This is a genomic window from Shinella sp. AETb1-6 (assembly GCF_009826875.1).
Classification (GTDB): Bacteria; Pseudomonadota; Alphaproteobacteria; order Rhizobiales; family Rhizobiaceae; genus Shinella; species Shinella sumterensis.
Genome location: NZ_WUMM01000011.1, coordinates 57,321 through 157,456 on the forward strand (window position 1 = coordinate 57,321; position 100,136 = coordinate 157,456).

The 100,136-nt window shown below is 60.4% G+C and carries 98 protein-coding genes and 5 pseudogenes (1 of these 103 only partly in view); 44 read left to right on the forward strand and 59 right to left on the reverse strand.

The features are described from left to right. The 3 genes and pseudogenes from GR158_RS18825 to GR158_RS18835 all read left to right on the forward strand — a co-directional run. Nucleotides 1-419: the 3' portion of a glucose 1-dehydrogenase gene (locus GR158_RS18825; protein WP_160872155.1), read on the forward strand. 373 nt of this gene lie to the left of the window's left edge; 419 of the gene's 792 nt are visible here — the last part of the coding sequence; its start codon lies beyond the left edge, outside the window; it ends in the stop codon at nt 417-419. Between the two features lie 422 nt (nt 420-841). Beyond that, nucleotides 842-1,906: pseudogene (locus GR158_RS18830) on the forward strand (PQQ-dependent sugar dehydrogenase); the annotation flags it as partial. Nucleotides 1,907-2,058: 152 nt separating this feature from the next. Further along, nucleotides 2,059-2,424: a hypothetical protein gene (locus tag GR158_RS18835; RefSeq protein ID WP_202402355.1), complete on the forward strand. Its 366-nt coding sequence runs from the start codon at nt 2,059-2,061 to the stop codon at nt 2,422-2,424. Nucleotides 2,425-2,540: 116 nt separating this feature from the next. On the opposite strand, the gene GR158_RS18840 is transcribed toward GR158_RS18835, so the two are convergent. The 3 genes from GR158_RS18840 to GR158_RS18850 form a co-directional block, all read right to left on the reverse strand. Then, a complete protein-coding gene (locus GR158_RS18840; RefSeq protein WP_133037045.1) occupies nt 2,541-2,798 on the reverse strand; it encodes a hypothetical protein in 258 nt (85 codons plus the stop codon). After that, the gene (locus GR158_RS18845; protein ID WP_371731761.1) at nt 2,798-3,097 is read right to left on the reverse strand and encodes an SOS response-associated peptidase family protein; all 300 of its coding nucleotides are present in this window, start codon (nt 3,095-3,097) and stop codon (nt 2,798-2,800) included. Before GR158_RS18845 ends, GR158_RS18840 begins: the two co-directional genes overlap by 1 nt. Before the next feature lie 197 nt (nt 3,098-3,294). Further along, nucleotides 3,295-3,810, reverse strand: a complete 516-nt coding sequence (locus GR158_RS18850; RefSeq protein WP_160872157.1) for a DUF6428 family protein — start codon at nt 3,808-3,810, stop codon at nt 3,295-3,297. 43 nt (nt 3,811-3,853) lie between these two features. Here GR158_RS18850 and GR158_RS18855 point away from each other — a divergent pair, with 43 nt between their 5' ends. Continuing rightward, nucleotides 3,854-4,222 (forward strand): helix-turn-helix transcriptional regulator, encoded by a 369-nt coding sequence (locus GR158_RS18855; RefSeq protein ID WP_160872158.1) that lies wholly within the window; start codon nt 3,854-3,856, stop codon nt 4,220-4,222. Continuing rightward, nucleotides 4,188-5,432: an arsenite efflux MFS transporter ArsK gene (gene arsK, locus GR158_RS18860; protein ID WP_160872159.1), complete on the forward strand. Its 1,245-nt coding sequence runs from the start codon at nt 4,188-4,190 to the stop codon at nt 5,430-5,432. The genes GR158_RS18855 and arsK overlap by 35 nt, the downstream gene beginning before the upstream one ends. Here the strand turns inward: arsK and arsH are convergent. The 11 genes and pseudogenes from arsH to GR158_RS18915 form a co-directional block, all read right to left on the reverse strand. Then, entirely contained in the window at nt 5,424-6,152 is a 729-nt protein-coding gene (gene arsH, locus GR158_RS18865) for an arsenical resistance protein ArsH (RefSeq protein WP_160872160.1), read from the reverse strand. The genes arsK and arsH overlap by 9 nt on opposite strands. Further along, nucleotides 6,127-6,547: pseudogene (gene arsC / locus GR158_RS18870) on the reverse strand (arsenate reductase (glutaredoxin)). The gene arsH and the pseudogene arsC overlap by 26 nt, the downstream one beginning before the upstream one ends. Before the next feature lies 1 nt (nt 6,548). Next, nucleotides 6,549-7,607 (reverse strand): ACR3 family arsenite efflux transporter, encoded by a 1,059-nt coding sequence (gene arsB, locus GR158_RS18875; RefSeq protein WP_160872161.1) that lies wholly within the window; start codon nt 7,605-7,607, stop codon nt 6,549-6,551. Then, nucleotides 7,607-8,134, reverse strand: a complete 528-nt coding sequence (locus GR158_RS18880; RefSeq protein WP_160872162.1) for an arsenate reductase ArsC — start codon at nt 8,132-8,134, stop codon at nt 7,607-7,609. The genes arsB and GR158_RS18880 overlap by 1 nt, the downstream gene beginning before the upstream one ends. Nucleotides 8,135-8,149: 15 nt before the next feature. Further along, nucleotides 8,150-8,590: an arsenic resistance N-acetyltransferase ArsN2 gene (gene arsN2, locus GR158_RS18885; RefSeq protein ID WP_160872163.1), complete on the reverse strand. Its 441-nt coding sequence runs from the start codon at nt 8,588-8,590 to the stop codon at nt 8,150-8,152. After that, nucleotides 8,587-8,940 (reverse strand): helix-turn-helix transcriptional regulator, encoded by a 354-nt coding sequence (locus GR158_RS18890; protein WP_160872164.1) that lies wholly within the window; start codon nt 8,938-8,940, stop codon nt 8,587-8,589. The genes arsN2 and GR158_RS18890 overlap by 4 nt, the downstream gene beginning before the upstream one ends. Before the next feature lie 71 nt (nt 8,941-9,011). Then, the gene (locus tag GR158_RS18895) at nt 9,012-10,955 is read right to left on the reverse strand and encodes a tyrosine-type recombinase/integrase (protein WP_160872165.1); all 1,944 of its coding nucleotides are present in this window, start codon (nt 10,953-10,955) and stop codon (nt 9,012-9,014) included. Continuing rightward, nucleotides 10,939-12,039: a tyrosine-type recombinase/integrase gene (locus GR158_RS18900; protein WP_133037275.1), complete on the reverse strand. Its 1,101-nt coding sequence runs from the start codon at nt 12,037-12,039 to the stop codon at nt 10,939-10,941. Before GR158_RS18900 ends, GR158_RS18895 begins: the two co-directional genes overlap by 17 nt. 37 nt (nt 12,040-12,076) lie before the next feature. Continuing rightward, nucleotides 12,077-12,379 (reverse strand): annotated as a pseudogene (locus tag GR158_RS18905) (SOS response-associated peptidase); the annotation flags it as partial. Between the two features lie 91 nt (nt 12,380-12,470). Continuing rightward, nucleotides 12,471-13,595 carry a DNA polymerase IV gene (dinB, locus tag GR158_RS18910; RefSeq protein WP_133037191.1) on the reverse strand — a complete coding sequence of 375 codons (1,125 nt, stop codon included), beginning with the start codon at nt 13,593-13,595 and terminating at the stop codon, nt 12,471-12,473. Between the two features lie 3 nt (nt 13,596-13,598). Beyond that, entirely contained in the window at nt 13,599-15,668 is a 2,070-nt protein-coding gene (locus GR158_RS18915; protein WP_133037190.1) for an ATP-dependent helicase, read from the reverse strand. Nucleotides 15,669-15,875: 207 nt separating this feature from the next. Between GR158_RS18915 and GR158_RS18920 the strand changes: the two genes are divergently transcribed. From GR158_RS18920 to GR158_RS18930, 3 genes are read left to right on the forward strand one after another with little or no spacing between them, the layout of a single operon-like run. Beyond that, nucleotides 15,876-16,634: an ImuA family protein gene (locus GR158_RS18920; RefSeq protein WP_133037189.1), complete on the forward strand. Its 759-nt coding sequence runs from the start codon at nt 15,876-15,878 to the stop codon at nt 16,632-16,634. Beyond that, complete coding sequence (locus GR158_RS18925; RefSeq protein WP_202402356.1) at nt 16,552-18,066, forward strand: DNA polymerase Y family protein; 1,515 nt, start codon at nt 16,552-16,554, stop codon at nt 18,064-18,066. The genes GR158_RS18920 and GR158_RS18925 overlap by 83 nt, the downstream gene beginning before the upstream one ends. Then, nucleotides 18,063-21,323, forward strand: a complete 3,261-nt coding sequence (locus tag GR158_RS18930) for an error-prone DNA polymerase (protein WP_160872230.1) — start codon at nt 18,063-18,065, stop codon at nt 21,321-21,323. The genes GR158_RS18925 and GR158_RS18930 overlap by 4 nt, the downstream gene beginning before the upstream one ends. Nucleotides 21,324-21,403: 80 nt before the next feature. Here GR158_RS18930 and GR158_RS18935 read toward each other — a convergent pair whose 3' ends face one another. The 3 genes from GR158_RS18935 to GR158_RS18945 form a co-directional block, all read right to left on the reverse strand. Continuing rightward, complete coding sequence (locus tag GR158_RS18935; protein ID WP_133037253.1) at nt 21,404-21,784, reverse strand: type II toxin-antitoxin system HigA family antitoxin; 381 nt, start codon at nt 21,782-21,784, stop codon at nt 21,404-21,406. Between the two features lie 15 nt (nt 21,785-21,799). Continuing rightward, entirely contained in the window at nt 21,800-22,111 is a 312-nt protein-coding gene (locus GR158_RS18940) for a type II toxin-antitoxin system HigB family toxin (protein WP_133037252.1), read from the reverse strand. A 268-nt stretch (nt 22,112-22,379) separates the two neighbouring features. Further along, complete coding sequence (locus GR158_RS18945; RefSeq protein ID WP_133037251.1) at nt 22,380-22,778, reverse strand: hypothetical protein; 399 nt, start codon at nt 22,776-22,778, stop codon at nt 22,380-22,382. 377 nt (nt 22,779-23,155) lie between these two features. Between GR158_RS18945 and GR158_RS18950 the strand changes: the two genes are divergently transcribed. Continuing rightward, nucleotides 23,156-23,866: an IS6 family transposase gene (locus GR158_RS18950; protein WP_133037250.1), complete on the forward strand. Its 711-nt coding sequence runs from the start codon at nt 23,156-23,158 to the stop codon at nt 23,864-23,866. Between the two features lie 27 nt (nt 23,867-23,893). Here the strand turns inward: GR158_RS18950 and GR158_RS18955 are convergent, their stop codons facing one another. Both GR158_RS18955 and GR158_RS18960 read right to left on the reverse strand, forming a co-directional pair. Further along, a complete protein-coding gene (locus GR158_RS18955; RefSeq protein ID WP_160872166.1) occupies nt 23,894-24,064 on the reverse strand; it encodes a hypothetical protein in 171 nt (56 codons plus the stop codon). A gap of 187 nt (nt 24,065-24,251) precedes the next feature. Beyond that, nucleotides 24,252-25,091 (reverse strand): annotated as a pseudogene (locus GR158_RS18960) (IS701 family transposase); the annotation flags it as partial. A gap of 88 nt (nt 25,092-25,179) precedes the next feature. On the opposite strand from GR158_RS18960, the gene GR158_RS18965 reads away from it, so the two are divergent. Further along, nucleotides 25,180-26,733 carry an ISL3 family transposase gene (locus GR158_RS18965; protein WP_160872167.1) on the forward strand — a complete coding sequence of 518 codons (1,554 nt, stop codon included), beginning with the start codon at nt 25,180-25,182 and terminating at the stop codon, nt 26,731-26,733. Nucleotides 26,734-26,771: 38 nt separating this feature from the next. On the opposite strand, the pseudogene GR158_RS18970 reads toward GR158_RS18965, so the two are convergent. Beyond that, nucleotides 26,772-27,405: pseudogene (locus GR158_RS18970) on the reverse strand (IS6 family transposase); the annotation flags it as partial. A gap of 12 nt (nt 27,406-27,417) precedes the next feature. Next, nucleotides 27,418-27,960 (reverse strand): hypothetical protein, encoded by a 543-nt coding sequence (locus tag GR158_RS18975; RefSeq protein ID WP_160872169.1) that lies wholly within the window; start codon nt 27,958-27,960, stop codon nt 27,418-27,420. Between the two features lie 204 nt (nt 27,961-28,164). On the opposite strand from GR158_RS18975, the gene GR158_RS18980 reads away from it, so the two are divergent. From GR158_RS18980 to GR158_RS18990, 3 genes are read left to right on the forward strand one after another with little or no spacing between them, the layout of a single operon-like run. Beyond that, entirely contained in the window at nt 28,165-29,136 is a 972-nt protein-coding gene (locus GR158_RS18980; protein WP_160872170.1) for a 3'-5' exonuclease, read from the forward strand. Between the two features lie 16 nt (nt 29,137-29,152). Beyond that, nucleotides 29,153-29,974, forward strand: coding sequence for a DUF429 domain-containing protein (locus GR158_RS18985; protein ID WP_160872171.1), 822 nt, complete (start codon nt 29,153-29,155; stop codon nt 29,972-29,974). Then, nucleotides 29,971-30,243, forward strand: coding sequence for a hypothetical protein (locus tag GR158_RS18990; protein ID WP_160872172.1), 273 nt, complete (start codon nt 29,971-29,973; stop codon nt 30,241-30,243). The genes GR158_RS18985 and GR158_RS18990 overlap by 4 nt, the downstream gene beginning before the upstream one ends. 174 nt (nt 30,244-30,417) lie before the next feature. Here the strand turns inward: GR158_RS18990 and GR158_RS18995 are convergent, their stop codons facing one another. Beyond that, the gene (locus GR158_RS18995) at nt 30,418-30,690 is read right to left on the reverse strand and encodes an usg protein (protein ID WP_085421486.1); all 273 of its coding nucleotides are present in this window, start codon (nt 30,688-30,690) and stop codon (nt 30,418-30,420) included. A gap of 282 nt (nt 30,691-30,972) precedes the next feature. Between GR158_RS18995 and groES the strand changes: the two genes are divergently transcribed. The 5 genes from groES (at nt 30,973) to GR158_RS19020 (ending at nt 36,899) form a co-directional block, all read left to right on the forward strand. Continuing rightward, the gene (gene groES / locus GR158_RS19000) at nt 30,973-31,287 is read left to right on the forward strand and encodes a co-chaperone GroES (protein WP_160872173.1); all 315 of its coding nucleotides are present in this window, start codon (nt 30,973-30,975) and stop codon (nt 31,285-31,287) included. Nucleotides 31,288-31,342: 55 nt separating this feature from the next. Then, nucleotides 31,343-32,971 carry a chaperonin GroEL gene (gene groL / locus GR158_RS19005; protein ID WP_160872174.1) on the forward strand — a complete coding sequence of 543 codons (1,629 nt, stop codon included), beginning with the start codon at nt 31,343-31,345 and terminating at the stop codon, nt 32,969-32,971. A gap of 97 nt (nt 32,972-33,068) precedes the next feature. Further along, entirely contained in the window at nt 33,069-33,491 is a 423-nt protein-coding gene (locus GR158_RS19010; protein WP_160872175.1) for a hypothetical protein, read from the forward strand. An 89-nt stretch (nt 33,492-33,580) separates the two neighbouring features. Further along, complete coding sequence (locus GR158_RS19015; protein WP_160872176.1) at nt 33,581-34,675, forward strand: glycosyltransferase family 4 protein; 1,095 nt, start codon at nt 33,581-33,583, stop codon at nt 34,673-34,675. Between the two features lie 13 nt (nt 34,676-34,688). Further along, nucleotides 34,689-36,899 carry an amylo-alpha-1,6-glucosidase gene (locus GR158_RS19020; protein WP_160872177.1) on the forward strand — a complete coding sequence of 737 codons (2,211 nt, stop codon included), beginning with the start codon at nt 34,689-34,691 and terminating at the stop codon, nt 36,897-36,899. A 41-nt stretch (nt 36,900-36,940) separates the two neighbouring features. Here GR158_RS19020 and GR158_RS19025 read toward each other — a convergent pair whose 3' ends face one another. Further along, on the reverse strand, nt 36,941-37,162 hold the full coding sequence (locus tag GR158_RS19025; protein WP_160872178.1) for a hypothetical protein: 222 nt from the start codon (nt 37,160-37,162) through the stop codon (nt 36,941-36,943). A 228-nt stretch (nt 37,163-37,390) separates the two neighbouring features. On the opposite strand from GR158_RS19025, the gene GR158_RS19030 reads away from it, so the two are divergent. The 7 genes from GR158_RS19030 (at nt 37,391) to ftsH (ending at nt 43,358) form a co-directional block, all read left to right on the forward strand. Continuing rightward, entirely contained in the window at nt 37,391-37,864 is a 474-nt protein-coding gene (locus tag GR158_RS19030) for an Hsp20 family protein (protein WP_160872179.1), read from the forward strand. 93 nt (nt 37,865-37,957) lie between these two features. Beyond that, nucleotides 37,958-38,467 (forward strand): Hsp20/alpha crystallin family protein, encoded by a 510-nt coding sequence (locus GR158_RS19035; protein WP_160872180.1) that lies wholly within the window; start codon nt 37,958-37,960, stop codon nt 38,465-38,467. A 71-nt stretch (nt 38,468-38,538) separates the two neighbouring features. Continuing rightward, nucleotides 38,539-39,294 carry an NADH dehydrogenase ubiquinone Fe-S protein 4 gene (locus GR158_RS19040; protein WP_160872181.1) on the forward strand — a complete coding sequence of 252 codons (756 nt, stop codon included), beginning with the start codon at nt 38,539-38,541 and terminating at the stop codon, nt 39,292-39,294. 9 nt (nt 39,295-39,303) lie between these two features. Further along, entirely contained in the window at nt 39,304-39,627 is a 324-nt protein-coding gene (locus tag GR158_RS19045) for a DNA-directed RNA polymerase subunit omega (protein ID WP_160872182.1), read from the forward strand. Between the two features lie 32 nt (nt 39,628-39,659). Next, nucleotides 39,660-40,025 carry an SPW repeat protein gene (locus GR158_RS19050; protein ID WP_160872183.1) on the forward strand — a complete coding sequence of 122 codons (366 nt, stop codon included), beginning with the start codon at nt 39,660-39,662 and terminating at the stop codon, nt 40,023-40,025. 98 nt (nt 40,026-40,123) lie between these two features. After that, entirely contained in the window at nt 40,124-41,509 is a 1,386-nt protein-coding gene (locus tag GR158_RS19055; RefSeq protein ID WP_160872184.1) for a DegQ family serine endoprotease, read from the forward strand. Between the two features lie 13 nt (nt 41,510-41,522). After that, a complete protein-coding gene (gene ftsH / locus GR158_RS19060) occupies nt 41,523-43,358 on the forward strand; it encodes an ATP-dependent zinc metalloprotease FtsH (protein ID WP_202402358.1) in 1,836 nt (611 codons plus the stop codon). A 298-nt stretch (nt 43,359-43,656) separates the two neighbouring features. Here the strand turns inward: ftsH and GR158_RS19065 are convergent, their stop codons facing one another. Beyond that, a complete protein-coding gene (locus GR158_RS19065; RefSeq protein ID WP_160872185.1) occupies nt 43,657-44,262 on the reverse strand; it encodes a hypothetical protein in 606 nt (201 codons plus the stop codon). Between the two features lie 434 nt (nt 44,263-44,696). Between GR158_RS19065 and GR158_RS19070 the strand changes: the two genes are divergently transcribed. The 5 genes from GR158_RS19070 to GR158_RS19090 all read left to right on the forward strand — a co-directional run bounded on the left by GR158_RS19070 (nt 44,697) and on the right by GR158_RS19090 (nt 49,676). Continuing rightward, nucleotides 44,697-46,664: a ParB/RepB/Spo0J family partition protein gene (locus GR158_RS19070; protein WP_160872186.1), complete on the forward strand. Its 1,968-nt coding sequence runs from the start codon at nt 44,697-44,699 to the stop codon at nt 46,662-46,664. Nucleotides 46,665-46,739: 75 nt separating this feature from the next. Continuing rightward, nucleotides 46,740-47,588, forward strand: a complete 849-nt coding sequence (locus GR158_RS19075) for a DUF932 domain-containing protein (RefSeq protein WP_160872187.1) — start codon at nt 46,740-46,742, stop codon at nt 47,586-47,588. 986 nt (nt 47,589-48,574) lie between these two features. After that, on the forward strand, nt 48,575-48,895 hold the full coding sequence (locus tag GR158_RS19080; RefSeq protein ID WP_085421452.1) for a DUF736 family protein: 321 nt from the start codon (nt 48,575-48,577) through the stop codon (nt 48,893-48,895). A 95-nt stretch (nt 48,896-48,990) separates the two neighbouring features. After that, nucleotides 48,991-49,434, forward strand: coding sequence for a DUF3846 domain-containing protein (locus GR158_RS19085; protein ID WP_160872188.1), 444 nt, complete (start codon nt 48,991-48,993; stop codon nt 49,432-49,434). Between the two features lie 2 nt (nt 49,435-49,436). Next, the gene (locus tag GR158_RS19090) at nt 49,437-49,676 is read left to right on the forward strand and encodes a hypothetical protein (RefSeq protein WP_133036457.1); all 240 of its coding nucleotides are present in this window, start codon (nt 49,437-49,439) and stop codon (nt 49,674-49,676) included. 243 nt (nt 49,677-49,919) lie between these two features. Here GR158_RS19090 and GR158_RS19095 read toward each other — a convergent pair whose 3' ends face one another. The 5 genes from GR158_RS19095 to traC are packed head-to-tail and all read right to left on the reverse strand — an operon-like array spanning nt 49,920 to nt 53,202. After that, nucleotides 49,920-50,297 carry a WGR domain-containing protein gene (locus GR158_RS19095; protein WP_371731760.1) on the reverse strand — a complete coding sequence of 126 codons (378 nt, stop codon included), beginning with the start codon at nt 50,295-50,297 and terminating at the stop codon, nt 49,920-49,922. Between the two features lie 20 nt (nt 50,298-50,317). Beyond that, nucleotides 50,318-50,728, reverse strand: a complete 411-nt coding sequence (locus GR158_RS19100) for a hypothetical protein (protein ID WP_133036458.1) — start codon at nt 50,726-50,728, stop codon at nt 50,318-50,320. 9 nt (nt 50,729-50,737) lie between these two features. Then, nucleotides 50,738-52,699 (reverse strand): Ti-type conjugative transfer system protein TraG, encoded by a 1,962-nt coding sequence (gene traG / locus GR158_RS19105; protein WP_160872189.1) that lies wholly within the window; start codon nt 52,697-52,699, stop codon nt 50,738-50,740. Continuing rightward, entirely contained in the window at nt 52,686-52,901 is a 216-nt protein-coding gene (traD, locus tag GR158_RS19110; protein ID WP_085421446.1) for a type IV conjugative transfer system coupling protein TraD, read from the reverse strand. The genes traG and traD overlap by 14 nt, the downstream gene beginning before the upstream one ends. 4 nt (nt 52,902-52,905) lie before the next feature. After that, the gene (traC, locus tag GR158_RS19115) at nt 52,906-53,202 is read right to left on the reverse strand and encodes a conjugal transfer protein TraC (RefSeq protein WP_085421445.1); all 297 of its coding nucleotides are present in this window, start codon (nt 53,200-53,202) and stop codon (nt 52,906-52,908) included. A 247-nt stretch (nt 53,203-53,449) separates the two neighbouring features. Between traC and traA the strand changes: the two genes are divergently transcribed. The 5 genes from traA to GR158_RS19140 all read left to right on the forward strand — a co-directional run bounded on the left by traA (nt 53,450) and on the right by GR158_RS19140 (nt 59,736). Next, on the forward strand, nt 53,450-56,752 hold the full coding sequence (traA, locus tag GR158_RS19120) for a Ti-type conjugative transfer relaxase TraA (RefSeq protein ID WP_160872190.1): 3,303 nt from the start codon (nt 53,450-53,452) through the stop codon (nt 56,750-56,752). 35 nt (nt 56,753-56,787) lie between these two features. Next, nucleotides 56,788-57,279 (forward strand): conjugative transfer signal peptidase TraF, encoded by a 492-nt coding sequence (gene traF, locus GR158_RS19125; protein ID WP_245507846.1) that lies wholly within the window; start codon nt 56,788-56,790, stop codon nt 57,277-57,279. 28 nt (nt 57,280-57,307) lie between these two features. Further along, the gene (locus tag GR158_RS19130) at nt 57,308-58,465 is read left to right on the forward strand and encodes a conjugal transfer protein TraB (protein WP_245507847.1); all 1,158 of its coding nucleotides are present in this window, start codon (nt 57,308-57,310) and stop codon (nt 58,463-58,465) included. Nucleotides 58,466-58,478: 13 nt separating this feature from the next. Next, complete coding sequence (locus GR158_RS19135) at nt 58,479-59,108, forward strand: TraH family protein (RefSeq protein WP_085421441.1); 630 nt, start codon at nt 58,479-58,481, stop codon at nt 59,106-59,108. Nucleotides 59,109-59,427: 319 nt separating this feature from the next. Further along, nucleotides 59,428-59,736, forward strand: a complete 309-nt coding sequence (locus GR158_RS19140) for a transcriptional repressor TraM (protein WP_133036464.1) — start codon at nt 59,428-59,430, stop codon at nt 59,734-59,736. A gap of 3 nt (nt 59,737-59,739) precedes the next feature. On the opposite strand, the gene traR is transcribed toward GR158_RS19140, so the two are convergent. From traR to GR158_RS19175, 7 genes are all read right to left on the reverse strand, one after another. Continuing rightward, a complete protein-coding gene (traR, locus tag GR158_RS19145) occupies nt 59,740-60,444 on the reverse strand; it encodes a transcriptional regulator TraR (RefSeq protein ID WP_160872191.1) in 705 nt (234 codons plus the stop codon). 346 nt (nt 60,445-60,790) lie between these two features. Beyond that, entirely contained in the window at nt 60,791-61,777 is a 987-nt protein-coding gene (add, locus tag GR158_RS19150; protein WP_160872192.1) for an adenosine deaminase, read from the reverse strand. 55 nt (nt 61,778-61,832) lie between these two features. Next, nucleotides 61,833-62,792, reverse strand: a complete 960-nt coding sequence (locus GR158_RS19155) for a nucleoside hydrolase (protein ID WP_160872193.1) — start codon at nt 62,790-62,792, stop codon at nt 61,833-61,835. Between the two features lie 87 nt (nt 62,793-62,879). Beyond that, nucleotides 62,880-63,782 carry an ABC transporter permease gene (locus tag GR158_RS19160; RefSeq protein WP_160872194.1) on the reverse strand — a complete coding sequence of 301 codons (903 nt, stop codon included), beginning with the start codon at nt 63,780-63,782 and terminating at the stop codon, nt 62,880-62,882. Next, complete coding sequence (locus GR158_RS19165; RefSeq protein ID WP_160872195.1) at nt 63,775-64,803, reverse strand: ABC transporter permease; 1,029 nt, start codon at nt 64,801-64,803, stop codon at nt 63,775-63,777. Before GR158_RS19165 ends, GR158_RS19160 begins: the two co-directional genes overlap by 8 nt. Beyond that, nucleotides 64,800-66,311 (reverse strand): ABC transporter ATP-binding protein, encoded by a 1,512-nt coding sequence (locus tag GR158_RS19170; RefSeq protein WP_160872196.1) that lies wholly within the window; start codon nt 66,309-66,311, stop codon nt 64,800-64,802. Before GR158_RS19170 ends, GR158_RS19165 begins: the two co-directional genes overlap by 4 nt. Before the next feature lie 51 nt (nt 66,312-66,362). Continuing rightward, the gene (locus GR158_RS19175; protein ID WP_246665718.1) at nt 66,363-67,412 is read right to left on the reverse strand and encodes a BMP family ABC transporter substrate-binding protein; all 1,050 of its coding nucleotides are present in this window, start codon (nt 67,410-67,412) and stop codon (nt 66,363-66,365) included. A gap of 270 nt (nt 67,413-67,682) precedes the next feature. Between GR158_RS19175 and GR158_RS19180 the strand changes: the two genes are divergently transcribed. Further along, nucleotides 67,683-68,348: a GntR family transcriptional regulator gene (locus GR158_RS19180; protein WP_160872197.1), complete on the forward strand. Its 666-nt coding sequence runs from the start codon at nt 67,683-67,685 to the stop codon at nt 68,346-68,348. A gap of 44 nt (nt 68,349-68,392) precedes the next feature. On the opposite strand, the gene GR158_RS19185 is transcribed toward GR158_RS19180, so the two are convergent. From GR158_RS19185 to GR158_RS19195, 3 genes are read right to left on the reverse strand one after another with little or no spacing between them, the layout of a single operon-like run. Beyond that, nucleotides 68,393-68,761: a nuclear transport factor 2 family protein gene (locus GR158_RS19185; protein ID WP_160872198.1), complete on the reverse strand. Its 369-nt coding sequence runs from the start codon at nt 68,759-68,761 to the stop codon at nt 68,393-68,395. Nucleotides 68,762-68,788: 27 nt separating this feature from the next. Then, nucleotides 68,789-69,610 (reverse strand): SDR family oxidoreductase, encoded by an 822-nt coding sequence (locus tag GR158_RS19190; RefSeq protein WP_160872199.1) that lies wholly within the window; start codon nt 69,608-69,610, stop codon nt 68,789-68,791. An 11-nt stretch (nt 69,611-69,621) separates the two neighbouring features. Further along, entirely contained in the window at nt 69,622-70,743 is a 1,122-nt protein-coding gene (locus GR158_RS19195) for a fumarylacetoacetate hydrolase family protein (RefSeq protein ID WP_160872200.1), read from the reverse strand. Nucleotides 70,744-70,874: 131 nt separating this feature from the next. Here GR158_RS19195 and GR158_RS19200 point away from each other — a divergent pair, with 131 nt between their 5' ends. Together GR158_RS19200 and dld are read left to right on the forward strand one after the other, a co-directional pair. Then, nucleotides 70,875-71,603: a FadR/GntR family transcriptional regulator gene (locus GR158_RS19200; RefSeq protein ID WP_160872201.1), complete on the forward strand. Its 729-nt coding sequence runs from the start codon at nt 70,875-70,877 to the stop codon at nt 71,601-71,603. A gap of 22 nt (nt 71,604-71,625) precedes the next feature. After that, a complete protein-coding gene (gene dld, locus GR158_RS19205; RefSeq protein ID WP_160872202.1) occupies nt 71,626-73,362 on the forward strand; it encodes a D-lactate dehydrogenase in 1,737 nt (578 codons plus the stop codon). A gap of 11 nt (nt 73,363-73,373) precedes the next feature. Here dld and GR158_RS19210 read toward each other — a convergent pair whose 3' ends face one another. Further along, nucleotides 73,374-74,099: a FadR/GntR family transcriptional regulator gene (locus GR158_RS19210; protein ID WP_160872203.1), complete on the reverse strand. Its 726-nt coding sequence runs from the start codon at nt 74,097-74,099 to the stop codon at nt 73,374-73,376. Between the two features lie 227 nt (nt 74,100-74,326). Between GR158_RS19210 and GR158_RS19215 the strand changes: the two genes are divergently transcribed. From GR158_RS19215 to GR158_RS19225, 3 genes are read left to right on the forward strand one after another with little or no spacing between them, the layout of a single operon-like run. Next, nucleotides 74,327-75,760 (forward strand): aldehyde dehydrogenase family protein, encoded by a 1,434-nt coding sequence (locus GR158_RS19215; RefSeq protein WP_160872204.1) that lies wholly within the window; start codon nt 74,327-74,329, stop codon nt 75,758-75,760. A gap of 39 nt (nt 75,761-75,799) precedes the next feature. Further along, on the forward strand, nt 75,800-76,690 hold the full coding sequence (locus GR158_RS19220; protein ID WP_160872205.1) for an SMP-30/gluconolactonase/LRE family protein: 891 nt from the start codon (nt 75,800-75,802) through the stop codon (nt 76,688-76,690). 47 nt (nt 76,691-76,737) lie between these two features. Beyond that, nucleotides 76,738-77,955 (forward strand): DUF3422 domain-containing protein, encoded by a 1,218-nt coding sequence (locus GR158_RS19225; RefSeq protein ID WP_160872206.1) that lies wholly within the window; start codon nt 76,738-76,740, stop codon nt 77,953-77,955. Nucleotides 77,956-78,491: 536 nt separating this feature from the next. Here GR158_RS19225 and GR158_RS19230 read toward each other — a convergent pair. From GR158_RS19230 to GR158_RS19245, 4 genes are all read right to left on the reverse strand, one after another. Beyond that, on the reverse strand, nt 78,492-79,676 hold the full coding sequence (locus tag GR158_RS19230) for an arabinose transporter (RefSeq protein WP_160872207.1): 1,185 nt from the start codon (nt 79,674-79,676) through the stop codon (nt 78,492-78,494). A 182-nt stretch (nt 79,677-79,858) separates the two neighbouring features. Beyond that, complete coding sequence (locus GR158_RS19235) at nt 79,859-80,992, reverse strand: DUF3500 domain-containing protein (protein WP_202402360.1); 1,134 nt, start codon at nt 80,990-80,992, stop codon at nt 79,859-79,861. Between the two features lie 84 nt (nt 80,993-81,076). Then, the gene (locus tag GR158_RS19240) at nt 81,077-81,940 is read right to left on the reverse strand and encodes an SDR family oxidoreductase (protein WP_160872208.1); all 864 of its coding nucleotides are present in this window, start codon (nt 81,938-81,940) and stop codon (nt 81,077-81,079) included. Between the two features lie 21 nt (nt 81,941-81,961). Then, nucleotides 81,962-82,618 (reverse strand): O-methyltransferase, encoded by a 657-nt coding sequence (locus GR158_RS19245; RefSeq protein WP_160872209.1) that lies wholly within the window; start codon nt 82,616-82,618, stop codon nt 81,962-81,964. A gap of 91 nt (nt 82,619-82,709) precedes the next feature. On the opposite strand from GR158_RS19245, the gene GR158_RS19250 reads away from it, so the two are divergent. After that, the gene (locus GR158_RS19250) at nt 82,710-83,423 is read left to right on the forward strand and encodes a TetR family transcriptional regulator (RefSeq protein WP_160872210.1); all 714 of its coding nucleotides are present in this window, start codon (nt 82,710-82,712) and stop codon (nt 83,421-83,423) included. A gap of 272 nt (nt 83,424-83,695) precedes the next feature. On the opposite strand, the gene GR158_RS19255 is transcribed toward GR158_RS19250, so the two are convergent. Further along, complete coding sequence (locus GR158_RS19255) at nt 83,696-84,625, reverse strand: LysR family transcriptional regulator (protein ID WP_160872211.1); 930 nt, start codon at nt 84,623-84,625, stop codon at nt 83,696-83,698. Nucleotides 84,626-84,746: 121 nt separating this feature from the next. Between GR158_RS19255 and GR158_RS19260 the strand changes: the two genes are divergently transcribed. Then, nucleotides 84,747-85,481: an SDR family oxidoreductase gene (locus tag GR158_RS19260; RefSeq protein WP_160872212.1), complete on the forward strand. Its 735-nt coding sequence runs from the start codon at nt 84,747-84,749 to the stop codon at nt 85,479-85,481. 234 nt (nt 85,482-85,715) lie between these two features. On the opposite strand, the gene GR158_RS19265 is transcribed toward GR158_RS19260, so the two are convergent. Continuing rightward, nucleotides 85,716-86,108: a darcynin family protein gene (locus tag GR158_RS19265; RefSeq protein ID WP_202402361.1), complete on the reverse strand. Its 393-nt coding sequence runs from the start codon at nt 86,106-86,108 to the stop codon at nt 85,716-85,718. A gap of 384 nt (nt 86,109-86,492) precedes the next feature. On the opposite strand from GR158_RS19265, the gene GR158_RS19270 reads away from it, so the two are divergent. Further along, nucleotides 86,493-87,628 (forward strand): IS3 family transposase gene (locus GR158_RS19270; RefSeq protein WP_160872213.1). Its coding sequence is split into 2 segments (ribosomal slippage): nt 86,493-86,757 and nt 86,757-87,628, totalling 1,137 coding nucleotides; the frame shifts between segments, so codons are not numbered across the junction. Here GR158_RS19270 and GR158_RS19275 read toward each other — a convergent pair. The 13 genes from GR158_RS19275 to traI form a co-directional block, all read right to left on the reverse strand. After that, entirely contained in the window at nt 87,594-89,072 is a 1,479-nt protein-coding gene (locus GR158_RS19275; RefSeq protein WP_160872214.1) for a hypothetical protein, read from the reverse strand. The two genes, GR158_RS19270 and GR158_RS19275, sit on opposite strands and share 35 nt — an antisense overlap. 384 nt (nt 89,073-89,456) lie before the next feature. Beyond that, a complete protein-coding gene (gene trbI, locus GR158_RS19280; protein WP_160872215.1) occupies nt 89,457-90,770 on the reverse strand; it encodes an IncP-type conjugal transfer protein TrbI in 1,314 nt (437 codons plus the stop codon). 12 nt (nt 90,771-90,782) lie between these two features. Next, entirely contained in the window at nt 90,783-91,244 is a 462-nt protein-coding gene (gene trbH, locus GR158_RS19285; protein ID WP_160872216.1) for a conjugal transfer protein TrbH, read from the reverse strand. Then, the gene (trbG, locus tag GR158_RS19290) at nt 91,244-92,098 is read right to left on the reverse strand and encodes a P-type conjugative transfer protein TrbG (RefSeq protein WP_160872217.1); all 855 of its coding nucleotides are present in this window, start codon (nt 92,096-92,098) and stop codon (nt 91,244-91,246) included. The genes trbH and trbG overlap by 1 nt, the downstream gene beginning before the upstream one ends. A gap of 16 nt (nt 92,099-92,114) precedes the next feature. Then, nucleotides 92,115-92,792 (reverse strand): conjugal transfer protein TrbF, encoded by a 678-nt coding sequence (locus GR158_RS19295; protein ID WP_160872218.1) that lies wholly within the window; start codon nt 92,790-92,792, stop codon nt 92,115-92,117. A gap of 17 nt (nt 92,793-92,809) precedes the next feature. Continuing rightward, on the reverse strand, nt 92,810-94,006 hold the full coding sequence (gene trbL, locus GR158_RS19300) for a P-type conjugative transfer protein TrbL (protein WP_160872219.1): 1,197 nt from the start codon (nt 94,004-94,006) through the stop codon (nt 92,810-92,812). After that, nucleotides 94,000-94,230 (reverse strand): entry exclusion protein TrbK, encoded by a 231-nt coding sequence (gene trbK / locus GR158_RS19305; protein ID WP_160872220.1) that lies wholly within the window; start codon nt 94,228-94,230, stop codon nt 94,000-94,002. Before trbK ends, trbL begins: the two co-directional genes overlap by 7 nt. Further along, the gene (trbJ, locus tag GR158_RS19310; protein ID WP_160872221.1) at nt 94,227-95,036 is read right to left on the reverse strand and encodes a P-type conjugative transfer protein TrbJ; all 810 of its coding nucleotides are present in this window, start codon (nt 95,034-95,036) and stop codon (nt 94,227-94,229) included. The genes trbK and trbJ overlap by 4 nt, the downstream gene beginning before the upstream one ends. Beyond that, nucleotides 95,008-97,476 (reverse strand): conjugal transfer protein TrbE, encoded by a 2,469-nt coding sequence (locus GR158_RS19315; RefSeq protein WP_160872222.1) that lies wholly within the window; start codon nt 97,474-97,476, stop codon nt 95,008-95,010. The genes trbJ and GR158_RS19315 overlap by 29 nt, the downstream gene beginning before the upstream one ends. Nucleotides 97,477-97,486: 10 nt before the next feature. Further along, nucleotides 97,487-97,786, reverse strand: a complete 300-nt coding sequence (locus tag GR158_RS19320; protein ID WP_160872223.1) for a conjugal transfer protein TrbD — start codon at nt 97,784-97,786, stop codon at nt 97,487-97,489. Further along, on the reverse strand, nt 97,779-98,183 hold the full coding sequence (trbC, locus tag GR158_RS19325) for a conjugal transfer pilin TrbC (RefSeq protein WP_160872224.1): 405 nt from the start codon (nt 98,181-98,183) through the stop codon (nt 97,779-97,781). Before trbC ends, GR158_RS19320 begins: the two co-directional genes overlap by 8 nt. Next, entirely contained in the window at nt 98,173-99,144 is a 972-nt protein-coding gene (trbB, locus tag GR158_RS19330; RefSeq protein WP_160872225.1) for a P-type conjugative transfer ATPase TrbB, read from the reverse strand. Before trbB ends, trbC begins: the two co-directional genes overlap by 11 nt. Next, on the reverse strand, nt 99,141-99,776 hold the full coding sequence (gene traI / locus GR158_RS19335; RefSeq protein ID WP_160872226.1) for an acyl-homoserine-lactone synthase TraI: 636 nt from the start codon (nt 99,774-99,776) through the stop codon (nt 99,141-99,143). The genes trbB and traI overlap by 4 nt, the downstream gene beginning before the upstream one ends. Nucleotides 99,777-100,136: the final 360 nt, after the last annotated feature.

Genomic DNA, 100,136 nt, shown 5'->3' on the forward strand with positions numbered 1-100,136 from the left:
GGACGTTCCGGACCAACATCTATGCGCCGTTCTTCCTGGCACGCGCAGCCATTCCCCACATGAAGCCCGGCAGCGCCGTCATAAACACGACCTCTATCCAGTCTCGCCAGCCCTCGCCCCATCTTCTCGCCTACGCAGCGACGAAAGGGGCGATCTCGAATTTCACCGCGGGGCTCGCCGAAATGGTCGCCGACAAGGGAATCCGTGTGAATGCCGTCGCGCCGGGACCGATCTGGACGCCGCTCATTCCCTCGACCATGTCGCCCGAGAAAACGAAGGCTTTCGGCAAGCAATCCCTCATCGGTCGCGCCGGCCAGCCGGCCGAACTCGCCGGGGCCTTCGTCCTGCTCGCCTCCGACCTCGGCAGCTACATGACGGGCGCAGTGATCCCCGTCACGGGCGGCGAGATCATGATCTGAGCCGGCTTGCCACCTCTGAATACGCATCGTCTCGCCACGTTAACTGGAGCCTGCACATGAAATCCTTCCCGGGACTACGCCTGTCTGCCTGTGCTCTGCTGTTGATCCCACCGGCGGGCGCGCTTGCGCAAGTCAAGGGTGAGGTTGGCCGCGCATCGGACGTCGTCATCGAAGGCTCGATCCTTGAGCCTGAAAAAATTCAAATTACCGACGACGACAAGCTTACGGGCCTTATCAAGGCACCGGACGGTTTCAAGGTCGAGGTTTTTGCGCGCGACCTTGTCAATCCGCGTATGCTTGCCGTTTCGGATGCCGGCGTGCTCTACGCCACCCGCCGCTCTGTCGGCGATGTCGTCATGCTGAAAGACGGCGATGGCGATGGCGTAGCCGACGGCGCTGTAACGGTCGCCAGTCGGCCGGGAATGCACGGTATCGCCTTCGACGGAGACACGGTCTTCCTCGTCACCATCCACGATGTCTATACAGCCGACGTCAACGACGACGGCACGTTCGGCCCTCTTACGCGCATCATCAACGATCTCCCGGATGCCGGCCAACATGCGAACCGCACGCTCGGCATCGGACCGGACGACATGCTCTACATCTCCTCGGGCAGCACCTGCAACGAATGCCAGGAGGACAACCCCGAGAACGCCGCGCTCTTGCGCGCCAGCAAGGACGGCAAGAGCCGCACGATCTTCGCAAGCGGCCTGAGAAACACCATCGGCTTCGACTGGGAGCCGAGCACCGGCGCGCTTTATGGCGTCGACCATGGCATCGATTGGCTTGGCGACGAGGTGCAGATCGAGGAACTCAACGTTCTCGAGCAGGGAAAAAAGTACGGATGGCCCTATGTCTACGGCAAGAGCGGCCTCAATCCGCATATCGATCCGCCGGAAGGCATTTCTCTGGAAGACTGGGCGAGGCAGTCGACCGAGCCCTTGCTCGGATACACGCCGCACAGCGCGCCGATGCAGATGGCATTTTACGACGGCAATGCCTTCCCTGACGATTATCGTGGTGATGCCTTTGTGGCCATGCGCGGCTCCTGGAACCGCCGACCGCCGAGTGGGTACGAGGTGGTCCGCATCAATTTCGAAAATGGCAGGCCTGTCGCCTTCGAGCGTTTCCTCGAAGGCTTTCTACTTCACCAGGAAAATGGGAAATACGGTTATCTCGGCCGCTTGACGGGCGTCGCCGTGAGTAAGGACGGCGCCCTTTTCGTTGCCGACGACAGCAACGGTATTGTCTATCGCGTGCGCTACGAAGGCAAGCCGCAGGGCTCGGCAAACGATGCCAAGACCATCCCCAACGTCGTTGCGGAAAAACCGGCGTCGAAAATAGCGATCGAGCTTGTTGAGGCGAGGGCCTCGAAGGTTCTTGCGGTTCGGAGCGCGTTTCCAGCGAACCAGCGGATACCGCTCCAGTATGCAGCCGACGGCGACAATGCCTCGCCAGCGCTGGAGTGGGAGGGGCCCAAGGAAGCGAAATCCTACGTCGTCGTCGTCGATGATCCCGATGCGGACAAACCGAAACCGTTCACGCATTCCTCCATCCATCGCAGGAGGACGGGAAGCCGGCCGTTGATGCCGTTGACGTTATAGGTGGCGAGTTTCACGAAGCTGCTCCGGATGTGCCGATGGTTCGAGAGAAAACCGTCCCGGAAATTCAAAGGTTCCCCGCGCCTTTGCCCTACCATTGCAAAGATTTTGAGCGCTCCTATCTGTGCTCAAGATCGTTGGAGACGACCGCGATGAAGACAATTCCCATCGATACCCTTTTTGACGCCGCGGCCGAGATCCTGCTGCCGCACAGGTGCGACCACGCTGCCCGCGCTGCGGCTGCCTGCATCTGTTGCGGGCAGGCAGGTCAGGCGATGGACGATGACGGCTGCGGTATCTGCGATGCGTGCCTCGATGCGCCGCTGCAGGCGACCGGCAATCCCGACGGCCTTGATTTCCCGGATGCCTTTCCCCATCTATCGCTCACTGCCCGTCATCGATGACCTGCCTGCAGCGACGATATCCGTCGCGCGTTCGCAGTCGTCCGGGTCAGAAGGGCGCTCCCCGAAAGGGTCGAGCGCCCTTCGTCATTTCGGGAAGGGGCCGCCGCAGGGTACGGTCACACGGATCGCCGCGAACGCCAGGATCCCGCCTTGTCCTTGACCAGCCGCCACCGGCGAGCCTCGACATCCGTGCTGCGGGCCGTGCGATAGGCCGGGACCGAAAGGTGGATGTCGTCGCCGTCCGGATGCCATTCTCCGATCATGGCGATCCCGTCGCCGAACTCGACCACGCACATCCCTTCCGCAGCCTCCGCATCTTCGACGCGGACCTCGCCGCCGGGAAAGGCGTGACTATGCGGGAAGGAGAAGCGCATCAGCCCACCTGCTCCGCGGACAGGGAGCCGGCCGGCAGCGGCTTGATCAGCGTCTTGGCGGAAACGGAGGGATCTAGCCAATCCGCCCATGCCTCGCGCTCGAGGATGACGATCTGGCGGTCGTGGTAGGGTGCGATATCGGGACCGGGTTCCATCGTGAGCATGGTGAAGGCCTCGCCGACCTCCTCCGTCTCGCGCCAAATGCCGGCAATGGCGAAGACCGGCTCCCCGACCTTCCGAAACAGCCATTTGTCCTTGCGCTTCTTCCCTTTCTCGGTCGGATCCGTGAACTCAGTTATGTGGACACTCTTTTTTTTTCTCGCGGCGTTTGTGGCGAGGTCCGCCGTGCGAAGCCTTCAAATCTAGCGCAGCACGGCGGACCTCGATGGGAAATCATAGCAAATTTGGCACCTGAAAACATCATGCCGTCACGGCGCCGCTAAGGCCGGCTGCGGCATTCAAAGTTTCGTTGTTGACCGTAAAAAGAGGTCACAGCTCATGCGCAGCACTTTGAAGTGCTGGCCGCTGGACCACAGCAAGAACCTGCCGTAGCCTTCTCGACGAGCCAGCGATCACGCGGCTTGCAGCTCGACGGCCGCGCGACGAGCACGACCTCGAACCGATCTCCAGCGAGGTGCGGCGACGATGCGCAATAGAGGGCCATCGGCCGGTTTCCATCGCTGATCTCGAAGGTGAGCTTGGCCGCCGGATCGAGCCGGACGTGGTCGGAAACCTTGCGGATGATCGCGGAGAACTTGCCCGCCGGCATGTGGCTCCGGCCGTCCTCGTCGATATCCCAGAGCTGGACGAACATCTCGGACCAGGCTTCGGGATTGGCGCCGCAGTCGAGCGCCGAGAACGCGCCCGCCTTGACCTCGGTGACATGGTAGCCCGCCTTCACCGGTTGCCCGTCATAGACGAACACCAGCGGCGCATCCGGCGCGGCCGCCAGCCTTTCGAGAAGCTGACCAAGCGTGATGTCGGACGAAACCGCCTTGTCGATCGCATTCATGTGCGTTACTCCTATTCTTCAATGATTCAAGGATTATTGAAACATGGACGAGCGTCAAGCCCTCACGTCATTCGCGGCCCTGTCGCAGGAAACCCGCCTCGCCATCGTGCGCACTCTGGTCGTCGCCGGGCCGGACGGACTGGCCGCCGGGCTGATCGCCGAGCGCATGGGCGTCTCGCCTTCGAACGTGTCCTTCCACCTAAAGGAGTTGGAACGTTCAGGCCTCATCGCTCAGCGCCGGGAATCCCGCTCGATCGTCTATAGCGCCAGCTACGACGCCCTGGCCGATCTCGTGAAGTTCCTGATGGAGGACTGCTGCGCGGGGCATCCGGCCATCCGCGAGAGTGTCGAACGCTCGGAAGGCTGCTGCAAGGCGGATGGTGCCCGCAGCGAGGGCGACGTCGTTGCGTGATCCGAACGTTCCCATCGGCATTGTCGCCGCGCTCGGCCTGACCCAGATCATCGGCTACGGCACGCTCTACTACAGCTTCAGCATCCTGGCGCCCGGCATCGCTGTGGATCTCGGCATCACCGTTGCGCAGGTCTTCGCCATCTTCTCCGCTTCGCTCTTCGTTGGCGGATTGTCGGCACCCTATATCGGCCGGAAGATGGACGGCATTGGCGCAGCGACGGTGATGGCCATCGGCTCGGCGCTGTCCGCCCTAACCTTGATCCTTTGTGCGTGGTCGCCGTCGGTCGCGATCTTCGCCCTTGCCATCGTTCTTCTGGAAATCTCGTCCGGCATGGTCCAGTACCAGGCCGCCTTCGCGGCGCTGGTGGAAGCCGATCCCCGGTCCGCATCTCGGAGCATCACTTATCTCACGCTGATCGCCGGCTTCGCCTCGACGATCTTCTGGCCGATCGCCACCATGCTGCTCGGCTATCTCTCCTGGCGGGAAATTTACCTCGTCTATGCCGGGCTAAACCTTGGTGTCTGCATGCCGCTCCACATCTGGATCATGCGGAAGGGGAAGGTCGCCGCGGCCGGCGGACTAAGGCCGGTGCGCGAGCCCGTCGTCGGTGCCATTCCGCGCGAGCGCCGCCGCGGCGCGGTCCTTGCCGTGTCGGCCGCATTCGCGCTGCTCGGCTTCACCCTTGGAGCGATGCTGGCGCATATGGTGCCGATGCTCGGAACGCTCGGCTTCGGCAGTGCCGCCGTCGTCATCGGTTCGCTGTTCGGCCCGGCGCAGGTTCTCAGCCGCCTGATCAACATGATCTTCGGAACGCGCCTCGCGCCGCCCGGCCTTGCCGTGGTCTCCGCCGCCCTCATGGTACTGAGCGTCGTCATCCTGGCACTGTCGGGCAACTGGCTCCCCGGCGCGGTCGCTTTCTCGATCTGCCTCGGCCTCGGGTCTGGCATCAACAGCATCGCCCAGGGCAGCTTGCCGCTCTACCTGTTCGGCTCTGACGGATACGGCGCGCTGACCGGCAAGATGGCGGCGGCAAGACTGGCCGCCGGCGCCGCCGCGCCCTTTGTGTTCGCGGCGACGATGGAGCAGTTCGGCATAGGCACGTCGCTGGCCTTGAGTGCAGCCCTCGGCACCATCGGCGTCGCGGGGTTTGTCGCGGTTGCAATGGCGACGAAGCGGAGCCTCGTCGCCGCGCCGAGTCCGTCAAATTGACCGCAGCGACACGCGCTTCTCAAGCTCGGCCGCCTGTTCTTTCCGCTCGCTGTAGCGGTCGGTGAGATAGGCGGACGCATCGCGCGTAAGGATGGTGAACTTCACCAGTTCCTCGCAGACATCAACCACTCGGTCATAATAGGACGAGGGCTTCATCCGGCCATCGGCGTCGAACTCCTGATAGGCTTTGGCGACCGAGGATTGGTTCGGGATCGTGATCATCCGCATCCAGCGGCCGAGAATGCGCATCTGGTTCACGGCATTGAAGGACTGGCTACCGCCCGAGACCTCCATGACGGCGAGCGTTTTGCCCTGCGTCGGCCGGACCGATCCGACCGAGAGCGGGATCCAGTCGATCTGCGACTTCATGATGCCGGTCATCGCGCCGTGGCGTTCCGGGCTCACCCAGACCTGCCCCTCCGACCACTGCGAAAGCTCACGCAGCTCCTGCACCTTCGGATGGCCCACCGGCGCTTCGTCAGGAAGCGGCAGGCCCTTCGGGTCAAATATCCGGACTTCGCACCCGAGCCGTTCAAGTAGTCGACGAGCCTCGAACGCGAGCAGGCGACTATACGAAACCTCGCGCAGGGAACCGTAGAGGATGAGGATGCGGGGCTTGTGCGTCGAGAATGCGGGACGCAGGGCGTCGAGATCGGTCGAGTGCAGGTGATCGACCTGCAATGCGGGGAATGTATCAGGCAATGCGCTTCCCTTCCTCATTGAGAATGCTCGCCATCTTCCTTGAAGAACGGCCCCTTGAAGGTATCGGGCAGGATATCGAGCACCACCTCGGACGGGCGAGCGAGCTTGGTGCCGAGGGGTGTCACGACAAAGGGGCGGTTAATGAGGATCGGCGTCTCGATCATCGCGTCGAGCAGTTGCTCGTCGGTCAGGTCCGGATTGTCGAGCCCAAGTTCAGCATAGGGCGTGCCTCTCTCGCGAATGGCTTCCCGAACGGTCAAGCCAGCATCCGCGATCATCGTTGCAAGCTGCTCGCGCGTCGGTGGGTTCCGCACATACTCGATGACAACAGGGTCGATCCCCGCAGCGCGGATCAGCGCCAACGTGTTGCGGGATGTTCCGCAGGCGGGGTTGTGGTAGATCGTGGCGTCCATGTCAGTGCCTTTCGGTAACGGTGGTTCGGGAGATAGCGGGGGCGGCCTCGTACCAATCCTTCGAGCGATTCACGATCCAGACGACGGAGAGCATGACCGGGACTTCGATCAGCACACCGACGACAGTCGCCAGTGCCGCGCCGGATTGGAAACCGAACAGGCTGATGGCGGCGGCGACCGCCAGTTCGAAGAAGTTGCTGGCGCCGATCAGCGCCGACGGACCTGCAACGCAATGCCGCTCGCCGGTCATCCGGTTCAAGAGGTAGGCAAGGCCGGAGTTCAGATAGACCTGGATCAGGATCGGCACGGCGAGCAAGCCGATGACGGCGGGTTGGGCGATAATCTGCTCACCCTGAAAGGCGAAGAGAAGAACGAGCGTCGCGAGCAGCGCAACCAGCGAGATCGGCTGCAATCTGGCAAGCACGCCATCCAGCGCCCGGGTCGTTCCGTCAGCCGTGAGGTGGCCACGGATGACCTGCGCGATAATAACGGGCACGACGATATAGAGGGCGACGGAGAGAACGAGGGTGTCCCACGGCACGGTGATGGCGGAGAGGCCGAGCAGCAGGCCGACGATCGGCGCGAAGGCGACGACCATGATGGCATCGTTCAGCGCGACCTGCGAGAGGGTGAACAACGGCTCGCCGCGCGTCAGGTTGCTCCAGACGAAGACCATGGCCGTGCAGGGAGCGGCGGCGAGGATGATCAGGCCGGCGATGTAGGAGTCGATCTGGTCGGCAGGCAGGTAGGGGCGGAAAAGCCAGCCGATGAAGAGCCAGCCGAGCAGCGCCATGGAGAACGGCTTGACCGCCCAGTTGATGATCAGGGTCACGCCGATGCCGCGCCAGAAGGTGCCGACCTGCGCCAGCGACCGGAAATCGATCTTCAGCAGCATCGGGATGATCATCAGCCAGATCAGGATGGCAACGGGAATGTTCACCTTGGCGATCTCGGCCGCGCCAATGATCTGAAAGAGACCGGGCATGAGATGGCCGAGGGCAACGCCGGCGACGATGCACAGGAACACCCAGATGGTCAGGTAACGCTCGAAGGTGGACATCAGGCGGACTTTCCCTGCGGCGCGGTCGAGCCTTCCATCGTGCCGATCTGACGGAGCTTCGTCTCAAGCGCCAGGCGGTCGATGGATTCCAGCGGCAAGCTGACGAAGGCCGCGATCCGGTTCTTGAGGAACCGCGCGGCCTGGGCGAAGGCGCGCTGGATCTCGACTTCGGTTCCGCCGACGGCAGCCGGGTCCTCGACACCCCAATGCGCGGTCATCGGATGGCCGATCCAAACCGGGCAAGCTTCGCCGGCGGCGCTGTCGCAGACGGTGAAGATGAAATCCATCTGCGGCGCGCCAGACACCGCGAACACGTCCCAGTTCTTCGACGAGAAGCCCGTCGACTGGTAGCCGAGCGCTTCCAGCTCCTTCAGGGCGTGCGGATTGACCTCGCCCTTCGGCTGGCTGCCGGCGGAATATGCCTTGAAGCGTCCGCCGCCCTCCTTGTTGAGGATGGACTCGGCGAGAATAGAACGAGCGGAATTGCCCGTGCAGAGGAACAGCACGTTGTAGGTCTTGTCGGTCATGGTCGTGATCCGTGGTTAGGTCGGCGGCCTGGTAAGCCTCATGATGGTCGCCGACGATGGGCAGATGGAGGAAAGCTGGCGTGTTGCCAGCACCGCTGCGGGCACGCTGGCCCGCTGCACTTCAGAAAATCCGAGGCGCGCGAAGAACGGCGCTGCACTCGTCGTCGCGAGGAAGACGTCGCCACCGCGGTCGAGGCCGGCCAATGTCTGCTCGACCAAGATGCCTCCGAGGCTTTGTCCGCGTTGATCGGGAAGCACGACAACCGAACGGAGGAGAAAATCGCCACCACAGTGCTCGATACCTGAGAAGCCAATGATACGGCCATCCAATGACAGCGCTTTGAAGAAGGTCCGCCCGTTATCTTCGATGTCATCGGTCGGCAGATGGGCATCTGCCAAGGCCAGCTTGAGGTTGACGTCGTTGCCCGCGACCTGCTCCAACTGGATCGTGCTCATGACAGCGTCGCCTCCGGGCCGCAGCAGGGCGTCAGTTCGGCGATGAGCGGGGCGCAAAGCTCCGTCGATCCGCCGCAGCAATCCTTGAGAAGGAAGAGCGTCAGATCGCGCAAGCCATTGAGATCCGCCCTGTAGATGATCGACCGGCTCCGCCGCTCGCTCGTGACCAGGCCCGCCCGGGACAGCGTCGCGAGGTGCGCAGACATGGTGTTCTGCGGCACGTCGATGAGGCGGGCCAGTTCACCAGCCGAGATTCCGTCAGGCTCGTGCCGAACGAGAAGCCGGAAGGTCTCCAGCCGCGTGGACTGGGCCAAGGCGCCGAGCGCCGCTATCGCTGAATTGCTATCCATACATCCAGATTATTGGATATATTGATTGTGTCAAGCCTTCGTGGTGGCCGCGATCAAGATCAAGCCTCGGATCACCATTGCTCGCCGAGTTCGGTGAGCAATTGTTCGATGCGACAGCGCGTGCATTCGTGACGCTCCGCCTCCCGCTGAAACCCCTTGGCCTGCGCGTCGTCCGTAAGGGCCATCTCGCGAAGGCGTCGTTCACGCAGACGCGGTGCGTATTCCGGAGTCGTGACGAACTTCGCGCAGGTGAGGTACATGTCGCATTCGCATGGTCCTTCTTCGGGAAGGCGAAGGCAGTGACCGAGTTCCAATTCCGTTCGGAAGAAATTTGTCTTCAGCCAGGCGAGGGAGTCTTCGGGCATGGCCCTTGTCCTGAGCGCTTCCGCAAGCGAGCCGGCGACAACTGCTCCCGGGCCAAGTACCTTCATATAGTCCTGGCGTACGCTGGCATCGCTAAGATGGGCATAGACCAGGGTCATGCCCGTGCTCGTATGCCCGAGCATCTTCATGACTGTATGGACCCGGGCGCCGCCTTCGATCAGTTCCGTTCCAATGGTGTGACGAAACCGGTGTGCCGAGTATTTTGGCTTGCCTTCGTTGTCCAGAAGACCGGCCGCCTGGCAGGCCATATGCAAGGATTCTGCAAACAGGAAGTGAGCAGAGAGGCACCGTCCCTTTGTAGAAAACAGGCGCCTCACGACGATGCCGGTTCGCTCATCGGCAAACCCGCGCCCAGGTGGATCGAGGGCTTGCAGTTCCCGGATAGCGGCCGCCGCTTCGGGATGAAGGGGGATCAATCGCTCCTTTCCGGTCTTGCCGGCGGGAATGCGCAGCCTTGGCGTTCCATCCTGGTAGGCATCGAGGCAATCCAGTTCGAGACGAGTGATCTCCGATCGGCGCGCTCCGCTCCAGCGTGCAACGATCAGCGCTACGCGCTGGTAGATGTCGGACAGGTTGCGAACGGCCTCCATTAGAAGCTCGAGATCCTTGCTCGGGATGAAGCGGGGCATCCGGGTGACCCGCCTTGGCAGATCACGCGCTCCGAGGAGGGGCCGGAGCGGGGCGCCCGGCCATTCCCATGCAGTTGCATCGTGGAACATGACGGAAAGGCCCGAGAGCCGCGAAAGCCTGGAATCGACCGACGCCCCTTGATCGACCAAACTCTTGGCATACTGCAAGATCTGCTCTCGCGTCAGTTCCGCAAACGAACTCACCTCGGGATGATTGTCCCACAGCCAGTCAGCAAGGTGACGTCCGTACGCCTCATACCTGACAGCCGTGGTGGGCCTCGCCCCGGTTGCTTCTCGGGTTTCCCGGTATCGCTTTAGAAGTGCGGCCATCGCAGGCTTTACCCGGTGCTTCGTCGGCTCGATGCGCGTGCGCTGTGGAGGCGTCGGCATCAAGCCCTCATGGTAGAGAGCGAGATGCATCAAGTGGCAATGAGCGTGCAAAACCCTGTAACGGCGTTGAAGGTGCTCGACGTCGACGAAATCTGCCAGATCGGGTCGGCTCAACAGCTCTGCGGAAGCGGCGGCAAACTCCTCGAAATGCCGTCGATCGGGGGTGAGGAAAGCCTCGCCATAGCGCAAATAGAAGTATCGGAAGGGCCGGGGAATACTGCGTTCCGGAGAACTGAAACCGAGCTGTTCCAGTCGGTCAGAAAGCCGCCTTTCCAGGGCCACGGCACGCGCCGATAGGATGCCGTCCAGGAAGTGGCAGCCGACCGCGAGAATCCAGGCCCAGTCCAGCTCGATCCGGCCAATCGACACGAGAAAGTAGATGTACTGGCGGCCCTTGACGCGCGCCCAGCCAGCGCCTCGGTGGACTGCACTCGAGCCGATGCGCTCTTCGAGAGGCGCAGCGGTCCATTGATCGAGGTCGGGATAGAGCCGCGCGAAATGGCGCGCGTGGTACATCCGCTGATACAGCCCTCGCTGATCGCCCCCAAGAAATGCGCGATAAGCGTCGAGCGCGTGGCCTCGCTCTGGCGCTTCTTCAGTCCTGCTCAGCATCGGCTTGCTCCTCACATCTCTTGGAGAGGGCGCGGCGGTAATCTTCCAGCATCGCGGCGTCACTGACGCGCGTGTAGGTTCTCGTGGACTCGAACGACGCATGGCCCAGCCGCTTTTGCAGGGCGAGTTCGCGCATACCGCCCTCCCACAGCCAGGTCGCATGCGTATGGCGGAGTGCATGTGGTGTGATCCAGGGCTCCGTCAGGCCTGCGGCCGCACAGCGTCGTTTGAACATCTTGACGAGCGCCGCATAGCTGAGCGCTTCATTGGCGTGTTTGCCCTTGCCGCAGACCAGAAAGAGATGGCGTGTGGGCGCATTCTGGGGACGTTCCTCAAGAACATACCGGCTTATAGCTGCGAGCGCTTCCGGCTCGTGAACGTCAACAACGCGCTCGGTTCGGCTTTTTGTGCGAACACCCTTCGGGTGGTCGGTGCGATGCCGTACGGTGACACGCCGACGACCATATTCGATATCGTCGAGCTGCAGGTTTAGTGCCTCGCCGGGCCTGAGGCCACCCTGAAGCATGACGAGGATCATTGCCCGATCCCGCGGCCGGTCGATCACGTCGAGCAGTTTGTCCACCTGTTCGCGTGTCATTGGCCGCGGTACGCGCTCGACGCGCTTCAATCGTCGTGCGCCGCGGGCGCGCCTGCGCGCGATACCGCCGCGCGCCAGTTCCTGCGTCGTTGCAAGAGGATTGCGGTCGACGCCAGCAAGGTCGGCCAGCGCGAGGTGGTCAAAAAAGCTCGATATTGCCGCCATCGCCCGGTTGATGCTGGTTGGCGACAATGTTGTGCGCACTGCTGAAGGAAAGGAGGTGATCCTTGCACGGGGACACGGGACCGCGCCGAGCCAAGCTAGGAGTTCTACGCTATGCGCGATACGGAAGCTGGAGAGCGTAATGCCTGTGTCCGCAAGGAAACGGTAGAAAAGCCGAAGGTCGTAAAGGTAGGCCGCCACAGTATGCGGCGAGCAGCCTCGACCAATAAGGCCGGTCGCAAAGCTGGCCGCAAGCGGATCGGCGACGCCGGTCTCGTCGACTAACTCATATTGGTTGTGCTCCCGTCGCCGAACGATATGCATCGTTACCTCCCGTCAGAGCCCTCCAAAGTGTCCACATAAATTCATAGAACCCATCACTGAGGATCAAAGCCCGGTTCGAGGCGAACTCGCGACCCTCCGACCGGAAATTGTAGACCGGCTTCTTGCTCGGTCCCGGCCAGCTCCAGCGCCGCTGGACAAGCTCGCCAACTCCGCGCTCGCTTTCCACCGTGCGAACGATGGGCGCCGTGTCGGTGATCCTGATATCCTCGCGCGCTTCGATGTTGGGCCTGCCCTCGGGGAAGCGGATCTTGATCTTGAGGTGCTCGAACTCCTCGATGACCGAGGCCAGTTCGACCATCAGCCTGTAATCGTTGCACATGGTCCCTCCGGCAGGTCGGCGGCGTCGCGGTTTGAGAGTAATCTAGCGCGGAGGCTGCGGATTTCGATGCGGCCGGCGAGGAGAGGTACGCCTAGATCTCCAACTGAAGTTGATCGGCAGGTCCGCTCGCGGTTTCGTCGCCAAACGAGGACAGGGTCACGCCGAGAAGGCGGATCCCTTTCGCCGTCGGAAACAAGGGGGCGAGGAGCTTCTGCACTGTCGCCACGATCTCCGCGACCGATCCGAACGGCGTGGCTTCGGTTTTGCTTCGCGTGATGATCTGGAAGTCGGCATATTTCACCTTCAGGGTGACGGAACGGCCATGCAAGTCCTTGGCCTCGCAATGCCGCCAGACCTTGTCGATGAGCGGGGAGATTTCCGCACGCGCTGCATCCAGATCGAAGAGGTCGGCCATGAAGGTATCCTCGGCGCCGACGGACTTGCGCTCCCGATCCGGGCGGACCGGTCGATCGTCGATGCCACGCGAGATATTGTAGTACCAGGCGCCCGACTTCCCGAAATGCTCCTGCAGGAAAGCAAGCGACTTCGCCTTGAGGTCGGCGCCGGTCAGGACGCCGAGGCGTTCCATCTTCGCGGCGGTTGCCGGCCCCACGCCGTGGAATTTCTTGACGGCAAGCCCCTCGACGAAAGCCGGCCCGTTCTTGGGCGTGATGACCGCCTGACCATTGGGTTTGTTGAGGTCGGAGGCCATCTTGGCCAGAAACTTGCAATACGAAATACCGGCCGAGGCGTTGAGCCCGGTGATCTCCTTGATGCGGGCGCGGATTCTCGTGGCAATCTCCGTCGCTATCGGAATGCCCTGCTTGTTGTCGGTGACATCGAGATAGGCCTCGTCGAGCGACAAGGGCTCGATCAGATCGGTATGCTCGGCGAAAACCATATGGATTTGAGCCGAAACGGCTCGATAGACATCGAAGCGCGGCGGAACGAAGATCAGGTCCGGGCAGCGCCGCTTGGCGGTGATCGATGGAAGGGCCGATCGAACGCCGAAAGCGCGCGCCTCATAGCTTGCGGCGGCCACGACACCGCGGGCGGCAGCGCCGCCGACAGCAACGGGCTTGCCACGCAGCTCGGGATTATCGCGCTGCTCGACGGAGGCGTAAAAAGCATCCATGTCCACATGGATGATGCGCCGGACGCGCTCCTCGCGATCTGGCTTCTGTTCCTCTAGCTCGGCCGAAGTGACGGGCTGCATGGCTCATTTCCACATCGATCGCATCCTCGCACCGATATCGACGCGAACCTGGCGACTGCTCCGCTCGCTGGCGGCAGCCGATACCTTCGGCCAGCTTGCCGTCTCGAAGAACTGCAAGAGCGTGGCCGGTATGAAGCGGGTGCGCGACGCATAGACATGGCGGTCTCCCTGAGCATTCTGGCCGTGCGTGAAGAAGCGCTGCGGCGTGATCAGCGTGAGGCTGTCGCGCGCCCTCGTCATGCCGACATAGAGCAGACGGCGTTCTTCCTCGAGTTCAGGGGTAGAGCCGGTGCCAAGGTCAGACGGGATGCAGCCGTCGACGACATTGAGCATGAACACGGCACGCCATTCCTGTCCCTTGGCCGAGTGGATCGTGCTCAAGATCAGATAGTCTTCGTCAAGGAGCGGCACGCCGGCTTGGTCGCTGGTCGCATCGGGCGGGTCCAGGGTCAATTCCGTGAGAAAGCGTTCGCGGCTCGCATAGCCGCCGGCGATCTGTTCGAGTTGAAGCAGGTCATCCTTGCGGGTGTCGGCATCCTCATGGATGCGTTCGAGATGCGGCTCGTACCACATCCGAACCGTGCCGATCTCCGCCGGCCAGCCTGCCTCCGCCTTTCGCAGCGCCGAGACCAGCGTGACGAAGGCCGGCCAGTCGTCGCCGGTCTTGGCGGGTGGCGGAATTTCGGCGAGCGACTGTAACGGCTCGGGATCGCTTGCGATCGTGTCGAGGATTTTGCCGGCCGTCTGCGGCCCGATACCGGGCAGCAGCTTCAGCACCCGGAAGCCGGCAACCCGGTCTCGCGGGTTTTGGGCAAACCTCATGACCGCCAGCATGTCCTTCACATGGGCCGCGTCCAAAAATTTCAGGCCGCCGAATTTCACAAAGGGAATGTTCCGCCGCGTGAGCTCGATCTCAAGCGCATTGCTGTGGCTCGAGGTTCGAAACAGTACGGCCTGCTGCTTCAGCGTCATGCCGATCTCGCGGTTGGCCAGCACCTGCTCGACGATATAGGCGGCCTGGTCGATCTCGTCCTTGACGGTGACCAGCATCGGCCGTTGCTCGGAGGCGCGGTCCGTCCAGAGGTTTTTCGTATAGCGCTCGCGTGCCAACTCGATCACGCCGTTGGCCGCAGCCAGGATCGGCTGGGTGGAGCGATAATTGCGGTCGAGCGTGATGACGTCGGCGGGTTTCGGCGAGAATTCCTTCGGGAAATCCAGGATATTTCGGATGGTCGCGGCGCGAAAGGAATAGATCGACTGAGCGTCGTCGCCGACGACGGTCAGGCCGCGGCCGCCGGGCGCCAGCGACATCAGGATCGACGCCTGCAGGCGATTGGTGTCCTGATATTCGTCGACGAGGATATGGTCGAAACGGTTGCCGACATCCTCGGCCAGCTCCGGCTCGGAAACCATCTGTGCCCAGTAGAGCAATAAGTCGTCGTAATCCAGGACGTTCTGCGTCTGCTTCGCTTCTGTATAGGCCGCAAAAAGCTGCTTCAGCTCTTCCTCCCATTCCAGCACCCACGGATAGGACGATTTCAGGATCTCCTTGATCGAGGCCTCGGAATTGACGACGCGGGAATAGATAGCGATGCAGGTGCTTTTCGTAGGAAACCGGCTCTGCTTGGCGGAAAAGCCAAGGTCATGCCGGACGAGGTTCATCAGGTCGGCGCTGTCCTCGCGGTCATGGATGGTGAAATCGACGCTGAGACCGATCTGCTCGGCATACATCCGCAACAGCCGCGCCCCAATCCCATGAAACGTGCCGGCCCACGCGAGCGCGTCGGTCATGATGGCGGCATTGTCGCCGAGCACCTGCCGGCAGATGCGCTGCACGCGACGCGCCATCTCGGATGCTGCCCGCCGCGAAAACGTCATCAGCAGGATGCGCCGCGGATCGGCGCCGTTGACGATCAGATGGGCGACGCGATGCGCCAGCGTGTTGGTCTTGCCGCTGCCCGCGCCGGCGATAATCAGCAGCGGGCCGCCGATCTTTCCATCCGGCAGGCCGATACCGTGCTCGACGGCTTCCCGTTGCCGGTCGTTGAGTTTTTCGAGATGAGCCGCCGCCATTTGTCCCCAGCATGCCTAAGAAAAATTTCCTACCCCTCCGATCAGTGGATATCTCCTTGATGCAGCTAAGGGATTCGCTTCAACGACTTAGCCGAGGGGCAACTTCCGGACCGGAGGCCCGATTGACTCAGTTGGGCAATCGGAACAAATAATGAACATATCAGCTTAAAGAACCGCTGGAAACCCTGAAGGAGCAACAATTCTGCCGTGGCCAATCATGCCCTCAACCCCGTGCTGGCAGAGCTTCGCGAGCGCATCGAGCAGCTTGAAGGCGGCCCGCAGCGCGCCAGGCAGGTGCTGCCCTTCGGCGTCGCCGAGGTCGATCGGGCTCTGCCGGGGGGAGGGCTCGCCTTCGGGGCATTGCACGAGGTCGCCGGCGGCGGGGGAGGGACGGTCGATGGCGCTGCTGCGGCACTGTTCGTTGCCGGCATCGCGGCGAGATCGCGCGGCAAGGTTCTGTGGTGCATGACGCGCCCGGATCTGTTTTTCCCAGCGGTCGCCCAGGCGGGACTCCATCCGGACCGTGTCGTGTTCTGCGAAAGCGATCGGGAAGAGGAGGCGCTATCGGCGATGGAGGAGGGATTGTCTTTCGGCGGGCTTGCCGTCGTGGTCGGCGAGCTTGTCCGTCTGCCGATGACCGCGTCGCGTCGCCTGCAACTCGCCGCCGAGAAGACGGGCGCCCTGGGCATCGTGCTGCGGCGATGGCGACGACAGAACGAGGCATCGGATTATGGGCAGCCGACCGCCTCGACGACGCGATGGCGCATCAGCACCCTGCCGTCGGAAAGACTACCTGTTGCCGGCGTCGGGAGGGCGCGCTGGCTCGCAGAACTGATGCGCGTGAAAGCCGGCGAATGCGCCGAATTTGAAATTGGAGCCCCCGATGCCCAGGGTCGTATCGATCTATTTCCCACAGCTCGCGACGGAGCGGATCAGACGGCACGCTGGCGAAGCCTTGCCGGCTAACAAGCCACTGGTCGTCATTGCGCGCCGCGGTTCGAAGCGATGGATCTCCGCCGCCGATGCGACGGCCCTGAAGCTCGGCCTGCGCATCGGCATGGCCGCGAGCAAGGCGCAGGCCATGGTCGCCGATCTCCTCATGGTGGATGCGGCCCCGGCCGAAGATGCCGCCGCCTTGGAGCGGCTGGCATTGTGGGCACTCCGGCAATATAGCCCCGTCGTTGCGGTCGACGGCGCCGACGGTCTCGTCATCGATACGGAAGGCGCTGATCACCTGCACGGCGGCGAAGCGCTGCTCGTGTCGGGCCTCGTCAATATGCTGCGCGGCCGCGGGCTGACGGCGCGCGCCGCTGTCGCCGACACCTGGGGCGCGGCGCATGCGCTCGCCCGGCTGCTGGCCGTAGAGACGACTGTCGTGCCGGTGGACAATGTGACGAAGGCGGTCATCGACCTGCCCATCGTCGCGCTGCGGCTGCCAGCGGAGACCGTCCAGGGCCTCCGCGTCCTCGGCATCGACACCGTCGGCCAGCTTTCGGCGATGCCGCGCGCGCCGCTGATGTTGCGGTTCGGGCCGGAACCTGGACGAAGACTGGATCAGATGTTTGGACGGATCGCCGAACCGATCGAGCCGATCCGCACGCCGGAATTGGTCGAGGTTGCGAAGAATTTTGCCGAGCCGATCGGCGCGCCCGAGACCATCGCCAAATATGTGCGCCGGCTGGTCGGCCAGCTTTCGAACCGCCTCGCCGAAGACGGCCTTGGCGCACGGCGTTGCGACCTCTTCATCCATCGCGTCGACAACACCCGGCAGCATCTTCGCGCTGGTCTCGCTAAACCGGTCCGCGATCCGGCGCGCCTGTCGAAGCTGCTCTGCGACCGCATCGAGACCATCGATCCCGGTTTCGGCATTGAGAAGCTGGTGCTGGTCGCCGTCTTCGCCGAGCCGCTGGAGGAACGGCAGGTCGCTTCCTTTCTGATCGAGGAGGAGGGCGCCGACATCACTCCACTGGTCGATATCCTCGGCAATCGCGGCCACCGGCTGTTTCGTGTCGCGCCCGTTGCCTCCGACGTGCCGGAGCGTTCGGTCCGGCGCATCGCCGCGACCGCGCCTGACATCGGCGAGGCCTGGGCGGTGAAATGGCCGCGGCCGACCCGGCTTTTCGCAAATCCGGAGCGCATCGAGGTCATCGCGCTGCTGCCTGACCAGCCGCCGGCGGTGTTTACGTGGCGCGGCAAACGCAGAAAAGTTGTGCGCGCCGACGGCCCGGAACGGATTTTTGGGGAATGGTGGCGCCGACCGCGCGAGTTCCAGGCGGTCAGGGACTATTTCGTGGTCGAGGACGAGCTTGGCGAGCGTTACTGGGTCTATCGCGCCGGCGACGGCATCGATCCGGAAACCGGATCGCATCTGTGGTTCGTTCATGGGGTGTTCGGATGAGATACGCCGAGCTTCAGGTCACGACACACTTTTCGTTCCTGCGCGGGGCATCTAGCGCCGACGACCTGTTCGCGACGGCGGCCGCGCTCGGCATCGACGCTCTCGGCGTTGTCGATCGCAACAGCCTCGCCGGCATCGTGCGTGCCTGGGAGGCGGCCAAGGCCACCGGCATTCGGCTCGTCGTCGGGTGTCGGCTCGACCTGACCGACGGCATGTCAATCCTCGTCTATCCGATGGACCGGCCGGCCTATTCGCGTCTGACGCGGTTGCTGTCGCTTGGGAAGGCGCGCGGCGGCAAGGGCAAGTGCCTGATCGATTTCACTGATGTCGCCGAGCACGCGGCTGGCATGATCGGTGTGCTGGTGCCCGATGAAGCTGACGAGGCCTGTGGTGTGCAGCTTCGCAAGATGGCTGAACTATTCGGCGACAGGGCCTATGTCAGCCTCTGCTTGCGTCGTCGGCCGCTCGACCGTCTGCGCCTGCACGGCATCGCCACCATGGCCGCCCGCTTTAAGGTTCGCACCGTCGTCACCAACGACGTGCTGTTTCATGAACCGAGCCGGCGCCAGCTCCAGGATGTCGTGACCTGCATCCGCACCCGCACGACAATCGATGATGTCGGTTTCGACCGCGAAAGACACGCCGATCGCTTTCTCAAGGCGCCGGAAGAGATGCACCGGCTGTTTGCCGAATACCCGGAAGCTCTGGCGCGCAGCCGCGAAATCGTCGAGCGCTGCAAGTTCGACCTGAAGGAGCTACAATACCAGTATCCGGAGGAAGCCATCGTGCCCGGCCTCGATCCGCAGCAATCGCTGGTCAAGTTCACCTGGGAAGGTGCGGCAGATCGCTATCCCGAGGGCGTTCCGGACAAGGTCCAAAAGTCCTTGCGCGACGAGCTGGAGCTGATCCGGGTCATGAACTATGCGCCCTATTTTCTGACGGTTTTCTCGATCGTCCGTTTCGCCCGCTCGAAAGGCATCTTGTGCCAGGGCAGGGGCTCGGCCGCCAACTCCGCCGTCTGCTATTGCCTGGGCGTCACCTCGATCGACCCCGACACCAACGATCTCCTCTTCGAACGCTTCATCAGCCAAGAGCGAGATGAGCCACCGGACATCGACGTGGATTTTGAGCACGAGAGGAGGGAGGAGGTCATCCAGTGGATCTACAACACCTATGGCCGCAGCAAGGCCGCGCTCTGCTCGACCGTCACCCGCTACCGCGCGAAAGGCGCATTGCGGGACGTCGGCAAGGCGCTCGGCCTGCCGGAGGACATGATCGGGCAACTGTCGTCGGGCGTCTGGGGCTGGTCGGAAGGGGTCTCAGAACGCCAGATTCGGGAAAACAATCTCAACGCAGCGGATTATCGCCTGAAGCTGACGCTGGAGCTGGCGCAGCAGCTGATGGGCGCGCCGCGCCATCTCGGCCAGCATCCGGGCGGCTTCGTCTTGACCCATGACAGGCTCGACGATCTCGTGCCGATCGAGCCGGCGCGCATGGACGATCGCCAGGTCATCGAATGGGATAAGGACGATATCGAGGCGCTCAAATTCATGAAGGTCGACGTGTTGGCCTTGGGTATGCTGACCTGCATGGCGAAAGCCTTCTCGCTGATGGCCGAGCACAAGGGCGAGGTGTGGGATCTCGCGTCGATCCCATCGGAAGATTCACGCACGTATGCGATGATCCGCAAGGCAGATACCCTTGGCACCTTCCAGATCGAAAGCCGGGCGCAAATGTCCATGCTGCCGCGCCTGAAGCCTCAGACCTTCTACGATCTGGTCGTTCAGGTGGCGATCGTCCGGCCTGGGCCGATTCAGGGCGACATGGTGCATCCCTATCTTCGCAGGCGCGAGGGCAAGGAGCCGGTCGTCTATCCAACGCCCGAACTCGAGGCGGTGCTGTCGAAAACGCTTGGTGTGCCGCTGTTTCAAGAGTCGGCGATGAAGGTGGCAATGGTCTGCGCTGGCTTCACCGGCGGCGAGGCAGACCAGTTGCGGAAATCCATGGCGACCTTCAAGTTTTCCGGCGGGGTCAGCAAATTCAAGGACAAGCTCGTGGCAGGGATGGTCAACAACGGCTACACGGCCGAATTTGCCGAGCAGACGTTTTCGCAGCTCGAAGGATTCGGCTCCTACGGCTTTCCGGAAAGCCATGCCGCCAGCTTTGCATTGATTGCCTATGCGTCGAGCTGGGTGAAATGCCATCATCCAGATGCCTTCTGTGCCGCGCTCCTCAATTCACAGCCCATGGGTTTTTATGCGCCTGCGCAGATCGTGAGGGATGGCGCCCAACACGGCGTCGAGATTAGGCCGGTCTGCATCAATGCTTCACGCTGGGACTGCACGCTCGAGGCAATTGAAGGAAGTCGTCTTTGCGCCGTCCGGCTCGGGATGCGGATGGTAAAAGGTCTCTCCACCGGAGACGCGGCCCGGATCGTGGCTGCGCGCGCCGATGACCCCTTCGCCTCCGCTGACGATCTCTGGCGGCGGTCCGGCGTGCCCACGGCCGCGCTGGTGAAGCTCGCCGAAGCCGATGCGTTTCTTCCGTCGCTGCAGCTCCAGCGCCGCGATGCGCTATGGGCGATCAAGGGGCTGCGCGACGAGCCGCTCGAACTCTGGGCTGCGGCCGCCGAGCGCGAAACGCGCCAGGTCTCGGAAGTGCAGGAGCCCTCGGTCGCCTTGCCCTCGATGAGGGCAGGGCACGAGGTCGTCGAGGACTACGCCCATACCGGCCTCACCCTCCGCCAGCACCCGATCGCCTTTCTCCGCAACGGCCTTCGCCAGAAGGGGATGGTCACATGCGCCGAGGCGATGGCCGAGCGCGATGGCCGCTGGCTGATGACCGGCGGCCTCGTGCTGGTGCGCCAGCGGCCGGGCTCGGCCAAGGGCGTGATGTTTCTCACCCTCGAAGATGAGACAGGGATCGTCAACGCGGTGGTCTGGCCGACGCTGTTCGAGCGCCAGCGCCGCATTCTTCTCTCCGCTTCGATGATGGCGATCAACGGTAAAATCCAGCGGGAAGGGGACGTCGTGCATCTTGTTGCACAGCGGCTGTTCGACCTCTCAGATGACCTCGGTCGGCTGGGAGAACAGGATGAGCAGTTTCCTTTGCCGCATGGTCGGTGCGACGAGTTCGCGCGCGGCAATGGCGCACCGGATCCGCGCGAACGGCCGAAGGCGGCGGCGCCCGCGCGCGACATCTACGTCCCCGACCTCCTCATCGATCGACTGAAGGTCAAGAGCCGGAATTTTCATTAGTTGCAGCCTCAAGCCGACTCCCGCGGAAAGAGTCGAGCACAGTTGCAGCGGATGCCGAGGAGCCTTGTAGGCCTTACCTACTAGGCAGCGACGTCTCCAATCAAAGACCCAGCAGGAATATTCCATTCCTTGCTGAGCTTTCGAATCTGTTCGAGATTGATTTCGCGTTTGCCGTTCAGAAGATCGGCAGCCCGCGCTTTAGAGCCGATAACGGCTACCAGATCCGCGCGCGTGTAGTTGTTAGCAGCCATCACCGACTTGACCACCTCCACCGGGCTCGCAGCCGGGATCGGGAAGTTTTTGCCTTCGTACTGTTCGATCAGAAGAACGAGCGCGTCAAAATGAGCCGCTTCTTCAGTGCCTTCCTCAGGTTCGTTCTCGAAATACGGCCGAACTTCCTTCAGTGCGGCATTGTACTCGTCTTCGCTCTGAAGGGTTCGGAAAGCTTTCAAATTCAGCATGTTGACTTCCTCACATCAGAGTTTTGCGACGTCAATCGCGTCATACTGGGCATGCGTCCCGACAAACAGAACGAAAATCCGCTTCGTCCGAAATGCGACCAAACCCACAATGCGATATTTATTGCCACCCACGTCGAAAATCACTTTGTTGCCCGCGACGATGTCGGCCGAGTTGAAAGTTTTCTTCAGCTCACTGAAGTTGCTCCAGCTTGCCTTTGATGCGGTGGCATACCATTCCGTCATCGCCGCTTCAGCAGTCTCTCTTGGCGCTCCTTTCGGCAGGTCGCTCCAGAAATTGACCAACGCGGACTTGGCGATAACGTTCACGTTGGCTCCTATATATCGCGTTCCCAATCTGGAAACAAGCTCAAAATTCCCAATTTGGAAACCAGTATCCGAATCCTAATTTGCGCCGCATAAAATCCCAGTCGGTCTTGCCGATCAACCCCATCCAGTCCACACGAAAACGCACATGGCCACGGTTCTGCGCCACGGCCATGAGCGCCGTGTGAATCACTCGTCGATCAGAAACTTCAGGAAATCGGCTCTACCGGATCGTCAAAGCGGGCGGCGGCTCGTCGCCCATGACGAGGCCTCATGCCACCTGGCGTCCGTGGTTGAACCTCAACGCCCAGGCGCCGATGGCCTGGCTATTGTCAGCGCGTATTGCTGTCAGCCGGGAGAAGCCCGGCACGAGTGTCGGCTTCGCGTCGAAGGTCACCGGGATCGAATAGATGTCCGCCGCGTAACGGTTCTGGAACCTAGCCTCGGCCTTTTCGACGAAGGTCGGCCCGATATCCCAAAAAATCGAAAGCAGGAGGAGGACGATCAGGGTGCCCGCGACAACCAGCGACGTGCCGAAGGGGGTTATCGAGGAGTTGAACGCGGTCGCGAAAGGATAGATCGTCGAAGGCAGAAGGATGACCAACGCGAAGAGGGTCTTTTCCCACCAGAACCTGGGTGCGCGCGGGAGGTCTTTGGTCGCTTCGGTCATATCGCTTCTCCGAATTCCATTGTCGATGAAAAACATAGAGTAATGCGGGTGGCGGATCAATTACCGATACCGCCTTTAAGGCGAATATCGTAACGTTATATCATATCGCATAACATACCTTATGGAACTAACCCATTGATTTATTGCTCCAATTAATGGCCTTTCGGCAACACACACCGATCTGCGACCACGCCCTATGTCGATCCAAGCGTCTCCGCCGCAACGCTCGTCGAACTCGATCGCCACGCGAAATGAAAATGCTCAAACGCAGCGGGATGCCCTCCGCAGAAGACGGATTTCTGCGTGCTGAATCTATGAATCTCAACGGAGGCGTCGCCTTAACCGGCTGGTGCGGATCGAGGCAATAGTCTATCGGCATGACTGACGATGCGTCCGCCCGATACAAACGCCACCGCTTTCCAGCCGAGATCATCGCGCATGCGGTATGGCTCTATTACCGGTTCCCGCTGAGCCTGCGCGATATCGAAGACCTGCTTGCCGAGCGCGGCATTGCCGTCTCGTTTCAGACCGTCTCAGAATGGACGACTAAGTTTGGTCTGAAATTCGCCCACCAAGTCAAGCGGCGGTCGATCGGCAACTTCGCAGACAAATGGCATCTCGATGAGATGGTCGTATCGATCAAGGGCAAGAAATACAGGCTGTGGCGCGCCGTCGATGCCAACGGCTACGTTCTCGATGCTCTGCTGCAAAGCCGCAGAAACAAGGGAGCCGCTCTTCGGCTGATGCGCAAATTGTTGAAGAGCCAAGGTGTTGCGCCGCGCGTGATGGTGACAGACAAGCTGCGTTCTTATTACGCCGCAAAGCGAGAGATCATGCTGGGGATCGAACACCGTTCGCACAAAGGGCTCAACAACCTCGCAGAAAATTCTCACCTTCCCGTTCGACGACGAGAGCGACGCATGATGCGGTTCAAGTCGGCAGGTCAATGCCAACGTTTCTCAACCCACGGCCAAATTGCCAATCTTTTCCAACTTCATCGAAAACACCTGAATGCCGCTGATCATCGCCAACTCCGCGCCCTCACCAGCGCCACCTGGCGTGAGATCGCGTTGCCGATCCAAGCCTGAAATTCAGGACAAAGAAATGATTGCGTCCTACGTCAGGTTAAGGCGACGCCACCGCCGCGAGCACCCGGCGCGCTCAGCGAGGTCGGCCTCCGTCCAGCCTCTCGCCTTGCGCGCTGCCTGGATCTCGGCGGCGAGCAGCTTCAGCGCCGAGCGGCTGCCGAGGGTCAGTGCTGCAAATGGCTTGGTCTTGTCTGCCATGGCATACCTGATTGGTGATTATGCGTATTGTAGCATATACACCCTCTAGCACTACTTTGGCAGATTGAAAGGATGGCGTCCGATCTGGTGGTTGCAGTGCGGACATCGGATTTCCGCTTCTATCAAGATCAGGGCTGCGATGACGGCGCGCCGGACTGCCGGCAGGGTTGGTTCAGGCGGTCCGTTCTGTTGACGCCTCTGGTTTTTTTTCCCGCTTTGCGATCTGAAGGCGGTGATGCTGGAGGAAGGCGTATGCGATCATGGTCATCAGGGCGTGACGGTGCAGCCCTTTCCATGATCGGCCTTCGAAATGATCGAGGCCGAGCTCTTCTTTCATCTGCTGGTGCGCCTGCTCGCAGACCCAACGGGCCTTGATGGCGCCGGCCAGTTTCTTGAGCGTTGTATCAGCAGGCAGATTGGACACGTAGTATTTCCGTTCCCCGCTCGAACGCCACTCGCCGACCAGCCAAGCCTCTTCGCCGGGCATATGCTGTTGGCCCTTGTCGAGGATGCGCTGTGGAGGGCCATCGGCAATACGAACACGGCTTGCGGCAAAACGTGCTGACAGGCGGCCTTTTGTACCGCGGCGCCAACTGACCTTCCTCCATCGCGCATCCGAAAGGATCGTTTCGGCTGCCATCGACAGGATGTCCGGTATGGGATGCTGGCGCGGCCGGCCACGAGAGGAAACCGGGAATATCAGCGCGACATCATGGGGATAGACCTTCTGATGCTTGGGAATGCCGACCGCCCAGACGAGACCACGAGCACTCAGGCCCTGCCGGAACGCAGCCGATAGACCATAACCCGCATCGGCAAGCACGACGCCGAAACGCATGCCTGTCGACATCAGGCGATCGATCTCTTCCAGGGCGATCTCGGGCTTGGTGCGTGGCTGACGCATCTGCTCGGGGATACCGGCTTTCAACATCCGTAATGGAGCGTTTGTCCAGCTTTCGGGCAGGAACAGTCGCAAGGCCACCGGCACGGGAACCTCCGCGCGGGCCAGTGTCAGCGATACCAGCGTTGTGTTTCGGCATGGAATAAGGGCTCTGACTCAATCTCGATGATGTTTAGGATTTAATTGGCGTGGTTTTCTCTGGAGAATCAGCGCCATGCAGACCCGAATTCGACTTTCCGATCTGATCCCCGCCGAATTCAACGTTGAAGCAGTGCACGATGCGGCTGGCGCGATCGTTGTCGTGGCGTCGGGCCGTGCACTAGAATGCAGATGCCCCCACTGTGGAACCCTTTCTCGGCGTGTTCATAGTCGCTATCCTCGGATGCTTGCCGATCTGCCGTGTGCGGGCCGGCGGCTCGAACTGAACCTAACCGTCAGACGCTTTGTCTGTAATGCCGGCAATTGCCGCCGAAAGATTTTCGCCGAGCGCTTCGGCGACGATGTAATTCGCCCCATGGCTCGCCGGACAGCACGCCTGGACTGTCTGGTTCGCCATCTCGCTCTCGCATTGGGTGGTCGCCCGGCGGCCCGGTTTGCAGATCGTCTCGGATTCCCGGTGAGTAATGATACGCTGCTGCGAACCGTTCGCCGATACGATCGCCCCGCGCCGATACCTCCGAACGTCATCGGCATTGATGACTGGGCCTGGCGACGCAATCATCGATATGGCACCATCATTTGCGATCTTGAACGTCGAAGGGCAATCGCATTATTGCCCGACAGGGAACAGGCGACCGCCGAGGCCTGGCTGATTCAGCAACACCAGATCGAGATCGTCGCACGAGACCGTGGTGGTGGATATGCGCAGGCCGTCTCACGAGCCCTGCCACACGCCAACCAGGTTGCCGACCGTTGGCATCTGATGGAAAACGCCAGCCACGCCTTTCTTGACGCCGTTCGTAAATCGATGCGGCAGGTCCGGGTGGCAATCGGCACTGCAACCGTAAATCCGAAGCTTCTGACTGCCGCTGAGCGGCTGCAATACGAGGGATATCTGCGACGTGAAGAGGCAAATGCCGTTATCCGCGGGTTCGTCGCCGATGGTGTCTCCATCAAGGAAATCGTGCGCCGAACTGGGCATAGCCGAAAGCTGGTCCGCAGTGTCGTTCGTGGTCAGCGGACAGACATCTTCCGGGTCCGGCAAACCTCTCTCGAACCCCATCTGCCTTGGCTTGAAGCTCAATGGGATGCTGGATTGCGTAATGGCGCCGAACTGTGGCGGCAGCTTCGACTGGCTGGTTTTGGCGGAAGCCTGCGTGTTGTCACCGAATGGGCAACGAGACGAAGGCGGGCAGAAAAGGCTGAAAGCGGACTTGGTCATTCTCCCGCCGCGCGCACCGTCGTTCGCCTGATGACCCTCGAGCGCAACAACCTGACCAAGGCTCAAACGATGACGGTTGCCGCCATCGAAGAGAGGCTGCCAGACCTTGTCGAGGCCAGGGATGTCGTTGAGAGCTTCCATGACATGTTGCGCCGCAAATCCTCCGGTGATCTGGAGGCCTGGATCGAACGCGCGGCGAAAAGCCTGGTCGCATCATTCGCGAATGGCGTTATCCGAGACCGAGCCGCAATCCAGAATGCCATAACCTCCAAGTGGTCGAACGGCCAGACGGAAGGCCAGATCACAAAGCTCAAGCTCATCAAAAGGCAAATGTACGGGCGCGGAAAGCTCGATCTGCTTGAAGCACGCATCGTTGGAGTGCCGTGATGTCATCGAGATTGCGTCAGAGCCCCGTTTCGATGCCGATTGACATGACGTGGGGCGACGAAGAGATTTCGAAGTGCGGAGAAGATCGAGATGAAGCGCTGCAGACTTCCCGGTGATCGGAAACCTTGCATCGTCCTCTCCCGTTTCCGCAGTGGCAAATGGGAATTTTCCGCTCGATTATTGAGACCCTTATGGGATCTGTGCTCCACAGCCGGCATAACCTCACGCTTGGCCGCGCCATATGAGCGAAGCTTGTCGGTGATGATCCGCTTGGGCGGCATGCCTGCTTTCTTCAGCAGTCTGATGAGCAATCGCTTGGCAGCCTTCGTATCGCGTCGGTTCTGAACAATCTCGTCGAGAACAAAGCCATTTTGATCAACGGCACGCCAAAGCCAGTGCTTTTTGCCGGCGATGGAAATCACCACCTCATCCAGATGCCACACATCCTGACGCGAGGGTCGCCTGCGACGAAGTTGCTTTGCGTAGGCTGGTCCGAATTTCCGACCCCATCGACGGATCGTTTCATAAGAGACAACAATTCCGCGCTCCAGCAACATTTCCTCGACAAGGCGTAAGCTCAGCGGAAACCTGAAATACAGCCAGACCGCATTCGAGATGATCTCTTGCGGGAAACGGTGGCGCTTGTAGCTGACGGCAGGAGTCTTCATCCCACCGTCTCTATGCTCAATTCACTGACGCCGCGTTTATGTGACAACACCCCTCGCGTGCATCGTGACAAAGAGCTTCGACGGATTCGGCCAGCGACATGTCTGCCGGATCGTATTTCTTCAATAGCCACGCAGAAGCATCTTGGGCTGATCGCAGAGATGCAGGAACTGTCTTATCCTTGGCGTCAGCAATCTCAAGGCGGACGCCGATCTGGGCCAGATCCTCTGCCAGCCCCGGATCTGCCTGTGCCACGTAGCGATTCATACGAAGAACATCTGGTAGGCCGCGCAATCCCTTTGCGTTCTTCCAGGCGGTCAGCAGTACGCCGCACAATGATTTAGGCTGGTCCACCGGCGAGAATGTCAGCCAGCGGATCGGCAGACCGGCGACGGTGACGCCGTAGAGCATGATAGGATGCAGTCCACGTTGTGCCGCATTCGCCAGCCTTATGGGATCGCGTACAGTAACAATGCCATGCTGAGAGTGGTGGAACAGGAATTTGGCGATTGAGACGTAAAAGTGATGTTCCCGGTTTGGCTGGGGTTTCCGCTCGTTCATGACTGCTCTCAAAGTCATCAAATCAATGTGGGCATCCTACGATTTCGAGGCCTAATCCTAAAGTCATTCCTTGCCCGAAAGAGCGATTGTTCGAAATCCCTATAGCCGGATGGCCCCAGGCGAACTGGAGCGGGGAAGGGCGTTGCTCGTACCGGCGCCAATACGTATTGTGCGTTCGAAGACGCTGCAATCGATTGGAATGGAATGACTTCGCAACTCGACTTCTTTGCAGCTCCTGTTCCCGTAACCAAGGAGCGAGTTGCCCGGCCGCAGGTCATCGCGAAGGACGCATTAGGCATTGATGACGAAGCCATGGCACATCATCTGGAAACCACCGGCAACTACCGCATATTGCGAAAGCTTCAGCCGCGTCCAATCGTAAAATATCCACATCCGGGTTTTCCGCGTCGCGGCATCATCCTCGATACCGAAACGACCGGCCTCAACTACCGCACAGATGAAATCATCGAAATCGGCGTGATCGCCTTCACCTTCAATGATGCTGGAGAACTCGGCGACGTCACTGGTGTCTATGGCGGACTGCGGCAGCCGGCAATCGCCATCCCGGCGGACATCTCCCGCCTGACCGGGATTACTGACGACATGGTTGCGGATCAGGCCATCGATACTGTCCTGTTGAATGCCCTGATCGAGCCCGCCGATCTGATCATTGCCCACAATGCAGGTTTCGACCGCCCGTTCTGCGAAGCATTCTCGCCGGTCTTCGTGCATAAGGCCTGGGCCTGTTCCGTTTCGGAGATTGGCTGGTCCGCGCGCGGCTTCGAGGGCAGTAAGCTCGGCTACCTAATCGGCCAGTCCGGATATTTTCATGATGGTCATCGTGCGGTCGACGATTGTTTTGCTCTGCTGGAAGTGCTCGGGCAGGTGCGACCGAGCATGGTCACCGCGCCATTCGCCGAACTTTATCAGGCCAGCCAGCGGTCGCGGGTTCGCATCTATGCGGAAAACAGTCCCTTCGACATGAAGGACCGTCTCAAGGCGCGCGGATACCGCTGGTCTGACGGATCGGACGGCCGTCCGAAATCCTGGTGGATTGAACTTCCCGAGGAGACATTAAAGGGGGAGATGCACTTCCTTCGCACGGAAATCTATCGATGGGATGCCGATCCGCCGGTCAAATACCTGACGGCATTCGATCGCTTCAGGGCCAATTGAATGGTCGGGGAAAGCAATGACGACCATTCTGGGTATTGATGCGGCGTGGACCACGAGCCAGCCGAGCGGTGTCGCGCTGGTTTCCTCCACGGCTGGTAATTGGCGCCTGATCTTTGCCGGATCTTCCTATCGTCACCTTTTGGATCACGGCAACGAAAGCCCGATCTCGAATTCACGCCCTTTTGGTTCCGTCGCAGAACCCGCCGCTCTCCTTGCTGCTGCAGAGGAAACAGCTCAGGCTCCTGTCGATCTTGTTGCCGTAGATATGCCCCTGTCTCTTGGGCCAATCACCGCGCGGCGTGTTTCGGACAATCTGGTTTCTGCAGCCTATGGCGCCCGTCATTGTAGCACGCACACGCCGAGTGCGATCAGACCGGGAAAGATCAGTGACGATCTGAGGGGCGGCTTCGAGCGCTGCGGATATCGCCTACTGACGAAAGAAGTTGGCGTGCCGGGCCTTTTGGAAGTCTACCCGCATCCGGCTCTGGTCGAACTGATGTGCGCCGAAAGGCGGCTGCCTTACAAGCAGGGCAAGGCCCGCAATTACTGGCCATCGGAAACTCCCGCCGGCCGGCGCATCAAACTCTTCGAAACTTGGCAGTCCATCATCGACGGATTGGACCAGGAAATAACAGGCGCTTCTAACGTTTTGCTGCTGCCTTCCCCCGAGGCTCCGGCATGGCAGCTGAAGGCGTTTGAAGACATGCTTGATGCCGTCATTTGCGCCTGGATTGGAATATGTGTCTACGAAGGAACCGCTATACCGTTCGGCGATGACACCTCGGCGATCTGGATTCCTCAATCTAAACTTTTGTCATCGCGGCGGGGCCGGGCATGATCGGATTTCTGAGGCAGTGGATCGAATATCGCCGGGTGATCCGCCGCCGTTGGCAGGAGGACGCCAGGCGGCTTGCCGTTGCGGATCCAGTCAATGCCTATTACGAGGCGCAACGAAGAGCAGCGCGAAGCCGGGCGCAAGGTCATGCCAGCGAATACTGGCATTGGGCCAAGGTCGCCAGCGAGGTTGCCCGAATTGAGCCGCGTGCCGCAATGGACTTAGAGGTCGTCAAGGCGATTGCCGATCAGGAAAACATTGATCGCCGCTGAACACGCGCATGGCACTTCGCGGTCAGTAAATCATCGAGTATTTTCAGCCGTGTGGCGAATGTAACAGATAGGGCGTTGGTTCGATTCCTTTCAAGATCTTTACTGACCGACCACCGAGCTCATCAAGCCTCGGCCGCGAAAGAGCTAGGAGCATAAAAATCCAGTTTCAAGACCTCAGTGGAGCTTGAACTCGCCTTCGACACGGCGCCATTCGTTGGGTCCGATCAGACGCTGATGGGTATAGCGCACGGAATGCAGGGGACCATCGAGGGTGGTCTGCCAGTAATCCAGGAACTTGTGCATCTCAGGAAAATCGGGCGCCAGGTCGTAGTCCTGCCAGACATAGGTCTGCAGCACGGATTCAAAATCGGGAATGCGGTAAAGGATGTGAGCGGTGGTAAGACCGTAGCCGTTGAGCTGACGTTCCAGATCCGATGAAAATCGCATGCTTCATCTCCGTTTTCATGACACTGTGAAGGTGGCGGAAAATTTTGCGGCCATCAACGGATTTTTGAACGCGAATGCGCTGTTTATCGTTCCTTTCCAGCGTGTTAGCAGCCCTTTCATTCGAGTGCTAATTTTTTTATTTCGCCCTCTTGAAATCGAAAAATCGCAAAACCAGATCATTTCGCGCAAAAAGCTCGACCGAGGTTTTGCACCCGCCCGGACTGGTCATCCGGTCCGGCCAGGGGGAACAACGTCATCATTGTTTGTCCATTGGAGGAAAACATGTCGTTCCGACCGCTTCATGATCGCATTCTCGTCCGCCGGGTTGAATCCCAAGAGAAGACCAAGGGCGGCATCATCATTCCCGACACCGCCAAGGAAAAGCCGCAGGAAGGCGAGGTCATCGCCGTCGGTCCCGGCGCGCGCAACGAGGCCGGCCAGATCCAGCCGCTCGACGTCAAGGCCGGCGATCGCATCCTGTTCGGCAAATGGTCCGGCACCGAGATCAAGATCAACGGCGAGGATCTGCTGATCATGAAGGAAAGCGATGTCATGGGCATCATCGAAGCCCAGGCCGAGCAGAAAAAGGCTGCGTGAGCCTTTGCACCACGAAACCATCAGTCAGATAGCTGCCTATTGAGGAGTTAGAGAAATGGCTGCGAAAGAAGTCAAGTTTCACACCGATGCCCGTGAACGCATGCTGCGTGGAGTCGATGTGCTCGCCAATGCCGTGAAGGTCACGCTCGGACCCAAGGGCCGCAATGTCGTCATCGACAAGTCCTTCGGCGCCCCTCGCATCACCAAGGACGGCGTTTCTGTCGCCAAGGAAATCGAACTGGAAGACAAGTTCGAGAACATGGGCGCCCAGATGCTGCGCGAAGTGGCGTCGAAGACCAACGATCTTGCGGGCGACGGCACGACTACCGCGACCGTGCTTGCCCAGGCAATCGTCAAGGAAGGCGCCAAGGCGGTGGCGTCGGGCATGAATCCGATGGACCTGAAGCGCGGCATCGATCTCGCCGTTGATGCTGTCGTCAGGGAGCTGAAGACCAACGCCCGCAAGATCACCAGCAATTCCGAGATCGCTCAGGTCGGCACCATCTCTGCCAATGGCGATTCCGAAATCGGCCGCTATCTCGCCGAGGCGATGGAGAAGGTCGGTAACGAAGGCGTCATCACCGTCGAGGAAGCCAAGACCGCCGAGACCGAACTCGAAGTGGTCGAGGGCATGCAGTTCGACCGCGGCTATCTCTCGCCCTACTTCGTCACCAACCAGGACAAGATGCGGGTCGAACTGGAAGATCCCTATATCCTGATCCACGAGAAGAAGCTGTCGAACCTGCAGGCGATGCTCCCGGTCCTTGAGGCTGTCGTCCAATCCGGCAAGCCGCTGCTCATCATCGCTGAAGACGTCGAAGGCGAAGCGCTTGCGACACTGGTGGTCAACAAGCTGCGGGGCGGCCTCAAGATCGCTGCCGTCAAGGCTCCGGGCTTCGGCGACCGCCGCAAGGCGATGCTCGAAGATATCGCCATCCTGACCGGCGGCACGGTGATCTCCGAAGACCTCGGCATCAAGCTGGAGAATGTCACCCTCAACATGCTCGGCCGGGCAAAGAAGGTGGCGATCGAGAAGGAAAACACCACCATCATCGACGGCGTCGGCTCCAAGGCGGAAATCGACGGCCGCGTCGCACAGATCCGCGCCCAGATCGAGGAAACCACATCCGATTACGACCGCGAGAAGCTGCAGGAACGCCTCGCCAAGCTTGCCGGCGGCGTTGCCGTCATCCGCGTCGGCGGCTCGACGGAAGTCGAAGTGAAGGAGAAGAAAGATCGCGTCGATGATGCGCTGCATGCCACCCGTGCAGCCGTGGAGGAAGGCATCCTGCCGGGCGGCGGCGTCGCGCTGCTGCGTGCCGTCAAGGCGCTCGACAATCTCGACGCCGCCAACCAGGACCAGAAAGTCGGTATCGAGATCGTTCGCCGTGCGATCGAGGCTCCGGTCCGCCAGATCGCCGAGAACGCCGGCGCCGAAGGCTCCGTCATCGTCGGCAAGCTGCGCGAGAAAGCTGACTTCTCCTATGGCTGGAATGCCCAGACCGGCGAATACGGCGACCTTTATGCTCAGGGCGTCATCGATCCGGCCAAGGTCGTCCGTACCGCGCTCCAGGATGCGGCCTCCGTCGCCGGTCTTCTGGTGACGACGGAAGCCATGATCGCCGAGAAGCCCAAAAAGGAAGCCGCTCCGGCCATGCCCGCCGGCGCCGGCATGGACTTCTAAGCTGATCGATACGGGCCTGCCCTGCCCTCGGGGGCAGGCCCCCCTTCAAACAATTCCTCGGACCAGTTTCATCGGCCGGGATCAATGGAGCCAAGCTATGAGAAAGGAGAACATCAGCAAATCGATACCGGAAGAAGCAACGGCAGCGATCAGCGCCGCGCATCTGCTTCATCCGGCCAAACATTTCGACCACCCGCGTGACGTGCTTGCCGCCGATGGCATCGGCAAGGAAGAGAAGCGGGCGATACTTGCTTCCTGGGCGTCCGATATCTTCGCGATCGAGTCCATCCCGGCCCTCCGTCTTTATCCCGGAACAGACAAAGCGGTCTCCTATGACGAAATCATTGAAGCGCTGAAGGCATTGGACAAGGACGATGAGCAAAGTGGAAAACAAAGCTCGTCTCCTACCTTCAATGTCTACGGAGCCAATCGCCGCAGGCTGGACGCACGCCGGCTTGGCGGTCTGGGCCTGTGCAGCTACCGGAAAGGAGACCGCCGCCGCCGGCCATTCGAGATCTAGCCGTTCCATCTGACCTGCCGCGTGCCTCTTTGAGGATGCGGACCTGATTTTTACCGACGACTCTTTGCTCAACTGAGGAGGTTTTGCCGATGAAGATCGCTCAGATCGCACCGCTCGCCGAAAGCGTTCCGCCCAAGCTTTATGGGGGAACCGAGCGCATTGTTTCCTATCTCACCGAAGAACTTGTCGCCCTGGGCCATGACGTCACGCTTTTTGCGAGCGGCGATTCCGTCACCAGCGCCAGGTTAGTGGCGTGCTCGGACGTTGCGCTACGGCTCAACCCGGCCGTCAGAGACCATCTGCCGCATCAGGTCGTGATGCTGGAGGAGATCCGCCGGCGGGCGCACGAATTCGATGTGCTGCACTTCCACATCGATCTCCTGCATTTTCCGCTGATCCGGGATTTCGCAGACCGCACCGTCACGACGCTGCATGGGCGCCTTGACCTGCCGGACCTCAAGCCCTTCTACAAGGCTTTCCCCGATATTCCGCTGGTCTCGATCTCCAACGATCAGCGCCGCCCGATGCCGCCAGTCAACTGGTCCGGAACGGTTTATCATGGTCTGCCGGCCGATCTCCTTCCCTTCACGGCAAAGCCTAAAGGCAGCTACCTCGCCTTCCTCGGACGGATATCGCCGGAGAAACGGCCTGATCGCGCCATTGAGATCGCGACGAAGGTTGGCCTGCCCCTGAAGATTGCAGCCAAGATCGACAACGCAGACAAGGCTTACTGGGAAACGGTGATCGAGCCGATGGTGAAGAGCCATCAGAATGTCGAATTCATCGGCGAAATCAATGAACATCAGAAGGCGGCTTTCCTCGGCAATGCCGGCGCGCTGCTCTTTCCGATCGATTGGCCAGAGCCGTTCGGATTGGTGATGATCGAGGCCATGGCTTGCGGTACGCCGGTCATCGCCTTCCGCTACGGCTCCGTGCCGGAGGTGATCGACAACGGCGTTTCCGGAATTCTGGTCGACAGCGTGACGGAAGCGGCTGAGAACGTCGAATGGGCACTCAGGATGGATCGAAAGAAAGTTCGTGCGACCTTCGAGAAGCGCTTCAGCGCGGAACGGATGGCGCGAGATTATCTCGACATCTATCGGAACCTCCCGGGCGTTCGCACCAAGGCGGCCCCGCTACGCCGCGCCAATGGGCAGGACCTGGATCTCCAGGTCGTGGCATAGGAGGGACAGTGGCATGTCGATCGCTTCTGTGGATAGCGGGCCATCCGTCGCATCGGTAGAGCCAGCCGCCCCGGTGGCACAATTCTTCATCCCGGCGGCCGCCTCGCTCCAGGAGCGACGGCCGCGCACCCTGAAGCATGGCGACACCTTCGCCGTTTTCGATCACAATGGTGATGCGCTTTCCGGGCCCGGCAGCCCGGAGGGCCTGTTCCACCGTGATACGCGCTACCTCTCGCATCTCTATCTGACGATCAACAGCAAGCGGCCGATGTTGTTGTCATCGACGCTGCGCGACGACAACGCGACATTGACTTGCGATCTCACCAATCCCGATCTCTTCGATGACAAGGGAAAGCTCGTTCTGGAGCATGACCTGATCCATCTGCGCAGATCCCGCTTCCTCTGGAATGCACATTGTTATGAGCGATTGAGCGTGAGGAACTATGACGAGCAGCCGCGCCACGTGCGCATCGGGGTCGAGTTCGCGTCGGATTTCGCAGATCTTTTCGAAGTGCGGGGAACCGCGAGAGCCAGGAGGGGGCGGCATCTTCCCGCCGTCGTAGAGCAGAACGGTGTCCTTCTCTCTTATATCGGCTTGGACGATCGAAAGCGAACCACCCGGCTTTCCTTCGATCCACAGCCGAATGAGCTCGGGAGCGGCCATGTCATTTATGATCTCCATCTGGCGCCGCACGAAACCAGATCGCTGTTCATCGAGGTTGCTTGCGACCAGATCCCCGCGGGTCGACCGAGCCACCGTTCCTTTTTCCTGGCCTTGCGGGATGCCCGCCGCGCCTTGCGTGCCTCGTCCTCGCGGGCGGCAGCGATCGCCACGTCCAACGAGATCTTCAACGAGGTCGCGCGGCGCAGCGTCTCCGACCTTTACATGCTGATGACCGACAAGCCGGAAGGGCCATATCCCTATGCCGGCATTCCCTGGTTCAGCACAGTCTTTGGCCGCGATGCGTTGATCACCGCGCTGGAGACACTCTGGCTCGATCCGCAGATCGCCCGCGGCGTTCTTGGGCATCTCGCGGCAAACCAGGCTACGGAGGTCGATCCGGCCGCTGACGCCGAGCCCGGCAAGATTTTGCACGAGGTGCGCTATGGCGAAATGGCCGAACTTGGTGAGGTGCCTTTCCGCCGCTATTACGGCAGTATCGATTCGACGCCGCTTTTCGTGATGCTGGCCGGCGAGTATCTCAAACGGACCGGGGACCTTGTCACCACGGAGCGCCTTCTGCCCCATATCGAGGCCGCTCTCACCTGGATCGACGAGCATGGCGACCGCGATGGCGATGGCTTCGTCGAATATGGGCGGCTGACGGAAGAAGGCCTGATCAACCAGGCCTGGAAGGACAGCCACGACTCCGTCTTCCACGCGGACGGCACATTGGCGAAGGGGCCGATCGCCATCGTCGAGGTCCAGGCCTATGTCTACGGCGCCTGGCAGGCGGCGGCGGAGATCTTCCGGCGGCTTCGCCGGCCGGAACGGGCGGCAAAGTTTCTTGCACGAGCGGAAGGGCTGCGCCAAGCTTTTGATACCAGCTTCTTTGACGAGGACCTCGTCACGTATGTCCTGGCTCTGGATGGGGACAAGCGCCCCTGTCGCGTCCGCTCCTCCAACGCCGGCCATGCGCTGTTTACCGGCATCGCTTATCCTGAACGAGCCGCGCAGGTTACCCCCACGCTGATGAGTGCCTCGTCCTTCTGCGGCTGGGGCATTCGCACCGTTCCCTCCACCGAGGCGCGCTATAATCCCATGAGCTACCACAACGGCTCGATCTGGCCGCACGACAATGCCCTGATCGCCAGCGGACTTGCCCGCTATGGCTATCGCGCTGAAGCGGCGCGGATCTTCGAGGGCCTGTTTGCGGCCTCGACGTATATCGACCTGCGCCGGCTTCCGGAACTCTTCTGCGGTCTGCCGCGCCAGCGCGCACAGGGGCCGACCTTCTATCCGGTTGCATGCTCTCCTCAGGCATGGGCAGCCGCAGCGCCACTTCTCCTGCTGCAATCCTGCCTGGGCCTCGACTTCGATCCGATTGCCCTGCACATCAGCTTCAATGAGCCGCAATTGCCTTCCTTCCTCGATGAGGTGATCCTGCGGCGCCTGCAGATCGGCAATGGCTCGGCCGATGTCGCCATCCGCCGATCCGGCCGGCATGTCGTGGTTGACGTTATCGACCGCCGCGGCGATATCCGGGTGCTGACGACGGCATAGGCGAGGATGCATCTGCAAGGCGGCATGGTTACCCGCCTTGCCTATTCCGGCTCATCTTCGTCCGAAACCAGCAGGCCGACCAGGGTGGCAACCCTGCCGCTCGGCAAAGGACGTCCTTCACCTATCAAGGCTTCGTCATTGTTGACCCACGCGAATGCCTCGGAGAGTTCAGCCTGCGTTGCGCCCGTCGCGATGACATCGGCCACGAGAGTTTCGTCGACAGGGCCAAGGATGGTGATGACATCGTCGGAAGTCATTGTCATATCCATTGCTCCTTTGTGGACTTATTCATATCTGGCCTTCCCCGAATCTGGTGACGGAAACGGAAAAATCAATTTTTTTATGCCGGGCGATTTCACCCCTCTTGAACTCGCAACCGACTGGATTATATCAATATTGTTCGATTGCCCAATGGGGATCGACAAGTCCAGGAGGCGCCATGTGCTCTTGGCGTCTCCTTGTATCCATGTTGCTCACAAGGAGGATATGGCATGACAAACCTCGATTTTTCTCCCCTGTTCCGGTCGAGCATCGGTTTCGACCGGATGTTGAATGCGCTCGAGGCTGCAAGCCGGATCGAGACGATCGACAACTGGCCCCCGTATGACATCGTCAAGACCGGCGAGGACGAGTACCGCATTGCGATGGCGGTGGCGGGCTTCTCGCAGGACGAGCTGACGATCACCCAGGAGCAGAACATGCTCTTCGTCGCGGGCCAGAAGGCAAATGGTGAAGACGTCCAATATCTGCATCGCGGCATCGCCGGCCGCACTTTCCAGCGCCGGTTCGAGCTCGCCGACCACGTCAAGGTCGTCGGCGCCGGCCTCGTCAACGGTCTGCTGACCATCGATCTCAAGCGCGAAATCCCGGAAGCGATGAAGCCGCGCCAGATCAAGATTTCGACCGACATGGCTCTGCCGAAGGCCGAGACGAAACAGATCGAGGCCGACAAGCAGGCGGCTTAAGCCTTTCTGAACGCAACACGCGCGCAAGGCACCGGGCGATGCCCGGCGTCAACAGGGAAGCTTTGCCAACTGATCCAACAGAAAGGAGAAAACATGAGTGTTCGTGATCTGATTCCCTGGGGCCGCAACAATGGCAACCAGGTTCCGAGTCTCCTGCGCGATGACGACCGTGATCCGTTCCTGTCGCTGCATCGCGAGGTGAACCGTCTGTTCGATGACGTCTTCCGCGGCTTCGGTTCGGGCCTGCCGTCCTTCGGCAACGGCTCCGCATTCAGCGCCGGCTGGCCGAGCGTCGAAATCTCCGATACCGACAAGGAGATCAAGGTAACCGCAGAGGTGCCCGGCCTTGAAGAGAAGGATATCGAGGTCCTGCTCAACGACGGTATCCTGACGCTGAAGGGCGAGAAGCGCTCCGAGACCGAAGACAAGGACCGCCAGTTCACCGAGCGATACTATGGCCGCTTCGAGCGCCGCATCCCGCTCGGCGTTGAGATCGCGGAAGACAAGGTCGACGCGCATTTCAAGAATGGCGTGCTGACAGTGATCCTGCCCAAGACCGAGAAGGCGCAGTCGCAGGTCAAGCGCATCGCCATCAAGAGCTGATCGATCCGATCTACCTGGCGGCTGGCCTTTGGCGGTCGCCAGTGTCCTTCGCCAACAGGGAGGGATGAACAATGGAGACTTCAAGAGAGACACACCACGAAATCACAACGCCGACTTTCGCTTCCCGCGCTTCGAACGACAACCTGCGCGGCCGGCTCTCTTTTGGGCGGTCATTATTTCCCGAGGATGCCGTTGCGCGCATCTTTAAACCATCTCGCTCAGTGACGACGTCAGGGACCGCGCGAACCAAGGGATGGCGGCTCGTCTTCGAGCGTCGCAGCGCACCCTTCATCGAGCCTTTGATGGGGTATACAGGCGGCCACGATACGCTCACGCAGGTCGAGCTGGAATTTCTCACCCTTCAATCTGCCATTCGCTACGCCGAGCGGCAGGGCCTGAGCTACGTCGTGCAGAGGCGGGCGACCAAGCCGGCCAGACGGACCAGGCAACCGCTGGTCCAGCGACCGAAGCGGTCGTCTCATGCCTTCTCCGACACGACGCTGGAACGGCTCGGCCTTTCGGCACTTCAGGACAGCTATGATCAGGCGCTCGACGGCGCGGCAACCCGCAATGATCCGTCCGGACCGGAAAGCTGGTCCTCACCGATGGATGTTGTCAGCGACAGGACGCTGTCGCTTCAGGCCAAACGCTCCATCCTGATGAACTGGGCCTGGACCGAGTACCTGGTCGACCAGGCAACCAACGAGGGCATGCCGGAAAACAAACGACCATCGCGCCTCGACGAGGTCGAGCAGGCACTGCTCGCGCTCGAACGTGATGCCGAGCGTTGGAATTCCCATGTCACGATCGATCGAAACGCCGCGTGAGGTGCAGCCATGGACCCGCTTGTAGTCTTCGATTGTCAGAAGATCCTGCCGAACAGATTTGCTCTGGCGCTCGCCGCGGCCGCCCGCAGCCGTGCCCTTAACCGCGGCGCCGAGCCAAGGCTTGACCGGCAGGGCGTAAACGCGAGCGAGCTTGCGTTGCTGGAGATCGCCCACGGGGCGTTTGTTGAGGATGAACTGGCGCCGTACCTGTTCCCATCGTCGGCAGGCGCACCTCTCCTGACGGCTCCGTCCACTACACCCGAGTTTCGCGGCGACGGCCGTTCAAGCGCTGCCGCCGCACCCGTCTCCTCTTTGCAGGAGGCGGTCCATTGATGATGCAACCAACCGATGAGGAGAAAAGAACGATGCTGAAGTCCCTGTCTTCGAACAACCGGACGGCTTTCGATATCGTCAATATCGTTGCCGGTCTTGGTCTTCTGATCTCACCCTGGCTGCTCGGCTTTACCGCCGAGACCTACGCCGCCTGGAACGGCTGGATCGTCGGCGCGGCCGTCGCCCTGATCGCCGTCGCCGCGCTCTACGCCTTTTATGAGGTGGAGGAGTGGGTCAACCTCGTGCTCGGTATATGGGCTGTGGTCGCTCCATGGGTCCTCGGCTTCTCAGCCGTGACGGCAGCCATGTGGGCGCATGTCATTGCCGGCCTTGTCGTCGCGGTATTGGCCGCCGGCAGCATCTGGTTCAGCCATAACAGTCCACTCTCGACCGCATAAGCTGACGAAGAACGGGTCCGGACCTTCGGGCCCGTTCTTTTTATGCCTTTCGTGCCTCGCGCCGGAAAAGAAGAACACCATCAATTCAGGAGCAACCGATGTTCGATCTCGCCCCGAGGCTTCGCACGATTGCCGCGTCCGCAGCCATCGCCGCCGGAGCCGTCCTGTTCACCGTCACCCCCGCCGTCGCGCAGATAGCAGGGCCGGCACCTTCGTCCACCAGCCTTCCGACACTGGCGCCGATGCTTGAGCATGTCACGCCGGCCGTGGTCAATATTGCTGTCGTCTCGCGTTCGTCGGTCGAGAGCAATCCCCTTTACAGCGATCCCAACTTTCGCCGCTTCTTCAATCTGCCGGAGCAGCAACCGCGCGCCAGGATGAGCGCGGGCTCGGGCGTCATCGTCGACGCCGTGAAGGGCTATGTGCTGACTAATCATCATGTCGTCGATGGCGGCACCGAAATCTCCGTCACCCTGAAGGATGGACGTCAGCTGCCCGCAAAACTCATTGGCAGCGACAAGGAAACCGACATCGCGTTGCTCCGGATCGAAGCGAAAAACCTCACCGCGATCCAGATAGGCGATTCCGATCGCCTCAAGGTGGGCGACTATGTCGTCGCCATCGGCAACCCTTTCGGTCTCGGCCAGACGGTAACTTCAGGCATCGTCAGCGCGCTCGGACGGAGCGGCTTGAACATCGAGGGCTATGAGGACTTCATCCAGACCGATGCCTCGATCAACCCCGGCAATTCCGGCGGTGCACTGGTGACGCTCGACGGCAAGCTGGTCGGGGTCAACACAGCAATCCTCAGTCCCGCCGGCGCCAACGTCGGTATCGGCTTTGCGGTGCCCAGCAGCATGGCGATAACGGTGATGAACCAGTTGATCGCCCATGGCGAGGTTCAGCGCGGCAGGCTGGGCATCGGTATCCAGGATCTCACGCCGGATCTGGCGGAAGCCCTCAAGCTCGGCGACCTGCGGGGCGCCCTGATTGCCAATGTCGAACCCGGCTCGTCGGCCGAGCGCGCCGGATTGAAGACCGGCGACGTGGTGACGGCGATCGACGGGCGACCTGTCCACGGCGCCACCGATCTCAGGAACCGCATCGGGTTGACCCCGGCAGGCAGCAAGATCCGGCTGACCGTGAAGCGCGGGGATGACGAGCAGGTTGTTGCCGCCACGATCGCAGCCGAAGATAAGGCCTCAGCAGATCTTTCCGGCACGGCGCTCGATGGTGCCAGAATGCGAGACACGTCGGATGCCGAATCCGCTGAGGTTGGCGCCTCCGGCGTGGTGATCGAAAGCGTAGCTCCCGACAGCCTCGCCGCTCGCTCCGGACTTCGGGCCGGTGACATGATCGTTGCGGTAAACCGGGTCCCCGTCGCTTCGATCACCGACTTGCGACGGGCGATCGACGAAAAACCAGCTATAGTCGCCCTTGAACTGATCCGCGATGGCGGCCGCTTGCTGCTGGTCTTGCGGTAATGGGAGTCGTCGCATGGAGATGAACAGGAAGACACGGTTTAATATCGGCTATTGGATCGTCGCCGTCTTCATTCTGATGGCGATCCAGTATTTCCTCGCGACAGCAACCCAGGTTGCGCAAATCCCCTATAGTCAATTCGAAACCGACCTCCGCGACGGCAAGATCGCCGAAGTCGCCGTCTCCGATAATTTCATCCAGGGCCGTTACAAACAGCCGCAGAACGAGCGTCCGTATTTCATCACGACGCGCGTGGAACCCGACCTCGCCCAGCAGCTTCAGAGCCACGGCGTGGTGGTGACCGGCCAGATCGAAAGCACGTTCCTGCGCGATCTTCTGTCCTGGCTCATTCCCGTGGCGCTCTTCGTCGGTGTCTGGATGTTCATGCTGAGGCGCATGGGCGGCGGGGTCGGCGGCGGCCTGATGCAGATCGGCAAGAGTAAGGCCAAAATCTATGTCCAGTCCGATACCGGCGTGACGTTCAAGGACGTCGCAGGCGTCGACGAAGCCAAGGAAGAACTCAAGGAGATCGTCGACTTCCTCAAGGACCCGGTAGGCTACGGCCGGCTCGGCGGCCGCATGCCGAAAGGCGTGCTTCTCGTCGGCCCGCCCGGTACCGGCAAGACATTGCTGGCGCGCGCGGTCGCCGGAGAGGCCGGCGCGCCGTTCTTCTCGATCTCCGGCTCCGAATTCGTCGAGATGTTCGTGGGCGTCGGCGCGGCGCGCGTACGCGACCTCTTCGAACAGGCGCGCGCCAGGGCGCCGGCGATCATCTTCATCGATGAGCTCGACGCTATGGGACGTGCGCGCGGCATCGGCCCGATGGCGGGCGGCCACGACGAGAAGGAACAGACGCTCAACCAGCTTCTGGTGGAGCTCGACGGTTTCGACTCGTCCACCGGCCTCGTGCTTCTTGCAGCGACCAACCGCCCCGAGATCCTCGATCCCGCCCTCCTCAGAGCCGGGCGCTTCGACCGTCAGGTGCTGGTTGATCGGCCCGATAAGGTGGGGCGCATCCAGATCCTCAACGTGCATTTGAAGAAGGCTAAGCTGGCTCCCGAAGTCGATGTCGAGCAGATCGCCGCGCTCACGCCGGGCTTTACGGGCGCTGACCTTGCCAACCTCGTCAACGAGGCGACGCTGCTTGCCACGCGCAGGAAGGCGAATGCGGTCTCCATGGACGATTTTAACAACGCGATCGAACGCATCGTCGCCGGCCTCGAAAAGCGCAACCGGTTGCTCAATCCCAAGGAGCGGGAGATCGTCGCGCATCACGAAATGGGCCATGCGCTGGTCGCAATGGCCCTGCCGGGCGTCGACCCCGTGCACAAGGTTTCGATCATTCCGCGCGGCATAGGCGCGCTCGGCTATACGATCCAGCGCCCGACGGAAGACCGCTTCCTGATGACCCGGGAGGAACTGCAGAACAAGATGGCGGTCCTGCTCGGCGGCCGCGCCGCGGAATGGATCATCTACGGCCATCTTTCGACGGGTGCTGCCGACGATCTGGTCAAGGTTACGGATATCGCCAGAGCCATCGTCACCCGCTACGGCATGACGGAGAAGCTGGGGCACGTGGCGCTGGAGAAGGACAGGCGGTCCTTCCTCGCGACCGACCAGCCCTATTACGGGCCGCAGGAACACGAATATTCCGATGAGACTGCCGCAACGGTCGATGAAGAGGTCCGTCGCATCATAGACGAGACCTTCGACCGGGCAGTGGCCATTCTCGAAGAGCGCAAAAATACGCTGGAGCGGGCCGCACGGCTTCTCCTTGAAAAGGAGACTTTGGATGAGGCTGACTTGAAGTCGCTTCTGGCTCGGCGTGACGCCGCGGTTCAGTCAATCTGAACAGGCCGGGTTTGCCGCATCACGTTCCCTACCAGGCGTCGGTCGAGCTGCGCGGCGATAATAGGAACGGCAGCCGCTCCCGCTGCACCAAGCCGTTGACCAGCTTCGCGAGAACGACGCGGTTGGTAACGTCAATTCGAAGCCATGGATGAGCCTTTCGCTGACCTGGCGGTATTTCTCACGTCTGTCCTCAAATCGTCGCTTAGTGCCTCGCGTGAGTCCGAGGCCTCCTGTAATGACGCAAGAACTTCTTGCCTCGAAAGAGGCGTAGTGCGTTCTGTCCCGGTCGCGGCGCTTGTCAGTGCTTCAATGCCGATAGGATCGATGCAGCGGTGGGAAAATCATCTTCCCTTGCGCTGCGGATAGCAAATACAACGCGCAGGGCGCCGAACACTGTGATGCTGAGGAACAGCAGCGCGTTGACCCACGCGAAAGCCCACATCAGCCAAAAAGGTGCCGGGTCGTCGGTCGTGAGCAACGACATGATATGATGGCTCCCGGCAAGGAAGCCGATCAGCAGGATCAGCGCCGCCGGTGTGACGAGGGCAAGATCGATCAGTTTCAGCGCAAACAATCGGGTCGGCTTCGGCAGCGAGCTTCTTAGGCCGCTTGCTCTAACGGCTTCCCGGAAATGTCCCAGCGACATTGCCTGACGAAACAGCGTGTGACCGGGGCGGGCAACCAAGGTCAGTGCCGTCCGAATAACACCTGCCCCAACAAGAGCCAGCGTCAACCAGATCGTTGGTTGAAAGAGGCTGGACACATCGACCTGGGACAGCGCCCGGAACATTCCGTAAATCAGCCAGAGCGGAGCGACCGTGATGGCGACGCGCAACGGCGCAATCATCAGCTCAAGGCGACGAAGCTGCCCGATCGAGAATTGGCGAGTGTCCTGTTCCAACATGGCTCTCCTATCGTAGTCATCGCATTTCACCATGATCAGCTCGGATCTTCAATCGAAACTGCTCAGGTTTGAACGAGAGATTGAGAGCGCGTCACCGCGCTCGCTTCCCATAAGGAGCATCCGCCTCACGGCGGACGCGCTTCTCCTTCATGACATTGCCGCTCATACGATAAGGCGAAGATCAGGCCAACGGGCAAGCGCGCCGGAGGGCGCTGTCGGCCGTCGAAAAAATAGGCTTTCACCGCTTCGCGCCGAACCTTCCGATTTTTCCCCCATCCGACCCATGACCGGATCTCCGCCCTACCGGGAGCGGGCTTGCGCCCCCTCCCTTCGTCCCGAGGACGTGCGGGCACGTCCTTCGGACCAAAGGAAGAAGGCTTCGCCCACAGCGGGGTTTGAAGACCCGTTCAATGGAAAATCAGGAGATTGAAGCCATGACAACAATCATCATCGAACTGAACAAGCTGGACGCCGACCCCAAGAACGTCCGCAAGAGATATGACCCTGTCAAACTTCGCGAACTTGCCGCGAACATTGGCGCCGAGGGGATTCTGCAAAACCTCGTCGTGCGGGCCGGCGACAAACGCGGCCGCTATTTCGTGACGGCTGGCGAACGCCGCAGGCTGGCGCTGCTGCTCTTGGTGGAGCAGGGCAAGATCGCAAAGAACCATCCGGTCGAATGCAATGTCCGCGACGGTTCGAACGCAACGGAACTCAGCCTGTCGGAAAATTTATTTCGGGAGGACATGGCCCCGGTTGAGCAGTACGAGGCCTTCTCGATCTTGGCGACCGAGGGCAAGTCGATTGCCGACATTGCCGCGCATTTCAGCGTGACCGAAATCATCGTGCGCCGCCGTCTCGCTCTGGCGAGGGTGTCCCCTAAGCTGCTTGAGCTTCACCGCGACGGAGAGATGACCTTCGAGCAGCTTTCCGCCTTCACGGTTTCCGACGACCACGAACGGCAGGTGCAGGTCTGGGAGAGCTTGCCGCAGTGGGATCGCAAGGCCCGCCAGATCAAGTCCGCTCTCATGACCGAGGAGGTCGCCAGCACCGACAGGCGCGTCGTCCTGATCGGCGGACTGGATGCCTATGAACAGGCAGGTGGTGCCGTGCGTCGCGATCTCTTCGATGAAGAGGGCGGCGGTTACGCGCTGGACGTCGCATTGCTCGACAGGCTCGCGATTGAAAAACTGGAAGACGCCGCCGTGCCCTATTGTGAGCAGGGCTGGAAATGGGTGGAGACGGCATTCGAGCGCCCGGACTGGATTTTCAACTTTCCGCGCATCTACCCGCAGGAGAGCGAGCTTTCCGCCGACGATCAGGCCGAACATGACGCGCTTTGCCAAGAACATGACGATTTGACCGAACTGATCGACGGCGAGGACGACGTGGACGCAGATGACAAGTCTATCGAGGCCGCTGTTCAGCGGCTCGCTGAAATCGACAAGCGTCTCGATGAAGTCTCCGCGAGGCAGGAAACCTATCTGCCGGAGGACATGGCACTCAGCGGCGTGGTGGTGTTCATCAACCGCTTCGGCAATGCGGAAGCCGCCATCGGGATCATCAGGGAAGAAGACGAGGTCGAGGCACCGGACGACGACGACAGCGACGAAGCAGTGGCGGAAGATGGTGAAGCCGGCCTGGAAGCCGTCAACCCCAGTGGCGAAAGCAGCGCGACCGAGGAGCACACCTCGAAGTTCACGCATCCTCAATCGTTGATCGAGGTTCTGACGGCGAAGAAGACCGCTGCCCTGCGCGTGGAACTGGCGAACAATCCCGATGTGGCCTTGGCCGCCGTGGTTCATGCCATGCTGTTGCGGATCAGCTACGGCGGCTATGTGTCCGAACAAAGCGCCTTGCAGGTGTCGCTCATCCATGAGCGCACGGGCAAATGGATCAAGGAGCCGGAAGATCGCGCGGCCTCGGTTGCGTTCGAAAGCCTGCAGGAAAACTACGGGCAAAAAATCCCCGGCAATGCCGCCGACCTGTTCGACTGGTGCCTTGAGCAGAACCGCGAGCAGCTTCTCTCTCTCCTGGCTTTCGCTGCCGCACATGCCGTCAACGCGGTGGAGGTGAAGTTCTCCGACCGCCGGAAAGGCATCGAACAGGCCAACCAGCTTGGCCGCGCCCTCAAGGTCGATATGACGAATTGGTTTGAAACCACCGCCGACAGCTATTTCAGCCACGTCAACCGCCGAGGGATTGAGCAGGCAGTCCTTGAAGCACGGGGACCAGAGGCCGCCCTTGCGGTTTCTGCCGCATCCAAGAAGGCAGAGGCCGTACTGATCGCGGAACGCAAGGTGAAGGGTTCTCGCTGGCTCCCGGCTCCTGTTCGGATCGCAGCCGATCCGAGTGCCGAGGTCGAGGCCGATGCGCAACCGGTGCCGATGGCGGCGGAATAGCCCCGTCGTTGCCAGCCGACCACCCCGAAGGGCTTGCACCTTCGGGGTGGCAATAGGAAACCTTGGAGACAGACAATGAGCATCTACACCGAGACCGCACGTTTCGACACTGGCCGCGCGCTGACTGAAACCGAAATGCGCCGCAGCGTCCCTTCCATCTTTGCCGTGACCGGCCATGAAAGCCGGTCTGAACGCTTCCAGCCCATTCCCACCATCGAGGTTTTGCGTGGGCTCATCCGGGAGGGGTTCATGCCGGTTGGAGCAAAACAGTCGCGCAGCCGCACTGAAGGCAAGGCTGACTTCACGAAGCATCTGATCCGCCTCCGCCGTATCGATGACGGCAAGGTTTACAACGTGGGCGACACCGTTTGCGAAATTCTCCTCAAGAATGCCAATGACGGAAGCAGCGCCTATGAACTGATGGCGGGGCTGTTTCGCATCCGATGCCTCAATTCTCTGGTAGCGCAGACCGGGACCATCGATGCGATCAAGGTGCGCCACTCCGGCGACGTTGCTGGAAGGGTGATCGAAGGCACCTATCGCGTCCTTGGCGAAGCCGAACGTACTCTTGCCGCGCCACAGGACTGGTCGACGCTGCGGCTGAACCGGGAAGAGAGGCACATTCTTGCGGACGCTGCCCATGTTCTTCGGTTTGGCGACAGCGAAGGCGAGACGACGACGCCGATCAAGCCGAAACAGTTGCTTGTTCCGCGCCGTCATGACGACCGTGCTGACGATCTCTGGACGGTCTGGAACGTGGTGCAGGAAAATGCCGTCAAGGGCGGCCTGCGCGGCGTGGGACGCGACGACCTCGGCAGGCCGCGCCGCGTGAAGTCTCGCGCCGTCAACGGCATCGATCAAGACATCAAACTCAACAAGGCGCTGTGGCTGCTTGGCGAGCGGATGGCTGCTCTGAAATCGTGAGGCGAACCAGATGCGTCGCTGCATAGGCGGCGCATCGCCCATTCTCGGCGTTTGCCCGTCCCGGCCGCCATCGAAGCGGCGCGGGACAGAGGCGAGGGGTGCCCCTTGCGCCCCACCCCTCGGCGCTCCCCGCCCTCCCATGAAAAACGGAGCGCAAAGGAGCGGGGGCAGTCGGTCCCGCTTCCCCTTCTGGCCACTATGTTGAAGCTCCTGTGGCTGCCCTTCTTCCGCTCCTTGCGCGTCGAGAATTCCCGAAATCCCGGCCCACGGCCGGCGCTATGCCGATTTCTCCGATGCTCTTCATTCTTGCGGGATCGCGCCTTGCTCGTTTCACGTCGCGCCGTCGCGATCGACAGGGAAAGTCTGCGCACCAGCGCTGTCCGCATTCGTTTTCCAGCCGCAGCGCCGCCGGGCGGCGCGGCCCGCGGCCGCAGTGAGCCGGGATATCCGGCGAACGCAGCAGGCGGAGGAAACCCGCGCTCCCACATAGCGCCGTAGGGTTTTCCGGAGCCTCGTGGGAAACGACCGCGTGACCTTTGAATGAAAGTCCGAAAGGTCCAGGCCATCCGCTCGTCGAGCGGAGCGCGCTCTATGCCGAAGGCACGGAGCCGGCCTGGGGCCGTCTCCGCCGACCCCGGTGACGATCGCTTGTCCGGTCGGGGGCTTGCACCCCCGGCATCGAGGCCCGTTCCGGTCCGCCTTGTTTGTTGTCGCCCCTGACATCGCCGGCCGGCCGGATCAAGAGGCAGGCGCGGCAAGCCGCTTGTCGCGTCGGAATAAAAACGGCTTTCCGCCTTTGGCCGAACCTTCCGTTTTTCCCCCGCCACGACCCCTTGACCCGAACAACCGCCGCCGAGGGGCGGGCTTTCGCCCTCCCCCCTCTGTCCGGGGGAATGTCAGAGGCCATTCCCCCGGAAAGACCGGGGAGGCTTCGCCCGAGGGGGCTTGCCCTTCGGGGTGGCAACAGCAACCAATGGAGACAGACAATGACCGACTACGCAAACTTCATCCGCTTCGGTGAGGACAACACCCTCACCGGCAACATCGCTTCCATCTCCTACGACCTCGATATCACGGGCAAGGAAAACCGCAGCACCAACCCCGATGCGCCGGTCTACCGCCTCTATGGCAAGTCCCCGAGGGGCCGGCAGGTTGAAATCGGTGCGATCTGGCAGAGGAAGAACCAGAGCGGCGGGGACTATTACAGCCTCTCCATCAACACCGGCCACGGCAGGCTCAATGCCAATCTGGGCCGCTACCCCGGTCAGGACGACGAAGACCTGATGGCCGTCATTCCTTGGGATTGAGACATGGGGAGAACCGGGGGCGCTGCCGATACGGCGGCGCTCCTCCAAACGCGGCCAAGCGTGAGACCACTTCGCGGGAAGAAGGAGATTATCCGATGACAAATTCATTCACGGGCTACCTTGTCGATGCCAAGGCAGGAACCATTCGTAGCGTGGAAATCGACCGCAACGACGTCCTGAAGTCCATTTATGCCCATATCGGCTGCACCTGCATCGATGTCGTGCGGATGGACGATCACCACGCCGCATATTGCGACGACAACGGCCTTGTCGACGGCCTTGAGTGCTTCACGCAACTGGCGGATTTTCCGTCGCCTCTTGCGGGAAACCTGCTGGTGACGGGCGTGAACGAGGAAGGCGACAGCGTATCCCCGACACATTCCATAGATGTCATCGCTGACCGGTTCCTGATTTCTCGGGCCGTCTTCGATCCCGCCTTCGAGCATATCGATAGGCCAGGCCTTATCGGCACTCGTGTCGCGGGCTTCAACATTCGCATTCAGCAAGACCGTCCAAAAATCATCCGCTCGGAGGTCTGAACATGACCGACCGGCAAAAAGAAGTTGAGGTGTACGATACTACCTCGAACCTCGGCGGCAGCCTCACCGTCTCCATCATCGAGGAAATCGATGAAATGACCGTCAAGGTGCGCGTCTGGTATGGACGCGCCACCATCAACGGCTGGGAAACGTGGCGGGAATGGGATGGCTCCATGTTCACCACGACACGCGACCGCCTCACGAAGAAGCGCATCATGCCGCTTTATTCAAAACGGCCCTAGATCGCGGGGCTGACAGAGAAGGGCCGGAACCGGCCCTTCTCGCAGGGTGACTCTGATCAGGAATTCTCCGCGCAACCTGCCAACGTGATCGGCTGGTTGAAGATGCCGTCCAAATTTGCCGGCTGGAGCCCGCGCCGGGGCATCGAACCCCGGCGCGGGCTTTTGCCGCGCAAAGCGTCAAACCGTCCGATCCATCGGGCCGGTTCATTCATCGGATCGCCGGCGGGCTCCACCTGTTGCCGGTCAGCCAACCATTCTTTGCCCGGAGTTATATTTCGACCCGTATCCGCGCAAGCGCTTCTGCCTCAGAAGGGCGAGAAAGAGTTCGACCGCCTCCTCCTCGCACTGAAAATGATGCGCCAGCTTCTGGCCTCCCGTGCCGATACGTCCCCAACGTCGGGTCAGGCAGGTATCCCCGAACAGCGTAGGCTCGATAGACATGGCATAGTAGCGGGCCATGTTTTTCGAAGCGTCTATTTTCTCAACGTAGAGGTGATAGGGCTGTGCAATCATGGAGGCAGGATCGCGCAGACGAGAGTCCGGGTCCAACGAGAGATGTGAATCGGTCGACGCCAATTGATTCATGTCGTTGATGGATGGTCGAATGGTCGGCGTTGCCAACCTTAGATCAATCGGCTGAATCAAGACGTAGATGGTCTCGCTTCTACGATCGCGACGCCCTCCGTCTTTTCCTGCCTTCTGTGCTTCGTCGGCGTCGAGCGAATGCGGTTGAAGATTGGCGGGAGAAACGGAACGTCCTGCCAGACCACGTCGATTTCGAAGAGGGTGTCGCTGTTGCGATTGCGCCAGCGCACCTCCTCCCGCGTGACGAAGGGTGGCGCGATTTCAGCGAGTGCTGCGAGCGGTGCGAGCGGTGCGAGCACAAGCACGCAGAAGAGACATACGGTTCTGACGAGAACGATGCCAAGTGGTGGGAGAATGTCTGCGCTGATGATCGCGCTGGCACTCAGAAAGGGCGCAGCTATGATGAACGCGACCCAGATCATCAATGGGCCGACAAGCGAATACCATGTCTTTCTCCAGTGCTTCATGTGCTTTGCTCACTCGTTATGGCTGGGATTGGCCGCGCGGGTTGTCGCTGGTCCGGGGATCGTTTGATGAAATCTATTCTGGCCGACGCAAGCCTTCATGTCGTCACGCCGGAACCAGATCGCGCGCCCGCATCTGAGCGGCGGATTGCCTGATGTGACGACGATCTGTTCGTCGCCGCGCATGCGCAGGACCTCGTGCGGCATGATCAATGGCCGACGGCTGAGCTGCTTCGAGCGCGAGCGTGACGATCCCTTCATTCCCGTGGAGCGGTTTGTCTGGTCGACCTCGACCGTCGTGTCGCCGCAGCGCTTCGAGATGTAGTCGGCCGTGTCCGGGTCGTTGATCGCCGCGAACGAGATCCACGATGCGGATTCGAACCATTTGCTTGTCGCGTCACGGCCACCATAGGCTTCGCGCATCTGGCCGATCGACTGGAAGACCATGGTGAGCGTGATGCCATACTTCCTGCCGGCGTCGCGCGCCGTTTCGAGGATGCGCAGATAGCCGAGGCGGGCGACCTCGTCGAGCAGAAATAACGTCCTTCCCGCGACCTCGCCATTGCGATTATAGATGGCATTGAGCAGCGAGCCGATCACAACGCGCGCCAGCCCCGGATGTGCCTCCAGCACCTTGAGATCGAGCGCGATGAACAGGTCCGTGCCGCCTCCCGCGAGATCGTCGGTCGAGAAACTGTTGCCCGACACGAGCGCCGCATAGTTCGGGTAGGACAGCCAGTGCGTTTCCTTCACCGCGTTGGCGTAGACGCCGGAAAAGGTCTCCGGTGTCATGTTGACGAAGACGGCAACATTCTCCTTCACGAAATCAGACTCGGACTGCTCATAAATCCGTGTCAAGCGCTCGCGGAGCTTCGGCTCCGGCTCCGACAGATTTGACCGGACGCGGCGCAGCGTCTGGTCCTTCTCGTCCGTATGCCCGGACAGGCAGACGTCGGCGATCAGCGCCGTCAGGAGCTGCATGGCGGATACTCGGAAGAAGTCGTCGCGGGCCGACGCCGTGCGTGCATTGTCGGTCATGATCCAGGTCGCCACCGCGACGATATCCTCTTCCTTGGTGTTGCCGTGTCGGCCGATCCAGTCGAGCGCGTTGAAACCGATCGCGGGCGTGGCGGGATCGAGCACGATCACGTTTCGGCCGGCCTTGCGCCGATGATCGACGACCATCGGCGCGACCTCGCTCGACGGATCGAGCACCACGAGGCCGCCGCCCCACCTAAGGGCAGTCGGGATCGTCACCGAGGTCGTCTTGAAGCCACCGGAACCGGCGAAGACGATACCGTGCGACGAACCGAACGAGCCGTCGAAGCACAACAAGGGAGACCTGCCGCCGGCGCCCCAGCTCCGCGCGTCACCGGCGCGGAACGGCATCCCCGCTACGCTGTCCTTGTCGACGCGGTAACGTTCACCAATCACGATGCCGCCGGCATCGGGAAACAGCTTGACGGCGTCGGCCATCTTCATCCAGTCGGCCTCGCCGTGCACGGCCCGCTTCCCCGCGATCCGCCGCGGCGCTGCTTTCGCAAAGGCGGCGTTCCCCCTGGTCGCGACGCGCAGTGCGAAGATCCCGCTCAAGACGGCGGCGCATGCGCCGAGCATCGCCGACGGATCCGTATAGGCGAAAACCGACTGGCCTTGAGGCACCCGATCAGCAAGAGCAAAGAGCCGCCACCCTTCGCGTGCGATCGCCGCGATGCAGACGACGAAAGCACTAGCCAATACGCTCCAACCGGCTGCCTTGATGTTTGCCGCGCCCGCCGTCGCGAACAGGAAGATGACGCCGATCGCTGCGGCCGCGGTGTAGGGCAGGGCGAGGCCGATCCGGCCGAGCATCAGTTTCGCCTGGGGCGACGTTCCGAAACCCGAGAGCCAGGTTTCGATGCCGAACATTGCCAGCATGGCTGCGATCATGAATGCGGCTGGCAGGATTGTGAGAAGGAGCCTATTCACCGTCATGACCGAATGCCTCTGCGCCGATTGCGGTCAGGCGCGAGCGCTCGGCTTCGTCTCCGCGGATGCGCCCCGCGGCGTCGATCAGCAGGCCGAGCAACAGTGCCCGTTTCTCGTAGCGCAGCCCGGCCTTCACGATCAGGCCGCCGAGCTCGATTTTCTCGCGCGTGTCTTTCTTTCGCGCGTCGCTCGAATTGGTTTGCCGCATCCGCTCAAGCCTCGCCAGCGCCGCCCGCATCCTCGCCAGGCGCGACCGCCGTGGACGTGTCGCCGCCGGTCCTGCCGTCACCGGCATTCTTCTTCCCGGTCGCAACTTCCTTGCCTCCGCGAAACCGCCCGGCGATGTCCTCGAACGCTGCCTGAAGTGCGGCTTCCTCGATCTCGATTTCGCCGAGGCCGGCCTTCAGCGCGATCCTGCCAATGCGCTCGGCCTCGCGTGTCTCGGCTGCTTTGAGCTGATCCTGGAGCCTGGCGATTTCTTCCCTGATCTTCGACGACGGTTTCTTCATTTCGGTGGCACTCCTTTGTGGTTTTGGCGTTGCATGGGCGACGCCAAAACTCCTCCGGATGCCTAGCCAAGGAAATGTGCAGATTTGCACGTCGGCAAGGCCGACACTTTGGACCATCATCCCGGCCGTTCCGAAGGAGCGGTTCCAAGGGCGCAATTATACGTCGCTGACGCGACGCCTTGCGCTGAGGCCTGAACGGCCTGCCCAGCTCCCGACGAACGAGGTTCGAACCAGGAGACTCGCCGCGGTGGCCATCGCCCACTTCTCCGTCAGCATTGTCAGCCGCGGCGACGGCCGCAGTGCCGTGCTGTCGGCCGCCTACCGGCACTGCGCGAAGATGGAGTACGAGCGCGAGGCCCGCACCATCGACTACACGCGCAAACAGGGGCTCCTGCACGAGGAGTTTCTCCTACCGGCCGGTGCCCCGAAATGGGCGCGGATGCTGATAGCCGATCGCTCGATTGCCGGTGCTTCGGAAACCTTCTGGAACAAGATCGAGGCCTACGAGAAACGCTCTGATGCCCAGCTCGCCAAAGACCTGACCATTGCCCTGCCGCTGGAACTGACGCCCGAGCAGAACATCGCACTGGTGCGGGATTTCGTGGAGCGGCACATCCTGTCGAAGGGCATGGTCGCGGACTGGGTCTATCACGACAATCCAGGCAATCCCCACATCCACCTGATGACGACCCTGCGTCCGCTGACCGAGGACGGCTTCGGCGCGAAGAAGGTCGCGGTAACAGGCGAAGACGGACAGCCATTGCGAAACAAGGCGGGCAAGATCGTCTACGAGCTATGGGCCGGCGGGACGGATGACTTCAATGCCTTTCGTGACGCCTGGTTCGAGCGTCTCAACCATCACCTGGCGCTGAACGGGATCTCGCTGCGCGTCGATGGTCGATCTTACGAGAAGCAGGGCATCGATCTGGAGCCGACCATCCATCTCGGCGTCGGGGCAAAGGCGATCGAGCGGAAGGCGGAGAAGCAGGGCGTTCGGCCGGAGCTGGAACGGCTCGAGCTGAATGAGAAACGCCGCAGCGAGAATGCGCGTCGTATTCTTCGCAAGCCCGGGATTGTGGTCGACCTGATCACGCGGGAGAAGAGCGTCTTCGATGAACGCGATGTCGCGAAAGTTCTGCATCGTTATATCGATGACCCGGCTGTTTTCCAGCAGCTGATGTTAAGTATCATCCTGAATCCCAAAGTTCTCCGCCTCCAGCGCGACACGATCGACTTCGCCACCGGCGCGAAGGTGCCGTCGCGCTATTCGACACGGGAGATGATCCGGCTCGAAGCGACGATGGCGCGGCAGGCGATGTGGCTGTCGGGCCGTGAAACCCATGACGTCGATGACAAGGTGCTGGCGGCGACCTTCGCGCGACATGCGCGCCTGTCCGACGAGCAGAAGGCGGCGATCGAACGGATTGCCGGTTCCGCGCGGATAGCAGCCGTGGTCGGCCGCGCCGGCGCAGGCAAGACCACGATGATGAAGGCTGCGCGCGAGGCCTGGGAGCTCGCCGGATATCGCGTGGTCGGTGGCGCCCTTGCCGGCAAGGCGGCCGAGGGACTGGAGAAGGAGGCGGGCATCGTCTCCCGCACACTCGCTTCCTGGGAGCTGCGCTGGCAACAGGGCCGTGACACGCTCGACGCCAGGACCGTGTTTGTCATGGACGAGGCCGGCATGGTCGCCTCGAAACAGATGGCGGGCTTTGTCGATGGTGTTGTCCGGGCCGGCGCGAAGATCGTGCTGGTCGGCGATCCCGAGCAGCTTCAGCCGATCGAGGCGGGCGCTGCCTTCCGCGCCATCGTCGATCGTATCGGCTATGCCGAGCTCGAGACGATCTACCGCCAGCGCGAAGAGTGGATGCGGCATGCCTCGCTCGATCTCGCGCGCGGCAACATAGAACAGGGGTTGATGGCCTATCGCACCCGCGGTCATGTCGTTGGAGAAAAGCTGAAGTCGGAAGCCGTCGAAAGCCTCATCTCGGCTTGGAACCACGACTACGATCCCACGAAGTCGATGCTGATGCTGGCGCATCTGCGCCGCGACGTCCGCATGCTCAATGTCATGGCCCGCGAAAAGCTCGTCGAGCGCGGTATCGTCGGAGAGGGACACGTCTTCAGGACCGCCGACGGCATTCGCCAGTTCGACGCCGGCGATCAGATCGTTTTCCTGAAGAACGAGGGTTCGCTCGGCGTCAAGAACGGGATGATCGGCCGCGTGATCGAGGCCGCGCCCAGCCGCATCGTCGCGGTCGTGGGCGAGGGCGATCAGCGCCGGCAGGTGACGGTCGAGCAGCGGTTCTACAATGATGTCGATCACGGTTATGCCACCACGATCCACAAGAGCCAGGGCGCCACTGTCGACCGGGTGAAAGTGCTGGCTTCACTCTCTCTGGATCGCCACCTGACCTATGTCGCTATGACGCGCCATCGAGAGGACCTTCAGGTCTATTTCGGGCGCCGCTCCTTCGAAATGAACGGTGGGCTCACCAAGATCCTGTCCCGGCGAAACGCCAAGGAAACAACGCTCGACTATGAGCGCGGCACGCTCTACCGCGAGGCGCTTCGCTTCGCCGAAAACCGCGGTCTGCGCATCGGTGAGGCTGCGCGGACGCTGCTGCGCGACCGGCTCGACTGGACGCTGCGCCAGAAAAGCAAGCTCACCGATCTCACCAACCGCCTTCGCCAACTCGGTGAACGTTTCGGCCTGCGGCAATCCCCGCCAACCCAATCAGCTAAGGAGTCGAAACCCATGGTCGCCGGCATCACCCGGTTCGAGAATTCCGTTGCAGACACGGTTGAGCAAAAACTCGACGCCGATCTGGCGCTGAAGAAGCAATGGGAGGAGGTCTCGATCCGCTTCCGCTATGTCTTCGCTGATCCCGAGACGGCGTTTCGGGCGATGAACTTTGATGCCATGTTGGCCGACAGGGACGCGGCGCGACAGGTGCTTCAGAAGCTTGAGGCCGAGCCGACGTCGATCGGTCCGCTCAGGGGCAAGACCGGCATTCTTGCCAGCAAGACGGAGCGCGAGGCGCGACGCGTCGCCGAGATCAATGTGCCCGCCCTGAAGCGCGACCTCGAACGCTATCTCCACATGCGCGAAAGCGCCACACAGCGCATGGCGGCTGACGAACAGGCGCTGCGCCAGCGCGTCTCGATCGACATCCCGGCCCTGTCGCCTGATGCACGCGCGGTGCTCGAGCGCGTGCGCGATGCGATCGACCGCAACGATCTTCCCGCCGCCCTTGCATATGCGCTGAGCAACCGCGAGACGAAGCTGGAGATCGACGGGTTCAACAAGGCCGTCACCGAACGCTTCGGCGAACGCACCCTGCTGACCAATGCCGCACGTGAGCCATCGGGCAAACTCTTCGACAAGCTCTCCGAGGGAATGCAGCCACAGGAGAAGGAACGTCTCAAGGAAGCCTGGCCGGTCATGCGCACGGCCCAGCAGGTCGCCGCCCATGAGCGTACCACCGAGACCCTGCGGCAGGTCGAGGAACTGCGTCTCGCGCAACGCCAGACTCCGGTTGTGAAGCAATGAAGCGGCGCGGTGCGATCATGCTGTTGAGCACGTCAATGGTTGCTATCGCGGGCCTCATCACGGCTGCGGTCGTCGGTGGCTATCGGCTGAACCTGACGCCGAGCGAGCCGCTCGGGCTCTGGCGCATCGAGAAACTCAATCGTCCGGTCGAGGCAGGAGATCTCGTCTTCATCTGCTCGCCCCCGACCGCAAAGTTCGAGGAAGCGCGACTGCGAGGATATCTCCGACGGGGCTTGTGCGCCGGCGGGTTCGCGCCGCTGATCAAGACCGTCGCAGCGCTTCCCGGACAGCATGTCGAAGTTACCGACCACGTCGTGATCGAAGGCCGTTCCCTTGCCGCATCCGTCGTCCGGAAGACGGACGGAGAGGGCAGGACGATCACGCCATATCCTGGTGGCATCGTGCCATCAGGACATCTCTATCTCCACTCCTCTTTTGCGAGCTCCTATGACTCCCGATACTTCGGACCTGTCCCCGACAGCGGCCTTCTCGGCCTCGCCCGGCCGATCCTCACCTTCGATCCGTGATCGCATTTCTGATCGTTGGCGATTTGAGTTGCTCATCGTCGCATCCGTCGTCTGCGGCTCAGTCGGCTGGAGCGGCAACGTGCTCGCTCTTCCGGCCGCGATGCTCTTCCCGGCGCTTTGGGCGATGTCGCCATCGCGCACGGTCGCGGCCCTCGTGTCGGCGGGCTACTTCCTGGCCGCCTCGCGCGGCCTGCCGCAGGGTGTCGCGAACTTCTATTCAGCCGATCTTTGGCCGGGCTTCCTGCTCTGGTTCGCGGCCTCACTCTCCTTTGTCGCCGTGCATGCGGCTCTTTGGACAAGGCATCCGGGAAGGGGCCACTCGGGAATAGGACGACCGGTGCGTTATCTGGCGGCGGCGGTGCTGACGGGGCTGCCGCCCTTTGGGATCACGGGGTGGGCGCATCCGCTGACCGCAGCCGGCGTATTGTTTCCCGGATGGGGATGGTGGGGATTGCTCGCGACTGCAGCCGGCCTGCTCGTCATGGTGACGAGACTATGGCCGGCTGTGGCAATGGCCCTCTGCGGCTTCTGGCTGTGGTCCGCCGCATCGTGGACAGATCCGAACCTACCGGAAGCGTGGAGCGGCGGCGATCTTGAATACGGCCAGATGCTCGGTCGCGATGGGTCGCTCGAGTATCACAGTGACCTGATCGCAACTGTGCGCAAGGCGGCAGGCAAGGGAACCCGCGTCATCATCCTTCCCGAAAGCGCGCTCGGTTTCTGGACGCCGACGGTCGCTCGCCTTTGGCGGGAGGGACTGAATGGGCTGGATGTCACAGTCGTCGCCGGCGCCGCCATCATCGATGCGCAAGGCTACGACAACGTCATGGTGGCGGTTGGTTCCGGCGCAGCGGACATCCTCTACAAGGAGCGCATGCCGGTTCCGGTTTCCATGTGGCAGCCATGGCTTCGGCGGACGGGGCAGGGCGGCGGCGGTGCCCGCGCCCATCTGTTCGCCAATCCGGTCGTCGAGAGCGAGGGAACCCGGATCGCGCCGCTCATCTGCTACGAGCAGCTCATCCTCTGGCCGGTCCTGCAGTCGATGCTGCATTCCCCTGGCGTCATCGTCGCAACGGGTAACGGCTGGTGGACCGCTGGCACTTCGATCATTGCGATCCAGAAGGCGAGCGTGACCGCCTGGGCAAAGCTCTTCGACCTGCCCGTCGTAATGGCCTTCAACACATAACGGAGACAATCAGATGGTCGATGCCGCCCTCATCCAGCAATGCGCCGATCCGGGCTTGAAGCCCGCGATTGTCGAACAGTTCATTGAGCGGGCGGGGTCGCAGGATCCACTCGCTGTCACGATAAGATCCGGAAGCCGCATGGTGCTGGTGCCGAAGCCCACCACGTCCGACGAGGCGATGGAACTGATCCGCCAGCATGTCGGCCGCAATATCGTGCGTGTCGGCGTCACCCAATATCCGGCTGGTCTCGGCGTTATGGAGGCCGGTGCGCTGAAACCGGACCTGGTCGATCGTTGCGAAAATATCCGGATGGGCACAGCGCTCTTCGCCAAGGTCTATCGTATCGTTACCAAATGGTACGGCAATCCCACCGAGAGTGAAGTTCTTCCCGAGGTTCTCGACGATGCGATCATCGCCTGGCAGACGGGGTATTTCGAGGGAACGGCGGTGTTTCGGGCGGCAGACCCTGGCGAAGTGGAGGTGCCGGACCCTGAGAAGGACGAGCCTGCGAGCGATGCTGTCGAACAGTTAGTAGATGCTGCCGAGGAGGAAGTGAGCGATCCTGTCGATGACGAGGCGCGCGGCGACGATCCAAACAAGGCGGGCATTCGTGTCGATCTCTCAGGAATTGGAGCCGAATGACCTTGCTTTTGTGAAATTCACAGCGCGACCTGCGTGATCATGTGCATGTTTGCACTGGCGAATTCAGCGTCCGCCCTCTATAAGGGCGGGTAGGGCAGTACGCGCTGCCTTGGGGTGTGGAAACCTCTGCTAGCAGTTGATGTCGGCTGTTTCGACATCGGAATCCTCTGACCATTGTGGCCGGGGGCCTGTGACGTATGTCCAGGTGCCTCGGTACTAAAGGTCTCAGGACTGTCTAGCACAGTTTCCAACCCCCGGCTTGGGATCAGGGATTAACGTTTGCGGGGGCGCACCGCGGACAAGCCGGAGACTGGATCGAATGACATCGGACGCGCCGACATCGGAAGATAAACTCGAAATGCGTCCCGTGTACGGGCTGACGCAGGGTCTGCCCAAGGCTGATCTGGAGAGCCTGACAGTGGATGCTATTCGGACCCATCGACGCTTGGTCGATGAGGCCGACCGGCTCTTCCAGGCACTGCCTGAGAACTACAAATCGGGTAAGGCGACTGGCGGTGCTCAGCACCTCACTTACATCCAAGCCTGCATGGAGATGCACGCGCAGATGTATGTGGTGAACACGCTGGTCAACATCCTCGGCTATATCCCAAAAGTGTCGGTGAACTGAGGCTCAGATCAGCTTTCGGCGAATGGCGACTGCGGTCAGGTGGGTCAAGGTATGCACGTCGAATCGTTTCTTTGTTTCGGCGATCTTGACGCGTACGCTGTTGTACTTGACGCCCTCGAGGTCCGCCGCTTCCTCCATCGTCTTGCCGACAGCGATCCAGCTGAGATAGGCGGCCCCCTTGGGATCGAGACCAATCGGCTCCTCGACACTTGGGGTCGGATCAGCGAGATTGATGCGGGCATGAAGTTGCGCGACCGCGGATGCAGCTTCGACAGGGTCGATCTCGCGGTCCATGTCGATTGCCGGCTTCTCCGAGGCAAGCGTGAACATCGCTATGGAACCGTGTGCGGCCTTGATGGGCACCGTGATGCCGGAGCGAATTCCGAAATCGGCTGCATGCGCAAAGAACGAGCGTTCCGCTTTCGATAGCCGTGGGTTGTCCTGCTTAGCGCTCCAGGTGAAAGCTTGTTTCAGGGACTTGGCGCGTCGAATGACGGGGTCGATCGCAAGATAGCCTCGCCGGAAATAGTCAGATTGCCACTCTTGACGATAGTTCGATATTGCGAGCGAACGCCCTGGCTGGATGTTCAGATAGGCATAGCCTGCAAAACCGATCTGTTCGGTAAAGGTCGCAAGCGCGTCCTTCAAGATGCTTTCGTCGCCAGGAATAGCGGCGAGATCGGTTAGCTTGTCCAGCCAGTGTCGCATTCGAAATTCCTTGTAGATCGTCAGGTGGAACAGATCATACGATCCCTTTATGAGTAGATGAACTTAAAATGCAATCTAAAGTTGCATGGCTTAGTTTATGGAACTCAGCGTTTCGCCAAGCTGAAAAACGCTTTCGTTCCGCGAATTTAATGGTCCGTGCATCGCTGTCGTATCTCTGGTAGCAGCCTAGCAAATATCACTCAGCACGAGCCGGCTTGCTTGCTGACGTAGAGCTGAAGGTCGGCACCCTCGCGGCGCAGTCACGCAACCGAGAGGGTGAGAAGAACCATTGCCTCAAGCCGGCGACCCGTTCGAAATAAGAAACTCGAGGCGCCGGTATGATTTTTTAAGAGGGCAGCTTGGAGAGCAAATCGGCGCGCTCCTGGTTGGTGACAAAGCCCGCCATGATGGCATTGCGCGTCAAGCCGACGAGACCAGCTTCGTCCAGTCCGAAGGCTGTCTCCGCGATTTTGTACTCTCGTGCAATGTCCGTCCAAAAAAATGGTGGATCGTCCGAATTCAAAGTCAGCTTGACCCCGGCATCATAGAGGCCGCGAAACGGATGGCTTTTAAAATCTGGAAAGAAGTTGAGCGCCACGTTCGAACCCGGGCATGTTTCGAGCGTGATCTCGTGTTCGATCAGATAGGCGACCAGGTCCGGATCGGTGAATGCGCGGACACCGTGCCCGATCCGCTTGACACCAGGCACTGTGAGGGCCTCCCGGACGCTCTCGGCACCGGCCGCTTCGCCAGCGTGGATAACGAGACGCAGTCCAGCGTCGCGGGCAATGTCAAACGCCTTGCCGAATTGAGCTGGCGGAAACGGCGCCTCGTTTCCTGCAAGGTTGATTGCACGCACCAGGGGTCTTTGCAGCTTGGCAGCCCAACGCGCTGTCTCCTCGCAGTGCTCGACGCCATTGTGACGCAACATAACGATCTGGAGGGTGGTCAAGGGCCCTCCGCGATCGCGATTGTCGGCTATTGCCGCCTCGACCGCATCGAGCGCCGCCTCCGGCGCAAGTCCATTTTGCACTGGCAGTTCGGGCCAGAAAATCAGTTCCTGGTAAAGGACGTTCGAGTCCCTTGCTCTTTGCAAGTAGTCGGTCGTGATGTCGTAATAGTCCCGTTCGCTGCATATGCAACTGCCGACGATCTTGGCCAGATTGATAAAATCCGGGAAATCGACGTAGCGATAGTCGCCTTTTTCGGTGAAGCAGGCGTCTGGAAGAACGATGCCGTTACGCGCTGCAAGTGCGCGCGCTCGCTCAGGCGATACAGAGCATTCCAGATGAACATGTAGCTCGGCTTTTGGCACGGCGGTCTGGTCAATCATAAATATGGTTCCTTTCAAGTCTTGCGTGATTTTGTCCGATTTGACGGCGCGGCAATTATCGTCTGGAGGAGCCGGCGGACAGGATGGCTCGCATGAACTGATCATGATAGCGCGCCGTGTCCGCCTTCAGGACGACGGAGACACCCGTTTCATGGCCTTCCTGCGCAACAAGGGATCGCAGCTTGCGCCGATCGACGACCAGCATGCTGCGGGTAAACTCGCCGCCCGTTTCTACCGCCACCGGCAGGCGATGCGACGACAGGATGAGGGAAGGATCGATCGCCATGGCGATCAGAAGCCCGCAGTGTCCGGCGCATTCCCTCACGCCAAGAATGGATTCGTAAAAGTCCAGATAATAAGGAAGTATCTTCGTCAGATGCTGGACGCCTGGGTGGGCCACGTTCCCCATTGCCTGAACGTCGTCGTCGGTGATGCGCGCTTCCATTGTGACGTCCAGAGGCAATATGACCAACGGGAGATCGGACATGCAGACGATCCGGGCTGCTTCCGGATCCCCATCGAGATTGGCTTCGGCCACGGGGGTGGTGTTGCCGGAAACCGCGATCGCGCCTCCCATCCAGTAGATGGCACCGACGGACCTCATGAGCTCCGGGTCGAGCTTGTAGGCGAGCGCGATATTCGTCAGACGCCCCATCGCCACGATGGTCAGCCCCGCGCCGTGGGCGCGGATCTGTTCGAGAATGAAATTGGCAGCATAGCCTTCGCCGAGCCGGTCGTGGAGGTTTAGCCTCCCGAGAGGCCCTCTTCCAAACTGTCCGTGCACCTGCGGTGCCGGACCGCACCCCGCGATAAGCGGCTCGCGGGCGCCGGGAACGACGGGAACTTGCCTTCCCATCAGGTCGACGATCTCCAGCGCATGATAGGCGCAGTCAATCATCTCGGCATTGCCGAAGACAGAGGTGACCCCGACGATTTCCACGTCAGGTAAGAGCATCGCGTGGACAAAGCCCATCGCGTCGTCGAGGCCGGTGTCGCTGTCGATAAGGAATTTCAATTCAGCCTCCCTCGGCTGCCGCTCACGACAAAGCGCGGACGGACATCATGGTTGTTATGGCGGGATCGGGCCGCACAGCCCGTTTTGTCAGGCGCCCACCGGGTTCTTGCGAACGGTAGAAGACAACACGAGCACGCAGAGCGTGATGACGTAAGGCAGGATATCCGTGAGTTGGTTGGGGGCTCCAAAACTTTGAAGCCGCAGGCCCATGGCGTCAGTCAAGCCGAAGAGAAGGCAGGCCAGGCCCGCTCCCAACGGGCGCGCCCGAGATAGCATTATGGCAACGAGCGCAATCCAGCCGCGCCCCGCTGACATGTCTTCCGAGAACATCGTCACTGTCCCAAGCGATAGTTGCGCACCAGCCAGGCCGACCAACCCTCCGCTGATCGTGACGGTCAGGAAGCGGAGACGATCGACGTTGATCCCCAGTGAGGTGGCAGCATCCGGGTTTTCGCCGGTTCCACGAAGCCGCAACCCCATCGGGGTGAAGTACAATAGCGCGAACACGCCAAAAGCCAGCAGCCAGGACAGATATGTCAGAAGGGTATGGTTGTTGAAGGCGGCGCCGTATGGCCCTAACTCGGCCAGAAGCGGAAGTGTGAGGCGCCGCAAGGGCGGGATCGTTGTGTCGGCGAATGTGCCGCTCACGCCGAAAAATATCCGCAGCAGGTAGGCGGTAAGGCCTGATGCGAGCAGATTCATGCCGATACAGACGACGACCGGATTGGCACGCAGTAAGGTTGTGCCACCGGCCAGAATGACCGAGAAGGCCATTGTTGCGATCATCGCGGCCAGAAGACCTGCTAGGTCGCTTCCTGTCGAAAAGGCAACCGCGACCCCGGCAAAAGCGCCCACCAACATCTGGCCCTCGAGCGCCATGTTGAACACGCCGACCCGCGAGCAGAGTAGGCCGGCAAGCGCTGCCAAAAGCAAGGGTGTCGTTGCTTGTAATGCCGCAAAGATGAGATATGGCGAAAAGACGTCAGTCATGACGACCCTCCTGCTTGTGGAAGCGCACGGTGAGGATGAGGACGATGACGGCCTGCAGCATCGTCGTGAAGACACGAGGTACGGAGGTAGACCGCTGCATCGCAAAGCCTCCTGTTTGCAGCGCCGCAAAGAAAGCGCCTGCCAGAATGCACGCCACAGGTTCGCCTCGGCCGATAAGCGCGGCCATCAGTCCGGACCATGTATAACCGGGACTAATCAGCGCTCCGTCGATGAAGCGGTAGAAACTCCCGAGGGTCATTATCGATCCGACCAGACCGGCCACCGCGCCGGCGGCAAACATCAGCTTGAGCGTTTGCAATTTCGTGTCGATCCCGACATAGGCCGCAAAATCCCGGTTGTTTCCACTGACCTGGGTCTCGAAGCCAGCAACACTGCGACGATCGACGAACACAACAAGGATGCACACCGCGAGGATCACGATTGCGCCTGCGTTGACCGAACCTCCAATCAAGGGGAGACGGGCATCGATCGGCACCTGCACCGTCTGCGGGCTTCCAGATCCCATGTCATTGAAGGGAAAGCTCACCAGATAGGACGCCAAACCGATTGCACAGTAGCTCAGGAGCAGGCTGGAGATGATCAGTGGAATCTTGAACTTGGTTTCGCCGTATCCCGCGATCACTGCGAAAAGTCCCGCGCTCGCAGCGCCAGCGATCATTGCGACCAAAGTCAGGATAGGCCCCGGTAGGGGGAGGTATATTGCGACGAGGGCGGATGTCAGTGCCCCGACCACCAGCTGCCCGTCGCCCCCGAGGTTTATGATGCCTGCGCGTAGGGGAATAGCCGCAACGAGCGTCATTCCGACGAGCGGAACGGCCCAGTTTATAGAATCCTGGATCGATCGTGGACCAACGCTGCCTACGACCAGCGACATCAGTGCGCCCAGGACGTCTGCGCCCGAGAAAGCCAGGACCGAAACCGCTACGATGAAACCAATCAGAAGCTTCGCACCGCCTAGAACATATGCGCTCGGAAGCGCGCTTTGTGTCTTTGGACTCATACCGCAGCCTTCCCGCCTGCCATGAAATAGCCGATCTCTTGTTCGCTCGCCGTTTCGGCAGGGAGTTCGGCAACGATGCGCCCCTCGTACATCACGAGGATCCGGTCACAGAGCGCGAGAAGTTCGGAAAGCTCGGACGACACGAGAAGGATCGCACGTCCTGCCATTCGCTCTTGCAACAGCACTTGATGGATAAATTCAATTGCCCCGACGTCGACGCCCCGCGTTGGCTGCTCAATTATGAGAACATCGGCCTCGTGAGCCAGTTCACGCGCTACGATAAGCTTTTGCAGATTGCCGCCGGACAGGGTCCCGACCTTCGTGTCGGCAGAATGAATGGCCACACCAAAGCGCTTTATAAGCGTCTCGGCATAGGCGCGCATCGCGCTCTTATCGATGAGGCCTCGCTTCGACATCGGTGCACGACGATGCTTGCCCAGCGCCAAGTTGACAAAGGCAGGCATGGAGGATGCCGAGCCCACTTCATGGCGATCTTCCGGAACGAAGGACAACCCGTGCCCGCGCAGTTGTCGGACGGTCAGATTGAGCGTCGACACGCCCGCGACCTTAATGTCGCCGGAGTCTATTCGGCCACGACCGGTAATTGCGGCGATCAGTTCGTTCTGACCATTGCCCGCAACGCCCGCAATGCCAACAATCTCGCCGGCGCGAACGTCGAGCGTCACGCCCGTCAGGATCGGTTTTCCGGCGTCGGTGCGAACAAGGTCGACAACTTCGAGTTGCGCCGCGCCCGCCTTCCTTTCCTGCCGCGGCAGGCTTGCGTTTACCGTGCGTCCCGTCATCGCTTCGACGATCCGTTCCGAGGTCGTCTCGCGCGTTGACATGACATCAACAACCTGGCCCTTGCGCATGATGGTGACTCTGTCGGAGACCGCCATGATCTCGTTGAGCTTGTGGGTCACGAAGAGGAGGGTCTTACCCTTGTCTGCGAGATCACGCATGATTTTGAGAAGCCCATCGCGCTCTCCTGGCGACAGGACCGCCGTTGGCTCGTCGAGGATAAGGATGTCGACCTCGCGGTAAAGCGCCTTCAGGATCTCAACGCGCTGCTGCAGTCCGATGGGCAGATCCGCGACGATCGCGTCCGGATCGATCTGGAGCGAATGGGCGGCAGCAAGTTCCCGGATGCGGGCACGCGCCGCTGTCTTGTCGATCATGCCACCGCGCGCAGGCTCGTTCCCAAAGACGATATTCTGCCAGACAGTCATGGACGGAAACAGCTTGAACGCCTGATGAACCATGCCGATCCCGGCGGCGATCGCATCCAGTGGGGAGGAAAACGCGACCGGCCGGCCGCGCAGCTTTATGGTACCGGCAGTCGGAACGAGCATGCCGAAAAGCATCGCCATCAGCGTCGATTTGCCGGCTCCGTTTTCGCCCATGACGGCGTGGATCTCGCCTGACCTTACGCTAAGGTTGACACCGTGATTGGCGACGAGAGCGCCGAAGCGCTTTTCGACGCCGATTGCTTCAAGTACATATTCCATAGGTAACCCGATCGTTTGACGTGCAGGGTGGAAATGCAGATCTTTCCGATCTCAGGGGTTCATCGGATCCTTGATCTCGACCTTGCCGTCGATAATGTCCTGGCGCAGCGCTTTGACCTTCTCCAGAACTTCGGTGTTCTTTGAGGCGACGCACTTGTTGACGTCCGCTGCGCTTTCCAGCGACGTCAAGGTGACAACGCCTTCCTTCAATCCGAGACTGATGGTGCCGGGCAGCTTCTTCTCGATCGCCATGTCGAGACCGATCTTGATGAGACGGTCCATGCGCTTCTCGACGTTGTCGATGACGGCCGTCGGCGCGAGAGGGCAATTGTTGGTGTCGGCACCCACAACAAATTTCCCGGGCATGGATCGAGCAGCGTTCACGACTCCACCCCCGGACGCGCCAGCGGCTACAAGGATCGTGTCGACGCCGTCAAAATAGAGCGCGCTCGCCATTTGCGACGCGCGAGCAGGGTCCGAAAAAGGATTGCTGCCGCCGATCCACTGCTGTGGCTTTACGCTGGCCGAGGGATCCGCATGTTTGACACCGTCAATGAAACCGTCGGTGTAGCGGTGGAGCAACGGAATATCGATGCCGCCGATCGTAGCAAATGTTCCACCTGGCTTCAGCCAGGCTGCCTCGGCACCGGACAAGAAAGCCATTTCCTGTTCACGCACGAAGAGGCAGTGAACATTCGGTCCCGGCTTCTGCGGGCAGTAGTCGACGGCGAGGAACGTCGTGTTTGGGTGTGCTTCCGCGATTGGATCGAGCAAATCGGCAAACTCGAAACCAACCGAAAGCACGTAGTCAGCGCCATCCCTTGCTGCTGCGTCCAGATCACGCTTTCGCGTGATGGGGTCAACGCTTTCAAATAGCTTTGCGGTGCCTCCGTGTTCCTTCGCGACGGCCTCCGTGCCGGCCGCCGCCAGCTTGAGATAGTCGTTAACGCCGATCTGGTTTGGCGAAACGAGGACGATCTTCGGCGCTTTCTGCGCTTCGGCATGGTGAGCGGTTCCCAGTGCAATGAGCGCGATTGCCGCGGTCTTCAGTCGGTGCATCGAAACGTTCCCTTTATCGATCTTTGATTTTTCGGTCCGCATTCAGAGCGCCCGCAATGCGTGAGGCCTGATCGGCATGCGGCGATTTTCGCGGTCACACCAAATTCCGCTTGGAATTTTGATAGCCAATATTTAAATATTGATAGCCAAAATGAATCTGCTGTCAAGCGGCGAACGAAATAACGGGTAAGAATGTGCGGACGGTTACAAAAAAGTTGTGGGATCAAAACGAGGCGCATGGATTGGTCGATCCATCAGCAAGAGATATATGCGACCTGAGACAGCCGCACTGGCATCGAAAGGACTTCTAAGATGAGTGGCCGTTCCCATCAGGTAGCGAAGATCATTCGAGACGCGATCGTTGCCCGTCGCCTCGTTCCAGGCGACAAGTTGCCCGAGCGAGAAATCGTCGAGGCGACCGGTGTCAGCCGCGTGGTCGCTCGCCAAGCCTTGATCAGATTGTCCGAGGAAGGCCTCGTCGCGTGGCATGAAAATCGTGGGGCCTCGGTCGCTCGCCCCGATTTCGGCGAAATCGTCGCTTTGTTCGATGCATTGACGGTGATCGAACAAGGTGCGCTCGACAAACTGCATAGTGTCATCGGCAGCGAGCTTTGGCATCGGCTACGCCGGCACGCCACCGCGGAAATCAGCATGTCCTGCGATCTCGGCCACGATCCGGAACCCGACACCACGGCGAATTTCCACATCATGCTGGTCAACGCAGTGCGCAATCGGTTCATCATGGACTTCCACGAAAACCTCGTGCGACGTGCGACCGTGTTCAGTTCGATCTTTCGACTGGAGTCGACCTCGACCCCTCTATCGCACGATCATGCAAAGATCCTCGATGCCATCGAAGAAGGAGATCTGCCAAAGGCGAAGGATCTCCTTGAAAAGCACTATACCGCAGTCCTACGCAGCTACAGCGAAAAGGTGGAGCGTTCGACCACGCTTTCCATTCGGGAAGCGCTGTCGTGACGATTTGTGGCGGCCCGCTGACGAAAAACCGGCCACCCTTTGCTTCAGCCCATCAGGAGTGCGGGATCAAAATAGCATCGCACCTCCTCGAACTTTCCGTCGCGGACCTTGATAACGTTGATCCCGAAAAGGTCATAGGTCTTGCCCTGAGCGTCGGTGAACACCGCCTTCCATTCGATCGCAGCTCGATCGCCTGACGACAGTTCATGTGTGATCGTGACATCGAGACCGACGAAGCGTCGGAAAGACTCCTCATAGAACGTCCTGATCTCGTCATGGCCGACCAGGCGCTTGCCGGGGGGTATGAAGACTGCGTCGGTATGATAGTGCGAAAGGATCGCCGGGATGTCGTGAGCGCATTCGGCTCGCCAGTAAGACTCGGCAACCTGGCGCGGGGTATCGGTATCAGCCATTATCTCCTCCTTGGGATGTGAACAGGTCTATTTTCCATCAGCGGCGCCAACGACGACATTCGTGTCGCCGTGGCCCTCGGGTCCCATCGACAGATAGCCACCGTCGACCGCGAGGTCTGTTCCAGTGATGAACGAGGCGTCGTCGCTCAATAGAAACAGAATGGGCTTTGCGACTTCATCGACTTCGCCGCATCGCCGCAACATGTGATACTGGCCCCAAACGGGCGCCCATTTGTCTTTACCGCCGGCGCTTTCGGCTGCACGCAGCACTTCATCGGACCAGATCCATCCGGGACTGACGCTGTTGACCCGAATGCCGTCGGCCGCAAGGTCCAGGGCCGCGCACTTCGTTAACTGGTTCACCGCGCCTTTCGACATGTTGTAAGTCCATCGGTTTCCTTGGGCGATGTGACCGGAGATGCTGCCGACATTGACGATGGCGCCGCCACCCGATTTGCGCATGACCGGCGCGACCGCCTGGACCATTCGCGCGAACCCGACCGGACCTACGAAGTAGGACCGATTCCAATCCTCGGTCCTCGCATCGAGGGCGCGGGCAACAAAAGCGAAGGCGTTGTTGACAAGGTAGTCAATGCGACCGAAGCGATTGAAAGTTTCCGTTGTTAGCCGGCTGCAGAAGGATTCTTCGCCCATATCGCCCTGAAGGAAAAGGACGCGCTTTTCGGACGGGTCAAGTTGCAGCGCGAGTTCCTGACCCGATGCGTTCAGATCGCTGAAGGCAACGGAACCGCCTTCTTGAAGGAACTGGCCGACGACGGCCCTGCCAATACCTCCAGCGCCTCCCGTGATGATTGCGACTTTGCCCTCAAAGCGAAGATTTTGTGCCATGATGGCTCCTCCTAGATCAGATTCCGACCGGCAAGATTACGCATGAGTGCGGCGGTCCCGAATTCCCACGGTGGGCAGGCGTCAGTCGACTGCATCCGGTTTTCCAGCGTGCCGAGCGCGTCGTTCGAAATAAGCACGCGATCTCCCGGCTTGTGCGTGAAACCCTGCCCGGGCTCATCCCTGTCCTCGGTCGGCGCAAAGAGCGTGCCGAGGAAAAGCACCAGACCATCCGGATATTGGTGATGTCTTCCGATCGCCTGGGTGACCAGATCAAGTGGGTCGCGGCTGATTTCGCTCATCGACGAGCTTCCGGTCAAGACGAAGCCGTCGATGCCTTCAACTCTCAGGTCGAGCTTGGCGGATCGCACATTTTCGATCGAGTAGCTTTCATCGAATAGGCGGATGAAGGGACCGATCGCGCAGGATGCGTTATTGTCCTTAGCCTTGCCGAGCAGAAGAGCGGATCGTCCCTCGATGTCACGGAGATTGACATCGTTACCGAGCGCCGCGCCCTTGACGCGACCAAGACTGTCGATTGCGAGCACGATTTCAGGCTCCGGATTATTCCAATGCGATGCCGGATGAAGACCGCACTGCGACATATGCCCGACCGAAGACATTGGCTGCGCCTTGGTGAAGACCTCCGCGTCAGGTCCGATACCGACCTCCAGATACTGCGACCACAGACCTTCCTTGATCAACGCCGCCTTTACCCGCGCGGCATCGGCCGACCCTGCCTTTAAATCGCGCAACGATGTGCCGACGATGGCAACGATGTCTTGCCGAATTCGCGAGGCAAGGTTCGGATCGCCACCGGATCGCTCCTCGATCACCCTTTCGATCGTTGACCTTGCAAAAGTAACGCCGCAGGCCTTGACCGCCTGCAGATCGATCGGAGCAAGAAGCTTGCAGCCGCTGCCCGATTCACGCGTGGATGCCTCGATCTCATCCAGTGGTCCTAAAAGCGTCCGTTTGGCAGTTTTGGCATAAGCGGCTGGATCATCGAGTTCCAGCAAATCCCGCATCGTCGGGCACTCTCTCGACGTAATGTCGTAGACAAGGCCGGAATGCACATACACAACTGCCGGTCCAACGCCGGGAATTCCTACGCGACCAACGAAAGTACCGTTCATGCGACCATCCTTCCCCCACCAGCATCTTGAACCGGCAAGCTCCTTATGCCGTCGACGCTCAAAATCTGCACTTGTAGGGCAACCCTATAATAGCTATAACAGGCACTGTCTACAGAAAAAGGGTCTCGATAATGGAACCGAAAACCGACCGCCTTTTTTCAGGCGTTGACCGGCCGGAACCTCTGCATCTGGTAATTGCCGCCAGAATCGCGAACGAAATTGCCTCAGGACGTTTGATGCCCGGCAACAAACTTCCGGGCGAACACGAGATGGCGTCTGCCTTCAATGTCAGCCGCAACGTCATCCGCGAGGCGATCGCGTGTCTTCGCGCTGACGGCGTCATCGAATCGCGCCAGGGCCTTGGCGCGTTCGTTCTCGATCCTCGCGAGCGACAGGCAATTCGTATCTATTCCAATGCGCTCGAAAACGAAGACAAGCTAAAAAGTCTCTTCGAGTTGCGAGGCCTTCTGGAGGTTTTGGCGGCTGAACTTGCGGCAAGTCGCAGAACGGACGTGCAACTCGAGGCGATCAGAAGCGCGCTTGCCCGGATGGAGGGCGATGAAAAGCTGACCTATGCCAGCGTCGATGCGGACCTGGACTTTCATCACCGCGTCGCTGAAGCGACGAACAATGAATACATCATCGAATTTCTAAACTTCATGGGTCAGCGTATTCGGCGAACGATATTTGCAGCCCGGGCATCGCACAATATCGACGCCATAGTCGAGACGACCATCGCCGAGCACCGAACGATCTTCGAAGCGATCAGCGCGCAAGACGTAACGGCTGCAGGACAGGCCATGCGCAAGCACATTGACGGTGCCGCTCGCCGGCTTGGCCTTTCGTCCTCTCCAAAATAAGCGAAGTAAGTTTCGAGCGACAATGCAGGATCTCATTCGGACAATCGAACGTATCGTCGGACGCCGGCATGTTTACACGGGTGCAACCGGCACGAGGCGCTTTCGGCAAGGATATCGATACGGCGGGGGCGCGATCGTTGCAGCCGTGCAACCCGGTACGCTGCTTGAAATGTGGACGGTTCTGAAGGCATGCCACAAAGCAGGGCTGATCATCATATGCCAGGCCGCAAATACTGGACTGACCGGCGGCTCGACACCGGTCGGTGACGGCTATGACCGGCCCGTCATTGTCATTAACACGATGCGCCTCACTCGACTGGAATTGATCAACAATGCCGAACAGGTCGTGTGTCACGCTGGGGTTACGCTCAACCAGCTTGAAAGCAAGCTCAAACCTCACGGGCGCGAGCCGCATTCCGTCATTGGCTCGAGTTGCATCGGTGCGTCGGTAACGGGTGGCGTTTGCAACAATTCCGGCGGCGCCTTGATACGGCGCGGCCCCGCTTTTACCCAGCTTTCGCTTCACGCCCGCATCACGGAAGACGGTCAACTTGTCCTGGTCAATCATCTCGGGATCGACCTCGGTAAAACGCCCGAGGAGATTTTGACGAAGCTCGACCGCGGGGAAATTTCGCCGGAAGAGATTGTCAACTCTGAGAACGTGAGGGCATCGGACGACGAATATTGCAATCACGTCAGGGACGTTTCGGCGTCAACTCCGGCCCGCTATAACGCCGACCCGCGTCGCCTCTTTGAAGCTGCCGGATCGGCGGGACGCATTGCCGTCTTTGCTGTAAGGCTCGACACGTTCGAGGCCGACAACAAGACGCAGGTCTTCTACATTGGAACGAACGATCCGGCAGAGCTTGAAACCGTTCGTCGCGATATTCTGCAGACTTTCACCCACCTGCCGGTTGCCGGCGAATACATGCATCGAACTGCCTTCGATGCGAGCAGCCGGTACGGAAAGGATCTGTTTCTGTTCATCAAGCGGTATGGGACGGATCGAGTCCCAATCGCCTTTGCAGCCAAGAGCCGGTTCGATGCGATCACCGAAAAGCTCGGACTTGGGGGTGCGGTCAGTGACAGGCTCTTGCAGTTCGCTGGCCGTCTACTCCCCAATCATCTGCCCGCACGCCTTAACGAATACCGGGACAAATACGAACATCATCTGCTGCTGAAAATGGGGGACGCCGGTATTGACGAAGCGCGTCACTACCTGTCCGAGAAATTCCCTAGTCAGTCGGGTCAATACTTCGAGTGCTCGGAGGATGAGGGCTCTGCTGCATTCCTCAATCGTTTTGCAGTTGGCGGTGCAATTGTCCGCTATCGCGCAGTTCATCCCGAAACGGTTGAGGACATTGTCGCTCTCGACATAGCGCTGCCGCGAAACACGCTCGACTGGTTCGAAACACTGCCAGCCGAAATCGAAGCCAGGCTTGAGTTCAAAATGTACTGCGGGCATTTTTTCTGCCACGTCCTACATCAGGAGTACCTGGTGAAGAAGGGCGAAGATTGTGATGCGGTCAAACACGATATCCTGGCCCTGTTGGAGGATCGAGGGGCAAAATATCCTGCCGAGCACAATGTGGGCCATCTCTACGATGCCGAGCCAGCGCTCAAGGATTTCTACCGTTCGCTCGACCCGACCAACACGATGAATCCGGGCGTTGGCAAGACGTCATTGCTTTTGAACTGGAAGGAACCGGGCCATTTTTCGAACCCCGCCCAGCCTCCAGGACGATGCGTCGGTGAATGATGGAAGTCAGCTCAGGTCAGCTCAACGCCCAGCCGAGTGGCGGCAGAGCGGATGTGCGTTTCCATCGCAGCCCGCGCGGCAGGCGCATCACGTCGCTCGATCGCCAGCAGAACCGCCTCATGTTCGATTTCAGTTGAGTGAACAAGCCGCCCGAGTTCGTTTCGGTCCAGAGCCTGCTCAATCGTCTGCCTGGTATGGTGCGATATAAGCGTCAGGACGTTGACGAGATAGCCGTTGTGCGCTGCCGCGGCTATCGACCTGTGGAACTCCATATCGAGATCAATCGCGCGAGGTGACCAGTGTTCCGATGCCACCATCTCAACGTATATCGAGCGCAGATGTTCTGATTGTGATGACGTGCGCCGATCCGCGGCCAGTCCCGCCGCCTGGACCTCCAGCGGCAGGCGCATCTCGAGAAGGGCACGAATATTTTCTGGCTCGTGCAGCCCCTTTGGGTCGATACGAAAGGATTGACGTTCGTGTGGGGCCAGAACGTAAGCACCGACGCCTTGACGCGAACCAAGAATGCCATCGGCTCGAAGACAGGCAATTGCTTCGCGTATCACGTTTCGACCGACATTGAACTGCAGTGCAAGTTCTTGCTCCTTCGGAAGCCTGTCACCTGGCCCAAGGGCGCCCCGGTCGATTTGCTGGCCGATGAGCGCGGCCACGCGAAGATGCAGAGGCTCCGGTCTGTTGACCTCGCTGAAGATATGCTTGCCTGACAAATCGGCCATCCCTATCGCTCTGGTTGTTTGCGAGCATTCTAACCCGACTCGGAATGACAAATCAGCATAAATCCGTATATAGCACTTGCCCTACAACCGGATAATAACTATAGCCGCAGAAAGACTGGATTCCGGAGTCAGAGTACGTGGCGGGCAACACGGAAAGCGTCCCTTTCGTAAGATCGAGGCACCCCACCCCGGGCAACGGTAGTTATGAATGAAGATGGAAAGCAAACATGACAATTCACCAGAACCTCATCAATGGACAGTGGGTCGGCAGCACGTCGTCGGCGAACATCAATCCATCCAACACCGATGAGCGGGTTGGGCTCTACGCCCAGGCCGACGCCGAGGATGTCAGGTCGGCGATCGCAGCCGCCAAGGAAGCTTTTCCATCGTGGTCGAGATCGAGCGTTATCGTGCGACACGCGATCTTGAAAAAAACGGCCGACGAGATCCTCGCGCGCAAAGAGGAAATCGGCGCGCTTCTTGCGAGCGAAGAGGGCAAGGTTTTAGGAGAAGCCATCGGTGAGACCGTCCGAGCGGCACAGATTTTCGACTTCTTTGCAGGCGAAGCCCTTCGGCTGTCAGGCGAAGTCCTTCCCTCAGTACGGCCGAATGTCGGGGTCGAAATTACCCGAGAACCGCTTGGCGTGATCGGCATCATCACGCCTTGGAATTTTCCGATCGCCATCCCCTCGTGGAAGATCGCGCCAGCGCTCTGCTATGGAAATACCGTCGTCTTCAAACCGGCCGAACTCGTTCCCGGCTGCTCCTGGGTCCTCGTTGATATCCTGAAACGCGCAGGCCTGCCAAACGGTGTGCTCAACCTCACCATGGGCCGCGGCTCGGTCGTCGGGCAGGCCATGCTGGACAGTCCCGACCTCGCCGGCATTACCTTCACCGGATCGACAATGACGGGCCAGCGCGTCGCGTCCTCATCGCTGCCATTCAATCGAAAGTTCCAGCTTGAAATGGGCGGGAAAAATCCTTTCGTTGTGCTCGATGACGCCGATCTCACGATCGCAGTGGAGGCGGCGGCGAATTCGGCTTTCTTTTCCACCGGCCAGCGCTGCACCGCCTCGTCGCGACTGATCGTCACCGAAAATATTCATGATCGGTTCGTCGCAGCGCTGAAAGATCGCGTCGCTGGACTGAACGTCGGACACGCTCTGGCAAAGGGCACGGATATCGGGCCGGTGGTGGATGCAAAGCAGCTGCAGCAGGACTTGGATTACGTTGAGCTGGGCAAGACCGAAGGCGCAAAGCTTGAAGTGGGGGGCAATCTCGTCAAGTGCGACACCAACGGTTTCTTCCTGCAGCCAGCACTCTTCACGGACGCGACAAACGCAATGCGCATCAGCCGCGAAGAAATCTTCGGACCGGTCGCGGCGGTCATCCGTGTTAAGGATTACGACGAGGCGCTCGCGGTGGCCAACGACACGCCGTTCGGCCTTTCGTCGGGCATTGCGACGACCAGCCTGAAATACGCCACCCATTTCAAGCGCAACGCCGAAGCTGGCATGGTCATGGTCAACCTTCCAACGGCAGGCGTCGATTTTCATGTACCCTTTGGTGGACGGAAAGCTTCCTCCTTCGGCCCCCGCGAACAGGGCCGCTACGCAAGCGAATTCTTCACCACCGTCAAGACGAGCTATACACTCGGCTAACGCATCTTCCCAGTTGAGCCACATTGAAAGGTAAGTCTGATGGGATTTCCGTTGCTCTCTGCCTTGTCTGGACACTCGCACCTTCTCGGCGAAGGGCCGCGCTGGATCAAAGGGGCGCTTTGGTGGATTGATATCGAAGCCGGAGAACTTTGGAGCGCGACGAACGCAGACGACATCCGGTGCGCGCTAAAGCTTCCCTATCAAATCGGATCCTATGCCGCGACCACGGATGGCCGGTTTATTCTCGCCACCCGTAACGGCTTCCAAATGTACGACCCGTCGAGCGGCCTAGTAACCGACATCGCTGATCCGCAGCCAACGCGCATGACGCGATTCAACGATGGGCGTGTCGATCCGGCCGGCCGGTTTTGGGCGGGCACGATGGCAATCGACCCCGCCCGTTACGCGGAACCGCTTGGTATTCTATATTGTCTGGATAGTTCCGGTACCGCCGTCGAGAAGCTGTCCGGGCTGACCATATCAAACGGCATCGATTGGTCGAACGATGCGAGCACAATGTATTTGAACGATACAATGCGTGGCCAGACTCTCGCGTTCGATTATGATTGTGTGACGGGTGCGATCAACAACAGGCGGACTTTCGCGACGTATGATCCACAAAAGGGCCTCCCTGACGGGCTGGTCGTCGATGTTCACGACCATATCTGGACTGCGGTGATCGGCTCTGGAGAGGTCCTGCGCTTCCGTCCTGACGGGTCTCTCGATGCGGTAATCAACGTCGGCACCCGCTGGCCGACGGCATTGGCCTTTGGCGGAAGCGACCTTTCAACTCTCTATGTGACCACATCGCGTCATCTCATGGATAGTGAGCAGCCCGACGCCTCGGCCGGCCTGGTGTTTGAAAGTTCGACATCTTGGCGCGGACGCTCGGAAAATCTTTTGCCTGCTTCGTTTGGCCGCCATGCATAGGCTTCGCCAAATGACACGACGCGCTGAACGAGGCTAAGGAAGGCAAAATGCATTCCGACTTCAATGCAGAACTGCACGCGAGGCCATCGATATATTTTTCCGGGATGGCCTACGTCGAACATCTTGCCTTAAGGCCGATTGGCGACGCAGGAATTGTCTCTAGGCACGAGGCAGTCACCATCGAGGACGTAAATGATCCAGACGTCTATATCCAGATCGAGTTTCACACAGAGTTCGCCACTGTTACTCGGGTAACGCCGGTTTCCGAGCGTCCGCTGACTTGGCCGGTCCCGCGATTGTCGCATGAACAGTGCGAAGAATTGACTGGCCTTGGCGGAACAGAAATATCGTGCCGGGTTGGAATGCTCATTCTCGACAAGACGCCAGCAGACCTCGGCCACGTCCTTTCGGAGTTCGGGTTTCAGAACAGTGCCGCTTCGAACGTGGGAGGAGGTGCGGCCCAGGTATGTTCCGACTTCCGAGTTTCCGCCGAACTCGGCGCCAGAATCCTCTTTTTGAACGAAAGCTTGAACTCATACAGATTGGGGAGGATGGTCAGGAGGATATTCGAAATTGAGACCTACCGATGCATGGCACTCCTTGGTTTGTCGGAGGCGCGCAGATTAGGGCCGATCCTCAAACGATTTGAAGCGGACCTGGTTGGTCTGACCAATGATAATGTGCGAACAGATCCGCAAGGGCACAGGCAACTACTTGGAGAGATTACTGAATTGTCGGCCCAAGTGATCTCCGAAACGGCCGCAACTCGCAATCGATTTGGTGCCACATCAGCCTACGCACAGATTGTCGAAGAGCGCATTGCCGAACTGCGCGAGAGCCATGTTCCCGGTTTCCAGCGCTTCGGTGTATTCGTCGCCCGCAGGTTCAAACCAGCGGTACGAACATGCGCCGCTACAGCTTTGCGACTCGAACAACTCTCTATCGCCACGACCCACCTGCTTGATCTGCTCCAGACTAAAATTCAGGTCGAGATCGAATTTCAAAATGCGCGGCAGCTAGGCGTGATGGCTGAACGCGCGACGACCCAGATCCAGATCCAACGTGCGGTTGAAGGTTTCTCGGTCATTGCGATAAGCTACTATCTTATGAGCTTGATTGAGATTGCCTTGGGCGCCGCGGAACGGGCCGGCGTCCACATACCTTCGGCAATTGTTTTGACTTCCATCCCAGTAGTTTTGATCGTCGTCGCTCTCGCCATTCACCGCGTCAGGCATGCGATCGCCACTGCGCGAGGAAATTTGTAATCGGGCGGGCTAGTAGTGGAAGTGCAAACGGCTAAAGAGGTGCAGGGATTGATCAGGCGCAGGGTTGGGCCGAATGACGCCAACCGGCTTCGCAACGTCAGCGCCGACTCAATGATGTCCGGCGTCTGTCGTGACGCTTCGTGGTGTTGCAAATCCCACGTTGGGATGAAGAAGGATCTGCGTGGCTGCAACGAGCCTTGTGCCTGTCATTGTTCAACGGTCTGGGCTACGATGCTCTATGACGGGTGGCGTCATGCGGTCCAGCTCGTCGCCGAGCGGGACCCCCGCGATTATGAAGTTCCTGCAGCTAATTCAATGAATAGAAAAACATGTGGTGGGGTCCGGCTTTGAGCGCTTAATCACAGGCAAGGCAGTTATCAATGTTCCGCCTATCACGACCGATGCGGCGGCGTGGAGGCAGCCCTGACCCCCGCTGTTGACCAAGTGTTTTAGGACCTGCTTTGAGCCTGTTAGCGCCGACCGGAACGGTGAAGTGCATATCGAATGTCTGCAACTGCAACCTGACCGACATTCGTTCACAGTCCTTGCGCCGATGAAGCTCGTTGCGGTGAGAGCGCCATCCACAATCCAACCGTCGCTGCAAGGCCGCCGATGAGGAACACTGATGCATATCCGGAATGATCTGCGAGCAGACCGACCACAGGTCCCGTTGCTCCATAAGCGAAGTCCTGAAAGGCGACAAAGCCACCGACAGCTGTGCCGCGAACATGCGGGGGAACCCGTTTCACGACTTCGGTACCCATCGCCGGGAAAATCATCGAGCAACCAAGCCCGGTCAGTAACGCGCCGGTAAGCGCCGCATTGGGCCCCGGGGCGAGCCACAACAGATATTGTCCGCAAGCTTCCACAATAAGCGAGACGACGGCCACCCGCGTGCCGCCGACCTGGTCCGGTAGATGGCCGAAGACCATGCGCACCAGCACGAAGCCGACGCCGAAAAAGGACAGGCCAAGTCCGGCATGGGGCCATCCCCGGCTGAGGATGTAAAGTGGGAAAAATGCGCCGATCGCGGCAAAGCCGACACCTTGCAGGCCGACGACAGCACCCGACCGCCAAATCCGGCCAATGATACGCCAGAAGGATTGCCGCTGCCCAGCCTGCGGCGCCACGCCTGGAAGCCAGTGAATCGCCACGAGCCCAATGAGGGGCAGTATCGTGCAAGCGGCCATCAGCCCCGTGAAGCCTGATCGGTTCAGGGCCGCCATCCCAAGCGGTCCGCCGACAGCGAAGGCGCCATAGATCCCGATGCCGACCAGCGATATGACGCGGCCAGAACGGGCCGGCCCCATCAGTCCTAGCGCCCAACCCATCATGCCGACCATAGCGACGCTTTCGCCGATCCCCAGCAGAAGTCGGCCGACGATCAGGATGGTGTAGCTACCGGCGACAGGAAGTCGTGTCCAACTCGCCAGAAGGCAGACCAAACCGGCCGCGGCATATATCAGAAGCCCCCGCTGCATGGCAGGTTTGCCGCCGATGCGGTCGGATAAGGCTCCAGCCCAGCCGCGTGTCAGGATCGTCGACAGGAAGGCAATACCGACCGCCAGGCCGGCATACGTGTTGTCGAGACCGAGCCCCTGAACGACGTGTACAGGCACAGCGGGCAGCGACATGGCCACAGTCAGGTAGGAGAGAAACAGAGCGATCGTCAGCGCAAGGACGCGACGATAGGCGAGATCGGGTTGTTCAGAAACGCGCATGTATACGCACCTTTTTCGTTGTTGCAGGATGCGTTGATTGACGCTGAACGCTTGCGGCCGCTGATGCGGCATGGAAGAGCGAGTGGCATCGCGTTTCGCTGCGCGACTCTTTGCGCTCTCACCCTTGGATCCGGACATATTGTGCAAGGGAGCAAAGACGGGGCGAGTTCTTGGATTCGGGCCTAGGAGCGAGTACCACCGTAATCCGTGTGCTTGTCACGCCAGACACCGTGCGGGTGCGGCTGAGAAAAGTTGTAGGGGCTGTCCATGACAAGCTCGATCCACAACGAGGGGCCATCGATGCGAACATAGTCGCCCGTTCTCGACAGAGACGGCGAACCGGCAAAGCTCACACGGGTTTGGGCCAGCTCGCTTTCATAGCGGGCCATGAACAGGGCGGCGTTGGCGTCGTCGATGTCATGAACGTAGGCGGCGATCACCGCCAAGAGGAGGTCCCGTTGCTGGTCGCTCAACACTGCTGCTGCGATCCCCTCAGAGTTGGCCGGAAACGACCAGTCCCTTCCCGGGCCCATCACCACATCCGAGAATTTGCCATGGATTCGAGCACTCTCGCACTGACCATTGTCCAATGAGGCCAGGAGTGCCCGGAATGCATCCATGGCAGGCTTTTGAGGCGCGTGCATCACACCGTTGAATTCGAACGGAAAGGCTGGCTCGATGCCCCTAAACGATGGCGTCGCGCCGATTAGGATGCCCTCGCGATAGGTATTGGACAGAGCGAAATGGTGCCCGCCGAACTGAAGCTGCCACAAACCCGTGTCCGATGGTTCTCCGAGGAATGCAACATAGAAATCGCCGCGACCGTAGCGCTGGTCCTTTCCAATCTGCCGCAGAAAATCGTCAGCGTTCAGGTGCTGCTGAAGTTCTTCGTAGCCCTGGCCTTTCCCGCTGCCAGTCGCCGCGGCAAGCAGGGCATCCAGATGTTGCCATTGCGACGGTGAAAGTGTTTCCAGGCGTAGTCCGATGCGACCGCGCCGGCCCATTCCCCATTGCGGATAGGTATGCCAGCGTGACGCATTCGCCAGCGAGTATGGCCGCAGGAGATCCGATCGCTGCTTGTCAGACAGCGCAGCGGCAAATGCGCGGGCCCGCTCAAGGACGGTGCGGCCATTCGCCAAGGCCGCCGGTGTGGCTGTCGTAATAACGGTGTCGGGCTGGGCCGACGCGAGAGAAGAGTCAACTGGCTCGGTGCATCCGAGCAAAATGGCGCCCAAGGCAAACGTGGAATTGCCGATGAAACCGCGGCGCAAGGGTTTATTTGCGGGGCGCGTTGCGCCCGCCTTGAACATACGCATGTGTTGATCTTTCGAGGTCGTGGAGTTTACCGGGTACGCCGCCTTGGCCGCGCGGCCGACCGGAACGGGCGCCTGATCAGAGAGTCAGCCGGAATAACCGGGCTGGTCAATATCCGCGAGAAGGCTCGGGCCAGCCGGTTCCCATTGGAGAAGTGACCGGGTGCGCGCGCTGGAGACGGCCATGTCGGCACCCGCCATATTTGCGAACCAGCCAAAGTGCTCACGCTCTCTTGGCTCGACTGGCAAGCCAAGACGACGGCCGATTACTTCAGCGATTTGCCTGAACGGCACGGCCTCGTCGGCGACCGCATGATAAACAGGTTCGGTTACGCCTTTCTCGAGGGCGAACCGGTAGACCCTGGCAGCGTCGAGCCTGTAAACACCGGACCAGCAGTTCTCACCGCTGCCAATATAGGCGGACACGCCTGTCTCTCGCGCGAGGCGAACCACGATGGGAATGAACCCGTGATCGCCCAGGCCATGCACGGACGGTGCAAGCCGCACCGTAGCAACCCGCACGCCGCGCTCTGAGAGTACCCGTGCTGCTGCTTCCGACTTTCGCGGGCCCGCCGGGCCGGGAACATCGGCTTCGGTCGCACCGCGTGGGAGCCCCGATAGGCCTGACGTCACGAGAAGCGGCCGTTGCGATCCTTCCAATGCACCGCCGAGTGCTTCAATAGCGCGCCGATCCTGTTCCGCGCTTTCGGGGAACCTGGAGAAGTCATGATTGAACGCGGTATGGATCACCGCGTCTGAATCCTCGGCAGCACGACGCAGGACATTGATGTCGTCAAGTGTGCCTTCAACGATCTTCACGCCTTGGGCAATCAGCGCCGATGCTTTCTCCCTGTTGCGGGCAAGCCCCGTGACCTTGTGGCCGGCATTCAGTAGCTCGTTGACAACGGCTGAGCCGACCCAACCGGTGGAGCCAGTTACAAATACGTGCATAGGGGTTCTCCTTGTTATTCGTCAGTTGACCCGTACGGAGAGCTCGACATCCTCGGCAAAGGGAAGAGACATGTAGCCCGCAGCCGGCGCGCGCACGCGGTCTAGATATTCCGGACAAAAATCAGCATTGTCCGCTATGATGAGGGCTCCAGGCCTGAGGCGGCTTTCCACCAGACTCAGGATTTCCGGATAGAGCGACTTTGCGCCATCCAGCAGCAGCAGATCGATCGTCTCAGGTAGATCAGTTCTCAGCGTTTCGAGCGCGTCGCCTTCCCGGATTTCGACGAGATCGATAACACCGCCTTCGGTCAGATGCGCACGCGCTCTCGCTACTTTCGAGGGTTCGAATTCGCTGGTGATCAGCCGCCCGCCGCCATTGTCACGCAGTGCTGCAGCCAGGTGCAGTGTCGAGATGCCGAACGACGTGCCGAACTCAACAATGCTGCGGGCTCGGGAACTGCGCGCCAGCATATATAGCAGCAGTCCGGTCTCCCTTGAGACCGGGAGCCACAGATCCTTCATCAAACCATAGAGATGCAGATATTCGGTCTTGCTCCGCATCAGCCGGTTCCGCTCATCGCGCGAGAGCGCTGCGAGGGATGGGCTTTTCGCGGCATCAGCTTCATTAAAAAGGCGATCCAGTAATGGCGCCAGCGGCGCGGTACTAAGCGTGGTCATGTGGTTCCAATCTACAAAGGAGTTGTTTTGTCTCGCGATACTAAATACGATTGTTTCGTCGCATTAGCTAATCGCATTGACAGAGCCCCGGATGACCCATCAATCAACCCGTTGCATTTCCTCACGAAAGATGCCGAAGCAGGCCCGCTCAACGGCGCTCGTGGAAGCGATTTTGGAAGCCGCTGTTCAGGTTTTGGCAGAGGAGGGCGCGCGGCGCTTCACCACGGCGCGAGTCGCTGAGAAAGCGGGCGTGAGCGTCGGCTCCCTCTATCAGTATTTCCCAAACAAGGCCGCCATTCTGTTTCGACTGCAAAGCGACGAATGGCGGCGGACGAACCGGCAGTGGGAAGCGATCCTCGGTAACGCTATGTCGCCCCCTCTCGAACGGCTGAGGTCCCTGATTCTCGCTTTTCTCCGTTCCGAGGTTGAAGAAGCCGCGCTCCGTGTCGCATTGGATGATGCCGCACCGCTCTATCGCCATTCCCCTGAATTGTACGAAATTGAGGCGGAAGGCGACCTCATCGTTTCGAGGTTTATGAGCGAAGTCCTTCCAACGGCCACCGAAGCAACCCGGCAATTGGTAGGCGACGTTATTGCGACCACCCTGACCGCCGTTGGGAGCGAGTTCTCGGAGACCCCCAGGTCCGATCCCGAAATCGCAGTCTATTCGGACGCAATCGCTGACATGCTATGTGCGTATCTGGAGCGAATGGCACACCGTCAATCGGGGCAGGAAGCCAGCCCGACAGATCAGCGCGCCGGTGGTGGTATCCAGCTTCAAAAGGGTGACTTCCAAAGCCATTAATCCGCGGTCCACGAACGCGTTGCCTTCTAGCTGCTTGCCGAGCCGGAAGGTCAGCGAGAAACGGGGGCAGTTCGTTGACCTCTAGGGTCCAGAATGGCGTTGAGCTGAGTGAGCATGAGCCGTCAAATAGGCGGCAATCGCCTGTTCTCTGCGGATGAGAGACACAATGGTCACGACCGCAGGCTTCCAGCAACAATCTACGATCTCCCTATCATCACTGATACGGCGAAGACGCGCGATCACGAAAGTAAACGATACAAAAATGAGCGGGGTCAAACTGGCAAAGTTCGCCATGGCTCGCTACTAACCAGTTCAAGAACGAAATCGACGAAGGCGCGGACCTTCGCCGGGACAAATTTCGCGGGATGGTAATAGGCATAGAGTGGAAAGGTCTCAGTCGACCAATCGGATAGGAGATGGACCAGTTGTCCATCGGCTAGTAGGTGTTGCGCATATAGCTGGAGAAGCTGCGCGACCCCTTGGCCGCCTAGGCACGCACCAACCAGGCTGCCCGTATCATTCACTAGCAGCCGCCCCTTCACCGAGACCGGGATGACCACTTCTCCTCTGTTGAACTCCCACGCGAAGTGACGACCGCTGCTTGGGTCACGCAGCAGCACACATTCGTGCTCTTGCTCAAGATCCTTGGGATGGGTTGGAACGCCGTGGCGCGCAAGGTAGTCGGCCGACGCACATGTGATAACTCGGGTCTCGAGCAGCAACCTAGTGACAAGCGCCGATGATTCCGGAACGCCAAATCGCACTGCGACATCAAAGCCGTCGGCCACGAGATCGCCCATCCGGTCCCGAACGCTGATCTCCAAGGAGAGATCCGGAAATCTGGCTAGAAATGTCTCGACCTTTGGTGCAAGCAAATAATGCCCGAACGCTCCATCCACGTTCACTCGCAGCCGGCCCTGAACGGCTTCTTTTGCGCCGGTTGCGAGGATTGTCGCCTCCTCGATCCCCGACAGGTGAGGTGCAACGGCTTCGTAGAACCGCCGGCCTTCATCCGTAAGAGTAATTGACCGGGCGGTGCGGTTGAAGATGCGAAGCCCCACGCGCGCTTCCAGGCGCGCAACGGCCCGGCTAACCGCAGGTTGCGTGAGTCCGAGCGCCTCCCCTGCCCGTACGAAACTGCCAGCCTCTATCACCGCCGAAAGCACGCCAATCCCGCTTAGCAGGCGCGAGTCGAATGCCATAAGCCCAACTTCCTGTCATCGATAGCTTGACTACTATGCATTTGGAGAATGGATAATCAAAAATTACAAGCTCCTCAATGGCAATGTGATGGGCTTTGTTCAGTAAAGAAGGAGCAGCACGGTGAACAACGAAGGAAGAGTAGCGATCATCACTGGCGCCTCGCGGGGAATTGGCAAGGCGATCGCAGAACAACTGGCGCACGATGGATTCGCGGTCGTTGTCAATTATGCCAACCAGGTCGCTGAGGCGACGCGGACCGTTGATGCCATTAAGGCCTTCGGCGGACAGGCCGTCTCTATAAAAGCGGATGTGGCTGACGAAACCGAAGTTCGGGCCCTGTTCGATAAGGCAACGCACGAATTCGGCGGTATCGACGTGGTCGTGAACTGCGCCGGCATCATGATCCTCGGCCCGGTGGCCGAATTCGATCTGGATGGGTTCGATCGTATGCACAGGACCAATGTGCGGGGCACCTTCGTAGTCAACAAGTTTGCAGCGCATCACGTGCGCGCCGGCGGTGCGATCATCAATGTCTCAACTTCTGCTGAGCGCCAGGCGCTGCCCGGCTACGCTGCCTATGCGGCCAGCAAGGGCGCGGTTGAAGCCATCGGCCTGATCCTAGCTCGCGAACTCCGCGGTAGGGACATCACGGTCAATACTATTGCCCCCGGTCCCACCGCAACAGACCTGTTTATGAACGGCAAGGACGAGGCGACCATTGATCGTATCGCCAAGCTTAACCCAATGGAGCGGCTCGGCGCGCCCGCTGACATCGCTGAGGTCGTCTCCTTCCTCGCCGGGCGCACCCGCTGGATCAATGGTCAGGTAATCTATGTCAATGGTGGAATGAATTAACGGCATCACCCCGAGCTAACGAGATTAGGGGCGGAGAATGACGTTCCCATATTCAGAGTGACGCAGTCGTTAGCGCAGGCTGGTGCGACAAGAATTTACCCCAATGTCTTTCACAGGTTTGTTTCCGTCGCGATGCGCGGCGTCTGGTGGACAAGATGTTGTCTTGGCTGATGTTCAAGGTGGAACTCTGATTGCTTTCGAACACAAAGCGCTCGCAAATAGTGGAAAAGCCGCCTAGGCGGCGGCTACTCCCTGGCCTAAGAGGTCTACCTTATAGTGCTTGGCGTATTCATTCTCGATCGCGGGAATGATTTTCTCGATAGTGAAGTAGTAGCTCCAAAACTCTGTCTCGCGCAGGTCGTTGACCACGCCATTGTAGTCTTGGAGACTGGTGACCGTCCACACCATCACATCGGTGCAATCGGCTGTGAACGCTTCACAATCATAGAATGTCATCTTGGCTCCCGGATAGCGTTCAAGAATGGGATCAAGAACATTCTTGCCAAAGGCAAAGCGCCCATTTTCGCCATGGGGGGGCAGTGCCAGCCATTCTGGCGTCGTCTTGATCAACCAGAATATGGTCATTGGGTTTGTGGCAAGGTCGTACAGTGAATTGGTTTCAGTCATTCGATCCCTTTTTCTGCAAACTAAAATTGGTTGTCTATGTCTACTGACCCCCGTGACCCTCGTTTAAGTAGAAGTCCCGTGCGGCGTTAGAGAGAAATACGATTGATTCCTCGTCTTTGGTAATCGCATTCCCGAGTGTGCAGACAGGGGATGCCAACTCACTGATTTCATCGTTGAAAACGACAAAATGGTCAGACATCTGGAACTTCTTGAGACAGTTTCAGGTGCTGCCTTTCGCGTTTCAGGGGCAGGGTGGAATCGTCTGCACTGTGCTCACCCGGCCTACCGCAGTAAATATAGAGAGGTGGCTCGGGAAAACTGAACATCTGAGATAAGTGGCTTTCGGCTTTTGAACCCGGCACTATGCCGATAACAGGAGCCATGATGACGAAACGACCCCGCCGCAACCACAGCCCTGCCTTTAAGGCAAAAGTCGCGCTCGCCGCGATCAAGGGTGAAAAGACAATGGTCGAGCTCGCTCAGCAGTTCGACGTGCATCCGAACCAGATCAAGCAATGGAAAGATCAACTGCTCGACGGCGCTGCCGATGTCTTCGATGACGGCCGCAAGGAGACCGCGGAGCCTGTTGTCGATGTCAAAAGCCTGCACGCCAAGATTGGCGAACTGACGCTGGAGAACGATTTTTTAGCCGGCGCGCTCGGCAAGGCCGGATTGCTGAGCGGAAAACGATGATCGACCGGAACCACGAACTGTCCGTCTCCCGTCAGGCCCGGATACTCGGCATCAGCCGTGGCAGCGTCTACTACCTGCCACAACCGGCCTCGGCTGTCGATCTGGCTGTGATGCGCCGGATCGACGAACTGCATCTGGAATATCCTTTCGCCGGGAGCCGGATGCTGCAAGGGCTTTTGAATGCAGAGGGCCATGCCGTCGGCCGCCTGCACGTTCGGACCCTGATGAAGAAGATGGGCATTGAGGCGATCTATCGTCGCCCGAACACCTCCAGACCCGCGCCGGGCCACAAGGTCTATCCCTATCTTCTCAAGAACCTCACCATCGTCAGACCCAACCAGGCCTGGGCGATGGACATCAGTTATATACCGATGGCACGGGGCTTCGTTTATCTTTGCGCTGTCGTCGACTGGTTCAGTCGTCGGGTTCTGTCGTGGAAGCTGTCGATCACGCTGGAGACGGCGTTCTGCATTGAGGCGGTCGAGGAGGCGTTGTCGCGCTACGGCAAGCCGGAGATATTCAATACCGACCAGGGTAGCCAGTTCACGTCACTCGACTTCATCAAGCTGCTGAAGGATGCCGAAATCAGCATCTCGATGGACGGCAAGGGAGCCTGGCGGGACAATGTCTTCGTCGAAAGGCTGTGGCGATCGATCAAATACGAAGAGGTCTATCTCCACGCCTACAAGTCGGTTCCGGAGGCACGCACCGGCATTGGCCGGTATCTGGCATTCTATAATGGCCGACGCCCACATTCATCTCTTGACCGGAAAACACTCGATCAGGTCTACTTCAATCAGCCGCAGCCAATATCGATCGCGGCATGACCAACGCCGCAAACCACTGAGCAAAACGTCCGAAACTGTTCAGACAAACCGAGCCACCTCTGTTCTCTGATAGAAGCGCTGGGATATCAGGGCGCGGATCGTACTTTGTGCCTTCCAAAAGCAAGGAATACGCAGCCTTGCGAACATCGCGTCGTGAGGCTCCATCCAACGCAAGTGTGCGCAGTTCTCCCTCGAATTGCCCTGATGCGTGAGAAGAAGACAACAGTTCCAGTATCAAGTCGCGAAGGGGACTGTCGATCGCCGGATTCATCAGCGCCGCAACATCATCCCTGATGTCGGCGGTGAAGAATGTGCCCACATTGAACTGCCGCCAAGCATCGTTCCGGCGGAAGAGCGGGTTGGTTTCCGCGAGCATGCTTAGGGTCTGCAGAAGGGTCTTCTTTGAGTTGGTTGTAAATTCGGACGGATCACCGTTCGCGACCACGGCGTAGGGATCAAGCCCAATCAACTGACGCTGTGTCGATCCTTGTGCGAGGGCTGCCATCCATCCGAGCATGCCCCTCAATTCGGTTCGGACCGTTCCCTTCGGTGCAACAACGGACAGAACACGCGCTAGGGACAGGCGATCGGCAGGATTATCGATCCGCCTGACGAGGTACCTGGCGGCGCAGTACTCAGCGACAATGCGGTGTACCGGCTCATGCAGTCCCGGCTCAAAGGAGGGCTTTAGAAGACGGGTATCGGCGAGAAAATGTGCATCTTGAGGATTATCTGCAACGAGCGATCGCAGATATGGGTAGTCGCTCGAGGTAAGGCTTTCGCTGGAGCTGACGCTCGCGCTTCCCGAAAGCATAAGCTTCGCAAACACCTCACAAGCCATCTCAACGATGTCACCGTCGGGCGGACGGTTCGGGCGTTTTACTCGCGGGTTTGCCTCATGAGCGAGACGGCGAACAGCGTCGAGGTATATGACCTTTTTAGAGACGAAATGCCGTCCGCTCTCGATGTAGGCTTCACCGAAGAGCAACAAGAACTGCGGGTTTCCGAGAAGGGCATCCAGTTCGAAGCGAGCGCATTCGGCCGAGAAAGCATCAAAGCTTTCACCGGGGAAGCTTGCGGCGAAAAGCTGGCGCTGTTCTGACAGAGTGAAGGCTTTGAGCTTAACCACTACGGGTTCGATCCCAAAGTAGTCTTTCACATGCTCGGTCTCGGCAGTGTCCCACTCGCTGGAACGGCCAGCAAAGATGACCGTGCCGCTACCCGATTCACTGGCTTTCACGATGATGTCTTCGACGCCCAAAGGGTCTACGCGCGCGACCTCGTCCATTGCGTCAATGACCAGAGCTTGAGGTGCCGCCGCGAGCGCCTTATTTCGGAACACACTGGCTCGAGTGGGGGTAACATTCAAAAGCTGGCCGAGCTGCGACAAAAGCTCCGTTTTTCCTGCACCCGGTTCGGCAAGGACAAGGAACAGCGAGCCCATGCGGGGTAGTTGCTCCTCACTACAGCTCCGCTCACCAACAACCAGCTCTCGTGAAATGTAAGATTGTTCCACACCCTGGTGGTACCAGTGTGCCGAGCAGTTTTCCATCATCTGGCTGGCGAATTAACACTTAAATAGACCACTATTACATCGCGCCGACGACGTCGTTTTTGCGGGATATCTCAGCGGTCTGATGAGTGGTGCGAACGCAGCTGTTTGCCTGCTTAACGTCCGCTTTTGGGATCAGCACTTTGACTTTAAACGACCGAAATGGGGCGCGAAGCTGCCATTCGCCTTGATGGAAATCGAACACCAGAACCTGCTGAGAAGTGGGTCTTCCACTTCTGGTTAAGGGGCCACACATTTCATGCTTCGCGTCGAAACCTAGTTTCGGTATGCCCCCGGGAATGTAATGTCCTGATCAACCAAGACGTTGAACTTGTAGCCCGGCCGGATTTCCAGCGTAGGCTGGACGTTGAGATTTCGGCTGATCGTCTGCTCGGCGACGCGACCGAAGCTCTCCGCGAAATTCCGCCTTGCGGCATCGGATGCCGTTTCCTGCGTGGCAAGCGTCGAACTTTCCGGCAAGGATGCGTCGATCCCTGTTCCAATCAGCGCGATCAGCGCCGCCGAGCCGAATGTTCTCCAATAGTGGTTGTTCACCTTGTCGTGGAAACCGCCATAGCCTTGCGAATCCGTTCCCGCCATGCCGCCAATCTGCAGCGTGGAGCCGTTCGGGAAAATGATATCCGACCAGACGACGAGGACGCGGCTTTGCCCGAACGACACTTTGCTGTCGTAGCGTCCGAAGAGCTTCGTCCCCTGCGGAATGAGGAGGCGATGCCCTGTTGCACTGTCATAGACGTTCTGGCTGACCTGGGCGGTGATGCGGCCGGGCAGATCCGAATTTATGCCGGTGATCAGCGTCGCCGGAATAACCGAACCGCGTTTCAGTTCAAAGGGTGACTGCTGCGGTATGACGCGGTTCGGCAGGTAGCCGACCTCCTTGAGATCGGCGTTGAAGAAGTCCTCTTTGGAACTCTGGCCGTTCGGGTCGACATTCTGCCCCCCGAGCCCGGCCCGCAACGCGGCGGCATAAAGATCCGAGGTGGCGCCGGTGGTCGTCGATGACGCAGCGTTCGTCGTCGTACCTGCCGAGGTGGTCTCGTCTGCCCTCGCGTCCAGCTTCCTGCGGTCGATGGTGAGTGGTGCGTCATAGGCCGCGTCATTCGCCTGTAGCCGGGCCATGCGCTGGCGATGCCGCTCACGCAGATATTGCTCCCGCTGTTCCCGCTCGAGACGGGCACGCCAGACCGCTTCGTTTTCCAACTCCTGCCCGCGCTGCTGTTCCTGTTTTTGTCCCGGCTGCGGCGTGAAGGGATTGTCCGCCTTCTCGTCCTGTTTGGTCTCGACGGGTGTCGGCTGGAACGTGGTCTGTTGCTGCGGCTCGCCGATGATGCCGTCCGTCACGCCGCGCTTGATCTGGTCGGCGAAGGTCGAGGCCGGATTGCCGGAGCTCGTTTCCGGACCGCTGTCCTTTCCGAAGTAGAGTCCGCGGGAGGTAAGCCCATAGAAAATGACGCCAAGGAAGGCGATCACCAGCACGATCACCACGACAATCGGCAGGCGGTTGATCCGCTTGATACCGGATTCCGCTTCGTCATTCGCAGCGCCGCCGAGCTTGAGGGATTGCACCATCGTTGCCTCCCCTCAGCCGCGTCGCATCAGCGAGAGCGCGCTCGCCGGTGTCGCGCCGCTTGCGGTGACGGTGTAGGCCCGGCCCAGTTCGACACTGTCGGTCGAAAGACGCGCCAGCACTTGCCCGTCGAATGGTGCGATCACATAGGCGAGCGGGATGACCTTCGTTCCGCTGTCCGTCTTCTGGTCGGTGACGACTGCATAGCCCCAGCCTTTCAACGCCGCCTCCAGCGCCTGACCGAACGGCGAGGCGTCCGGCTTGAGCGCAACGGTCGCTTTGCCGGGTCCGATCTGCTCGGCAAGCCGGCTGACCATATCGCCGGCAATGGCGCTTGCCGCCGGGCCGGAGATTTCCGGCGGCGCATTGCTGGCGACGAGACCATCAGTTCCCATCGACTGGCATCCGGAGAGGAGGATGGCGAAGGTGCAGGCTGCGGCAAAGGCGCGGATGGGGCGGAGGTGGAAGACACGCATCACCGTCCTCCCCTTCTGATCGTCACCTTTTCGTGTTTCCAGCCGACGCCGGAGACCAGCACCGCGCGATCGATGTGATAGTCGATCACCATCATGTCGCCCTTCATGCGGTAGTTGACGATCCGGTTCTGGCCGCCGGAGGTGACGAACAGCACTGGCGCATCCTGGCCGGAGATCGAGCGCGGGAATTGGATGTAGGTTTTCAGGCCATCGGAATAGACCCGCGTCGGCCGCCAGCCGGCTCGGCCCGAGACCGAGTAGGAGAAGTTGAGCCGCTCGGCCGGCACGCCGGCGCCTGGGATCGTGCTCGCCTCGAGCCTTGCATTGATATCCGCGAGCTTCGCTGAGACGTCCTCCGGATACTCGAATCCGACGCGGGCCATATATTGGCTGGAATGCGACTTGAGCTGGATATGATAAGTCCGCCGCGAGGTCGTCACCACCATCGAGGTGACGAGACCGGGCTCCGACGGCTTAACGATCAGGTGGATCGCCTGGCCGCCCGCCGCCCCCGATGTGGCCGGTTCGACCTTCCAGCGCACCGTGTCGCCGACGAGCACGTCGCGAACCACCTCGCCGCCCTGAAGCTCGATGTCGCAGACCTGAAGCGGCGAGCAGACAACGGAGGGCTGAACCTCGCCATAGAGAAAGATCACCTTCCCGTCCGCTCCCTTGGTCACCAACCCGCGCGATCCGCGCCACTGGGTAGAAATCCCCATGCCCTCGACCTCGTTGGCGGTGACGCCGTCGGCCGCGACCGCATCGAGAGGTGCAAGGACGGAGAACGCCAGCACCGCCGAAGTGATGGCGCCCGCGGTCAACGTGGCCCGTAGTTTTCTGTGACGGATATTCATGTTTGGGCCATGCCTTTCAAAGCTGCGCTGTCCAGTCGAAGTCGCGAAGATAAAGACCGATGGGGTTAAGGCGGATGACACCCTCGTCCTGCGGCGGCGTGAGGGTTACGGTGGCGATGCCGCGGAAACGGCGGGTGGCCGTCTCCTTCCCGCGGCGATCGCGCTCGAACTCGGTCCAGTCGACCTGATAGGACTGGTTCGACAGCGCGACGATGTTGTTGACCTCGACCGCAACCGTGGCGGTCTTCGCCTTCTCGAAGGGCGAATTGGAACGGAACCATGCGTTGACCTTCTCGGTCGCAGGATCCGAGGTCCTGAGCAGGCCGTAGGTCCGGTCGATATATTGCTTCTGCACGACCGCATCCGGCGTCACGGACCGGAAATTCGAGACGAAGCTGCCGAGCGTGGCGCGCACCACACGCGGGTCGGCATATTCGATCTGCTGCGGGAAGCCGGCATTGGAGGCCGTGCCGAGCTTGTCGACCTCGACGATATAGGGAACGAGCTTCACCTGCGTGCTTTGATAAAGCGCGTAGCCGAAGCCGATCACCGCCATGACCATGCCGGTGACGCCGACGATGCGCCAGGCCGCGGCTGCTCTCACATAGGAGCCATAACGCTCGTTCCACTCGTTGCGTGCCGCAAGGTAAGGGTTGGAAACATGGGAAGTATTTGGCGGATTGCGTCGGGCCATGGGTGATCAACCTCCAGCTATTTGTTCTCGTTCATGGGCGGGGGTGGAGGTGGCGGCGTGGGCCGGTCCGACTGACGCGTCTGGTCGAGCTTGGCGTTGGCGAGGCCGAGCAGCGATCCGGCATAGGCGCCGGGAGAGGCGATCGCCTTGTCCTTCGCCGCGGATCCTGCGGCCCATCCGGCATTTCCGATCCCCGATGCCATGCCACGCAGCGCCGCTCCAGCCATCGAGGAGCCCCCTGCCCGCGCCGAGCTCGCCGTCTGCGCTCCTTTCGTTGCAGCGCTCGCACCGAGGAAAGCGCCGCCGGCTGCGAATGTCGCGGCCTGGCCGCCATGGCGGATAGCCTCCATGCCGCCCGCGATCGAGGCGCCCTGGACCACGCCCTGCAGGATGGGCGGAACATACATGGCGATGACAAAGACCACGACCGAGATGCCGGCGATGGCAAGTGTGGTGATGAACTGCTCGGAGGTCGCCGTCGGCGCTTCGGCCAGGCCTAGCAGGATGTCCGAGCCGATCTTGGCGATCATCACCAGCGCCATCAGCTTCATGCCGACCGAGAAGGCGTAGACCAGATATTTGACCGCGAAATCCTTGGTCAAGGACGAGCCGCCGAGACCCAGCATGATCATGCCGGCGAGCAGGCCGACATACATCTCGACCATGACGGCGACGAAAATCGCGGCGACCAGCGAAAAGCATACGACGACCACGACCATGGCGAAGACCGCAGCGATCGCCAGCGCATTGTCTTCCCACAGACCGAACTTCGCCTGTTCGGACATCTTGGTCGCGACCCGGATGCCCGCATCAAAAATGTTTGCCGGTGAGGCCGAGCCGCCGCCGGAACCGATCTGATAGAGGCTGTCGACCACGGTCTTGGCGAAGGACGGACCTTGGTCGAGGATGAAGGCGAAGAGGCCGATGAACATGATCCGCCGGACGAGCTCGGCGAACCAACTGTCGAGCGCTGCGGCGTTGATCGCCAGCCACACGGCGGCAATCCCGACCTCGATGCCAGCCAGGATCCAGAACAGCGACCGCGCCGCGTTCATCACTGTCGCCTCCCAGCCCTTGGCGGCCGTGACAACGGAGTTTTCCAGTGTGGTTAGAACCGAACCCTCTTGGGCAAGCACCGGTGTCGCGACCAACAGGATGAGGCCGATCGAAATGAACGATAGCTCCAGCTTCCGGGAGGGGCGGACGATCACCATCGCGGCTTCATCTCCTGCCCGCCACGGATGTCGCGCTCCGGATCGCCGCTGAAGAACTTTTCGCGATGCTCGCGGCGCTCGGTATCGGAGGCAGGTTGCGTAGCGGCCGCGCCCGATCCGGACACGGGCGCCGGACGCGGTTGGACCACGATCCAGGTGACGACGCCGGCACCGAGTGCAACGATCCCCGCCAAGACGAGGGTGATAATCAGACGCGAGCTCACCAGCGCGGCTCCATTGTCTGGCCGCCGCGGATGTCACGCTTAGTCGCGCTGAAGAACTGCTCCCGGCGCGCCTGCGCCAGATCCTTCTGCGCCTGTTCGGACTGGAACCACGTGCCCATCATGGTCATCTGCTGGGAGACGAGACCCCGCAGCTTCTGCATCTGCGCAACCTGCTGCGCCGCTATCTGATGCCCGACCTGAAGCGCCTTCATTTGCCCGTCAGCCGATTCCGACATCGAGCGCAGCGACGACATGGTGCTCTCCTCGCTCGAGAACTGGTCGGCCGTCAGGTTCGCCGCCTTCAGTGTTCCGGCGATCGTGTCGCGGTTGGTGTCCGACCAGTTCTGATAGGTCGTGGAAAAGCTTGCCCCGTCCGGCAGATTGCTCTTCATCTCGGAAAAACTCTGGAAGCGCTGCTTCAGCACGTCGTCGATATTGCCCATCGAGAAGGCGACGCCTTGCCCCTGTGCGACGATGTTCTGCAGGCTCTTCAGGTCGCTTTCGACCTGCCCCCAGATGTGGTTCGGGAGCTGCGCCGTGTTCTGCAGGAGATTGTTGTAGATGTTGAGCTGGTTCTGGATCTGCTCGGCAAGCTGGGAGATCTGAGTGATCTGGTTGTTCACCTGCTCAGCCGATTTGCCGACCAGCGAGACGAGCTCGGCATTGTTGGCGAGCTGCGTCCATTCCGTGGCCTGCCCGGTGACGCCGCCGGCATAGGCAGGAACTGATAGAGTGGAAGAGAGTATGACCGTCGTGGCGACTGCGGCGCGCACCATCCTATTCGGCCGGGAAGAGTGTATCGGCATGAGCGATCCCCCTTTGCTGGAGCCAGTGGAGGGGCCATGCGGCCCCGTGTTCGGAATGCAGGGCGCGAATGCGCTTCAGATCTTCCTTGCCGGACGCCCCGACAAAGGAGAGCGCGACGGGACCGAGCGCCATGTCGAAGAGCCTGCGGCCTTCGGGCGAGACAACGTAGTATTCGCGCTTCGGAAGCGCCGTCGCGACGATCTCGATCTGCCGCTCGTTGAAACCGATGCGCTCATAGAACTCTCTGGTGCCGGGCTCCCGCGCCGCGCCGTTCGGCAGGCAGATCTTCGTCGGGCAGGATTCCTTCAGCACGTCGATGATGCCGGAGCGTTCCGCATCCGAGATCGACTGGGTTGCAAGCACCACGGCGCAATTGGCCTTGCGCAACACCTTCAGCCACTCGCGGATCTTGTCGCGGAAGACGGGATGGCCAAGCATCAGCCAGGCCTCGTCGAGGATGATCAGGCTGGGGGCGCCGGTCAGCCGTTTCTCGATGCGGCGGAACAGGTAGGTGAGAACCGGCACGAGATTGCGTTCGCCCATGTTCATCAGTTCCTCGATCTCGAAGCACTGGAAGGCGCCGAGTGCGAGGCCGTCCTCCTCGGCATCGAGAAGCTGGCCCATAGGACCGTCGACCGTATATTGGTGCAGCGCGTCCTTGATCTCGCGCATCTGAACACCGGACACGAAGTCAGAGAGGGAGCGGCCGCGCGATTCCGCCATCAGCCCGATCTGCCGGGAGATGGCGTTACGATAGTCCGGTGTGATCGTCACACCCTGCAGCGCGACCAGCGTTTCGATCCACTCCGACGCCCAGGCGCGGTCGCCATCGGTCGAAAGTTCGGCAAGCGGGCAGAAAGCCAGCGCCTTCACTTCGCCTTCTGCCGAAGGACCGATATCGCCGCCGATTTGGTAGTGATCGCCATTGAGCCCGAGCGTCAGCGGCAGCATCGAGCCACCCTTGTCGAAGGCGAAGACCTGCGCGCTGGCGTAGCGCCGGAACTGCGCGGCGATCAGTGCCAGCAGGGTGGATTTGCCCGAACCGGTCGGCCCGAAGATCAGCGTATGCCCGACATCGTCGACATGCAGGTTCAAGCGGAACGGCGTCGAGCCGCTGGCAACCTGCATCAGCGGCGGTGAGCCAGGCGGATAGAACGGGCAAGGCGCCGTCGGGCTCCCCGACCAGACGCTATTGAGAGGGATAAGATCGGCGAGATTGCGGGTATTGATCAGCGGTTCGCGAATATTGGCATAGGAAACGCCCGGCAGGCTGCCGAGAAAGGCATCGGTCGCATTCAGCGTCTCGATCCGTGCGCCGAAACCTTCCGCCTGGATCAGCCGGCGAACAGCCTCGCACTTCTCTTGGCAGCGAGCCTGCTGCTCGTCGAAAATCACGATGACAGGCGTATAGTAGCCATAGGCGACGAGTTGGGACGACGCTTCGGCGATCGCGTCCTCGGTCTCGGCCACCATCATCATGGCGTCCTGATCGACTGAGCGGCTTTGTGTCTGAAAGAGCTGATCGAAGAAGGGCCTGACTTTCTGCTGCCATTTCTTGCGGGTACGCTCGAGCTTCCCCCTGGCCTCTTCGGCATCGAGGAAGATGAAACGCGAGGACCAGCGATAGGTGAGCGGCATGAGGTCGAGGCTGTTCAGGATACCCGGCCAGCTCTCGGCCGGCAGGCCGTCGATCGCCACGACACCGAGAAAACGATTCTCCACCAGCGGCGTCAGGCCATGCTGCAACTCGGCCGTCACCAGCCAGTCGAGATACATGGGAATGTCAGGCAGGCGCACCGGATGGTTTTCGCCGGTGATGCAGAAGCGAATGAACTGGAAGAGCTCGTCATAACGGGCAACCCGAAAGCCACCACGCTCCGACGTCTCCCGTGTCATCATCCGGCGGATCGACACAACGTTCGCGAGATATTGCTCGGCCTCGCGGATCGAGGTCAGAAATGTCTCGAGCGCCTTGTCGGCATAGGTGGCGGACCTGCTGCCGGCGTCGGAATAGACGTAGCGGGTCAGCCCCGAGCGCCGCGGCTCCGGTGGCCGCCAGGTCAGGATCAGTGCGTGCCGGCTCTCGAAATGGCCCCTCTCCTTCTGGAAATGCGCACGCCGTTCGGCGTCGATTGCCCGTGTGACCGGATCGGGGAAGTGGCAATCATCCTCGGCCGGATAATCGCCTGTCGGAACCCTGACGGCCTCCACCTGGATCATCCACCCGGAGCCGAGCCGCGACAGGATCGCGTTGATCTGCCGCGACACCTCGTTGCGCTCGGCGTCGGTCGAGCTCTCGCTGTCCGGTCCCGCGAAATACCAGCCGGCCATCAGAGAGCCGTCCTTCAGCAGGATGACACCGTCATCGACCAGCCCGGCATAGGGCACCAGATCGGCAAAGGACGGTCCGGAATGACGGAAGGATTTGAGGGCGACCATGATAAAACCCTCAGAACCTGCGCCAGGGCGACGACGTCGCGCGATAGAACGTCTTGTAAGAGATGTGCCGGACATAGACCCGCCGCATGAGAGGATCGGCCTTTGCCATCATGCGCAGCGCCGCGACCGCGACCAGCCAGATCGCGATACCGAAGAGCGCCGCGTACCAGGTCAGCACGACGAAGATCAGGATGACGGCGGCAAGCGCGGTGAGCAGCACGAGTTCGCGGTCGGCGCCCATCAGAAGGTTCGGACGCGACAGCGCCCGATGCACAAGCGAGCGGGAAAGGCTGGGGCCGGCGTCAGCCATGAGCCCCCTCCCCTTCCGGGCGATCCATTGCTGTCGGCTCGGTGGTTTGAGGCGCCGATTGCGCTTCAACCTCGCCGATGCTGGCGCCGGTCGCGCCGAAGAGGGCGACGATCTGCGTGGCACCCAGCAGAACACCGCCGACGAGGGCAACGTAGCAAAGCCTTCTCGCGAAGTCGTTGAGCTCGCCGCCGAAGATGAGCATGGCGCCGGCGATGGCGACAGCCGCGAGCGCAATGAAGCCGGCGACGGGCCCGGTGATGGACTGCTGGATCTGCTGTAGCGGCGACTCCCATGGAAGGCCGCCACCACCCGAGGAAGCCAGTGCCGGCTCAGCCAGGCTGAGAGAGATAGCGGCGAGTGCCGCGCAGGCGAGCGTGATCTTTGTCCTATGCGACATGACTGTCCTCATCGATCTGGGCGTAGTGGTCGGTCCGGTAGCGGGCATTGCCGAAACCCTCGACATGGATCACTTCGCGGACCCTCCTGCCCTTCCCTGTTCGTTCGATGGAAACGACGAGATCAACGGCCTCGCCGATGACTTCCTGCATGGGCTGCTGGCTCGCTTCCGCGGTCAGTTGCTCCAGCCGGCGCAGGGCCGACATCGCCGTGTTGGAATGGATAGTGGTGACGCCGCCCGGATGACCGGTGTTCCATGCCTTGAGCAGAGTGAGTGCGGCGCCGTCGCGGACCTCGCCGACAATGATGCGGTCAGGTCGCAAACGCATGGTGCTTTTCAGGAGCCGGGCCATATCGACCGTGTCGGTGGTATGCAGGCACACGGCGTTTTCCGCCGCGCACTGGATCTCGGCGGTGTCTTCCAAGATGACCATGCGATCGTCCGGCGCCGTCGCGACGATCTCGGCGATGACGGCATTGGCGAGTGTCGTCTTGCCGGACCCGGTTCCGCCGGAAATGACGATGTTCATGCGCGACGCGATCGCGCTGCGCAGAACCGAGGCCTGTGCCTCCGTCATCACTTTCGACTTGACGTATTCGTCGAGCGGGATGAGCCGCGACGCCCGTCTCCGGATCGTGAACGCGGGCGCCGATACCACCGGCGGAAGCAGGCCCTCGAACCGATGTCCGCCGATCGGCAGTTCGCCGGAAATGATCGGCTGCTCGTCGTCAGCTTCCGACTGCAGCGCATGGGCGACACTGCCGATGACGACTTCGGCGGTGGCGGCACTCATCGCCCCGGCGGGGGCAACACCGTGCCCCAGCCGTTCGATGAACAGCCTTCCATCGGGATTGAGCATGATCTCGACGACCGTGGCGTCTTCGAGTGCGACGCAGAGCTGGTCGCCGAGTGCGTCCTGGAGTTTGCGGACGAGACGAGGATGGGAACGGAGCTGGGTCACGCCGCGCTCCTTAAAGGACCGGCGCCATCGTGCTCGATGGTCGAACGGTAACCTGGCGGGGAAACCGTGTCGAAGCTGGCGCGATCAGCCGGCAGGCTGCCCGCGACGGCTGTGGTATTGCCGATGGCCACGGGGTCGCCGAGACGGCTCATCGGCCATCCCGCCCGCTTCAGGATGCGCTCGAAGCGGAGATCAGTGGCGGTGACGATCTCGCTGTAACCGTTGGCCATCGACCATTCGATGATGCCGGCGAACATGGTGAGCGTCACCTGATGGAGGCTCCCTCCCCTTCCCGCAGCCAGCGACGTGTCCACGCAGAAGCGTGAACTCTCAACCACCGCTGCATGGGCATCGAGCGAGCCGCGCTCAAGTAGCTGCGGGAATGTCCGGTCCAGCATCGTCGGGCCAGATGCGGGCAGCAGGCGTGCGCAGCCGACGACCTTCTGATCGGTGGAGATCGCGAGGATGTAGGTCGGGTGGAGATCGTCGTATTGATCCCGCTCTCCCTGTTCGGTGATGGTGACATCCCACTCCAGGCGGTCGCCAAACACCGCGGCCCTAAGACGGTGCATCTGGTTCAGGTAGTTGCGGTTGCTTGCGTAGTGATTGGCCGAGACGCTCAGAATCTGCATTGTGATCTCCGCATGAACTGGTCAGGCGAAGGGAAATCATCTCGTGTTGCGTGTGGCTATGTGCAGATTTGCATCCGGTGATTCTACCGAATCGGCGGTATAGCTCTCGAAAATCGGGCGGAAGGCGGAGTCTAAAATGTTGATAAGAGGTGCAGATCTGCATTTCCTACACCCCGCTGCGAACAACGGGAGGCAGGCTAACTACAAGATAATGATTGATGAATCCGCTTTCGGCTTAACTGGGGCAAAAGCGCGTTAACCTTTCGTTAACCAAAAACGCCTTGCAACCAAACACGCATTCAGTAATCGTCACGGAAAAATGGCATTACATGCCGATTAACCGTGACAAGAGATTCCACC

What these genes read in the sequence shown, in the direction of transcription:
- GR158_RS18835 (WP_202402355.1), top strand. Translation starts at nt 2,059, where the DNA reads ATGGTTCGAGAGAAAACCGTCCCGGAAATTCAAAGGTTCCCCGCGCCT.
- GR158_RS18840 (WP_133037045.1), bottom strand. Translation starts at nt 2,798, where the DNA reads ATGCGCTTCTCCTTCCCGCATAGTCACGCCTTTCCCGGCGGCGAGGTC.
- GR158_RS18850 (WP_160872157.1), bottom strand. Translation starts at nt 3,810, where the DNA reads ATGAATGCGATCGACAAGGCGGTTTCGTCCGACATCACGCTTGGTCAG.
- GR158_RS18855 (WP_160872158.1), top strand. Translation starts at nt 3,854, where the DNA reads ATGGACGAGCGTCAAGCCCTCACGTCATTCGCGGCCCTGTCGCAGGAA.
- arsK (WP_160872159.1), top strand. Translation starts at nt 4,188, where the DNA reads ATGGTGCCCGCAGCGAGGGCGACGTCGTTGCGTGATCCGAACGTTCCC.
- arsH (WP_160872160.1), bottom strand. Translation starts at nt 6,152, where the DNA reads ATGAGGAAGGGAAGCGCATTGCCTGATACATTCCCCGCATTGCAGGTC.
- arsB (WP_160872161.1), bottom strand. Translation starts at nt 7,607, where the DNA reads ATGTCCACCTTCGAGCGTTACCTGACCATCTGGGTGTTCCTGTGCATC.
- GR158_RS18880 (WP_160872162.1), bottom strand. Translation starts at nt 8,134, where the DNA reads ATGACCGACAAGACCTACAACGTGCTGTTCCTCTGCACGGGCAATTCC.
- arsN2 (WP_160872163.1), bottom strand. Translation starts at nt 8,590, where the DNA reads ATGAGCACGATCCAGTTGGAGCAGGTCGCGGGCAACGACGTCAACCTC.
- GR158_RS18890 (WP_160872164.1), bottom strand. Translation starts at nt 8,940, where the DNA reads ATGGATAGCAATTCAGCGATAGCGGCGCTCGGCGCCTTGGCCCAGTCC.
- GR158_RS18895 (WP_160872165.1), bottom strand. Translation starts at nt 10,955, where the DNA reads ATGCTGAGCAGGACTGAAGAAGCGCCAGAGCGAGGCCACGCGCTCGAC.
- GR158_RS18900 (WP_133037275.1), bottom strand. Translation starts at nt 12,039, where the DNA reads ATGCATATCGTTCGGCGACGGGAGCACAACCAATATGAGTTAGTCGAC.
- dinB (WP_133037191.1), bottom strand. Translation starts at nt 13,595, where the DNA reads ATGCAGCCCGTCACTTCGGCCGAGCTAGAGGAACAGAAGCCAGATCGC.
- GR158_RS18915 (WP_133037190.1), bottom strand. Translation starts at nt 15,668, where the DNA reads ATGGCGGCGGCTCATCTCGAAAAACTCAACGACCGGCAACGGGAAGCC.
- GR158_RS18925 (WP_202402356.1), top strand. Translation starts at nt 16,552, where the DNA reads ATGCCCAGGGTCGTATCGATCTATTTCCCACAGCTCGCGACGGAGCGG.
- GR158_RS18930 (WP_160872230.1), top strand. Translation starts at nt 18,063, where the DNA reads ATGAGATACGCCGAGCTTCAGGTCACGACACACTTTTCGTTCCTGCGC.
- GR158_RS18935 (WP_133037253.1), bottom strand. Translation starts at nt 21,784, where the DNA reads ATGCTGAATTTGAAAGCTTTCCGAACCCTTCAGAGCGAAGACGAGTAC.
- GR158_RS18945 (WP_133037251.1), bottom strand. Translation starts at nt 22,778, where the DNA reads ATGACCGAAGCGACCAAAGACCTCCCGCGCGCACCCAGGTTCTGGTGG.
- GR158_RS18950 (WP_133037250.1), top strand. Translation starts at nt 23,156, where the DNA reads ATGACTGACGATGCGTCCGCCCGATACAAACGCCACCGCTTTCCAGCC.
- GR158_RS18955 (WP_160872166.1), bottom strand. Translation starts at nt 24,064, where the DNA reads ATGGCAGACAAGACCAAGCCATTTGCAGCACTGACCCTCGGCAGCCGC.
- GR158_RS18965 (WP_160872167.1), top strand. Translation starts at nt 25,180, where the DNA reads ATGCAGACCCGAATTCGACTTTCCGATCTGATCCCCGCCGAATTCAAC.
- GR158_RS18975 (WP_160872169.1), bottom strand. Translation starts at nt 27,960, where the DNA reads ATGAACGAGCGGAAACCCCAGCCAAACCGGGAACATCACTTTTACGTC.
- GR158_RS18980 (WP_160872170.1), top strand. Translation starts at nt 28,165, where the DNA reads ATGACTTCGCAACTCGACTTCTTTGCAGCTCCTGTTCCCGTAACCAAG.
- GR158_RS18985 (WP_160872171.1), top strand. Translation starts at nt 29,153, where the DNA reads ATGACGACCATTCTGGGTATTGATGCGGCGTGGACCACGAGCCAGCCG.
- GR158_RS18990 (WP_160872172.1), top strand. Translation starts at nt 29,971, where the DNA reads ATGATCGGATTTCTGAGGCAGTGGATCGAATATCGCCGGGTGATCCGC.
- GR158_RS18995 (WP_085421486.1), bottom strand. Translation starts at nt 30,690, where the DNA reads ATGCGATTTTCATCGGATCTGGAACGTCAGCTCAACGGCTACGGTCTT.
- groES (WP_160872173.1), top strand. Translation starts at nt 30,973, where the DNA reads ATGTCGTTCCGACCGCTTCATGATCGCATTCTCGTCCGCCGGGTTGAA.
- groL (WP_160872174.1), top strand. Translation starts at nt 31,343, where the DNA reads ATGGCTGCGAAAGAAGTCAAGTTTCACACCGATGCCCGTGAACGCATG.
- GR158_RS19010 (WP_160872175.1), top strand. Translation starts at nt 33,069, where the DNA reads ATGAGAAAGGAGAACATCAGCAAATCGATACCGGAAGAAGCAACGGCA.
- GR158_RS19015 (WP_160872176.1), top strand. Translation starts at nt 33,581, where the DNA reads ATGAAGATCGCTCAGATCGCACCGCTCGCCGAAAGCGTTCCGCCCAAG.
- GR158_RS19020 (WP_160872177.1), top strand. Translation starts at nt 34,689, where the DNA reads ATGTCGATCGCTTCTGTGGATAGCGGGCCATCCGTCGCATCGGTAGAG.
- GR158_RS19025 (WP_160872178.1), bottom strand. Translation starts at nt 37,162, where the DNA reads ATGACAATGACTTCCGACGATGTCATCACCATCCTTGGCCCTGTCGAC.
- GR158_RS19030 (WP_160872179.1), top strand. Translation starts at nt 37,391, where the DNA reads ATGACAAACCTCGATTTTTCTCCCCTGTTCCGGTCGAGCATCGGTTTC.
- GR158_RS19035 (WP_160872180.1), top strand. Translation starts at nt 37,958, where the DNA reads ATGAGTGTTCGTGATCTGATTCCCTGGGGCCGCAACAATGGCAACCAG.
- GR158_RS19040 (WP_160872181.1), top strand. Translation starts at nt 38,539, where the DNA reads ATGGAGACTTCAAGAGAGACACACCACGAAATCACAACGCCGACTTTC.
- GR158_RS19045 (WP_160872182.1), top strand. Translation starts at nt 39,304, where the DNA reads ATGGACCCGCTTGTAGTCTTCGATTGTCAGAAGATCCTGCCGAACAGA.
- GR158_RS19050 (WP_160872183.1), top strand. Translation starts at nt 39,660, where the DNA reads ATGCTGAAGTCCCTGTCTTCGAACAACCGGACGGCTTTCGATATCGTC.
- GR158_RS19055 (WP_160872184.1), top strand. Translation starts at nt 40,124, where the DNA reads ATGTTCGATCTCGCCCCGAGGCTTCGCACGATTGCCGCGTCCGCAGCC.
- ftsH (WP_202402358.1), top strand. Translation starts at nt 41,523, where the DNA reads ATGGAGATGAACAGGAAGACACGGTTTAATATCGGCTATTGGATCGTC.
- GR158_RS19065 (WP_160872185.1), bottom strand. Translation starts at nt 44,262, where the DNA reads ATGTTGGAACAGGACACTCGCCAATTCTCGATCGGGCAGCTTCGTCGC.
- GR158_RS19070 (WP_160872186.1), top strand. Translation starts at nt 44,697, where the DNA reads ATGACAACAATCATCATCGAACTGAACAAGCTGGACGCCGACCCCAAG.
- GR158_RS19075 (WP_160872187.1), top strand. Translation starts at nt 46,740, where the DNA reads ATGAGCATCTACACCGAGACCGCACGTTTCGACACTGGCCGCGCGCTG.
- GR158_RS19080 (WP_085421452.1), top strand. Translation starts at nt 48,575, where the DNA reads ATGACCGACTACGCAAACTTCATCCGCTTCGGTGAGGACAACACCCTC.
- GR158_RS19085 (WP_160872188.1), top strand. Translation starts at nt 48,991, where the DNA reads ATGACAAATTCATTCACGGGCTACCTTGTCGATGCCAAGGCAGGAACC.
- GR158_RS19090 (WP_133036457.1), top strand. Translation starts at nt 49,437, where the DNA reads ATGACCGACCGGCAAAAAGAAGTTGAGGTGTACGATACTACCTCGAAC.
- GR158_RS19100 (WP_133036458.1), bottom strand. Translation starts at nt 50,728, where the DNA reads ATGAAGCACTGGAGAAAGACATGGTATTCGCTTGTCGGCCCATTGATG.
- traG (WP_160872189.1), bottom strand. Translation starts at nt 52,699, where the DNA reads ATGACGGTGAATAGGCTCCTTCTCACAATCCTGCCAGCCGCATTCATG.
- traD (WP_085421446.1), bottom strand. Translation starts at nt 52,901, where the DNA reads ATGCGGCAAACCAATTCGAGCGACGCGCGAAAGAAAGACACGCGCGAG.
- traC (WP_085421445.1), bottom strand. Translation starts at nt 53,202, where the DNA reads ATGAAGAAACCGTCGTCGAAGATCAGGGAAGAAATCGCCAGGCTCCAG.
- traF (WP_245507846.1), top strand. Translation starts at nt 56,788, where the DNA reads ATGGTTGCTATCGCGGGCCTCATCACGGCTGCGGTCGTCGGTGGCTAT.
- GR158_RS19135 (WP_085421441.1), top strand. Translation starts at nt 58,479, where the DNA reads ATGGTCGATGCCGCCCTCATCCAGCAATGCGCCGATCCGGGCTTGAAG.
- GR158_RS19140 (WP_133036464.1), top strand. Translation starts at nt 59,428, where the DNA reads ATGACATCGGACGCGCCGACATCGGAAGATAAACTCGAAATGCGTCCC.
- traR (WP_160872191.1), bottom strand. Translation starts at nt 60,444, where the DNA reads ATGCGACACTGGCTGGACAAGCTAACCGATCTCGCCGCTATTCCTGGC.
- add (WP_160872192.1), bottom strand. Translation starts at nt 61,777, where the DNA reads ATGATTGACCAGACCGCCGTGCCAAAAGCCGAGCTACATGTTCATCTG.
- GR158_RS19160 (WP_160872194.1), bottom strand. Translation starts at nt 63,782, where the DNA reads ATGACTGACGTCTTTTCGCCATATCTCATCTTTGCGGCATTACAAGCA.
- GR158_RS19165 (WP_160872195.1), bottom strand. Translation starts at nt 64,803, where the DNA reads ATGAGTCCAAAGACACAAAGCGCGCTTCCGAGCGCATATGTTCTAGGC.
- GR158_RS19170 (WP_160872196.1), bottom strand. Translation starts at nt 66,311, where the DNA reads ATGGAATATGTACTTGAAGCAATCGGCGTCGAAAAGCGCTTCGGCGCT.
- GR158_RS19175 (WP_246665718.1), bottom strand. Translation starts at nt 67,412, where the DNA reads ATGCGGACCGAAAAATCAAAGATCGATAAAGGGAACGTTTCGATGCAC.
- GR158_RS19180 (WP_160872197.1), top strand. Translation starts at nt 67,683, where the DNA reads ATGAGTGGCCGTTCCCATCAGGTAGCGAAGATCATTCGAGACGCGATC.
- GR158_RS19185 (WP_160872198.1), bottom strand. Translation starts at nt 68,761, where the DNA reads ATGGCTGATACCGATACCCCGCGCCAGGTTGCCGAGTCTTACTGGCGA.
- GR158_RS19190 (WP_160872199.1), bottom strand. Translation starts at nt 69,610, where the DNA reads ATGGCACAAAATCTTCGCTTTGAGGGCAAAGTCGCAATCATCACGGGA.
- GR158_RS19195 (WP_160872200.1), bottom strand. Translation starts at nt 70,743, where the DNA reads ATGAACGGTACTTTCGTTGGTCGCGTAGGAATTCCCGGCGTTGGACCG.
- GR158_RS19200 (WP_160872201.1), top strand. Translation starts at nt 70,875, where the DNA reads ATGGAACCGAAAACCGACCGCCTTTTTTCAGGCGTTGACCGGCCGGAA.
- dld (WP_160872202.1), top strand. Translation starts at nt 71,626, where the DNA reads ATGCAGGATCTCATTCGGACAATCGAACGTATCGTCGGACGCCGGCAT.
- GR158_RS19210 (WP_160872203.1), bottom strand. Translation starts at nt 74,099, where the DNA reads ATGGCCGATTTGTCAGGCAAGCATATCTTCAGCGAGGTCAACAGACCG.
- GR158_RS19215 (WP_160872204.1), top strand. Translation starts at nt 74,327, where the DNA reads ATGACAATTCACCAGAACCTCATCAATGGACAGTGGGTCGGCAGCACG.
- GR158_RS19220 (WP_160872205.1), top strand. Translation starts at nt 75,800, where the DNA reads ATGGGATTTCCGTTGCTCTCTGCCTTGTCTGGACACTCGCACCTTCTC.
- GR158_RS19225 (WP_160872206.1), top strand. Translation starts at nt 76,738, where the DNA reads ATGCATTCCGACTTCAATGCAGAACTGCACGCGAGGCCATCGATATAT.
- GR158_RS19230 (WP_160872207.1), bottom strand. Translation starts at nt 79,676, where the DNA reads ATGCGCGTTTCTGAACAACCCGATCTCGCCTATCGTCGCGTCCTTGCG.
- GR158_RS19235 (WP_202402360.1), bottom strand. Translation starts at nt 80,992, where the DNA reads ATGCGTATGTTCAAGGCGGGCGCAACGCGCCCCGCAAATAAACCCTTG.
- GR158_RS19240 (WP_160872208.1), bottom strand. Translation starts at nt 81,940, where the DNA reads ATGCACGTATTTGTAACTGGCTCCACCGGTTGGGTCGGCTCAGCCGTT.
- GR158_RS19245 (WP_160872209.1), bottom strand. Translation starts at nt 82,618, where the DNA reads ATGACCACGCTTAGTACCGCGCCGCTGGCGCCATTACTGGATCGCCTT.
- GR158_RS19250 (WP_160872210.1), top strand. Translation starts at nt 82,710, where the DNA reads ATGACCCATCAATCAACCCGTTGCATTTCCTCACGAAAGATGCCGAAG.
- GR158_RS19255 (WP_160872211.1), bottom strand. Translation starts at nt 84,625, where the DNA reads ATGGCATTCGACTCGCGCCTGCTAAGCGGGATTGGCGTGCTTTCGGCG.
- GR158_RS19265 (WP_202402361.1), bottom strand. Translation starts at nt 86,108, where the DNA reads ATGACTGAAACCAATTCACTGTACGACCTTGCCACAAACCCAATGACC.
- GR158_RS19275 (WP_160872214.1), bottom strand. Translation starts at nt 89,072, where the DNA reads ATGGGCTCGCTGTTCCTTGTCCTTGCCGAACCGGGTGCAGGAAAAACG.
- trbI (WP_160872215.1), bottom strand. Translation starts at nt 90,770, where the DNA reads ATGGTGCAATCCCTCAAGCTCGGCGGCGCTGCGAATGACGAAGCGGAA.
- trbH (WP_160872216.1), bottom strand. Translation starts at nt 91,244, where the DNA reads ATGCGTGTCTTCCACCTCCGCCCCATCCGCGCCTTTGCCGCAGCCTGC.
- trbG (WP_160872217.1), bottom strand. Translation starts at nt 92,098, where the DNA reads ATGAATATCCGTCACAGAAAACTACGGGCCACGTTGACCGCGGGCGCC.
- GR158_RS19295 (WP_160872218.1), bottom strand. Translation starts at nt 92,792, where the DNA reads ATGGCCCGACGCAATCCGCCAAATACTTCCCATGTTTCCAACCCTTAC.
- trbL (WP_160872219.1), bottom strand. Translation starts at nt 94,006, where the DNA reads ATGGTGATCGTCCGCCCCTCCCGGAAGCTGGAGCTATCGTTCATTTCG.
- trbJ (WP_160872221.1), bottom strand. Translation starts at nt 95,036, where the DNA reads ATGCCGATACACTCTTCCCGGCCGAATAGGATGGTGCGCGCCGCAGTC.
- GR158_RS19315 (WP_160872222.1), bottom strand. Translation starts at nt 97,476, where the DNA reads ATGGTCGCCCTCAAATCCTTCCGTCATTCCGGACCGTCCTTTGCCGAT.
- GR158_RS19320 (WP_160872223.1), bottom strand. Translation starts at nt 97,786, where the DNA reads ATGGCTGACGCCGGCCCCAGCCTTTCCCGCTCGCTTGTGCATCGGGCG.
- trbC (WP_160872224.1), bottom strand. Translation starts at nt 98,183, where the DNA reads ATGTCGCATAGGACAAAGATCACGCTCGCCTGCGCGGCACTCGCCGCT.
- traI (WP_160872226.1), bottom strand. Translation starts at nt 99,776, where the DNA reads ATGCAGATTCTGAGCGTCTCGGCCAATCACTACGCAAGCAACCGCAAC.